Raw genomic sequence first — 115,343 nt, 5'->3', positions numbered from 1 at the left:
TGATCAGCAGGAAGGCTCCGGCCATCCCTTGCGCGATCAAAACATTCATATGCAAACGTCCATGGCAAAAAAATGTCGCTGAAGAATGGACCCACCCGCACGTTTTTGTAAGTACGTTCGTCGCCTGCGATGGTAAAGTGCCGCCCCATGAAACTCGCCCGAACCGATCGCTCGCTCGTTGCCTGGATGCTCTATTGCTGCGTCCTGTTCAACGTGTTCGCCTGCAGCATCGGCCACGGGCAAATGGTCGGCCAGCAGCTCAACGGGATCGGCGGCCAGTTCTGTACGGTGGATCCGCGCACCCAGGCGCCGGCCTCCTCCAACCCGGTCGACGAGTCGCTGCCGACCCTGTCCAAGGCCTTCGGTTGCCCGCTGTGCTCCACCGGCGGCATGGGCCCGGCGTTCAACTCCAGCCTGACCCTGGCGATCCTGCCGCAGCACCACAGCCCACCGCTGGCGCCGCGCGCCACCGCCGACGTCCCCACCCGCTTCACCTGGCCCGCGGCCCACCCGCGCGCGCCGCCCGCCTTCGCCTGAGTCTTTCGCCCTTGTCATCAGCCCGCCCCGTGCCAATGCACGGCATCAGGGTCTGTACGAAAAGTCGGCGAGCGAAGGTCAGGCAAGGCAAAAACAGGCGAGGAAGCGGAGTGTAGGGGCCTACATGAGCATTCCGAGCCTGTTTTTAACGCAGCATGGCCGAGCGTAGCCACTTTTCGTACAGACCCTGGTTCGTGGGCTGCTTCCTAGCCAAGAATTCAGGATCTACCGATGAAACACATTCCCCTGCTGGCCAGCCTGTGCGGCTGCCTGTCCGTCAGCGCCTGGGCGCAATCCAGCGTCGACCTGGCGCCGATCACCATCGACGGCGAGCAACCCGCCGAACCCGGCCTGGCCCTCGACCAGTCCAGCGGCATGGCCTCGCGCCTGGGCCTGAGTGTCCGCGAAACCCCGGCCTCGGTGGCGGTGGCCAACCGCAACGATATCGAGCGGCGCGGCGCGCAGAACTTCCAGGACGCCGCCAACACCCTGCCCGGGGTCAATGCCAGCGCCCCGCCGGGATTCGGCGGTTTTGTCTCCTACCGTGGTTTCAGCAATAGCCAGATCACCCAGATGTTCAACGGCATCAACGTGTCCAGCGGTCTGGCGCGACCGGTGGACGCCTGGATCTATGACCGGGTCGAACTGCTCGGCGGCCCCTCCTCGCTGGTCAACGGTGCAGGCTCCGTGGGTGGTTCGCTGAACTACGTGACCAAGCTGGCCGACCGCCAGGAGCGGGCCATCGAGGGCCGGGTCAGCTACGGCAGCTACGACACCACGCAAACCGCCTTCGGCCTCAACCACGCCCTCAGCGAGGCCGGCGACGAGGTGCAGCACTACGCCCGCCTCGACGTCAGCCATAACACCAGCAACGGCTACATCGACCGTCAGCAGCGGGATGCCTGGAGCCTGGCGTTTTCCCTGCTCAGCGACCTGACGCCGAACCTGTCCCACACCCTGGCCGTGGAATACCAGGACGAACACGAGGACAGCCCGTACTGGGGCACCCCGGTGCTCAACCCCAAGGCCGGCGAGTTGAAGATCGACAAGCACAACCGTTTCAACAACTACAACGTCGAGGACGGCCGCTACGAGCAGCGCACGATCTGGGTGCGCTCGATCGTCGACTACCGGATCAACGACAGCACCCGCCTGCGCAACACCCTCTATCACCTGGACAGCCAGCGCGATTACCGCAACCTGGAAACCTACCAGTACAACGCCGACAACAGCGCGGTGAACCGCTCCACGGCCTATCAGGTGCGGCACCAGGGCGAGCAGAACGGCAACCAGTTCGAACTGCGCCACGACAGCTCGCTCTTCGGCCTCGACACAACCTGGTCCGGCGGCTTCGAGTACAAGGTCAACCGCACCACCAACTCGCCGCTGAACGTCAAGGCGGCCAACAGCGTCGACCCGAACAACTACCAGCCGGGGCATTTCTACGACCTGCCGGGCACCCGCCAGGGCTTTGTCGCCGACAAGACCAATGAGGTCACCACCCAGGCGCTGTTCGTCGAGAATCGCCTGGCCCTGACCGACCGGCTGACCCTGCTCAGCGGCCTGCGCTACGACCACATCGACCTGGACGTGACCAACCATCGCCAGGTGACGGCGAGCAACCCGCGGCACCTCAAGCGCAGCTGGGAGCCGGTCACCGGCCGGGTCGGCCTGACCTACCAGTTCCTGCCCAGTGCCAACGTCTACGTGCAATACAGCACTGCCGCCGAACAGCCCAACAGCGCCACCCAGGACTTCGATGTCTCCACGGGCAAGCAATGGGAAGTGGGCAGCAAGTTCGATTACCTGGACGGCCGCGGCTCGGCGACCCTGGCGGCCTACCGCATCGAGCGCAAGGACTTCGCGGTGACCGACCCGCTGGACCCGACCCTGAGCATCCCGGTGGGCCAGCAGACCTCCAGGGGCATCGAGGTGGCCAGCTCGCTGCGGGTCACCCCGAAGCTGCTGCTCGAGGGCAACTTCGCCTGGGTCGATGCGCAGTACGACGCGTTCACCGAGAAGAACGCCGCAGGGGTGGTGGTGTCACGCAAGGGCAATACCCCGACCAACGTACCGGACCGGGTCGGCAACCTGTGGCTGACCTATGACCTGGCGCCGCAGTGGCAGACCGGGGTCGATGCGCGTTATGTGGCCTCGGTGTACGCCGACACGGCCAACACCCTGACCGTGCCCTCCTACACCCTGTACGGCACCTTCCTGACCTACCAGCTCGACAGCCATACCTCGATCACCGGGCGGGTGCGCAACCTGACCAACGAGGTCTACGCCGAGTTCGCCCATGTGTCGCCGGCTTACTACCTGGGTACGCCGCGGACCTTCGAGCTGGCGGTGCAAAGCCGCTTCTAAAGGCATCGCGAGCCAGCTTGCTCCTACAGTTCGCGTAACCCTGTAGGAGCGAGCTTGCTCGCGATAGCGATCTCACTCTCACCTCAATCTCTCAATCCAGGCTGGCACTCACCTTGTCCGCCACATCCCCGGGCAACCAAGCCCGCCACACGTCCGGATGCGCCTTGAGGAATGCCCGCGCCGCCTCCCGGGGCGGCGTGTGCTTCTCGCTCATCTCGGCCAGGGCCTTGTTCAGCGCTTCGATCGGCAAATCGACCTTGCCGAAGAACTCGGCGATCTGCGGGTACTGCTGCTGGAACGGCGTGGACACGCCAATCGACAGCTTCGAGGCCAGCGAGCGCGTGGGGCGTGGGTTGGGGTGCTCGGCATCGGTCAGGGTTTTCCAGGCCTCGGCATCGAACGGCGGCTCTTCCAGCTGGATCAGCTTGAAACGGCCGAGCAACGGGGTCGGCGACCAGTAGTAGAACAGGACCGGCTGGCCGCGACGGATCGATGAAGTGATCTCGGCGTCCAGCGCCGCGCCGGAACCGCTGCGGAAATTCACATAGCTGTCGGTCAGGCCATAGGCCTTGAGCTTCTGCTTGTTCACCACTTCCGAGGTCCAGCCGATGGGGCTGTTGAGAAAGCGCCCCTTGCCCGGGCTTTCCGGGTCCTTGAACACGTCCTTGTAGCGTTTGAGGTCCGTGACGCTGCGCAGGCCCGGCGCCAGCGGCTTGATGCCCTTGGCCGGGTCGCCCTTGACCACGTATTCCGGCACCCACCAGCCTTCGGTCGCGCCCTTCACGGTGTCGCCCAGGGCCGCCACCTTGCCCTCGGCCTCGGCCTTGACCCACACCGGGCTGCGTCCGGCCCACTCTTCGCCGATGACCTGGATATCGTTATTGGCCAGCGCGGTTTCCAGGGTGATGGTGGTGCCCGGCAAGGTGTCGGTCGGCAGGCCGTAACCCTTCTCGACGATGGTGCGCAGGATATCGGTGATCAGGCTGCCGCTTTCCCAGTTCAGGTCGGCGAAGTGGATCGGCGCCTGTGCCGGCTGTACCGACGGTGCCGCCGAGGCGCCGGCGGGCGCCAGCAAAATACCCAAGCCAAGCAGCGCGCCGCCCAGCAGTGTCCGCAGTCCTTTCATGCCTGTGCCCCTTTGGCTGTTCACAGCGTTGCAGGATGGTCTCGCGGTTTGGGACCGCAAGCCTCTGACTAATTGAGTCATCTGACTGTAGTAGAGGTTCCTGCTTTCGACGGGGACTTCAGTTTTCGCCCTGCTCCTGCAGGCGCTGCAACTCGCGGCGCACCATGCTGGCGTATGCCGCCGGCTGCAGGACATACAGCTGCGAGGCCACCCAGGCCAGCCAGGCGCCTTGCAGCACGGCCTTGCGTTCGAACAGGCACTGGGCCTCGGCGCGGGCGCGCGCAAGATGCTGCTGGTGGAATTCGGCGCGGCTCACTCGCTGGCCTTGAAGCTCACCAGTTCACCCTTGCGCCATTTGGCGGCCTTGCCGGTCACGGCTTTCAGGGTCTTGGTCAGGCCTTCCTGCAACTGCTGGTTGGCGGCGAATACCGTCACCACGCTGTGGCCTTCCTTGAACAGGATGGCGTGGCCGTCGGCGGTGCTGACAAAGGCGTACTCGCCCAGGCCGTAGACGGCCAGCTTGATCTCGCGAAACCGGATTTCGAATTTGCCGCCCTCACGGCTGGGCAGGACCGCGGCGCGGAAATGGTCGCCGACCTTGAGTTCCAGGCGCGGCTTGTCGTCCACGACCAGCGCCGTCTCGGTGTCGATTTCGGCGACGTAAATGCCTTCCGGCGTCTGTTCGGTGATGTAGACGAAACGGGACTGGAACTGTTTGACCAACTTTGCGCGCAAGTCGCCCAGGACGAACAACGCGTGCATATCAAGATTACTTACTGCCAAGGAAAGATCCCCGAAACTGAAAATGACTCTGCCCGCGTAAACGACGGACAGCAGAAAAAGGCGGCCGAACCGGCGCCGTGACTCCACATGAAAACAATCCGAAAAAGCACCACTCGCCAACGCGTAGGCGCAAACACCGGAGCGCCCCTCCCCAGAAAAACCGGAAGGACTACCGGACCGTTTGGCCCGCATCAAGCGCAGAAGAAGTGGTTCCAGCCCGCCGAGAAAGCTGCGCACTCACTGTCGATCGGAAAACCTCACGATCCTTTCGTCACCCTTAATGGGACGGGAGTGCTGCAGGTAAACATCAATCTCTGACTGCCGGGGCAATTCTAGAGCAACTTTATGTATTCAGAGCAACCCATGCGTTAGCAAATCGCTGAAAAAACCTCTTTCACCCTGCCGGTCAGCCACTTGCGTGACTTAACTCAGCCATCGACCGGCAACAACTGCCATACTGCCGCGACCTTGAAGCCGGCCACCGGCCAGGCTTCACCAGCATAATTTCCAGGGGAAAGTCGGACGTGACGGAATTCGATATAGGCGAGTTTTTCATCCATGGCGAGGCCCGGGATGTCGAGGGCGAGTTCCAGGCCGTGATCGTGATGCGCGCCAAGCCACCGCTGCGCACCGTGCGCTGCCACCAGGTGGAAAAGGACCGCTGGTTCAAGACCGCGGAACTGGCCGAAGCCGCCGCCAAGGACGCCGCCCGCGCCCTCAAGCAGGCCGTCGACCAGGGTGCCCTGAACCTCTGACGCTGCGGGCGCGGTAAAGGAACGCCCCGCACGACCGATACCTTGGTGAGCCTTCATTTCAAGAGCACCATGATGATCGACCTCAACCCACCGGCCCGCCTGCCTTCCCTGGGCGAGTTCGCCCTGCCCGGCGCGGCGGCCAGCGAAAGCCCGGCGAGCGATCCGTTTGACTTGCGCACGGCGATCACCCGGGCGACCAATGCCGCGCCCGACGGCGTGCTCGAAGCGAAAAGGAAACGCATCAAGCTGCTGCGCAAACAGATCGAACAACTGCAGCAACGGCTGCGCAAGGCCAACGAGCGCCTGGCAATGGTGCAAAGCGCCGCCCGACATCGCACAACCGACGCGCACATGCAGGCATTGTCCGCCGCCCGGGCCCAGGCGCAGGCCGCCAGCAGCGCCTTGTCGATGGCCCAGGTGGCACTGTTCCAGGCCGAAAGCGCGGTGATCGGCAGCGAGGTCTGAAGGCGCGGGTGCCTGCGCCGTCAGGCCGAACGACTGAACAGCGGGTGTCCGACCCTGTCCCGCGCCAGCTGGGCCAGCCAGGACGCCTGGCACTCCACGGCCTCTTCCCGGCTGGCGAACGGCGCGCCGCGGCGCTCGCCATTGACCAGCACGACCCAGCACACATTCAGCCCGACCGCGCGAAAGGTGGCCGGTACACCGCTACCAATCATCACTGCGACATCGACTTTGCTTTGCATGAGGACTTCTCCTGGTAACTAGTTAGCTAGCTAACAATGTCGCTCATACTAATGAGTTCCAATGCTGGGAAAAAGCCATCCCTGGCACAGCTCCGTTGCAGGGCCGGTAACAATGGCCGGCCCCTGTCCAGGCTCAGCCACGCGCGGCCGCGGCGGTCTGCTCCGGTTTGTAGCCCAGGCGCAGGCCGCCCCAATGCCGACCCTTGATCCTGATCGGCACCGACAAATCGTGCATCAGCTCGCCGGTATCGCGGGTGTAGGTTTGCAGCAACAGCGGCTGCTGGTGGCTGCCGCAGCGGATGCCGGTGCGGTCCTCGAACTTGCGCTTGGTGCGGTTGTGCAGGGTATCCACCTGCGGGTCGCCGGTCAGCGGCTGGGAGAACACCTTGTTGTGGGTCGGCACGTAGCCCTGGGGCGTGCAGGCGATGGCGAACACCAGGCCTTCGTGACGCGCCAGCAACGGTTCCTGGATCGCCGGCAGCACCTGATCGGCGTAACGGTCGAAGCGGGTCTGGTATTTCACCGGCTGGGTATTGGCGATCGGCTGGTAGCTGCGGTCGAACAGGTCGTCGAGGCTGATGCGGTTGGCCGCAAGATCCGCCTCGAACTGCTCGGCGATGCGCCGGGCGCCTTCCTGGGCCAGGTCGTAGATGCGCTGGTGGTAGTCATCCAGGCCGACCTCGGCCAGGCGTTCGCTGATGATCTCCGCCTGCCCTTCCATCTGCGCCGCCGCCTCGGCCAGGCGGCGGGTCTGCTGGTCGCTCACCGCCAGGTCGCCGCGCACCTGCTCGACGGCATGGAACAGGCTGTCCAGTTGCTGGCGGTTGGTCTCGGCGCCGCGGGCGATCTCGCCGACCTGGCTTTCCACCCCGGCCGCCAGCCGGGCGATGTTCTGCAGGTGCTGGCCGGTGGACTCGACCTGCTCGACCCCGGTGTTCAGGTCGCTGGACAGCTGACGGATCTGCTCCACCACCTGGGCCGTGCGCTGCTGGATATCGCCGACCATCACCCCGACCTCGTCGGTGGCGGTGGCCGTGCGCCCGGCCAGGCCGCGCACTTCATCGGCCACCACGGCGAACCCGCGGCCATGTTCACCGGCCCGCGCCGCCTCGATGGCGGCATTCAACGCCAGCAGGTTGGTCTGGCTGGCGATCGACTGGATCACCAGCGCCACCCGCTGGATGTCTTCGCTGCGCTGGCTCAGGGCTTCGATCAGTTGCCGGCTGTCGTTGGCGCTTTGGCTGAGGCGGTGCATGCGGGTGATCGACTCGCCCAGCACTGTGCTGCCTTCGGCGCTGCTGCGGTGGGCTTCGCTGGCGGCGCTCAGGGCCTGCTGGCTGAGTTGCGCGGCCAGTTGCTCGGTGTGGATCATCGCCTCGGCGCTGCTGACGATGCGCGCCGCCGAGTCCAGCTGCGACTGCACCCGCCCGGCCAGTTGCCGGACCGAATAGGCCACGCCGGCGGCCGACAGCGCGTTATGGCTGGTGCTGCAGGACAGGTCGCGCGTCAGCGCGGCGATCTCGCGGTTATCGACACTGCCCGCTGGCGATGCGGCCTTGGACCTGCGCAAGAGCGGCAGCCAGACGATCAGCAGCATCAGCGGCACGGCGAGGTAGAAAGAAAGCAGCCCCTGGGACAGGACATACAGCACTAGCAGCAAGGCGCTGCTTTGCAGGGTTGGAACCTGCCAGCGCCGGGTACTTTGGACTACTGACAGCGGTTGCGCCATGGCAGTCGGCGAAGATCCGTCTTGCGTCATCTGGATTACCCCACGCTTTTCTAATTATTTGGCCTGCATTGAACGCCACTAAAAAGCCATTATCCATGGTCCATTAGTCGCAGCTTTGCAGCAGATCAATAGAAATGCGCGGGCTTTAAAGACGCCCACAAACGACTCGCGGGCAAGCCTCCGATCCCAGGCGTCTCGACGACCTTGGGATGGGGCTTGCCCGCGAGGGGAGAAGTCTTGGCGATCAGGCCTGACGCTGGTGCTTGTCGATCTGCTCGTGACGTTCCTGAGCTTCGATGCAGTACTTGGTGGTCGGGCTGATCAGCAGGCGTTTCAGGCCGATCGGCTCGCCGCTGTCGTCGCACCAGCCGAAGCTGTCGTCGCCGATACGGCCCAGGGCCTGCTCCAGCTGCGGCAGCATGCGCTGGTCGCGGTCGATAGCGTTGACCAGCCAGGTCCGCTCTTCCTCTACGGAAGCCGCGTCGGCAGGGTCGGCCGGGGTGTCCAGGCTCTCAATGGCGATTCGGTTCTGTTCGATGCGCTCGTGGGTTTCGACCTTCATGGCCTGCAACAGCTCAGTGAAAAAAGCCAGCTGCTCGGCGTTCATGTAGTCATCCGCCGGCATGGCCAGCAACTTTTCCTTTGTCATTGATTTCTCTATAAAAAATACGTGCATTAAGGCGAATTAAAGCTGTTTTCCGTGCCCCCTTTCGGGGCATCGGAAAGGCGCCATACATTCCAAGCGCCACCCGGCACTCAATTTACGAGGGGCGGCAGTCTAAGGCCGGTTCGAGGCGTCAGCAACTGAAATGACATCAGATTTGTCTGATAAGCCCTGAAAGCCCGCCAGGGCTGGCTTTGGCGGCGGTTATCGGAGTGCGTTTATAACAAGAAATTCCATCGCCCGGGGTCTTTTAGAAGACAAACGGCAGCGGCAGGCCCGAAAAAGGCCTGCCGCTGCCGTGGAGTATGGCTCTTCTGTAGGAGCGAAGTCAGCGCTTGAGCTTGCGCTTGTTGCGGTACTGGTCGATGACCACCGCCACCACGATGATCAGGCCCTTGATGATGTCCTGGATATAGGCATCGACGCCGACGAAGGTGAACCCGCTGGCCATCACCCCTAGGATCAGCGCGCCGATCACGGTGCCGGTGATGCGCCCCACGCCGCCGGCCAGGCTGGTGCCGCCGATCACCGCCGCGGCGATGGCGTCCAGTTCATAGGACATGCCCATGCCCGCCTGCCCGGTCGCCGCCCGCGCCGAGGCCACCACCCCGGCCAGCCCCGCCAGCAGCCCGGCGATGCTGTAGACGATCACCAGGTGGCGCTTGACGTTGATCCCCGAGGTCCGCGCCGCCTGCATGTTGCCGCCGATGGCGTAGGTGTACTTGCCGTACTTGGTGTAGCGCAGGGCGATATGGAAGATCACCGCCACCACCAGGAAGATGATCACCGGCATCGCGCCGTGGCCGATGGCCGTGTAGGAGTCCGAGAGCATGCTGATCGGCTGGCCTTCGGTGTAATAACGTGCCAGGCCACGCGCCGAGACCATCATGCCGAGGGTGGCGATAAAGGGCGGGATGCCGGTGATGGCGATAATGCTGCCGTTGATCGCCCCCGCCAGCAGCCCTACCCCCAACCCGGCCACCACCGGGATCCACACCGGCAGGTCGGTCAGCGACGGGAACACCGCGCGGGTGAAGTCCGAGGTCTGCGCCAGGCTGGCGGCGATCATCGCCGACAGCGCCAGCACCGAGCCGGACGACAGGTCGATGCCGGTGGTGATGATCACCTGGGTCACGCCGATGGCCAGCAGGCCGATGATCGACACCTGCAGGATCATCAGCACCAGGCGCTGGGAGTTCATCAGGAAGCTCTGGTCGCGCACTATCCAGCCGAACAGTTCGAACACCAGGCCGATGCCGATCAGCACCAGGAAGATGCTCAGCTCGGTGGGCAGGCGCCGGCGCGTTCTGGCTGGCGCCGCCGCGGGTTTGTTTTCCAGTATCGCGTTCATAAGCCTTCACCTTCTTCTTGTATGGCCGGCGGCGAACACACCTCGCCGATGGCCTTGATACGTTTACCGGCTAGTGGACCAGGGACATCCCCGAAGCCAGTTGCATGACCTTCTCCTGGGTCGCTTCGCCGCGGTCGAGGGTGCCCATCAGCTCGCCCTCGTGCATGACCATCACCCGGTCGCTCATGCCCAGCACTTCCGGCAGTTCCGAAGAAATCATGATCACCGCCATGCCTTCGCCGGCGAGGTAGGCGATCAGCCGGTAGATCTCGGCCTTGGCGCCGACGTCGATGCCGCGGGTCGGTTCGTCGAGGATCAGCACCCGCGGGTTGGTCATCAGCCAGCGCGCGAGCAAGGCCTTCTGCTGGTTGCCGCCGGACAGGGTGTCGATGCACTGCTCCAGGGACGGGGTCTTGACCCGCAGCTTCTTGCACATGTCCTCGCACAGGGCGCGCAGGGCTTTCTGCTGGATGAAACCGTTGCCGGCATAGTGCGGCAGCACCGCCATCTCCATGTTTTCCAGGACCGACAGGCAGGGAAACAGGCCGCTGAGCTTGCGGTCCTCGGTCAACAGGGCAAACCCCTTCTCGATGGCCATGTGCGGATCGCTGATGCGCACCGGCTGGCCGTCGAGGCGGATCTCGCCGCCGTCGCTGGGGGTGATGCCGAAAATCGTCTCGGCCACATTGGTGCGGCCCGAGCCCATCAGCCCGGCGATGCCAAGGATCTCCCCGGCGTGCAGGTCGAAGGACACGCCCTCGAACACCCCGTCCAGGCGCAGGTCGCGCACCGACATCAGCAGCTCGCCTATGGGTTTCTCGCGCACCGGGAACAATTGGCTCAGTTCGCGGCCGACCATCATCGAGATCAGGCTGTCGCCGTCCATGCTGTCGGCCCGTTGCAGGCCGATGTAGGCGCCGTCGCGGAACACCGCCACTTCATCGGCGATGGCGAACACTTCGTTCATCTTGTGGGTGATATAGATGATGCCCTTACCCTGGGCCTTGAGGTCGGCGATGATCGAGAACAGGTGCGCCACCTCTTTCTCGGTAATGGCCGAGGTCGGCTCGTCCATGATCAGGATGTCGGAGTCGTAGGACACCGCCTTGGCGATCTCCACCATCTGCCGCTCGGCGATACTCAGGTTGCCCACCTGCTCCTCGGGGTCGAGGTTGATCCGCAGGCGCTCCAGCAGCAGCGCGGTGCAGCGGTGCATCTCGCGGTGATCGACCATGTGCAGGCCGTTGAGCTGCTCGCGGCCGATCCAGATGTTCTCGGCGATGCTCATGTGCGGCATCAGGTTGAGTTCCTGGTGGATCATCGCGATCCCCGCCTGCAAGGCCGCCAGCGGCGTCTCGAAACTCACCCGCTGGCCTTTGAGGCGCAGCTCGCCGGCGTCAGGCTGGTAGATCCCGGCGATGATTTTCATCAGGGTCGACTTGCCCGCGCCGTTCTCCCCCATCAGCGCCAGCACCGTGCCGGGACGCACCCGCAGCTGCACATCGGACAGGGCGACAACCCCGGGGAAACCCTTGCTGACGTTGATGACTTCCAGCAGGTAAGGCTGCTGCTCGGACACAGACTGGGCAGACTGAGCGGCGGGCTGCACAGCCGCCGTCGGGATGCTCGAAGCAGTCGCTGAAGCGAACATGATCAGGTACTCCATCCGCGGGGCAGCTGGGCCACCCCGCCGGCTTATGGTTGTTGATGGAACGGACGGGCTGTTTGAACCGGGCTTATTTGAACTGGGCGACGTTTTCCGGGGTGATCAGGCGATACGGCACCCACACCGCCTGCTCCACCGGCTCGTGCTTGGCCATCTTCACCGCGGTGTCGATCGAGCCGTCGGCCTGGCCCTTGGCATCCTGGAACACCGAGACCGCCAGGTCGCCCTTCTGCACCGCGCGCAGGCCATCGGGCGTGCCGTCGACCCCGGCGATCAGCACACTGCCCTTCTCCACCCCGGCCTGTTTCAGCGCCATGGCGGCGCCGATGGCCATTTCATCGTTGTTGGCCACCACCGCATCGAACTGGCGGCCCTGGGTCAGCCAGTCGTTGACCAGGGTCATGGCCTTGTCCCGCAGCCAGATCCCGGTCTGTTCCTGCTCGACCTTGATCCCCGGGTACTTGGCTAGCACTTCCTTGACGCCCTTGGTGCGGTTGGTGGTGGAGTTGTTCGCCAGGTCGCCCAGCAGGATCACCACCTCGCCCTTGCCGCCCATCTTGTCGGCCAGGTACTGCATCTGCATCTGCCCGGCCTCCAGGTCGTTGGAGGCCACGGTGACCACACCCTTGGGCAGGTTCAGGTCGTCCGGCCGGCGGTTGACGTAGACCAGCGGAATCCCGGCCTTGACCGCCGCTTCGGTGATCTTGCGGGTCGCCGCGGTGTCCACCGGGTTGACCACGATGGCGTCGACCTTCTGGCTGATAAAGCTTTCCACCTGGCTCAGCTGCTTGACCACATCGGCCCGGGCATCCTCGAACTGCAGCGTGACGCCGTCCGGCAGCGACTTGGCTTTGTGGTCCATGGATTCACGCAGGTAGGTCAGCCAGGTGTCGTCGAACTGCGACATGCTCACGCCGATCTTCAGGTCGGCGAACGCCGTGCCGCTGCCCAGCAGCAGGGACAGGGCAAGCGTGGCGAAACGGGTCTTGGTCTTCATGAAAGGTCTTTCTCCACATTCTTGTAGGTTTTATGGATAAGGCGCAGAAACCACTCAGTGAGGCAGACGCACGATCGGCGCGCCGGGCATGCAGCACACCAGCGCGCCCTTGCGTTCGACGCAAAGCAGGCGGACCAGGGACTGGACGACAAAGGCATGCCGGGATGTTTGGCGAGGTGTTCGACTGGACAATGGATGGCGGCGCGGCAATGCGCGGCGAAGCAGGTGCACAACGGAACTGAAGGTTTTCATCGACGGTACCTGTTTTGTTTTTGTTGGCGGGTTTCACTCGGTTCAAGGCGGATCTGAAATCGGCCTGTGACGCTGGCGAAACCCTGCTAGTCGGCAACCTGGAAATGACTTTATTGGAAAATAATTTCTATATCAACTCATTTTAGAATTTTATTCCAAATTCATTCTGCAGCCGGAAATCGGCCATTTCCACCACCTGGCGCTGGCGCCAGCTCAGGCGCGCGGCGTCCAGCACGCGGGTGGTGGCCAGGGCCTCGGCCGCTGTCACCGGCAGCGGCCCCTGCCCTTGCAGCGCCGCTTGCCACTGTTTATAGAACTGCAACCAGTCGCCCCGCTCGGAAGCCACCCGCTCGCGGATCTCGCCCTGCTCGAACCAGCCCCAGCGCCGGTGTTCCTCGACGCCCCAGCGCTCGCCCTCGGTCTGCGGCGACAGGCCGGCGACCAGCGCCTGCTCCTGGCCGTCCAGGCCCTCGACCGTATAACTGCCGGCCGAACCGCTGACCCGGAACCGTGGCCCCTGGCAATTCTGCAGACAACTACCGGACACGTGTGAAACCACGCCATTGGCGTGGCTCAGGGCGAGGAAAAACCCGTGGTCGCAGGTCGGCGCCTGGGGGGCGTACTGCAATTCGGCGTAGACCCGGGTCACCGGGCCGAACAGCTGCAAGGCCTGGTCCACCAGATGGCTGCCGAGGTCGCGCAGGAAACCGCCGCCGCTGGTATTGCCCACGGCCTGCGGCACATAACGCTCGACCCGCGACTCGAAGCGGCTGACGCTGCCCAGGGCGCCGCTGGCGATCAGCTTGCGCAGGGTGAGGAAGTCCGAGTCCCAGCGCCGGTTCATGTACACACTCAGCGGCACCCGACGGGTTTGCGCGGCCTCGATCAGCGCCTTGGCCTGTTCGAGGTCGCTGGCGAAGGGTTTGTCGCTGACCACCGGGATACCACGCTCGATGGCTTCCAGCACCAGCGCCGCACGGCCCTCCAGCGGGGTGGAAATCACCAGCCCGTCGATCCCGGCCGCGACCAGTTGCTCGATGCTGTCGAAGGCCCGCACCCCGGGGTACTCCGCCGCCAGCAGCTGCCGGCGCTCGGCCGACAGGGTGACCACGCCGACGAAGGTCGCGCCGGGCAGGCTGGCAATCAGCGGCGCGTGAAAATGTCGGCCACCATGGCCGTAACCCACCAAACCAATGCGCATCGCAAAGCCCTCCTTATATAGAACCCGATGTAGCCCTGTAGCCGCTGGCGCAGCCTGCGCTCGACCACGCAGTGGTCGCAACCACGGCGCATGCGGTCTTTCAGTTCGATCCGTGCCGCCAGGTTTTGCGAGGACGTCGTCCTCGATCGCAGGCTGCGCCAGCGGCTACAGGCGGCTGCGTTTGTGTCAACGGCACAGCTCGCTGCTGACCCGCTCCAGCATCATCCGGTTGGATTCGTCCGGGCGGTCTTCCCAGGCGAACACCGAGACCGTGGCGATGCCGTCGAACTGGATCTCGCGCAGGGTATCGAAGAACGCCGTCCAGTCCACCTCGCCCTGGCCAATGTCCAGGTGCTGGTGCACGGTGGCGGTGACGCCCGGCGGGTTGACGATATAGCGCAGGCTCGACGACGCCTTGTGGTTGTAGGTGTCGGCGATGATCAGGTGGCTGAGCTTGCTGCCCGCATACTTGAGCATCGAAGCGATGTCGCCCTTGCCGTCGTCGTAGAAGAAGGTGTGCGGCGCCGCGTACAGGTAGTTGATCCAGTCCCGGTCGAAGCCGCGGATGATGTCCACCGACTCGTTATTGCGCTCGCAGAAATCATAGGGGTGGGCCTGGATATCCAGCTTGATGCCCTCGCGCTCGAACTCCGGGATCAACTCGTCCATGGAGCGCATGAACTGGTTCTCGCACACCAGCGGGTTGTCCGACTGGCCGGTGAACTCGCTGTTGACCAGCTCGCAGTCCATTTCCACGGCAATCTGGATCGCCCGCTTCCAGTTGCGCACCGCCGCCACGCGCAAGCCTTCGTCGGCGGCGGCCCAGTGGTACATCGGCAACAGCGAAGAGAGCTGCACGCCGCTGTCGCCGAGGGCCTTGCGAAATTCCTTGATCCGCGCCCGGTCGACCCGGGGCGCCTTGTAGAACGGCAGGAAATCCTCGCGCGGCGACAGCTCGATGTACTGATAACCCAGTTCGGCGGCCTTGTCGGTCATCTGGCCCAACGGCAGGTGGCGGTACATGTAGGGGTCCAGTGCGATGCGCATTTTAGTGTTCTCCCCGAATCTGAAGTGGTGACCTGTAGCCGCTGCCGCAGGCTGCGATCGCGACCGAAGGGCGCGTAGGACCTCAAGATCGCTGAAGGCCTGCGGCCTTATCGCAGCCTTCGGCAGCGGCTACAAAGTTGCTGTGTACCTTGTAGGAGCGAAGCTTGCTCGCGATGGAGTCGGATGCGCCGCGTTGCTTCAGGCAGACCGCGTCATCGTTAACGTCCATCGCGGGCAACCGGCCGCTCCTACAGAATCAGCCATAGAACGCCGGGCGCGGCGGTTGCTCGACCTTGACGATCTGCCCGCTGTTCTGCGCCTCGATGCAGGCATCGGCGGCCACCGCCGCGGCATAGCCGTCCCAGGCCGAAGGGCCACCGACCTGCCCGGCCCGCACTCCGTCGATAAAGGCCTGCAGCTCGACGTCATAGGCAGCGATAAAGCGGTCCTTCCAGTCCATCAGGATCGTGTTGGACAGCTTGGCCTCGCTGCGCAGCTGCACCTGGGACGGCTCCGGCAACTTGGCGATGCCGGTCTCGCCCACCACTTCGCACTGGATGTCGTAGCCGTACTGGCAGTTGACGAACACCTCGACGTCGATGCGCGTGCCCTTGGCGGTTTCCAGCAGCACCACCTGCGGGTCGCGCAGGTGCGCCAACGCCTTGCTCGACTTGCGCGGGAACACCACCTGCACCGACACATAGTCGTCGGCCAGCAGCCAGCGCAGCACGTCCAGTTCATGAATCAGGGTGTCGGTGATCGCCATGTCGGTCTTGTAGTTCTCGCCGACCCGCGGGTTGCGGTGGGCGCAGTGCAGCATCAGCGGTTCGCCGATCCGGCCGCTGTCGATCACCGCCTTCAGCGCGCGGTAGCCAGAATCGTAGGGACGCATGAAGCCCACCTGGACCAGGCGCTTGCCGTGGGTCATCTCGGCCTCGACGATCTTGCGGCAGCCGGCGGCGGTCACCGCCAGCGGCTTCTCGCAGAACACCGGCTTGCCAGCGGCGATGGCGGCCAGCACGAACTCTTCATGGCTCGGCCCCCAGGAGGTAACCAGCACCGCCTCGACTTCCGGCGCCTTGATCAGCGCATGCCCGTCGGGATACACCTCGGTGGCGATCTTCAGCTCGGCCACCACCTTCGCCGCCTGCGCAAGATTGATATCGGTGACCGCCACCACCTGGCTGCCCAGCAGGGTCTGGCTGCAACGACGGATATGGTCCTGGCCGATGGCCCCGGTACCGATGACGCCCAGTTTCAAAGACATGAATGCACTCCTGTTTTTTGTTCGAGCAATAGGTTGTTCGAGCCTGTTGTTATTCGAGCGATCAGTACTGCCGGGCCTTGGCCAGGCGTTCGTTGAGTTGTTTGGCCACCGCGTCGGTACGGGCGCTGGTGGACACCTGCGCCACCCCGACCCGCCACCAGGACAGGTACTTGTGGATCATGGTCTTGGGCAGGACCTTGATATCGATCAGGGTCGACACCGTCTGGGTCTGCGCATCGGCCAGGGCCGCCTGCAGCTCTGCCACGGTCTTGACCTTGTAGGTCTTGCAGCCATAGGCCGCCGCGCTCATGGCGAAGTCCACCGGCACGAAGCCGCCGTCGAGCTTACCAGTCTCGGGGTTGCGGAAACGGAACTCGGTGCCGAAGCTGTCCATGCCGTGTTCCATCTGCAGGTTGTTGATGCAGCCGAAGGTCATGTTGTCCAGCAGCACCACGTTGATCTTGCGCCGCTCCTGGATCGAGGTGGCCAGCTCCGAATGCAGCATCAGGTAGGAGCCGTCGCCCACCAGGGCGTAGACCTCGCGCTGGGGTTCGGCGAGCTTGACCCCCAGGGCCGCGTTGACCTCGTAGCCCATGCAGGAATAGCCGTACTCGACGTGGTAGGTATTGACCCCCTTGCTGCGCCAGCTGCGTTGCAGGTCGCCGGGCAGGCTGCCCGCGGCGGCGACTATCACCGCGTCGTCGGCCAGGGTCTGGTTGAGCACCCCCAGCACCCGGCTCTGGGTCAGGCAGGAACCGGTCAGCTCGATGAATTCGCGCAGCACCGCCGGGTCCATATGGTCGTTAATCTCCGGGACAAAGTCGTCAGCGTGGTATTCGACCTGATAGACCCGGTCCACCTCCGCGTCCAGCTGCGCCCGCGCCTGGCCGATCTGTTCGCCCCAGGCGGCCTGGTAGTCGCTGCGCGCCAGGGCCTTGGTCAGTTCGCCAAGACCTTCCCGGGCATCCGCCAGCAACTGCACGCCGTCGAGCTTCAGCGCATCGCAGGGGCTGATATTGAGGTTGAGAAACTGCGCATCGGCGCGGAACAGCGACTTCGAGGCGGTGGTGAAATCGCTGTAGCGGGTGCCGATGCCGATGATCAAGTCCGCCTCTTTCGCCAGCAGGTTGGCCGCCAGGCAACCGGTCTCGCCGATGCCGCCGACATTCAGCGGGTGGCTGGAGACCACCGCGCTCTTGCCGGCCTGGGTCTCGGCGAAGGGAATGCCGAAGCTTTCGGCAAACGCCAGCAGCGCCTCGTTGGCCCCGGAGTATTTGACCCCGCCGCCACAGACGATCAGCGGCTTGCGCTTGCCGGCAAAGGCCGCCACGGCATCCTTGAGCATGGCCGCGGTGGCCGGCCGGCGCTCGATGCGGTGCACGCGTTTTTGCAGGAAGTAATCCGGGTAATCGTAGGCCTCGGCCTGCACATCCTGAGGCAAGGCCAGGGTCACCGCGCCGGTTTCCGCCGGGTCGGTGAGCACGCGCATGGCGTGGATCGCCGCGGTCATCAACTGCTCGGGGCGGTTGATGCGGTCCCAGTATTTGCTCACCGCCTTGAAGGCATCGTTGGTGCTGATGCTCAGGTCGTGGAACTGCTCGATCTGTTGCAGCACCGGGTCGGGCTGGCGGCTGGCGTAGACATCGCCGGGCAGCAGCAACAAGGGAATGCGGTTGGCGGTGGCGGTCGCCGCGGCGGTCAGCATGTTCGCCGCCCCCGGGCCCACCGACGAGGTGCAGGCGTAGATCTTGCGCCGCAGGTGTTGCTTGGCGAAACCGATGGCGGCGTGGGCCATGCCCTGCTCGTTGCGGCCCTGATGCACCAGCAGCTCGCCGCTGTCCTGCTCCAGGGCCTGGCCCAGGCCGAGCACGTTGCCGTGGCCGAAAATGGTGAAGATCCCGGCGACGAACTTGCTCTGCAACCCATCGATCTCGACGTACTGGTTGTCGAGGAATTTCACCAGGGCCTGGGCCATGGTCAGTCGTGTCGTAGTCATATCTGCACCTTTGAATAGGGTGAAGGTTGCTGCTCTGTAGCCGCTGCCGCAGGCTGCGATCGCGACCGAAGGGCGCGCAAGGCCTCAAGATCGCTGAAGGCCTGCGGCCTTATCGCAGCCTGCGGCAGCGGCTACAGGGAACGGTGTTATGCCAGGGCCTGCTTGAGGTGGTCGATGCTCGCGCCGATCGCCCGCTGGATATCCGCCAGCCCATGCACGCTGTCGGCGAACGGCTCGAACGACAGGTGGCCGCTGTAGCCGCGCTCGAGCAGGGCCTCGATCTGCGCCGCGTTGCCGAGGATATCGCCCTCGCCCACCAGCACCCGGTGGCCGTCGCGGATGCTCGCCAGGGGCGCCTCGCGGTCCTCGACCCCGGAGATATGCACCAGCCCGGTCAGCTCAGGGAAGAACTCCTGCTCGCCGGCCAGGTGATGGTGAAAGGTGTCGTGCACCAGGCGGAACACATCCAGCCCACCGGTGGCGCGGATCGCCTCCACCGCGGTGCGCTTGCGCCGCAGGGAGCACTCCTCGAAACCCAGGGGCTCGATAAAACCGAGAATCCCATGCTCGCGCAGGATCGGCGCCAACTCCGTCAAGGCGGTGCGCAAACCAGCGCCGCGCGAGGCTTCGCTGCGCGCATCGGCGCGGTCGTTCAGCGGGCACATCACCAGGCCGCGGGCGCCGCAGTCGCGGGCATAGGCGGCAAGCTTCAGGGCCTGGGCGCGACGCTCGGCGTTCCAGACATCGAAGGGGTACAGCGCATTGATCGACAGCACCTGGATGCCGTGGGCCGCGCACAACTGGCGCACCTGCTGCGGCGGCGTGCCATCTTCGATTTCCACGCCCGCAAGGTCATTGCGGATCTCGATGGCATCGGCTTTCAGGGTCACCGCCAGCTCGATGAACGCCGGCAGGCTCAAACGTGGGGCAACCATACGATTCAGGGCGAAACGCAGGGGCTGGCTCATTATTCTTATTCTCCAGAGCAACGGGTTGAATGGGGTTACTTGGCAGTCGGCATGCTGAACTCGGGGCCCTTGGCGATGCTGTCCGGCCAGCGCTGCATCACGCTCTTGTAGCGGCTGTAGAAGCGCAGGCCTTCCTCGCCGTAGGCATGGTGGTCGCCGAACAGCGAGCGCTTCCAGCCGCCGAAGGAATGCCAGGCCATGGGCACCGGAATCGGCACGTTGATGCCGACCATGCCGACCTTGATGCTGCGGGCGAAGGCCCGGGCCACGCCGCCGTCGCGGGTGAAGCAGGACACGCCGTTGCCGAACTCATGGGCGTTGATCAGCGCCACCGCGCTGGCGAAATCCGCCACCCGGACGATGCCCAGCACCGGGCCGAAAATTTCCTCCTGATAGATGCTCATCTCTGTGGTCACGCCGTCGAACAGGGTGGCACCGACAAAAAAGCCCTGCTCCGCCCCCGGCACCTTGAAGCCGCGGCCGTCCACCAGCAGTTGCGCGCCCTGGGCCACGCCCTGGTCGATGAAACCTTCGACCTTGGCCTTGTGCTCGGCGGTCACCAGCGGCCCCATGTCGCTGTCGCCCTGCATGCCGTTGCCGATCTTCAGCTGGTCGATGCGCGGCCGCAGTTTCTCGATCAACCGGTCGCCCACCTCGCCCACCGCCACGGCGATGGAGATCGCCATGCAGCGCTCGCCGGCCGAGCCGTAGGCCGCGCCGATCAGCGCATCGGCGGCCTGGTCCAGATCGGCATCGGGCATCACGATCATATGGTTCTTCGCCCCGCCCAGGGCCTGCACGCGCTTGCCGCGGGACGTGGCCTGGCGGTGGATGTACTCGGCGATCGGCGTCGAACCGACAAAGGAAATCGCTTCGATGTCCGGGTGCTGCAACAGCCCGTCCACCGCCGCCTTGTCGCCCTGGACCACGTTGAACACGCCATCGGGCAGCCCGGCTTGCGTCAGCAGGCGCGCCATCAGCAGGCTGGCAGACGGGTCGCGCTCCGACGGCTTGAGGATGAAGCAGTTACCGCTGACCAGGGCCAGCGGGATCATCCACAGCGGCACCATCACCGGGAAGTTGAACGGGGTGACCCCGGCGCACACGCCCAGGGGCTGGCGCAGGTTCCAGTTGTCGATGCCGCCGCCGATGTTGTCGCTGAAGTCGGTTTTCAGCAGGCTCGGCGCGCCACAGGCGAACTCGACGATCTCGATGCCGCGGGTCACTTCGCCATGGGCGTCGGACAGCACCTTGCCGTGCTCGCGGGTGATGATCTCGGCCAGCTCGTTGTGGTGTTGATCCAGCAGTTCCTTGAACTTGAACATCACCCGCGAACGGCGCAGCGCCGACTGCTCGGACCAGGCCGGGAAGGCCTTCATCGCCGAAGCGACGGCCTCGTCCACGGTCTTCTGGCTGGCCAGGGCGACCTGGGCCTGCACGCGGCCGGTGGCCGGGTTGAACACGTTGGCGAAGCGCTCGCCGCTGTCCTGCACCTGACCGTCGATGTAATGGCCGATTACCGGGGCGTCACTCATTGTTCTTGTTCTCCGTTCGAATGTTGGAATTCAGAGGCTGGAAATCACAGATCCAGCAGCCAGCTGTGCCGCGGATCGTTATGGAACTGCCAGACCCGCTTGGGCCCGGCCATGACGTTCAGGTAATAGGACTCGTAGCCATAGGGCACGCTGACCGGGTGGTAACCCTTGGGCACCACCACCAGGTCGCCGTGCTCCACGGCCATGGCCTCGTCGAGGCTGCGGTCGTCGGTGTAGACCCGCTGGAACACAAAGCCCTGGGGCGGGTTGACCTGGTGGTAATAGGTTTCTTCGAGAAAGCTCTGGTGCGGCAGGTCGTCGGTGTCGTGCTTGTGCGGCGGGTAGCTGGAGGAATGCCCGGACGGCGTGCGCACCTCCACCACCAGCAGCGAATGGGCCGGCTCGCTGTCCGGCAGGATGTCGCAGACATAGCGGGTGTTGGCGCCCTTGCCACGCACGCTGCGCTTCATGCTCTCGGGAAGGATCAGCCGGGGGCCGAGGCCGTTGGAGCTTTTTGCAGTAGCGCCAGGCGCGGCGCAGACGGCGATCTGCACATCGCTCAGGGCCGTGACCTGGGCCTGGCTGCCGGGCGGCAGGTAGACGGCGAAGGGCGACTTGTCCTCGAACACCGATTGCCGGTCGCCGAGGTTGTCCCAGCCGAACGCGCCCTGCCCCGGCGCCTCGCCCTGGATGCCGATGCGCCCGCTGAGCAGCACCAGGCACAGCTCCCGGTCGCCGGCATTGACCGGCAGGCTTTCGCCGAGGCTCAGGCGGTAGGCGGCGAAACCGACGTACTGCAACCGGCCCTCGGCCAACTGGACCATGGTCCGGCCCTTGGCCGCGCTTTTTACCAGCAGGCTCATTGTCCCGTCCTCTCGTTAAGCAGCGCGCGCAAGGTGTCATAACCCTTCTTCGCGTAGACATAACTCGGTGCCACCGCCGGGTCCTGCTCGGCCTCCACCACCAGCCAGCCCTGGTAATCGGCGGCCAGCAGCTCGTCCAGCAGCGCGGCGAAATCGATGTCGCCATCCCCCGGCACGGTGAAGGTGCCGTTGATGATGCAGTCGGGGAAACTCCACAGGTGGTTGCGCGCCAGCTGCACCACCGGCTTGCGTACATCCTTGAAGTGCACGTGGCAGATGCGCCCGATGTGCTTGCGCAGCACTTGCAGCGGCTCGCCGCCGCCCATGTAGCAGTGGCCCGAATCGAACAGCAGGCCGACTTCGCTGCCGGTCAGGCTCATCAACTGGTCGATGTCCGCCGGCGATTCGACGTAGGCGCCCATATGGTGGTGGTACGCCAGGCGTACGCCCTGGGACAGGGTGAAACGCGCAAGCTCGGTGAGCTTGTCGGCGTATTCCTGCCAGGCCTGCTGGCTGTGAAAACGCGGACGCTCCACCAAGGGAATGCGCTGGCCCTGGATCGAGTCGGCGACCTCGCCGTAGACCAGCACGGTGGCGCCGTTCTGCGCCAGCAACTGCACATGGCTGGCGATGGCGTCGATCTCCTCGGCCACCGAGCGTCGGGCCAGGCGGCTGGAATACCAGCCCGAGACCAGCGCCAGGTCATAAGGCCGCAGTACATCGCCGACGCCCTTGGCATCCTTGGGGAACTTGCCGTTGAGCTCGAAACCTTCGTAGCCGATCTCCTTGCCTTCGCTCAGCGCGGTGCTCAACGGCGTTTCGCCGCCAAGGGACGGCAGGTCGTCGTTGCTCCAGGAAATCGGGTTGATGCCAATTCGGATTGCGGGCATGGCTGCACCTTTTATTGTTTTCTAAAGCAGTTCTGAAAAATTCCCGGCCTCGTACCTACTGCTGTAGCCGCTGTAGCCGCTGCCGAGCCTGCGAGGCTGCGATCGGTGGCGCAGCCACCGCAAGCGTTGTACCTGACACTACGCGTTGTCAGGTTTTGCGAGCGCTACGCGCTCGATCGCAGCCTCGCTACGCTCGGCAGCGGCTACAGGGATTTGTGCCAGGTTTACGTTCGGGTTTGCGTTTGGGGTCGGGCCGTGCGCCAGGCGTCGATCAGCTCGACGAAGGTCGCCTGCACTCGGCGGATCAGGGTTTCGTCGTCGATCTCGCTGGCCAGCCAGGCCCGGCTCGGTTCATGGAAAATCGTCCGGCCCACGGCGAAGCCGCGGCAGGTGCGGCTGTTGCCAGCCTGACGGAAACCCTCGGCCAGGGTCGCCGCCGGGGCGTTGAGGCCCAGCAGCACCACGCCACGGCAATAGGGGTCGCGCTCCTCGATCAGCTCGTCGAGCTGCTGCCACTGCTCGGCGCTCTGCGCCTCGATCTTCCACCAGGCCGGGAAAATGCCCAGGTTGTACAGGCGCTTGAGGGCGCGGTAGAGCACGTCCGGGTGAGTCGAGGGATGGTCCTTGGGCGGAATGATTTCCAGCAGCAGCTCATGGCCGCTGACCTGGGACGCCTGGTACAGGCCCTTGATCTGCGCTTCCTGCTCCAGGCGCAGCAACGGCTCGTCGTCCGGGTGGTATTGCACCAGGCACTTGATGATCTGCTCCTGGGGCCAGGCGATCAGGTTGCTGCCGATCGAACGCCCGTGTTCGAAAGCCAGCGGCCGCGAGCCCTGGACTTCCACCGGCCGCGCCACCCACCAGCCTCGGCCGGTGGCGGCGTTCAGCGAATCCTGGCCGAAACGCTGGTCCGCCAGCAGGCCGACATCGGCTTCGACGCCCTGCTTGCGCAAGTCGGCCTCGACCCGCTCCACAGCCTGGATAAACAGCTGCTTGAGCTGACCGATGGCCTTGAGCTCGCGCCCGCCCTTCTGCGCCAGTTCCACCAACTGCCCGCGATGGTCGAAGGCAAAGATGAACAGCTGCTTCCAGGCCTTGCGCGGCACGCTGACCTGATGCAGGCGCTGCAGGGTGCTGTCCTGGTCCGGCCGGGTAATGGGCACCGGGCTGTTGAACAGGTAATCCAGCTCGGCGCGGGTCGGCATCGCCGGTGCGCAGGCATGGCGCGACACCACCAGGCCGCCGCAGGCATTGGCCAGCTGGCAGCAGCGCTCGTCGCTGGCGTCCTCCAGCCAGCCACTGAGGAAGCCGGACATAAAGGCATCGCCCGCCCCCAGCACATTGAGCACTTCGACCCGCACCCCGGGGTAGATCGCGCCGTCTTCCAGGCGCGCCGGGATCGCCCCGTGGATCACCGTGCAGCCCTGGGGACCGAGCTTGACCACCAGGGTCGCGGCGGTCAGCGAACGCACGGTGCGCAAGGCGCCGAGCAAGTCGTCGCTACCACCGGCGATGAGGAATTCTTCTTCGGTGCCGACGATCAGGTCGAAGCGCGGCAGGATCTTCTGCACATGGGCGCTGACATTCTGGTCGGCGACAAACCGGGTCTCGCCGTCGGCCTTGCCCGCCAGGCCCCAGAGTACCGGGCGGTAGTCGATGTCGAGCACGCGCTTGACGTCGTGCCGCTCGGCGTACTCCAGAGCCTGGAGGCTGGCCTGGTACACGCCGTCGGTGGAGAAATGGGTGCCGGTGATCAGCAAGGCCTTGCTGGAGGCGATAAAGGCTTCATTGATGTCCTCGGCGCGCAGGGCCATGTCGGCGCAGTTCTCGCGGTAGAACACCAGGGGGAAGGTTTCGCGGTCCTTGAGCCCGAGCAGGACCAGGGCGGTCAGGCGCTGCGGGTCGACCTTGATCGCGCTGACGTCGCAGCCTTCGCGGGCCAGGGATTCCACCAGGAAGCGCCCCATGTGATCGTCGCCGACCCGGCTCAGCATCGCCGAGCGCAAGCCCAGGCGCGCGGTGCCGAAGGCGATGTTGGCGGAGGAGCCGCCGAGGTATTTGGCGAAGCTTGTGACATCCTCCAGCCGGGCCCCGACCTGCTGTGCGTAAAGGTCGACGCCCAGGCGTCCGAGGCAGATCAGATCCAATTGACGCCCACTGGCAAAACGAGTCTGGCCCATGCTGGCTCCTGTTATTTTTATCAGCCTGCGCGTGGCACCGAGGAAGGCGCCGAACGCTCTTGGTGGATGCAGACTAAAACGTTCACCGGCACCAATCAATATTTTTTCTATAAATTTTTTACGTGGAATATTTTTTCCAATAAACTTTTTCAAGGCCGCTCCAGGCAGCCTGCATCGTTTCAGCAAGCGCCCCGTGGCCGCGCGGCTCAAGATTTTCCCCGCGCCGACCCTGTAGACTGCGCACAGCCCACCTATTGTCAGGGAGTGGATCAACCAGCCCGCTCCCATTAAGTACAAGCCAGTAAGCACAGAAGGATTGCCTATGTCCCGCACCGATCAGCCGGCCACGACCGAGAGCCCGCAAGACAGCGACCTCGCCAGCCCCCCGATCAATGCCGAGCGCCTGCTGCAGCTGATCACCCAGGAATACGAAAGCCTGCCGCGCCAGCTCAAGCGCATCGCCAGCTACATGAGCCAGCAGAGCGACCGGATCATGGTCGACCGCATCAGCGACATCGCCGGTGAATGCGAGGTGCACCCTTCGGCCATCGTGCGCTTCTCCCAGCGCTTCGGCTTCAGCGGCTTCAGCGAAATGCAGGCGCTGTTTCGCGAGGCCTACACCCACAAGACCACCCCGGTACAGAACTACCAACAGCGCATCCGCAGCATGATCGCCAACAAGTCGCAGAAGGCCAGCGGCGGCGACCTGGCGCGCGAGTGCATCAACGCCACCCTGTCGGGCATCGAGCGCCTGGGCCTGGAGCTGGACGACGCGGCCTTCGACAAGGCCGTGGACCTGGTGGTCAACGCTGACAACATCTACGTGGTCGGGGTGCGCCGCTCCTTCGCCGTGGCCGACTACCTGGTGTACAACCTGCAGCACACCAACAAGCGCATTCACCTGGTGTCGGGCCTGGGCGGCAGCTACCGCGAACAGATGCGCAGCATCCGCCCCAACGACCTGGTGATCGCCATCAGCTTCACCCCGTATGCCAAGGAAACCCAGCACTGCCTGCGCATCGCCCAGCACCACCAGGCCAAGACCCTGATCATCACCGACAGCAACCTGTCGCCCCTGGCCAAGCGCGCCAACACCGTGCTGCTGGTCAACGAAGGCAGCTCCTTCGCCTTCCGCTCCCTGAGCGCGACCTTGTGCCTGTGCCAGGCGCTGTTCATCGCCGTGGCCTACCGCCTGGAACTGAAGGTCGACGAGATTCACGAGCAGGCGGGGTTCGAGGACTGAGCCTCACCCCGCCGCGTGCGTATGCGCCCGCAACGCCCCCGGCACACCGGTACGCAGCAGGCCACCTTCTTCGACCCAGGCCAGGGTCTGCTGGTGGGCCCGTTGCAGCAGTTGCTCGGTCTGGCTGAAGTCGAACACCGAAATACCCAGCGGACACAAGGGCGCGACCACATGGATCGCCGCCTGTGGCGAATGGAGCTCAATGTCACGCACCAGCTGGCGCATGCTCATCAGGTTCAGGGTGTGCAAGGCCAGGGCGATCAACCCGCTCGGCGGCCGTGGGCAGGCGCAGCCAAATCCCGTCGGCACCACGATGACCCGGGTCGCGCCCAGCGACACCGCCGCGGCGATCGGGGTGTTGCTGGCGACACCACCGTCGACCAGCAGCTTGTCGCCGATCTGCACCCAGGGAAACACCAGCGGAATCGCGGCACTGGCCAGCAGGGCCTGCTCGACGCTGCCGCTGGACAACAGCTCCTCGGCGCCCGTGAGCAGGTTGGTGGTGACGATATACAGGGGCAGTTCGGTGTCTTCGATCCGGGTCACCGGCAGCGCCCGGCGCACCAGGCTCGCCAGCGCCGACGAGGGCAACAGGCAGCCGCGACGCCTGAGCACGGACGACAGCGCGTCAATCAAGGAAAACGGAAACACATCGGCCTTGCGCAAGCCACGCCAGAAATCGGCCAGTTCGGCGACCCCGCGGGCATTGGGCCTGGCGGCAAAATAGGCGCCGTTGAGGGCACCGACCGACGCGCCGACCACCAGGTCGAACACCACATGCTTTTCCAGCAGCGCCCGCAGCATCCCCACCTGGACAGCCCCAAGGCTGCCACCACCGGCAAGGACAAGGGCAGTTCGGGTGGGATGCATAGCGCTTCTCCTGCCAACACTCAGCCTTCCTACACAATAGCGCTGCCACACTCTGCTACGAGTCCGTTTGGCGGCTCCCGCGCCATGACCTGCTGTTCATCCGAAAGACCGGCACCGGGTACGTCGCTCACCTACGCTGGGTAACGGATGCTCCACAGCACAATCGTGCTTGCGCCGTTCAATCAAGTGCTGGTCATGGGCATCAGGACAAGTCCCTCGCAGTGCCAGGGAAGTTTGAGGTTCAAACTCACGCAAGGAGCGCATCATGACCGACAAAGCATACGCAATTCTTCTGTATTCCGAAGACGAGGATAATGGCTACCTCTACTTCCCCATTAAACGCGCCAATCTCGTGTATGGCGGCATGCCGCAGTTTTTCGGCGGCACCAAGAATGCGGGAGAAACGGATCACGACACTATCGCCCGGGAGATGAAAGAGGAAAGCGACGGTAAAATCACCTTGGGCGCCGGTGGCCTGACGTCGATATACAAGTCCAGGGTCGGCAACAACAACTACAGCTTTTATGTAGCCGAGAACTACCAGGGAAAGAACTTCCTGGGCAGCCTGACCAACAGCGAGATGAGCAGTATCCAGCAGTTCTTCGTTCAAATCGGGCAGGAAGACGATGTCGAGGACCTGCTGAAATCACTCAAGATCGTTCCGACTGCGGAGTTTATCGAGTCGGAAACCTATGAGGCGTTCAATCGGGCAATCGCCTGGAGTGAACAATAAACAAGCGGTTTGAAATGCACGGCAGTTTATTGAGCCGGCCAAACCGAAACAGTCGAACTGGCTCAATGCTGTTTCGGACACTTGAACCCGCAGCGCAATATCAGGCTGCGGGTTTCCAATCCATTATCAAGGCACATCGATAAAAGTGCCTGGCGGGACTTGTACAACATCCGAACTCATATAACCGGCCTCATGTTTTCATGATCCCCCTTGAACATTGCGCAACAGGCCACCCAAGCACATTCACCCTCGCCTCATTAAACCTGAACTACAGGTCATCAACGATTGACAGCAATAACCCAGCCCCCGATAGCCAACCCCGGACATTTGTCGCTAAATTAGCCGCGGCCCTCCCCCTGTCTCGTTGTTCCGCACAAGGAAATGCTCAATGAAACTCATCGGTATGCTCGATTCACCTTACGTACGCCGTGTCGCCATTACCCTCAAGCGCCTGGAGATCCCGTTCGAGCATGAGGCGTTGTCGGTGTTTCGCACTTTCGAGCAGTTCCAGCGCATCAACCCGGTGGTCAAGGCGCCGACCCTGATCTGCGACGACGGCACGGTGCTGATGGATTCGTGCCTGATCATCGACTACCTGGAAGCCCTGGCCGGCCGCAGCCTGTTGCCGGCGGCGCCCCAGGCGCGGGCCCATGACCTGCGGCTGATCGGCCTGGCGCTGGCGGCGTGCGAGAAGTCGGTGCAGATCTACTACGAGTACCAGCTGCGCCCCGCCGAGAAGCGGCACGAACCGTGGTTGGAGCGGGTTCGCGGGCAGCTGGCGGCGGCTTATGGCGAGCTGGAAAAAGAACTGGAGAAACGCCCGCTGGCCACCGATGGCGATATCGATCAGGCCGGTATCAGCCTGGCCGTGGCCTGGAGCTTTACCCAACTGCTGGTGGCCGAGCATCTGGATGCCGCACGGTTTCCAAGGGTCAAGGCGTTTGCGGAGTACGCCGAAGGGTTGGCGTTGTTTGTCAGCACGCCGATGCTTTGAAGCCACAAAACCGCGTCATCGTTAACCTCCATCGCGGGCGGCGATCCGACTTGCCCGCGATAGAGCGTAAAAGCAACGCGGTGCTTCTGAAGCACCGCGCCAGGCTCAGGCCAGCGCCACCTGCAACGGCGCCACCGCCTGCAAGCCGAAGCGCTCGGCGAGGAACGGCGTGATGTCCAGCGGCAACGCCTCCTCATTCACCAACCGATCCAGCAACACGCCGGTGATCGCCGAGGTCAGGATGCCGGTGCGGAAGTGCCCGCAGGCATTGAGGTAACCCTCTACCCCGCACATCGGCCCGAGGATCGGCAGTTCATCCGGCGAGCCCGGGCGCAGGCCGGCCCAGCAGCGCTTGAGGTTGACCTGTTCGAGCTGCGGCACGCAGCGCACCGCGCCCTGCACCAGGCCCTGGATTTCCCGGTAGGTGGTGCTGATATCGAAGCCCTTGTCCTCGGTGGTGCTGCCGATCAGGATCTCGCCGTTGTCCTTCTGCGCCATGTAGCAGTCGCTGGTGGTCAGGCAACCGTTGAGCAGTTGCGGCATGCGCTCGGTGAGCAGGATCTGGCCCTTGACCGGTTTCACCGGAATGCTCGCGCCGGTGGCTTGCAGGCTCAGCTCGGCGGCCCAGGCGCCGGCGGCGTTGATCAGAGTGTCGCAATGGAACAGCCCCGCCTCCGCCGTCTGCACGCCGCTGATCCGGCTGCCCTGGTGCAGCACCCCGGTGACGTTGGTGTTGAAGTACATGTCCACGCCGTTCTGCCGCGCGCCTTCGGTGTAGGCGTCGGCCAGGCGGAACGGGTTGACCTGATGGTCGCAGAGGAATTCCAGGGCACCCTGGGCGTGATGGCTGACGTTCGGCTCCGCCTGGCGCAGCGCCGCCTGGTCGAGCCAGCGCACCTGATGGGACAGGTGCGGGATGCAGGCCACGATGTGCTCGGCGTAGAGCCGGTCCTCGTCGTCGTAGATCACGAACTTCAGCCCGGTGCGCTCGAACTTGAAGTCCATGCCGTGACGCTCGCGCAGCTCTTCATGCAACTGCGGGTACAAGCCGTTGGATTGCAGGGCGAAGTCGAAGAACGACTGCGGCAGGATATGCGGCGTGCTGGAGTCCACCAGCACCGCCGAACCCTGGGCCTGGCGCTTGTTGCGCGCCGACATCATGCGAAAGAAGATCACCCCGCAGCCCAGCCCCACCGACTCGCCGATGGCCCACAGGCCGCCGGCCGAGGCGCGGGTGGCATTGCCCGGACGCTTGGCGTCGATCAACGCCACCCGCAGGTTCTTGCGCTTGGACAACTGGTACGCGCAGGAAGCGCCGATCACACCGCCGCCGGCGATGACCACGTCGTAGAACTTACTCATGATTCACAGCATCCTTGCTCGGTTGAGGGAAGGCGGAAAAAGGAATCGGGTCCAGGGGGAAACGCGGGCGCAGCCAGCCCACGTCCTGGCGCCCGGTGGCCTGGCGCAGGCGGTCGCTGCAATAGCCCACGCACATGCGGCCCTGGCAGTCGCCCATGCTCACCCGGGTGCGCATCTTCAGGCTGGCCATGTCCTGCACACCCTGCTCCAGGGCGCGGTCGATATCGCCACGGGTGGCGTGTTCGCAACGGCAGATCAGGGTGTCGGCGGCCGGCAGTTCGATCTGCCCGGTGCCGCGTTCGGTGTAGCGGTCCACCGCGGCGCGGAAACGGGTGATGGAGGCCAGTTTGTTCTGGTACTTCTGGCGCCGCGCCAGGGCCTCCTCGTTGCTCAGCACATCGCGCTGCATCAGGATCGACAGCGCGGCGATGCGTCCGGTGAGCATCGCTGCCTCGCCGCCGCGAATCCCGCCCATGTCGCCGGCCAGGTGAATGTGCGGCTCGCTGCTTTGCTGCCAGACGTTGGCCGTGGCCCGCAGGTAGCCGTCATGGCTGAAGCCGTGGTTGAGGCCCATCTGCTGGCTGAGCTGGGTGCGCGGGATAAAGCCGTAGCCTACCGCCAGGGTCTGCGCGGCGACCTGTTGCAGGCGGCTCAGGTCCGGCTCCCAGCGCGCCGAGTATGGCGCCACGCTGACGCTTTCCAGCCCGTCCGCGCCCTGGGCCTCGACCACGCCCCAGCCGTAATGCACAGGAATGCGGTGCAACTTGAGGTAGGCGAGCATGCTCAGGCCGTCGAGGAACAGCTGCGGCTTGTTCAGCAGCGCCAGGCTTTCCTTGGCGATCCGGCCAAAGGTGCAGGCCTCGTAGACCGCCGCCACGTTCGCGCCGCTGGCGTGCAGCTGGCAGGCCACCAGCGGCAGCAACGGCCCGCTGCCGGCGATCACCACCGGCCCGCGCGGCTTGACCACGCCGCTCTTGATCTGCAACTGCAAGCCGCCCAGCAGCATCACCCCGGGCAAGGTCCAGCCGGGAAACGGCACGCTGCGTTCATGGCAACCGGCGGCCAGCAGCAACTGCGGATAGGCCACTTCCTGCAACTGCTCGTCGGCATCCAGCAGGACCAGGCTGCCCTTGCCTTCGGCCCCCACCACCCGGTGGTTGAGGCGCACATCGATCATCTGTTCGCAGTCGGAAAAGGCCCCGTGCAGTTTCGCCAGGGCCTCGCAATAACGCGGCCCCAGATAGTCCAGCTGCACGCCGTCGCGCAGCGGTCCGCGATAGACCACGCCGCCCAGGCGCGAGGCCTCGTCGATCAGGATACTGCGCACCCCGTGCTCGGCCAGTTCGATGGCCGCGGCCATGCCCGCGGGGCCGCCGCCGACGATCAGTGGGTTGAGGCTCATAGCACCTCCTGCGCGGCAATGATGCGGTTGACTTCGGTCTGTACCTGCATGCCTGGCCGCACCTGGGTCTGGCAGGCCCGGCGCTTGTGCCGGCCGTCGATCTGCACCAGGCAGCAATGGCACACGCCCATGCCGCAATAGGCGCCGGCCAGCTGGCCGTGGTCGTTGCGCGCCACCTGACGCAGTCCGAGGGACTGGATGACGCTGAGTACGGTTTCACCAATCGCCGCCGTCACCGGCTGGCCATTGAGGCTGATGGTCATATCCGCCTGTTGCAGCGGCTGGATATCGAAGGTTCGTTCGGTATGGCGCATCAGGAAATTCGTCCTTGAGTGAAGAGGAATGCCAGCGTCCTGCTGTGCATCGCCGTGAACCTGGTCATCGACCCTGATCACGGTTGCGCGACGCCAGCTCCTCGGGGCTGAACACCGGGCCAATCTAGTAGGTTTGTCGAACAACAACATTGATCTGGGCCAAGCAAAGCGCAAGGCTCTGGAATGCGCCTTGCGCCGCCCTGCCCTAACTGGAAAACACGTAGCGGCCCTTGACCTTGCGCGGCCCGATGAAAGCGAAATCCGGAAAGATCAGGCTACGCACGTACATCGCAAAAAACACCACCCCCAAGGTCATGGCCGCGCCGATCAGGGTCCCCAACGGGTCCTCGGCATAACCTTCGAACAACCGCGGGAATTGTGACAGGGTCAGAAGGGCATAGATGGTGTAGGCGTTCGCCGAAGGTTTATGGAAGCCCCAGGCAAACAGCAGCGGCACCACCCCACCCAAGAGCGCGAATACCCAGGCAGCCTTGGGGCCGATGGCCGAGCCGAGGAAGAACCCGGCCACCGCACCGACCACCGCCTGCAGCAACATCACCGCCAGCAGGAGCTGGATCTTGCGCCGGTGCCGGGCATAGAGCGCGGGGTCGGAATAGGCCGCGATCCAGAACGCCAGCAGCCGCTCCTTGATCCCGCTGCCGGCGAACGCGGCAAAGGTTTCGCCCTTGGAGCGCCCGGCCTCGAGGCTGGCGATGACTTGGCGCTTGGCTTGCTGTTTGTCCATCCGTGTTGTCCCCGCTAGTGGCCCCCGGCGGCGCCGTGCCGGCAACGCTAGTAGAGGCACCCGGGCCTGTCCAATCGGCGTCTGCGCGGGTTATTTGCGCTTGTAGCTTTTGCTGCCGCTCGGGGTCAGGCAATAGACCCCGCCCCGTGGCCCGGTGCAGAAACTGCCACTGCCACAGGAGCAGCCGTCGCTGCTGCGCAACAGGCTTTGCGGGCGCGCGGCCTGGCCCGAGTCGCCGTAGCGCGCCGCACAGTTTTGCTTGGAGCCGCTGATGGAGCCGTCGTTGCACAAAAACAGCTCGCCGTCGCAACCGGCGATCCCGCCCTTCTTGCCGGAGCAGGGTTGATTGGCGGCGAACGCCGGGGCCGCCGCCAGCAGCAACAGGCAAATGCCCAGGGCTTTCCAGTCGAGGTCATGAGGTCGGTGCATTGCGTAGCGTCCCTGCCAGCCAGTAATAGCTGGATGATATCAACGATCGGCCGACCCGGCCCGCCTGCTACCCTGCGTTGGCCAGGGCACGGGCGCGAAGATGAAAGATTTTTTAGAAAGCCCGCGGCCATTTCTTGGCAAAATGCCGGCCTGTGTCATGAAATCCCAATCAGGTAAGCCCCTATGACCCGCATTCTGACCATCGAAGACGATGCCGTAACAGCCCGCGAAATCGTGGCCGAACTGAGCAGCCACGGGCTGGACGTGGATTGGGTCGATAACGGTCGCGAAGGCCTGGTGCGCGCCGTCAGCGGCGACTACGACCTGATCACCCTCGACCGCATGCTGCCGGAGCTGGACGGCCTGGCGATCGTCACCACCCTGCGCACCATCGGCGTGTCGACGCCGATCCTGATGATCAGCGCCCTGTCCGACGTCGACGAGCGCGTGCGCGGCCTGCGCGCCGGCGGCGACGACTACCTGACCAAACCCTTCGCCTCCGACGAAATGGCGGCCCGGGTCGAGGTGCTGTTGCGGCGCAAAAGCACGGTGCAGGAATTCGAGACCAGCCTGCGGGTCGCCGACCTGGAGCTGAACCTGATCAGCCGCGAAGCGACCCGCGCCGACCAGTTGCTGAGCCTGTTGCCCACCGAATACAAGCTGCTGGAATTCCTCATGCGCAACACCGGCCAGATCCTCTCGCGGATGATGATTTTCGAGGAGGTCTGGGGCTATCACTTCGACCCGGGCACCAACCTGATCGACGTGCATATCGGCCGTCTGCGTAAAAAAATCGATCCGCCAGGCATGACCCCGCTGATCCGCACCGTGCGAGGCTCGGGTTATGTCATTGCTGAACCCCTCTAAGGGCTGGCGCTCCTCCAGCAGCCGCCTGCTGGCGCTCTACAGCTCACTGTTCGTGGCCTGGAGCTGCATCCTCATGGGCGTCATGTACTACGAGGTGTCCGGGTATCTGGAAAGCCTGGCCAAGCACTCGCTGATGCAGCGCCAGCACCTGTTCGCGCGCTTCCAGGGCGAGCAGCTGGAAGAGGCCCTGACCACCAGCATGACCTTCGACATGCGCGCCATCGACGCCTATGGCCTGTTCGACGAGCGCCGGCGCTACCTCAGCGGGCCGATCCGCGAGATCCCCGACGACCTGCCGCTGGACGGGCAGATCCACGAGCTCAAGAGCTGCATCGACTCCGACGACCCCAACCTGCCCCGCGACAGTTGCGATGCGGTGGCCACCTACACCCGCGATGGCCGCTGGCTGATCCTGGTGCGCGACAACGGCTCGCTGTTCGCGGTGACGCGGATCATCCTCCACGCGCTGCTGTGGGGCGTGTCGCTGACCATCATTCCCGGGGCCGCCGGCTGGCACCTGCTCCGGCGCCGGCCGCTGCGGCGCATTCGCGCCCTGCAGGCCAGCGCCGAGGCGATAGTCGCCGGCGACATGACCCACCGCCTGCCGCTGTCCAACCGCCGCGACGAGCTGGACATGCTGGCGGCCATCGTCAACGCCATGCTCGACCGCATCGAGCGGCTGATGAACGAGGTCAAGGGCGTGTGCGACAACATCGCCCACGACCTGCGCACCCCGCTGACCCGCCTGCGCGCCCAGCTGTACCGCATGCAGCAACAGGCGATCGAGGGCACGCCGGAAGCCTTGCAGCTGGACCAGGTGCTGGCCGAGGCCGACCGGCTGATGGCGCGTTTTCGCGGCTTGCTGCGGATTTCCGAGATCGAGGACCACCAGCGCCGCTCGGGCTTTGTCGAACTCGATCCGCTGCCGTTGCTGCGCGAGCTGTATGACTTTTATTTGCCGCTGGCCGAGGAAGGCCAGCTGACCCTGACCCTGGATGTGCCCGCCACGCTGCCGAGCCTGACCGGCGACCGCGCCCTGCTGTTCGAGGCCCTGGCCAACCTGTTGAGCAATTCGATCAAGTTCACCCCGCCGGGCGGCGAGGTGATTCTGCGCGGTGTCGAGGACGGCGGCTGTACGCGCCTGGAAGTCCTCGACTCCGGCCCCGGCATTCCCGAGGCCGAGCGCAAGGCGGTGTTCCAGCGCTTCTACCGGGTCGACGACAGCAACTCCCACGGCGGCTTCGGCCTGGGCCTGTCCATCGTCGCCGCCATCGTCAGCCTGCACGGCTTCAAGCTCGACGTCGGCAGCAGCGACAGTGGCGGCGCGCGCCTGAGCCTCGATTGCCGGCCGAGCCTGATCGCCAAGGGCTGAAGCGCAGCTACCCACGCCACTCCCCTACGAAGAGCATGTCGGCGGGGGGCAGGACAAATGCAGCAGGCTGATGGAGTTGCTGCGCAACTCGTACCGCAGCTCCTCGATCATCGCCAGCACGTCCGCTTCAGTCTCAAGCAGCCGCGGGTCGATGCCGGTGACCACCAGGTCGACCCGGCCACTCTGCGGTTCGTAGATCCGCAGGGTGAAGGTGGAGTCGGAGCCGGTGCTGAAGGCACAGGCCAGGGGCGCGAAGCCCTGTTCGATGTAGCGGCGCAACTGCGCCCGGGAAATCACCCAGGCCTTCCTCAGCGGCGACGCCATAACAGGCCGGCCAGCAGGCCGATCCCGGCGAGGATGGCGACACTGGCCATGGGCTTGTTACGGACGAAGCGGGAGACGCGGTCCAGGGCATCGCCATAGGTTTCCTGCAATTGCCCGGCGGCCTGGCGGGCCGCCCCCTCCAGGCGCATCTGCTGATCGTCCAGCAGCTCGCCTACTGCACCCTGGGCCTTGCCGGCCGCCGTGCCCACCGCACCTTTGATCTGTTCGCTACGCATGTGCATTCCTTCAGCTGATGATGTTCGGTGCACGGCCCGTGTCCGCCACGGCGCCGCACCTCACCCAGCCTAAGAAACCCTGTGACGCCGCAGAAGCGCCATTTGTACTGGTGGCACTGGTGCATTTGCACCGGTCAGCGCTGCACCTTTCAGCGCTGAGCCTTGCCGCGACGGTCGCCGCTGAACAGCCCGCGTTCGCGAGCCCAGACGATGGCCTCGGCGCGGCTGTGCACCGCCAGCTTGGAATACACCGTGGCCACGTGATTGCGCACCGTGCTAGGCGCCAGTTGCAGGCGCGCGGCGATCTCCTTGTCGGCCAGGCCCTCGCAGATCAGCCCCAGCACATCGCGCTCGCGGGCGGTCAGGTCGGTAAAGGACGCACTGGGCTGCTCGGCCTGGTTGGCGCTGCGCACATTGGCCAGCTTTTCGATCAGGGTCTGGCTGAACCACGAGGCATCGCGCATCACCTCCTCGATCGCCGACACCAGCTCCAGCTCGGAGCGCTTGCGCTCGGTGATGTCCATCAGCACCAGCAGGTAGCTGGGCTTGCCCTGGATATCCACGGTGTCGGCCGAGGCCACGCAGTCGAGCAGTTCGCCGCCCTTCTTCGCCACCCGAAGGTCGACGTTGCGCACATCGGCGCTTTTCTCCAGGGCGCCGAACAGGCTGGCGCAGGCCTGCGGGCTGGCGATGAAACCGACCTCTTCCACGGTCTTGCCCAGCAGCTCCTCGGCGGCATAACCGGTGCTGTCGAGAAAGGCCTCGTTGACGTCGACGATCTGCTGGCTGTCGGCGCCGCAGACCAGGGTCGGCACCGGCGTCAGGCGAAACGCCTTGGCAAAGCGCTCCTCGCTCTGGCGCAGGGCGGTCTCGGCCTTGCGCCGCGGCTCCAGGTCCATGAAGGAAAACAGCATGCAGTCTTCTTCGTTGATATCCAGCGGCTGGCCGGCAACGATCACCAGCTTGCTGCCGCCTTCGGGCAGGCGCAGTTCGGCCTGCATCTGCGGAATGGTCGCGCCCTGGTTCAGGCGTTCGATGGCCAGGTCCTTGCGCTCGGCGCCCTCCAGCACATCCACTTCGTACACCGAGCGGCCGATCACCTGGTCGCGGGCATAACCGGTCATTTCCAGGAAGCCCTGGTTGACCTTGATGTAGCGCAGGTCGCTGAGGCGGCAGATCACCGCCGGCGCCGGGTTGGAATTGAAGGTCTTCTCGAAGCGCTGTTCGGCGCTGGCCCACTCGGTGGCGTCGCTGAGGATCAGCACCAGGGATTCCACCTCGCCGGCGCGGTCGGTGAGGATCATGCTGCGCACCCGATGCACCCAGGTGCGTTCTTCCTCGCCCTCGCCGCTGCGCACCTCCACCACCACATCGCTGAAAGTCTCCCCGGCGGCGACCCGGTTGATCGGGTAGCTGTCCAGCGCCAGCGGGTGGTTGTTGCGATAACGCAGGGCGAAACGCTCGGCGTATTGCTGGTCGTCGGCGCCCAGCTCGGCGATCTCCTCGACCCCGTGCATGGCCAGCGCCGCCTCGTTGGCCCAGACGATGCGCCGGTCCGCCTCGAGCAGGATGACCCCGTCGGACAGTCCGGAAATGATCTGCTGCAACTGCCGGCGATTGGTTTCGGTGGCGAGTAGATCCTGGCTCATGGCGACTCCTCAAAGGCCCGGCGCCACTGGCGTGACGTCGAAAGAAAGGCGGGCAGAAACTACGACCACGGCGCATCGCCATCGTGCCCTGGAGCTAATCCCCCCTTACCGCCGAAGCGCATCCCTGTAGCCGCTGGCGCAGCCTGCGATAGACCCGAAGGGTCTCCGGCGCCAGCAAGATCGCCGCGAGCGTGCCGCTCGATCGCAGCCTTCGGCAGCGGCTACACAAGCATTGAGCGGGGCCGGAATATCGAGGGGGACGCAGCAACCCTGTAGCCGCTGGCGAAGCCTGCGATAGACCCGCAGGGTCTCTGGCGCCAGCAAGACCGCCGCGAGCGTGCCGCTCGATCGCAGCCTGCGGCAGCGGCTACACAGGCATTGCGCGGGGCCGGAATGTCGAGGGGGGCGCATATCCCTGTAGCCGCTGGCGCAGCCTGCGATAGACCCGCAGGGTCTCTGGCGCTAGCAAGACCGCCGCGAGCGTTCCGCTCGATCGCAGCCTTCGGCAGCGGCTACACAGGCATTGCGCGGGGCCGGAATATCGAGGGGATCACAGAATCCCTATAGCCGCTGGCGAAGCCTGCGATAGACCCGCAGGGTCTCCGGCGCCAGCAAGATCGCCGCGAGCGTGCCGCTCGATCGCAGCCTTCGGCAGCGGCTACACAGGCATTGCGCGGGAGCGGAATGTCGAGGGGGGCGATATGGCGTGGCTCAGGAAATACCCAGGGCCTTCAGGCGTCGGTACAGGGTGCGCTCGCTCAGGCCCAGGGCCTTGGCCAGTTCGCTGCGCGAGCCTTCGAACACTTCCAGGGCATGGGCCAGTTGTTCCAGGTCCTTGCCCGCGCGGCGCCGGCTCGGTGGCGTTGTGGCGGCGGCGCTGCCGGCGCGCAATTCCTCGGGCAGGTCCTCGACGCGGATCACCCCGTCGTCGCTGAACAACCGCGCCCGTTCGAGAATATTGCGCAGCTCGCGGATATTGCCCGGGTAGGCATACAGGCCCAGGCGCTCCAGGGCCTCTGGCGCGACCCGCGGCACCGCGCCCGGCGCCAGGCGTTGCAGCAGGCTGTCGATCAGCAGCGGCAGGTCGTCGCTGCGCTCGCGCAGGGCCGGCAGGCGGATCGGGAAGGCGCTGATGCGGTAGTACAGGTCCTGGCGGAAGGTGCCGGCGGCGACCATTTCCTTGAGCGGCTTGTGGGTCGCCGAGACCAGGCGAAAGTCCGAATGCACGGTGCGCAGGCTACCCACCGGGCGAAAGCTGCCGGACTCGATCAGCCGCAGCAGCTTGACCTGCATCGCCAGCGGCACTTCACCGATCTCGTCGAGAAACAGGGTGCCGCCATGAGCCGCCTCGGCCAGGCCGATCTTGCGTTGCAGGGCGCCGGTGAAGGCGCCCTTCTCGTAACCGAACAGTTCGCTCTCCAGCAGCGACTCGGTCAGGCCAGTGCAATCGACCACCACCAGCGGCCCGCCGGCACGCGGGCTGCCGTCATGCAGGGCGCGAGCGAACAGCTCCTTGCCGGTGCCGGATTCGCCCTGCAACAGCACCGGGATCTGCGACGGCGCCGCCCGCTGCAAGGCGCTCAAGGCCGCATTGAAGGCCGGTGAACGCCCCACCAGCCCCTTCTGCTGCGGTTGCACCGAGGCCACCGCCACCGAACTCAGGCGCTCGACGTAAGCCACCACCTGCCCCGTGTCGCCGAGGATCGGCCGCAACTCCACATCCACATGCTCCGGCCCGCGCGGGGTGTGATGGATATGCAGCAGGCGCTCCGGCAGGCGGGTCTCGAAGGCCTTGCGCATCGGGCAATGCTCGCCGGCCTGGTCGCACGGCACCGCGAACTGGTGGGACACCCGATAGCACTTGGCGCCGACATGGGGCTTGCCCTCGACGCCGAACTGGCGCTGGTAGGCGGTGTTGGCGGCGAGGATGTTGTAGTCGGTGTCTAACAGGATCGTCGGCTGCGCGTCATGCTCCAGATAGGACATCAGGGCTAACATTTCAGGATTGGCGAGGGCATTCGGGGACTGGGGCATGGCAACTCCTGGGCGTTGCGCGGCAGCTTAAACCATGGGCCCGGGTTCTGCCATTTCCTGCCAGAAACTGCCAATCGACTGCCACCTACAATTGACAGTGACAGCCAGAACGCCCACCCCAGGCCTTTGAATTCAATGAATGGGCGGTAAAAGCAGCGCGCGCCGGTTGGCACGCTTATTGACAGTCCAAGGGACGACTGCCCGCCTTGGCCGGCGTCACCCTATTGTTCGGAGAACCCCATGATCATCGGCGCATCGCTGTGCGTAGAAGCCTTTTTTGACAGCCAGACGTGGACCATCAGCTACCTGGTGATGGACCTCGACACCCGGCGCTGCGCGCTGATCGACAGCGTGCTGGACTACGACCCCAAGTCCGGCCGCACCCGCACCGAGTCCGCCGACAAACTGATCGCCCGGGTACGCGAACTGGACGCCCAGGTCGACTGGATCCTCGAGACCCACGTGCACGCCGATCACCTGTCCGCCGCGGCGTACCTCAAGGCGCAGCTCGGCGCCCGGGTGGCGATCGGCAACCAGATCACCGTGGTGCAGCAGGTGTTCGGCCAGCTGTTCAACGAAGGCCAGGGCTTTGCCCGCGACGGCAGCCAGTTCGACGTGTTGCTCGAAGACGACAGCCGCTTCGCCATCGGCAACCTCCAGGCCCGCGCCCTGCATACCCCCGGCCATACCCCGGCGTGCATGACCTACCTGGTACAGGTCGCTGAAGAGACCGTGGCCTTTGTCGGCGACACCCTGTTCATGCCCGACTACGGCACCGCCCGCTGCGACTTCCCCGGCGCCGACGCACGCACCCTGTACCGCTCCATCGGCAAGATCCTCGCCCTGCCAGCGCAGACCCGGCTGTTCATGTGTCACGACTACCTGCCCAACGGCCGCGAGCTGCAATACATGACCACGGTCGCCGAACAGCGCGCCCACAATATCCATATCCATGAAGGGATCGACGAAGACGCCTTTGTGCGCATGCGCGAAGCCCGCGACGCCACCCTGGAAATGCCGGTGCTGATCCTGCCGTCGGTGCAGGTCAACATGCGCAGCGGCCAGTTCCCCGAGCCCGACGACAACGGCGTGAGCTACCTGAAGATCCCGCTGAACGCCCTTTAACACCTATAACGCCACTCCACCAGGAGACGCTGCCATGCGCCCGATTTCCCCCATCCCACGAGCCGTCAACGGCAGCCACCAGGTGCTGATCGTCGGCGGCGGCGCGGCCGGCATTACCACCGCGTCCAGCCTGATCAGCCGCGAACCGCACCTGGACGTCGCCATCATCGACCCGGCCGACACCCACTATTACCAGCCCGGCTGGACCCTGGTCGGCGCCGGGGTGTTCCGCGCCGAAGACACCGCCCGCAGCATGGCCTCGCTGATCCCCAAGGGGGTGAAGTGGATTCAGGCGGCGGTGAGCAGCTTCGAGCCGGAGCACAACGCCCTGGTACTCAACGACGATCGTGTGCTGGGCTATGACCAGTTGGTCGTCTGCCCCGGCCTCAAGCTCGACTGGAACGCCATCGACGGCCTGAGCGAAACCCTGGGCAAGCACGGCGTGACCTCCAACTACCGCTACGACCTGGCGCCCTACACCTGGCAATTGGCGCAGAACCTCAAGCAGGGCCAGGCGCTGTTCAGCCAGCCGCCGATGCCGATCAAATGCGCCGGCGCGCCGCAGAAAGCCATGTACCTGTCCTGCGATCACTGGCTGCGCAACGGCCGGCTGGGGCAGATCAACACGCGTTTCTTGAATGCCGGCGGCGTGCTGTTCGGCGTGCCGGACTATGTGCCGGCGCTGATGGAGTACGTGAAGAAATACGGCATCGCCCTGGATTTCGGCCACAACCTGGTGGCGGTGGACGGCCCCGGTAAGCGGGCGACCTTCGTCCGCAACGGCGCCGATGGCCAGCAGGAGCGCATCGAGCTGCCCTTCGACATGCTGCACGTGGTGCCGCCGCAGACCGCCCCGGACTTTATCCGCAACAGCCCGCTGGCCGACGCCGCCGGCTGGATCGATGTCGACCCGCACAGCCTGCGGCACAAGCGCTACAGCAACATCCACGGCCTCGGTGACGGGACCAATACCAGCAACGCGAAAACCGCGGCGGCGGCGCGCAAGCAGGCGCCGGTGGTGGCCACCAACGTGCTGGTGAACCTCAAGCGCCTGCCGACCCGGGCCCAGTACGACGGCTACGGCTCCTGCCCACTGACCGTGGAGCGCGGCAAGATCGTCCTCGCCGAATTCACCTACGGCGGCAAGGTCGCGCCAAGCTTTCCGGCCTGGCTGCTGGACGGTCGCCAGCCGACCCGCCGCGCCTGGTGGCTGAAGGAACGCATCCTGCCGCCGCTGTACTGGCGCGGCATGCTCAAGGGCCATGAGTGGCTGGCTCGGCCCAGCCTGGTGACGGACCTGCCGGAATCATGAGTGAGTACAGCTTGCTGGGCGCCGGCCTCGGCGCGCTGATCGGGGCGATCCTGGCATTGACCGGGGCCGGCGGCGGGATTCTCGCAGTGCCGCTGCTGGTGTTCGGCCTCGGCCTGAGCATGGTCGAGGCCGCGCCCATCGGCCTGCTCGCGGTGGGCCTGGCGGCCGCCGTGGGCGCGGTGCTGGGGCTGCGCGAAGGCATCGTGCGTTACCGCGCCGCCGGCTTTGTCGCCGCCATCGGCATCCTCATGGCGCCCGTGGGCCTGTGGCTGGCCCACCGTCTGCCGAACCTGCCGCTGGCCCTGCTGTTTTCCGCGGTGCTGCTGTACGCCTGCGGGCGCATCCTGCTCAAGGCCACCCGCGAACTGCGCCACGGCCAACCGGCACCCCGCGCGGCCTTCCAGCCCTGCGTGCTCAACCCCCTGCAGGGCCGGCTGCGCTGGACCCTGCCCTGCGCCCGCGCGCTGACCGTCACCGGCATGCTCTCGGGGATGCTCTCCGGGCTGCTCGGGGTCGGCGGCGGCTTCGTGATCATCCCGGCGCTGACCCGCTACACCAACCTGGACAGCAAAAGCATCGTCGCCACCTCCCTGGCGGTGATCGCCCTGGTGTCCGCCGGCAGCGTGATCACCGCCAGCCTCAGCGGTGTGATGCACTGGGCGGTGGGCGCGCCCTTCGCCATTGGCGCAGTGCTGGGGTTGATCGCCGGCCGACAGGTCGCCCGCTATCTGGCCGGGCCGCGGTTGCAGCAGCTGTTTGCCTTGGTGGGGATGCTGGCGGCGGTGATGCTCAGCCTCGGAGCACTCGGCGCCTGGCGTTGAACCCGCAATCGCGAGCAAACGCTCTTCTGTAGGAGCGAAGCTTGCTCGCGATAGCGCCCGCCCAGGCAACAAAAACATCCCGGCAATCAATCGCTCCTACAACCAAATCAGCCACTGCGTCGACGCTTGCAGATTCCTCCTAAATCCCTGCCCCACCATTCCCGGTACGGTTTCCAGCGCCCCTTTCGCTTGAACCAGGACCTGCCATGGCCAGCAACGGACCCGGGCCGATGCCCAACCTTCTACGGCCCGCCAACCCCAACCAGCTCCCAGCGGAGCGCGCCGCCGAAACCGACCAACCCAGCTACGGTGAACAGCTCTGGGCCCAGTACGAAAAGTACGCCAAGGAACCCACGCCACCGCCTGAAAAGGTCCAGGTGGCGCTGCGCATCGGTGTGTTCTTCGACGGTACCGGTAACAACGCCAGCAACTCGGCCATGGGCCAGGTTTGCGGCGCACAGCATGCCATTGAAGCCAGGGATATCGATGGCAGCTGCAAGCCGCATATGAGGGATCCGGAGAGTAGTTATGGGAATGATGTGAGCAATGTTAAGCGGTTGAGTGATTTGTACTATTCCAGCCGAGAAAGCGAGGGTGGAGAACTGAAAAAGCGAGCGTTTCGTTCAATCTATGTTGAGGGTATCGGCACACAGACGGGTGAAAAAGACAGCCTGATCACCTCGGGTACAGGGCGTGGCGACACCGGAGTATTGGGATGTGTGCAAAGGGCCTTCCGTGAGATCAAAGAACATATCAACGATATCCATAAAGAGAACCCCGAAGGCGAGATCACTTCACTGATCTTCGATACTTTTGGCTTTAGCCGAGGCGCGGCATCGGCCCGACATTTTGCCAATGAAGTCGTGCGCTGGCTTGGCCCGTTTGAGCTGATTCTGCACAGCTATTCCGACGCCTTCAGCCCTAACTTCAACCGGCAGTACGGCCACAATGTCGACATGGGTTTTATTGGCTTGTTCGATACGGTGCCGTCAGTTGCCGGACTGAGTAATCTGGGCAATGTCCGCAGCGCGATTGCCCCAGGCCTCAAGCTTCATCTCGACCGCCGTTACTTTCGCTCAGTAGTGCAACTAGTCGCCCGCGACGAGTACCGCGCCAACTTTGCCCTGAGCCGGGTCAAGCCCGATCACGTAGAGATCACCCTGCCCGGCGCACACTCGGATATCGGCGGCGGTTATCTGAATGAGGTGCAGGAGTGTGTACTGGTCAGTCCGATGCAAGCGCTGGAGGTGCCGATCAATGCCGATGTAACCCAAACCTCGATTTATCGGGAAGCGGTACAGACGAGAAAGCGCTGGCTGTCCAAGGGTTGGCCCGCACAATGGCTGGAGATCGTCACACCGGAGCCATTGCTATTGCCGCAAGATCCACAGGACCGCCTCGGCGTACGACAAAAGCGAGTGTATGCCGGCCTGCAGCTCAAGCGCCCTATGAGCAACAGGCTATCGAGGGTGTACCTTCGTGTCATGTATGAACTGGCCAGGCAGAATGGAGTGCGCTTCAACCCCATCGACGAACAAGATGCGGACTACGCCATCCCGCAAGAGCTGCAAACCCTTTGTGACAGGTTTGTCGCTGGTGACTACAGTACGACGCCAGCCGAGGAAACCATGCTCAAGCTGCGTTATATCCATCTCTCTGCCCACTGGAACCACCCGCTGGGCAAACAGGACGGCGGCAGCCTTAAAGTCGTCTATATCAACGCCCCCACGGTGGATGCCGTGCGTGTGCAACATCCTCACGTACCTGATTGGACGCTTTGGTAATGAGAGCATTCATCGCCCTGCTGGGCACACTGCTGTTGACTGGTTGCTGGACCAGTGATCCGCTATCTGGAAAAAACGACCCCAAGGCACCTTGGTGGCAACTTGGCTTCAGCGAGCCGTTCTATATGAAAGTTTGGGTCGAAGACAGCGCAGTTGAAGATATCAACGGCAAGCTATTCCTTCGCACTGGCGGTGGCTCCGCTGCGGGTGGTGATATGGGTTACGACAAAGAGTGGGCCAGAGGATGGGGCGGGAAGGGAGTTGGAGGTAGCGGTAAGTCAGTGGTTGGCGCTGACCTGCCCAAGCGCATTTTCGTACGCTGGCAATCGGTCGTAGAGCCACAGACCTATCGAGCATGGGTGGATATCCCGGAAGAGGCCCGGAAAATAATGACCACCTCGACTAACCGACGCTGCCCAGAAACTCCGCATCAGATCGCTCGCTATATGGCATCGGTCTATTTAGGTCTCACTCCGGGTGGCATCGTGCAAGTCTGGGTCAGAGATGAATGCCGCAACACGGTCAAGGTCGCTCGTGCACAAGCTGAAATTGAACCGCTGGGACCGCACCTCGGTAAATCAAACGGGCACTATTATCCGCTACCCGAGAACTCCAAGCGCTACATAGAGAAGTACGGCATTCCCTATGGCAGTTGGTAAACAACCCCTAGCGAACAATCCCCACCAAGGCTAGTGTCCAGACCTACCCCTCAAAGGACGCCCCACATGGACTGTGAAATCCGCCCCGCCCACGCGCAGGACGCCGACGCCATCAGCCGCCTGATCATCGCCGCCCTGCAGACCAGCAACGCCCAGGACTACCCCGCCGCGGTAATCGCCCAGGTGCAGGAAAACTTCAGCCCGCACGCCGTGCGACAGCTATTGAGCAAACGCCAGGTCTGGGTGGCACAGGCGGCCGGCGAAATCGTCGGCACCGCCAGCCTCGACGGCCATGTGGTGCGCTCGGTCTTCGTCGCCCCCGCACGGCAAGGCCAGGGCATCGGCCGCCAACTGATGGCCGAGCTGGAACGCCAGGCCCTGAGCGCCGGCATCAGCCAGCTGACCGTGCCCGCCTCGATCACCGCCGAAGGCTTCTACGCCAACCTGGGCTTTCACACCCTGCGCGAGCAACACCACGGCGAAGAACGCACCCTGATCATGCAACGCGAGCTGACACCACCCCCGTAGCCGCTGCCGAGCCCGCGAGGCTGCGCCCGACTGCGCAGCAGTCGCCAAACCTGCAAGCACAGCCTGTCTGACTAAACACCAAGATCAATCGACAAAACCAAAACCAGCTCAAGGCAAAGCCTCAAACCGCCCACTCCCCGCATTCCACTGAAACCCCGGCAACCTGCAGTCGCTCAAACTGAGCCGCAGGCTCTCCCCCTCGGCCTGCACCTGCAACATATCCACCCCTTGATACAGACAACCCGGCGCCGCCAGCGTCAGGGTCTGCAGCGGTTTGCCGCTGGCCTTGTCCACCACCTCGATCGCCGTTATCCGCTGGTCATTGCCCTGCATCGGCACCTGGAAATACCAGCGTTTGCTGGATGCACTCTGCAACAGCGTGGTGTTCGGCTGCGGCCACGAACGGTCCGAGTCCACCAGCGCCACCAGCTTCAGGCTGATGGGCAAGGTCTTGCCGGTGCGATAGCTGGTCCAACTGCCGCGCACCTGCTCGCTCTGGCGGCTGACCATCAGGTCGTTGAACTGCAAGCGCGCCACCGGCAACCCCTGCTCGTCCAGCTCGTCCATGGCCAGCACCTTGTTGCTGAAGCTGAAGGTCGGCTTGAGGCGGATCGGCGTGCGATAGCGCTGGTAGGCATAGGTCCCCTGGTACAGCGCATTCTGGCTGCCCAGCGTCAGCACAATGGCCTGCTTGCCCAAGGTGCCCTGATACACCCCGTGGGCCGCTTGCGCCGGCACTAGCCACAACACCAGCAACACCGCCGCCAACCCACGAAAAACATTAACCCGCCGCATCAGAAACGCCCCTCGAGAGACTGAATGAATTCCAGCCGGTCAGGGCTGATCACGCGGTAATAGTCCCTACGCTGGGTGCCCGCACTGAAGTTGATAAAGTCCTGCTTGCTGAACTCCATCTGCCCGCCGGCAAAGCGCACCGTGCCCTCGGCGGCCAACTGCTCCAGCTGCGGATGGCGCAGATACGCCTGGGTCGGTGGGTGGTACAGGTAATACTGGGTCGGCGCGCACAGCGCACTGCCGTACGGGCCGTTCAAGCTGTAGCCCTGCACCTGGAAATCAAGGGTGGAATCGGCATCGAAATGCTCGAAGGTCAGGGTGCGGGTCCCGGTCGGAGCCAGGCACCACTGCCCGCCCACCTCCTGCACCACCTCGCCGGTGGCCCGGCTCAGCACCCGGATAGTGTCCACCCGCCCCGTGTCCTCCCCGGCATTGCGCACGGCATGCACACTGAAATAGAACTGCTGGTCGGCCGCCGGCTGCAACAACTCACCGTCAAAGGCCTCGCGCTGACTCCCGCCAAAACGCATCACCCGCTGCAACCGCAACGGCTGCTGTACGCCCGTACGCAAATCGACCAAGGCCCCCTGCAACGCCTCGGCCCCCTCGGCAAAAGGCTGCAACGACACAGCCGCCGCCGGCAACGTCGGGTTATCCATGATATTGATCAACAGCCCCCTGTCCGGCCAAAACGGCGTGAGCTCCAAAGGCATCGGCAAACGCTCGGCCCCGCTAAACCAATAGCCGGACATCCCGCCGCCATATTGCGAGTCATACACCAGCGCCAGCTCCACCGGCGTATCGCCGAGCGTGCCGCGATAAGTGGTGACCGGGTTGGCGCTGGCCGTCGGCACACTCAGCGCCAAACCCACCAACAGCGCCGGCGCCCACCGGGATAGAAAATACCCCAGGCGAGACACTCCACCCCACGTCCATGCCCCTACTCGCCTCCCGCCACCAACGGACTGGGTCATGCCTGCGCTCCTTGCTATGGGTAAAAGGCGTGCAGGATAGCAAAGTTGTTTGGAGGAGCAGAGGGTTACGCCCTGTAGCCGCTGCCGAGCCCGCGAGGCTGCGATGGGGCGCGCAGCGCCCCCAAACCGGCACCCCCCGATTATCCAGATACACCTCAACGACTGAATGGCACCACGGCCTGGACTTGCGGTAACCGCTACGGCGTTTTACAACCATCCCCTTTGCAGCAGGATCAACGACTCAGCCTTGCCCTACCCGCAATCAAGACCTTTCCTACAGCCCTGCCGTTGTTCCGAATCCGCCCCACACCTATAGTTTTCAGGTCTGCTGATTCCGGTCAGCGACAGGGTTTCGCAGCCCAACAGAAAGAATCAAACAACACAGTCAATGACAACTCAGGCAAACTCCGCCTGCGTTTCGTTTATGGCGGCTGTGCGTGGGAGACCTCCGGGTCTGCCGGGTTTGTTTCTTTCCTCGGTCTGCGAACCCGCGTACAGCTGCCACCCAGTTGATTCGCAGCAACAGGTGGCGATTTTTCATTTTTTTGGAAGAAACGACGCCATGAATACTCAAGATCGATCCGAACGTTTTATCCCTCTGACTCCAATTGCCAGCGAGGGGCCGGTGCTGTTTATTGACAGCCATGCGCCGTTGGTGGATTTGCATGCGTGTGCTAGTGAGCGCCTGCTCACTACGCTCAATTATCTGAATCTGATGACCTGTACTACGTTACGAGATTCTAACGACAAGGACATTGGTACCGTGACCAATCTAGCCAGGTTGCTGCTGCAGGATGTGCACGATATGTTGGTGATTATTGAGACAAGGTCCTCTGTGTGACTTAGGACCTAAAAAGGCCGGTCACAAGCCGGCCTTTTTAGGTCTACTGAACCTATGGCGGATCCGGTGAAACTCATCACTCGACTTTATCCTTAGAGATTCGCTCGTATCAAAGCAGAGAGCATATTAGGTGGCGATACCCTCCAAATCTCACGAGCAAGACTCAACCTACTGAACTCCCCGAGCCGAACAAACGTATATATGTGTTCGCAACACTGCAGGCGCGTAAAAAAAAGCAGCATGTGATCGTCAATGTAGTAAAACTCGTTGTGATCAAGCCCTTGCATATCTGCAGACTTTATTAGGCAATCAAGGTAGAAAAAAACATCGTCCAGATTATCACCACCCTCAGCATCCACCGGCATATTTATATCTGGTCGCCCATTGAATATAGAGTGCTGTAATTCATGACACTCGTGACAAAGCGTTATGCCATTGCCCGGCTGAAACCTGCCGGCCGGATACAACGACTTACGAAATATGTGGTGTGCCTGGATACGGTTCGTCGAATAGCAAACAACGCACTGATTACCATCTCTAGCCTTGATGAAGCGGCTCCATAGTCTGAGACACCAGTTATCCGATCGACCTCGTCTCTTAGCGAGTACTAGCCCTATCTGCTTATCAACGAGATCCAATCGATTCGAATCCATAGAACATGTTCCCTATGAAATAACTAAGAAAGATGAGTGTTTGATCCAGGACAAGCTCACAACCATTCCTCTCAAGCGAGACGTATTAGTGGTCGCCAACTTCAGGACCATCAAAAGCTAAATCTTTGAGACCAATGCTTCGACTGACGATAATCAACCCAGCCTCATCTGGTTCAAAAGCACAACTGCGCCCTCGCCGGGGTCAAGAAGTAAGGCATATAGCAAAAATTGACCCACCTGCTAGTGATCTCGAATTCGTCCGGGCAAATGACTCAGCAGATAGCAGCATCCTTGAGAGGTATCATAACGAAACTCCCCTTACCTCTCCGTCCGTAGTAACGCTGATAGCTATACCAAATATCGTGCACGATATTTACGCCGATTCCAGCTAGAATACGGTTCGCTAGGAGGACCTATCCCAATGATTGATGCAGTTGACCTTTTCTGTGGTGCTGGTGGCCTTACCGCAGGCATGCGCAACACCGGCATCACCGTGCATGCTGGATATGACATCGAAGGGCAATGCGCGTACGCCTACCAAGAGAACAACCAGGCCATCTTCGTCACCAAAGACGTTAAGGATGTGACAGCCGAAGAGCTGCTGGCCTGGTATCGCCCAGACCGATACAGACTACTGGCCGGTTGCGCCCCCTGTCAGCCGTTTTCGACCTACAACCAAGGCAAAGACACCCGCAGCGATCGCAAGTGGCCGCTGCTCTATCACTTCAGCCGGCTCATCGAAGAAACCGAACCTCATCTGGTAACCATGGAAAACGTCCCTGACGTCACTAAGCATGAGGTTTACCACGACTTCGTACAGAGCCTGAGGGATCAAAACTACGAGATATGGGATGACCGTGTAGCCTGCGTCGACTACGGTCTGCCGCAACAGCGCCGCCGACATGTACTGCTCGCCTCCAGGCTAGGAATGCCCATAAGCATCATCCCCCCCACGCATCTGAACGCTCCAGTCACTGTCGAAGACGTAATCGGCACACTCCCTAGCCTAGCGGCCGGAGAATGTGACCCGAACGACCCACTTCACCGGGCAGCGACACTCACCCCAATCAACATGCGGCGCATCATTCATTCCAAGCCAGGCGGAACCTGGAAAGATTGGCCACCAGAGCTGGTCGCCAAATGCCATCGCAAGGAGAGTGGTAAGACGTACCCGAGCGTCTACGGACGCATGCGTGCAGATCGCCCCAGCCCGACGATGACTACCCTCTGCTATGGCTTCGGGAACGGTCGCTTCGGCCATCCCAAACAGGCCCGTGCTCTATCACTGCGCGAAGCCGCGATCCTGCAGTCATTCCCTAGGAACTATGTGTTCATGGAGCCAGAGCGGATCACCTTCAAAGCGGTCGGTCGCATGATCGGCAACGCCGTTCCGGTGCGACTGGGAGAAGTGATCGGAGAAAGCCTAGTGCAGCACGTCAGGGCCTACGAGGCGACTCGCCAAGCGGAAGATCGAATTCAAGCCTGAGGCGCGTCTCCAGCGTCTCTCTGCTCTTCGTTTCACACCCCCAGATCACCTGCACACGCCAGCCCAACTCTCGCAGTTGGGCTTCTTTTTTTGCATCCCGCTCGACATTGGCCTTGAACTTCGGAAGCCAATACTCCTGTCTGCTCTTCGGCGTGCTCGCGTAGCGGCAGCCAGGATGTCGATGCCAGAAACACCCATGCACGAAAACCACCGTCCGAAATCGCGGCAGGACTATGTCCGGTGAACCCGGGAGATCTCGGCGATGCAGACGGAACCTGAGCCCCAAAGCATGCAACGCTTGGCGAACGACGATCTCCGGCCCAGTATGGGCACGCTTGACCGCACGCATGATATCGCTACGCGACATTACCCCTCCCCCGACGTTCAATCGTCGGTCGTAACGATCACCCCCGTCATCGCCAAGGCTTCCAGATGTCGGTGAAGCTGCTCTGGCAGTGGATCGCCCGAGATCAAGACCCCAGCCTCCATGTTCTGGCCCATCGCGTATCCAGTCAGGTTGGCACTGGTGATGAAGCAATATGCTCCATCCGCCACCGCGACCTTCGCGTGCACGCTGCCATTGACGAAGGCAGCACCTTTGTCTTTCCAGACGTAGAAAAGCGCATCGGGGACGATCTTCTTCAGGTTACCGATAGGGTCGACGCTGACCTTGCCACCCTGAGCGCTCGAGAGCTCCATCAGAAACTCGATCTTCACGCCACGCTCTGCCGCCGACTTCAGAGCCCTGGCGATCGACTCAATGTCATACGCGACGTAACTGGTGATGAACAACCGTTGCTGAGCGGCATCGATCACCTGTATCAAAGCCTGCTCGGTTCGCCGAGCAGGAACGAGTTCGGTCGTCGGCCCAGTCCACACCAGCTCGACCCTCTGTCGACTCTCCGCATGACGAAACGCATGCGCAGCGGCCAGAAGCATTGCAGCCAGCGTCTCGCCACTGAGGGTCGACGCCTTCCAGGCTCCGACCAGCCCCTTGAGCGCGTTGTCGGCCTTCGCGGACAGTGATCCCGCCCTCAGTTCTCCTGCCTTCGCGACTTGCATTCCTCTGACCTTCGCCGCCAAAGCCGCTACGCGGTCATAGGAGACTATGGAAACCAACTCGGACACCGCTGCCAGTAGCTCTCGCATCTCAAACATCCGAGAAGAATGCCGCTTTGGCATTCTCAAAAGTCGGCACGACCATCGCCCGGTCGAGATACCGGTTGCCACGCTCGCACGATGTCTCTGCGACGAAGGAACAGGCATGGCACGCCGCGGTATGCAAACTACGGTCTTTCCGGGGATCATGCTCCGCGCACAGGGGATCGGAGGAGCAAATGCGTGCACGCCGCAAAGCCTGAACCAGTAGGCGTTCCAAATTCTCGGGTTTGCCCAGCTCGACCAATCCACCCAAGGTACCATCGGAGTCAGCCGCGGCCGTGTAGATGATGAAGCCGCACTGGCTACCATCCTCATTCACCTCGGCATAGATTCGCTCTCTGATGCTGGCCGCGTTGTATCCGCACTCCAACGCCAACTCCCGGATCAGCAGATGCGCCAGAGTGTGCAGCATCACGTAACGAGCACCTGGATAGCCATCTTCCGGAGGACAGAGACGGCGGGAGTTCCGCCAACCTTTGTGCCCACCGCGCAGACTCGCATCGGCGGCCTGAACGTCAGCCCCCTGCTCCCACACCGCTATCGACTGCTCGTCGAACTGAATGAAGATGCCCTCACCGTGCACCTGGTTAGCGGGAACCCAATCGGGCTTTGCACGTGACAGTGGTGCCTGGATCGGTCCAGCCCCACTTCCACCGGAGTCGTCGGGCGCCTCGACTCGCGTGAAGCCGAGCAAAGCGTTCACTTCGCGAAGGCGCTTCAGCAGCAACACCCTGGAGATTTTGCCTTGAAAACCATCGGGAACAGCCACCGCTTCGGACAAGAAGTGCGGATAGTCATTCACAGGCACCGGGTCGATCAGCACCCGCCACTCCGGGCCTTTGATGTCAGCCTCGGTGACACTCTCGCCATCTCCAGAACGATGAGCCTCGATACCAGCCCAAATGGCTTCTGCGGAATACTGGTCGATCCCAGGCAATAAACCTGCCGTCTTAAGCACGTCAACTGTCGGCGCCACCAGCTCAAAAGAGTTCAAGTTCCCAAGGAATTTCCAACCATCTTCTATCAACTGCGCCAGTCCATCCTTTGCCTGGGGTATCGCCAACGCAGACAAGGAGACCGGAAACCAGCTATTGGTAGCCCCCAACAGCACCGCTCGCGGCTCGGCATCGCAGTCCGGCTCGAACTGATCCAGATGAGGGTGCCTTCCACGGCACCCAGGCAGGTTTTCCTTGCCTAGCTGTCCGAACGCATGGGCCATATTGCGAGCCGCACTGCAAGCGTCGCATTTGACCCAGAGGTTCTCGGTCTGCAGGGATGCGCCGCTTTCGAAGAAACGCAGAGTACCTTTGCAATCGCTGGGACCACTGTGGACGAACCACTGCCAAGGGAAGTCGTCAAGATGACCATTCTTGCAAGCCAAAAGGAAACGCGCGGGAACCGCATCTGCATCCTTGGCCGGTTGATCCTTCCTAGACCCCATACAATCTTTGTGAACAAAACGAGTGGCTTCAGCGCGATACCTATTTTCCTTGAGAGCGAATAAGTTACTGTCATAAGTGGACAACATGCCGCACTTCACGCAACGCAACCAGCGAGGAAAAGGTCTGACTGGAACCCCCACATTAGCCTCTGCAGAGAAAGGATCGAGTGACTCAGTCTTGACCATCGGAGGCATACGCAGCGACTCCACCTGGGGCCCCAACGCTTTCTGCACAGCAGCGAGCAAACGATTTTCGATTACTGGATGGCAACGATCTTTTTCCCAGACATCGATACCGGACGTCACGACCGACAGATTCGGCAAATCGACGAGAGCACCCGGACCATAGGTCCACAGCAACTGACTTGGCCGTACCGAACCAACGTGAGTTTTTTCGTTAGCCATCTTCATTGATCCTTATCAGCCGTTGCTGGGCGAGGCTTCCACTGAATATCGTCGTTGATCTTCGCCGAGTTCATGATCAAACGAACACCTGGCTCGACCTCACGCATCGACATAGGGACAGTCCAGTTATCCCAAGCCTGCACCCCAGGTGACTTGATCAATGGTGCCGTCCTGTCCTTGTCTGGCCCGCGCTTCTCATACGCCAAGATACGATTACCCTGCATCACCTCATTCACCCACTGATCCGCCCGCTGCTTGAGCATGCCGCTAGCGAGCTTCTTCGCAGGGGCCTCCGCGATGTTGTCGGCACGCGTTTCGAGTACCTTCATCGCATCCAGCATTTCCACCTGATTAGGCTGCTTGAGACTCTGCGCCCCCTCGTTCGGAGCGAACTCATCGCTCTTGGCACGGATCAGCGACAGCATCGCCCCGGTCAGACCTCGGTCCATCGCGCGCGGCGAGAACGGAGTGACCGATTGCGCCTCGACGTGTTTGTAGAACGTCGCGTGGTAATGCTCGAAGGTCTCGTAGTGCGAGAGATCGCGTGGGCGAGCCCATGTCAGTACGGTACAGACCAACCCAGGGAATTGTCGGCCGACACGACTGGTTGCCTGAATGTATTCTGCCGTTCCCTTCGGCTGACCGTTGACGGCCATGATGCCCAACCGATTGACGTCGACGCCGACCGACAGCATGTTGGTCGCCAAAACGATGTCGATGGCACGTGCATCGCCCTCCTCCCACTTGGTCACGTACCTACCTAGCTCGGGATCCCATTCGGACTTGAACATCACTTCGAGCTGATCGAGATACTTGGGGATGTCCTGGTTGGAAACCCGGGAAGTCAGTTCACGGATATTCATGACGCTGCGCTGGGCCAGACCTGGCCGCTGCACCATGCTCATTTGGACACGGTACGCACGGGTCTGCACATCGTCCTCGGCTAGACGCTTCATGCCTCCCAGCTCTCGCAACGAGTTGAAGTAGCCCACCATGGTCATGTAAGGATCGGCAGCCTTGCCGAATCGATCGAATAATGCTTGAGCGGCAGTCAGCGCTGCCGTGTAGACACGGATCAACATCGCCGGCCGTGAGCTTCCCGGAGAGCAGATTCCCAGATAACGCCGTCCTGACTTTTGCTCGATGGGCCGCTGCACCGAGAAGAAGTTGTCCTCGACATCTAAGCCATGGGGCGGGAACACCGAGACCTGACGCATGAAGACGTTGTTGACCTGCTGCTGCGCCTTGCGAACGGTAGCGGTGGAGGCGATCACCTTCGGCCGGATAGCATCGCCATCGAACTGCCACGTGCACAGCTCATCGACCGTGCTCTCGTAGAGACCCACCATGGTTCCCAAGGGACCGCTGATCAGGTGGAACTCGTCCTGGATGATAAGATCCGGAGGCCGCACCGGAGAAATAGCCTTGACCGAAGCAGCAGCCCTACCAGCAACAGCCCTATGACCGGTATTGCAATCCGAGCCAGGCCAAAGCAATCCATGGCGGGAACACTCCTTCGATACCCGGCCGAAGAGGTTCCGTACCTGCCCACGCCACGCCATCATGGCGAACTTGTCCACCGTGGCGATCATCATCGACGGCGGCCGATGGTAAATCTCCTCGTCCACGACCATCACCGGTAAACCAGGGTGTACCTGCTTGCTCGAACGACCACGAGAGAAGTCACAGGTGCTCAGCTTGTCGCCGCAATAGATCGTCGTACGCCCTGATATCTTGTCGACCTCAATATCCCTCTTCGGGTCGATCTCGGTTCCGCACCATGGGCAACCTGTTAGCTGCGCCGGCGAAGCCATTCCGGTGGGGTTTCGCCCTGGGGTACGAATGGCCTCGATGAACTTATGGCTATCCTCGGTAGTGCCAGGCGTTACCTTGTTACCGACCCAAAGGCCGATGGTGAATGCGCTCTCACCAAGTGACTTATCACCTGCCGACAATGCTTCCCGACGAATATGTTCCATCGCACAGATCAACGCGGTAGCCCGCTGGAACTGCTGCAAAGTCAGCAACCGCAGGGTGTAGCGCATGATCACCGCCAGCCCGCGAGACGAATCGTAGCCCCCCAAATTTCCTTGTAGGCGGCGGATCGCCATTGTAAATGCAGCCACCCCCAGGTAGGCCTCAGTCTTACCACCACCAGTGGGAAACCAGAGCAAATCTGCATAGGCCTGCAGAGGCTGAGTGCGATCCGTATGCTTAGGATCGGTCAGCCCAGGAACGGACAGCAGCAGGAAAGCCAACTGGAAGGGACGCCAAGAGCGGTTCTTCGGTACATCGAACTCCGCTAGCTCGACAGTGCGCCCGCGACGACGCTGCAAGGCGAACGCGCTATGCACCCGCTGGATCGCCATCGCTCGGTTAGCGAAACGGAAAGCCGCCAAGGCCTTGTCATCCGCAGCCAATAACTCCACACCCTCACGCAGACGAATCAGGATCGACTCACAGTGGCTCAGCGCCTCATCGGCTTGCTGCGCATAGCCAGCCACATCCCTATCAGTGCGTGCACGCTGATCCTTGATCCATGCTGCATAGTCCTCGGTCAGTATCCCGAGTGCAGCGACGAGTTGGTCTTTCTCCAGCTCTGCCAGTCGCTTCATATCCAGCAGACCTTCGTCGACCAATCTGCGCATCGCTGGCCGATCCTGCGGATCCAAACCCGGTGTTTCGGTGACCGGCACTTCGTATTGCGGCATCACCGCAGTGCGCAGCTCTATCGCCCTTGCCACATCTGGACCAGACACTGCATGCACTGCAACGCCGTGCCCTACTGCGAACTCGACCCGATCGCGATAGATCATCTCGAGCGCCAAGCGCTCGCGTAAATCGTCATCGTCCGCAGCGCCAGCATCGGCTTCCAATGCTGGGCGGCGGCGGAATATATCTTTCAGCGAATTTTTGTCATTGGCTCGTACGAGGATTTCCGGCTGGAACACCCAAGCGGTATCGCGATTCTCATCAGGCTCCGTTTGGCCATTCACCAGGAACAGAGTGATCAATCGTTCACCCTTCTCGTTGGGTGAACGCACCGTACCCTGGATGATCACTTCTGGGCAGGCAGAATCAGGGGTGACCGGAGAGATCACTCCATCCTTCAGCGCCAGCTGGAAGGTTCCACCGGAGGGCTTGCGTCGCCAGACTTTGGCTTTGAGAACTTGCTCGGTAGTCTTTATCACCCGGCCTTCGGCGTCACGGACCACCTTCTTGACCACCTTGGCATGAGCCGGATCATCGGAGTTGAAGCGCTCATAGCGCCCCCAACTCACTACCACCTCAAGACTTTCCGCATCGCCATCTACGCAAAAAGTGAAGCCCAAACTCGACGGTGCGAGCGACTGGTTCGAAGCAGTATCCACCTCCTCCTCGGCTTCGGAGTCTCCACCACCCGTTTTTTGGGGAGAGTCGACTTTGCTCGACTGTGCCTTCGGCTGGAGATCAGCAGGCTCGTCTTCCTCGTTCTTTTCCGGGGGAGCCACATCCTCACCGCGTTCGGCGTTCTCCATCGGCGCAAGCTTACCGACGAGGTACCGATCGCGAACGCTCATATCGACGATGAGCTCCTCCGGCCCACCGGCTGGCCCTAGAAGGTCGTCCATGATCGCGAACTGTAAAAGCTCGCGAACATAAGCCTCGTTCTCGATCAGCGGAATGTCGGCAAGAGTGATACCCAGCGCACGAGGGATAGCCTCTGCGAAATCTGTCCAGGGTGCACGTACGACACTGCCAGCGGTCGGAGGCAGCAAACCGGTACTACCGATCCCTACCACAGGCTCTGTCATCTTGGCCTTGTCGAAGAACAGCCAAGTGCCTTCAGCATCGACTCGGATACGCAAGACATGACCGACACGCACGATGCCACCGGCTGGGTTCAGAACCAGTACCCAGCCCCCCTCGCGCAACGCGGGATGACTCCCCTTCAGATAGACGACCTTGTCGGCCAAACGAGCGTCATGCACCAAGCCACGATCGACGACTATCCAAGCCTCTGGGCTAGCACTTTGCTGCCTCTCTTCCATGCTCAACCTTCACCCCACACTGAATTCGTTCTGCAGCAAATTAGATATACGCTCTACGGTATTGAAACCATTGGCGATCAATATTTCTGAGATATCTCGACCTGCGATGAAGACAATCGGGTGCCGATCCTCTCGAACCTCTTCGTATGCTTGCCGAGCGACGACAGAGGTAGTGACCAACACACCGAACTGTCGGTGGCGGATACGCGAGATCAGCCGAGAGACTTCTTTCACTCCCACTGTGGTAGGTGTCTCACCCACTGCAGGAGGTCGATAGCACTTGGCCTCGAGAGAAAACTCGGCAAAGACAGGATCATCTGACAAGCCCAGAAGATATCGCCCTACCGCATCGCGCTCACCATCCACTGCAGCTCGCGTGACTTCATCGATTACCACCCTGGCATCCAGCATCCCATAGAGACGTGCAGCGAATCCTTCGAATGCGATAGGCGACTCTTTGAAGTGCAACCAAACGCACCGCAAGATCTCTCTCTTCAAAGGCGTGTCTGGAGTTTGCTGCACAATTGAGCGGATGACCGTCGTCGGCTCGGCAGTCAGAGCTCGGTATCTTCCAGTCTTCACCCAGTCACACCAGGCACTCGGAGCATTCAAACTGAGAGCTTTTCCCAAAGCGAGATCGGCAATCCAGGCTCTGGATACGACCGGAACATCCAAAATCGTGAAAGTCGCTCGGTAGTTCTGAAATCGCTGTCCATTCGAAGACTTCCAAACAGCGACTAGATCCTCTGTAGCCGAAAGCCCTGCATATCCAGGCACAGCAAGCCCTTTGAACTGCACCGATCGTGCCCCATTTTCCGTGGGCATCTTTTTGAAAACGAAGAACGGTGAAACATCGACACGCGAGTCTGCATCGTTATGAAGTCTGGTGAATGCGGCACGAAGAACCTTGTTACCCCCTGCTCGAGTATCGTGTAACTCATGCCCTGGTGTTTTGTTATCACCGTAGTAAACGAACCTCCCTGTGTTCAGGTCGAGCGTATCTGGCCAATCACGATCCTCACCAGTGGAGAATAGAACGACCCAATTCTTACGTTCGCCACGTCCTGAAACTCTGAATCCACCCATATTCCCTGAACCAGGAAGGATCTTGGAGATTGGCTCACCACCTATCTGACCATCCCCACTGCTTTCATAAATCGCATCTACTACCAGATCGGATTGAAAGAGCAGATGATGGGGTACAATCTTCATACCCACACCACCCCTATAGCTCTACACGCGAAAAATGCGGATAGATCCTGTAGAACTTCCTGAAAACATCGAATGGGTCCTCCCCCATGTCAGAGCGTGGCAGGTTGAACCCCATTTTTGCCTGTGGTTCCTCCGTAGACTCCATAGTCAAACGCTCCAGCGTCGAGATGGCGGGTAAATCCAGCCGGTGAGGCGCATCAGTAGTGGAGTAGAACGCCCACTCCTTGACCAAATCTTGCGTTGCCCCATCATCAGTCCGGCAAACGACGAGTGACGCCGTGACCATTGGCTGACCATCGGAGTAGTGAGTAGCCAAGGCCCAGACGATCTGTCGGTCCTTGAAGCTGAGAGTCTCTCTATCGACTGCTAGCTTGAGTACACGAAGCACGCTCGCCCCATAGCTCTTGAAACTCATACCATCAGGGCCCAGCCCGCTAGGGAAAAGCCCCCCCAAACGCGACTTGAAGCGCGCGAGCCGCCACTCTTGGATCGTGGGCTTTTGTGCCCGATCCTCAGAAACATCACCATCGACCTCAACGGAGAGCTCCCTCGCATCTGGACTACCCAACGATGAAGGGTTGGCGTTCAGAGTCACCCGCAGAATGCTCCCGATTGGCACAGTTCCGATCGTTCGCGCAAAGCGCTCTATCTGGGAGGTAATACCTCTAGGCTCCGTAAAGTCGAACCATATGATGACGGGCGAATCGAAATCAGTCTCGTCAAGATAGTCGTCAAGGCTGTTATGGATGCACTCGATTGACGCAATCGGGCGATTGAAAAGTTGGCGCTTATGAACTTCCTTTTCAGTCTCAATGCAGGTCATTCTTTCAATGCCCAATCGCGCGTGGACCAGTCGAAAGTCCTCAAGAAAAGGTCCGCCCAGACCAACATAATGGTACTTCTCCAGACCGAAGGTAGGGGCAAGCCGCATGAGCAGCGATAGGAATAGCTCACGATCCACAGCCTTATTCGGCCGCAATTTGTACGGAAGCGATGAACCGGCACTCATGCTTAGTCTCCCTGCTTCCTAGCCTTCACCAGTTGCATCTCGAAGCAAGCTTCGCCAACGATGCCTGGCTTTTCTTCCTGGTCGTCGAACAACATCTTCGAGACAAGACGCACTTCTTCGATAGGCCGGGAGAACACTATCCTTCGGGAAGAAGGCTTCTTCTCTTCCGGCACTGGAAGCACCTTGGCTTTCAAGGGATTGAATTCAATGTGGCCGTCCGACTTCTTGGCGAGTTTGCGTGATTCGATAGCCGCGATGACCTTGCCCAGTGGCATCGGCCGAGCCTCTGCCCAGAAGCGGGATTGGTCGGCACGTGGGTGGTTCTTCCATTGGTTGGTGTAGGAGATCCATATCCGCATACCCTCCTTCATCTTGACGAGGGACTCCAACCAAACGTTCGATGACGTGTCTAAGGCACGCTTCGTCGTGGTGACCGGAAGCTTGTCAGCACGATGCGATCTGAACTCAATTATGCCCGTGACTATGGAGAACTGCGGGTGGTAGAGCGGAATACCGTCCCCCCAACCCGTCAAACGGTTCTTGTCACCCACGATAACCGCGCGATCATTGCAGAGTACCGTCCAACCAGAGATCGAAGATGAGCGGTCACCTTCAAAACCAGCGTCATCCTCGTCGTCATCGCCGGAACTCTTGGAGGTGTTCAATCCGACAGTAATGGAAACGAGCACATCATCAATCGTCTTCTGGAAAACGTAGGGAGCGGGACCGCCCTCATCCTCTGTAACGAGCACTTCGACCCGAACAGGCAGAACAGGCTCACCGTTGAGCACCACGTTGAGCCCCCATTGGAGAAACATCGTGAAGTGCTCAGCAATCGCAGTACGCACCTCGTTTTCGAAAGCCGCGTTGCCAAAGTGTCTTGCGACGCCGTCGTGCAACTCTTGAACGAGAATGGTAGTGCCAGGCTCGTCGAGCTTTTCGTTTGCCTCGCTCGGCTCATTGATCGGCAGGGGATCCCAGTTCTTCGCATCGAGCCATTCCGAGGTGATCGGCACCTCGAATGTGTCCTCGCCATGTCGCGTTCTAACCAAGGCGTTACGCCCCATCTTGAAGATGGCGCGCTTCATGCCGACCCCATACATCCCAATCGTTTCAGCATCTGAATCACGGTCATCGTCAGAATCACGGCCCATCTTGAACGCATAGTTCTTGGCGACATCACGAGGGATTCCGCCACAATTGTCGGCAATGGAGAAATGATCCCCAGCAATCTCGATCCTTACGAAATGCTTGGTATAGTCGACCTGGGCGCCGTGAACAAGCCGCAATGCACCATCCAAGCAGTTGTCAAGCAAATCGAGAATGGCATCAGCAAGACTAATGTCGCGCGTCAGCATCGATACGAAGAACTGTTTCGTTGGGCTCGCCTGTGCGCGATCTTCGCTAGGTTTGGTCATATACAAGTCCTATTTGATTAGCTCTTCTTCACTGATATGGCAAAGCTCTTATTCTCGATACGAGAGTATTCTACTCATTGCTCACCTCTCGCCTGACTCGGTAACGAGCACCGCGTCTTTCACCTTGGCGCTCAATCTTATTGCCCGCAATCAAATCGGTGATAGCTACATTCCATTGCCCATCCGAAATGCCAGTTGCAGCGAGGATATCGGACTTCGCGTGCCAAAATTGGTTGGCTCGAAGGAACCCCAGAATCTCCGCTGCCGAGGCTTCGCAAGTCTTAGAGGGCGTGTTTACAACATCGAAGTCGAGCCCCGTTTGAATTGGAGTGGTGCTATTAGATCGACTAGCACGCGGAGCTCGGGTTGAAGCTCGTTTCGCATTCCCGCTATGTACCCCCTGGGCGACCTCCTCTTCGTAACGCTGACGGTTTAACTCAGCGAATCGGTGTAGTACCTCGGCACGTGCGACGTTGGAGATGGTAAACCGCACACAGTCATTCTCCGCGAGATTCGACTGTTCGTGGTATCCGTGCCCGAGGTCGATATCGCCCCACCTGTAGGCACGCATGACTGCCGCATCAATCTTGCGGTGTAGCTCTCGTAGACGCTCAATTCGCTGGTCCGCGTCGTTCGCGTTGTGAAAGCGGTTGTAGAGTTTGGTGAGGCCGATCGGGTTGGCCGGATCGGTCATTACCTCATGGCGAGCTTGCAGGTACTCGCGACCGATCTTATCGAGACGTACGATCTCGGCGGGCTCCAAGAAGGGAAAGGTCTCGACGGCGTCGGACGGCGAGAAATTCAGGTCAAGCTTCATCCGCGACGAGTGCTTCCACACCCAGGCGTCGACCGGAGACGAGTTGAAAAGCGCCGCGTAGGCGTATACCTCGTCCACGGCGAACACGACGCATTTCTCATGGAAGATGACGTCGTTCTCAACGACTGACGGGTTAAAGTACTTTCCGACGCGGCCAGCCACAAGAACCTGCTCGCGCGGGCGCGAATCCGAACTCCAGACTTCCGAGTGATGTACAAAGTGATGGCCGCGCCCAACAGCATGGTAGAGAGCTGGGCGCTTGTCTGCATACTGCCACCATCGTTCCGGCAACGGTCTGCGCAAAACGTACTGGCCGTTATCCCCGCATCGCTGCCGCTCAGGCTTAACCCGCTCCTCAATCCATTGCCACGGGCCGCTGTAGTTCTGGGCTTTTTCCTCGGGCCAGTCCCAAAAGCTGATGACCCAACGGGTCGGACGCTGCTGGGGACTGGATTTCAGGTCATCCCCATCAAGATACTGGAAAATGACTTCCACACTCTTTGGGTCTTTGCTGAGCATGCCCTCTGCTTGCTCATCAGTGAGAACGAAGCCCATGCCCAGCACGATTGATCCTTGATACGCGATGCCCTCGCTGGCTTTCAGCCGCTTCGGGCTCCACTCCTCACGATCGGACAGGAAGGCCGATATGAAGGAAACCGATCGCCCGAGCAGCGAGCGCTCGCCCCGCCACTCACCTTTGTGGACATGCACGCGACTGGTGACAACCGCTGCTTTTCCCGGCCAGGGTTCGTTCGGGTAGGCGGAGTGGATGACGGCACCCAGGCCGACCATGGCTTCCAGTCCGACCTGCCGTGTGTCGCCTTCCGCGATGGTATTGACCGCGAGCAGCCCGAAGCCGCCACCTTCGCGCAGCAAGCTCCAAGCTCGCAGGAAGAAGTACGCGACGAGATCGGCGGAACCTCGACGCTCCTCCGCGATGTGGCTCACCAGCCAGTTGCGGTACGCGTCGCCCATAATTCCGGTGATGCGCTTCCCTCCAAGGAAAGGTGGGTTGCCAACAACCGCATCGAATCCGCCGCGTTCGCGCGCGAATACCTCAGGGAACTCCAATGGCCAATGGAAAGGCCGACGCATGGGCTTGTCGCTGGGTAGATCGGCCGAGAGCGTGGAGACAGATCTACAACGCATTGAGGCGAGCACATCCCGGTCGCCGTCAATGGCCTGCCCGGATTGGACGGCGAGCGACGCCAAAGTGTTCTCCAGCACTGCGCCATTACCACCCGATGCGAACACTTCACCGATGAAGACACCGGCGATGCATTCCGGCACTTTGAGCCTGCGACGCGCGTCTGCATCGAGATGCACCATGGATTCCACATCACGGATATCGCGGACTGGCATCTCGCGCAGGCGCATACGCAGTTCGACAACTTCGCGTACAGCCTGCTCGATATTCTGGCCGAGCAGACGCAGCTGGCTCTGGTCTGAGGGATTCATTGAAAGCTGGGTCAGTTGATCCAGTCGATGGATACCAAGCAGACTGTCGCCGCAGTGCAGACTATGATCAAGGAAGCCGAACGGCCTATTCTTGGCCATAGTAACCAGCCAGATGGAGAGCTTGGCGAGCTCGACTGCCAATGGGTTCAGGTCCACTCCGTACAGGCAGCGCTCGGCGATTAGACGGCGAGCGATCACGGTGCGGGCCTCGGTATCCCTGAGTAGAGGCTCCCCGGCCCCCGGCGCATCCAGGATTTCGCCGTCCACGCTCACTGCCTTTCCGCTGTCTTCAACCTTCGACCATGCCTCAACCAAGCGATCGGCCAGCCAACGACAGGCCTGTACCAGGAAAGCCCCCGAGCCCATGGCCGGATCGCAGATCTTCAGATCCAACAACTCGGCGGGGGACTTCAACATCCACCGCTCTAGCGGGAAGCCTTCTGCCGGCCCGACGTAGACAACCGGCGTCAGCGTCTCGGCGACGATGGCCTCTGTGAGCGATTTCGGTGTGTAGTGCGCTCCCGTCTCACGCCGATCGCTGCCCGTGGTGACTATGAAGGCTCCGCTTGGGTAAATCAGCGGGTAACCCCAAGAATCAGTACACAGCAGGTTTAGGAATGGCAGAGCACGATCACGCAGGCCTTCATCTCCAGCGCAAGCGGTGAGCAGACGGTTAGCCTGGACAGCATCGACCGAGCGTTCGAGATCCTTGAGGATCGCTCCTCCGCCACGCTTGATCGCATCGGCACCGGAGAGCGCCTCGGCCAACACTTCGCCCCCCCGCTGGTGCAGAGCTTCGAGCTCCTCCAGAGCATAAAGGGTTTTCTTTGCCCCCTTGCCACCGGCAAGCGCGACTGTCACCCGTTCGGTTCGTCCGACAGTCCTCTCCAGCAAGCCTTCGTAAACGTAACCAATCTGCTCCACATCCAGAGCTCGGTAGGAAAGCGTACGTCCCTCGTACTGCTGGATCGCCTCCAGCAGGAGCAGCACGGTACGATTATCTATCGGTAGTGGTCGCGCGGAGTCGATCTTCCAATCGGAGCCCTTGGAGCGCCCCTCAAGGAAAGGGAACCGATCCGGGTCGAATAGCGAACCACCCAGTGCTGGAAGGCGCAGCATTTCATGCTCGATGCCGCCGTACACTGCACGGAATGTCGCTAGTAACCGTGACCAGGCATCGTTGCGCCGCTCCAGCACCTCCTCGGTTTCCTGGCGCAGCTGCATACGCAAAGTGGAAATGGCGTAGCTGCTTTCGTAGGCCTCCTCTCCCATCAGCAAGAGCCCCCGCTCTTCAGCCGACAACAGGAAAACCAGACGCATCATGATGGTCAGACCCGCTTCGTAGAGCTCACTCGGCTCGACACCTTGCAGCAGCGCCCCTGACCGTTCACGGTCTTCCTTACCCAGTGCCTGGATCAATACCTCGACCGCCCGGCGGACTTGTTCACCCAGGGCATCAGTGACTTCCTCCTGATGCTGGAGAGACTCGTCCAGCATTGAGGGCAAGGTCTCATCGTCTGGGCCGAAGAAGCGTCGGATACCCAATAGGGTGAGAAAGGCCTGCAGCGTCAGCCGCTCCTGCCCCCAGAGACGTGCATACCAACTTGCGAAGGTCGATACAGCGCCAACGGAAGCATCGACCAGCATCCAGCGCTCACCATCGGTGACCAAACCAAGGCGACATCCGCTGGCCCGACATAGCCGTTCCATGCGCTCGGCTGGACTAGCGGACCACCCATTCAACTTCAGAGCTGCCTGGAGATCCGTACCCGCCGAATAGATTTGCACGAGCAGCTGACTTTGGCAGCCCGAGACCAATGCATAGTCAGGCTCCAAGGTGACTCCGTGCTCCGGCAGAGTGACGCGCAACTCCGAAGGAATGCACTCACCTCGTACTAAAAGCTCACCGCTATCGTTCTCGTCGTATTCCAGGCCACGGGCAAGCACTTCATGAATCCAGGCGCGATGCAACTCAGTGAACCTAGGGTCATCGTTGTCGCGAGCCTCGCACCACTCGTCATAAGCCTGCCGCAGGTACTGTCGAATGCGAGGTTCGACAGCCGGTAGACCAGTGGAGAAGATCCGCTTCAGTACCGGCGTGGCGAGGAAAGGACCCGAGACCTCGATCAGCGACAACCATTCATCGTGAATATCGAGGGGATTCATACGCGGCCTCCCTGAGCTAGCGATGCAGGTACGATGAAAATGACGGCTACCGGGAAGGTACGATCCTGCGGTTCGGCATAGCGTGCTTCGATGGCCCCGGCCTCCTCTTTCCGCTCCGCAGGAATGCGCGCGAGACGTGCTTGCAGGGCGGAGTTGTCGCGTTGAACCTGGGTGCGCTCATCTTCACTGAACAAAGAAAACTGCTCAGGCAACTCGTCCTTGCCCAACTCCTTGCGAATTGCGTTATCCAACTCATCCAGCACAGCGAGAATGTCTTCTTTTTCTTTGTTCTTGCGGGTTTCCAGAGTGTTGCCCAAATACTCGAGACGATTGCGCGAACGTGCCACGAGGGATTGCTGGATGGCCTCCTCCCCTGTGGTGAAACGAGAGCGCAACATGTCGAACACAGTGTCATCTAACTGACACGGCTGCGCTTCGTCCAACCAGGACTGTACCCGAGTGACGCCCTCTTCGCGCTTGAAGCCCTGTTCGCGCAGATAGCCGCCAGCCAACGTAAGTTCCTCATGTAGACGATGGTGATTACCTCCAGTGATCACCAAGCGCGACACGACCAAGACCACCGGGGCCTCGAGACGATCGTCAGGCAACGTTCGCACCGTCACTCGATGCAAGTGCTTGTTGTCTTCCTGCTCCCAAACCTCGGCACGCAGCAAACGCAGACACAACTGCACCAAGCGATGATTGAGATGGATGAGCACCAGATCGTCTCGCCCATTGGCGACTTCATGATCGAATGTCACCGGGCGGATTTTTCCGGTGAATGGATGCTCCAACCCTTCGCGGCAACGCTCCCATGCGCCCCCCAGGGGTGGCAGCTCGAAGGCTTTACCCGGCGCGATTCCCGCCAATGTCAGCGGTTTGAGAGTCGGTTTCTCGGCCAACGCTAATCCGGTTTCGACCGCCTTCTGGATGTGCTCGGGAGAGAGATGGAAGTCCTCTCGAGTCTCGACCAACTTCTCATGTAGCTTGGCTATTCGGTTAGCGAGGTCTTTTTCAGCTCTAACGAATCGGCGAGCCTGGGCAATCTTCGCGTCTGCCAATCGGGTATCCAGATCACGCAGCGCCCCTTCGATGAGCCCAGACATCTGCGGTGCAATCACTGGGTTCACGCTGCCCATATCGGCACGCATGGAATCGAGCTTGCGCAAGGCGCGCAGGATATCGTCTTGGTGGCCACCGACAGCATCCTGATCTTGGCGAGCATCGACCGGGTGCCAAATCACCACCTCTTTTTCACGTTGGCCATGGCGGTCGATACGACCGTTGCGCTGCTCCATGACGTTGGGATTGTAGGGAATCTCCAGGTGAATCAGGTAGTTACAGTGATTCTGCAGGTCGATACCTTCGGAAGCGGCGTCGGTGGCCAGCAGGATGCGCACGGGGGAAATGTCTGGAGCGGCCTGGAATGCCGCCTTCACTTGTTCTCGATCATCGTGATCCATGCCGCCATGCAAGATCATCAGGCGATCGCCACCCAAATCATGAGTCGCCAGAATCTGATGTAGCCAGTCGAGAGTGGTACGGTACTCGGTGAAGAGAATCACTCGTTTACCATTCCAGGATCCATCGGTCTTCAGATGCCGATGAATCCAATTAAGCAGCGCTTTAGCCTTGGAGTCGGTTTGATTCATCGCCTGCTGAGCCCAGTGCCTGAGCTCATCGAGCAAGATACGCTCCTCTGCGTTCAACGGGCGTGAGTGGCGCGTGGCTTCCTCGACGGCCTCTTGCTGTGCGATTTCGACGTCTGAGTCGTTGGCGTAATCCTCTTCGGCACGCTGGATAGCCTTGAGCAAAATTCGCTCGGACAATTCGTTCCGCCCTTTGCTAGCTCCGCCACTTTCCAAGGTCGCGACATGCTTTTCCAGGGTCGACGCGAAGGCAGCCGGCGACGAGAACAAACGCTTGCGTAGCAGCTGGTTGACAAAGGACGCGCCGGTCACGCCGCCCAACTCTTCATCCGCGATTTCCCTGCTGGCACAGAATGCTTGCAGCTTGCGATGAATCTCTCTTTCTTTGGTGGTGTAGTCGACAGGCAACGCTTCAAGCTTGCGCTGCGCATAGATCAGGTTTCCATCCTTGTCGGTGATTTCGCTCTTGAGACGGCGGATCATCACCTGAGACAGCTGCTTCTCTTCCGGCAGGATGTTGCGAGCAAAGCGCTGATCATCGAGCAGCTCCAACAGCGAAGTGAAAGACTCGGTGTAGCCGTTGTGCGGCGTCGCAGTCAGAAACAGATGGTGATGGAAATGCGGGGCGATTGTGCGAATGAAGCGAGTGCGTTGGCTTTCGATAGCGTATTGAGCGCTAGCTGAGGGCGCGACGTTGTGCGCCTCGTCGACAACCAACATATCAAATTTGCGCGGATAGCTGACATGCGCCGGCAGGATATCGCGGAAGGCACGCAAACCATCGCCGGCCTTAGCCCAATCCATCGACGTGATCAGACGCGGGAAAGAGGTCCAAGGATTGGCATGTATTCCACGCTCGCGTCGCATCTCCTTGATGTAAGTGCTGTCGACGATACGAAATTCCAGACCAAACTTTTCCATCATCTCGACACGCCACTTTTCTTGCAGTGACGCGGGGCAGACGATCAGCACAGTTCGAGCACGATGACGCAGTAGCATTTCCTGAATGACCAAGCCGGCTTCGATGGTCTTGCCCAGACCTACATCGTCGGCGATCAGCAAATTGACGCGCGCCATGTCGATTGCACGAACCAGGGGATCCAGCTGGAAGTCTTGCAGACTGACACCACTGCGAAACGGCGCTTGCAGAAAACCACGATCCGCATTGGTAGCTGCACCCCAGCGCACAGCATCAAGAAAGGCTTCCAGCGTATCAGAGTCATCCTGCCCAGTGATGGCGGGCAAACCGGCGCGTTCGATGACTTGCGCTCCTGGTTCAATTTCCCAGATCACCTGGAGTTCTTCGCCCAATGCATCTTCGTCGATAGATGCCAGTGTGATGGCATGCTGCTGCACACTACCTAGCTTGGATGCATCAACCTCCGCAACAACCCACTGTCGGCGCCGGACTTCGACGAGCTGGCCTGGTTCCGGGATGCTACGGTAGCTGCTACCTTCCGCTGATACGGCCATTTCACTACTCCTAATCCCATATCACCCCATCAAATAGCGATGAAAAAAGGGCTTGACCCAATCTAAAAATATGGGATGAAAACTGAACCAATCTAGACTGGTCAATCACCGCCCAGATCGACGCATTGAAAGATTGATAAAAACTCTGAGGTCGATATTTAGCATGGCAGGAAACGCTTTCTAGCACGCATCCTAGGTCATTGCTGCCTAGTCGACTCCATGGCTGCCACACTACCTAGCCCAGCACTCAGGGTAAAGGCATTACGCCACCATTAAGACGCTAAATGCACTGACCAACTAGCTCTCAATGATCCACTCTGTTGAAGCATGGGGCTCAGCTTCATGCCATGCGAAGCTTTGGCTGGAAGACAAATGGGGATTATCGAACAAACGTAAAGAGGAATACATATAAATCAAAAGCTTAAACACGATGGGGACCCGCCTAACGACAAGATGTTGCTGACCCGAACACAAAAGTCCGGTCCCCATGACGAGCAACGACTAATCGACAGCATTACCCCCGAGTACACGATCAAATAGAGTGACTCTGCTTAGGAAGCACATCTCCCTCCAGCGACCATCATTCGCAAAGCATGATTCCCAAACGCTATCAGACGCGAATATTCTTATTGAATATTGAGTTTCTTCCTACAAAGAAACGGGAAACCTACGGATAGCCCCATGCCCTCCTCACCCACCAGTAATCAATCCAATCCCGCTTGGAGTCGTGACGAACTTGTCCTGGCCCTGGACCTTTACCTCCGCCATCGCGATGGGTTGCCCGGTAAGAACCACCCGGAGGTCCAAGCCTTATCACAGAGCCTCAATCTCATCGGTAGCGCCACTGCCATGAGTAAGAACCAGAGCTTTCGCAATACCAATGGTGTTTGCATGAAGCTCAACAATTTCCGGCGCTGGGACCCGAGCTACACCAACTCCGGTCGGACTGGCTTGGCGAAAGGCAACAAGGATGAAGAGTTGGTATGGCTGGAGTTCGCTAACAACCCCAAACGACTCGCCGAAGTCGTGGCCGCCATCAACGCCAACGTCGAGTCCGACACGACTACAGCCATAAATTTAAATGAAGAGGAAGAACCGGGCTTCTTCGAGGCAGAGGAAGGCAAGGTGCTTACCCGAGTGCATCGGGTACGGGAAAGGGACAAAAAGCTCGTCAAACACAAAAAGGACGAAGCCCTTAAGAAGCACGGTGAACTCAAGTGCGAAGCCTGCGGCTTCAACTTCAGCAAAACCTATGGTGCAGATATCGAAGGCATCATCGATATTCACCACACTAAGCCACTGCACACACTCCAACCCGGCGACAAAACCAAGCTCACTGACCTGGCGTTGCTATGTGCTAATTGTCATCGCGTGGTGCATTCGCGACGTAAGTGGCTGAGCGTGGCTGAGGTGAAGGCACGCTACCAAACCAATTGCGAGTGAGCGGTATTTCTATATCGCCCGTTTGCTAGTGGTTCCAGGTTGGGTCATCTCATTGTTGGCCAGCTACGTCGCCCCTTGTGCAGCGGGCTACTTGGTCGCTTACTTGATCGCCTGCTTGGTCGCTTTGGCTGAGACCGGCCGAGGCTCGACTGCCCGCGATGGGCTTGAAAGGCTGCGTTTATCCAATCAATACACGGTTATCGTTAACGACCATCGCGAGCAAGCTTCGCTCCTACAGTGGCCCACCTCCGCCTAAACGATCTGCATTAATGACCTAGGTTTGCCAATCCGCAGCACTCAGGGCGGCGCGATACAAACATCACGCCAACGAACCACTCCCCAACCCCACCAACTTATCCGGATTACGCATGATAAAGACGCGATTCACCCGCCCCTCTGCGTCATACCCAAAACTCACCACCGCCACCACCTCCCCGTCCCCTTTCAACACCACCCCACGCCCACCATTGATATCCACCTCCTGCCACTGATACGCCCGCCAGTACTTGCTCAACGACTCCCCCACAAACCCCAACACCGCCTCCAGCCCATACAACGTCTCGCGAATGGCGCTGGCTTTGCCGCCGCCGTCGGCGCAGAGCTCAACGTCTTCGGAGAGCATGGCGGCCAGGCCTTGGGTCGAGCCGCTGGTAATGGCGCTGTGGAAGGCGCTCAGCAGTTGTTGCTGGCGTGAGGGTTCCGGCTGGTAGCGCGCTTGGGTGTTGCCCAGGCTGGCTTTGGCGCGGGACACCAGTTTGCGGCAGGTGGCTTCCTGGACGCCGAGGGTTTGTGCGACTTGGGGGTAGTCCAGGTCGAAGATGTCGTGCAGCAGGTAGGCGGCGCGTTCCTTGGGGGTCAGGCGTTCGAGCAGCAGCAGGAAGGCGGTGGACAGCGACGAGGCCAGTTCATGGCTGTGTTCCGGGGAGTCGTGATGCAGGCTGTGGATCGGTTCCGGCAGCCAGGTGCCGATGTATTGCAGGCGCGAGCGCTGGGCCGAGCGCAGCAGGTCGATGCAGTGCCGGGTGCAGGCGGTGGTCAACCAGGCGGCCGGGGTGGCGATGGAGGCCTTGTCGGCCTCCAGCCATTTGATGAACAGGTCCTGCACCACGTCCTCGGCTTCGGCGCGCGAGCCAAGGAGGCGGTAGGCCAGGCCCAGCAGGAAGCTGCGACGGCTTTCGAACACCGTCGTGTCATCGATTCGATCCATCCTCAGTGCCTCGACACCTGCAAGCGATTCCACAGGTTGATCATGCCGATATCGGCCGTCAAGGCGGCGATCTGCGCTTCGCTGAAATGTTCGCGCAGGGCGGCGCGCAACGGGCCGAAGTCGGTGTCTTCGCGCAGTACGGTGAGGGCTTCGGTCCAGGCCAGGGCGGCGCGTTCGGCGGCGCTGAAATCGCTGACATGGCGCCAGACCACCAGGCGGTCCAGGCGCTCGTTGCTTTCGCCGTCTTCACGGGCTTCGCGGGTGTGCATCTTCACGCAGAAGCCGCACTGGTTGATCTGCGAGGCGCGCAATACCACCAGGTGGTGCAGCTTGCGCGCAAGGCCATGGGCGTCGATCAGGCCGTGGACCTGGCCCAGGCTTTCGAAGATTTCGGGGATGGTTTGCAGCAGGTTGACGGCTTGGGTCGGGTGGCTGGATGACATGGGGTGGCTCCGTTAATTGAGGGATACACCGACATGACGGGCCAGGTGGGTGGTTTGTGACGGGGTAGCGGAAAAATAATTCGGGCTCCGATAAGGCGATTCAACCCGCGATGAAACAGCAGTAGATCCAGCACAAAATCGCGCCCGCCGACCTGCAACGGGTAGCGCGAAGCGACAAAACAGAAGTCGCGGCCCATTTCGATCAGAAAGTCTTTCAATGGATGGATGAATTCGAGTTCGTAGTGAAATACACAGCTGGCAAGCAGTGGCTGCAGATCAGGGCTGGACAACCCGTTGAGCAGGTCGTCCATCAGCGTGGGCACACGGCCAGGCGGCGGTGCCATATCGGACAACATCGCGCTCATGTTCATGGGGAGTTGATGAGTATGGCGATACGGACAAGATCTCCGCCAAACCGAAGATGAAGCAGACCGGGGACTATATTACGGGGCGGTTTGGATAGGTTGGCTGGCAGGGCGGGCCCAATCTTCGACACCCCATGAGCCTCCAAACGAAGTCAGCGTTGGCTTGGGGCTGATGGATGCCAGCCCCGCGCCAACGCAACGTCACAGTCGCCAGGTTACTTGGGGGCTGACTTGAAAACAAAACTGACCCGCAACGTGGGGCAAATCCTGCTGGGGGAACTCGCGCGGTGGAGAATACACCCTGGAAAGATGACGATACGGCCTGGCAGAGGCGCCACGGACTTTATGATCTCCCTGCCCTCACCGTAAAACAGTAGCTCGGCGCCCCAGTCTTGTTGCCAGTCGTCGTGGGCGAAGTAGATTGAAGACAGATTGTCCTCTCGATTACTGTCCGTATGCGAATACCCTTCCGTGCCGTAGGTATGTCCATTGGCGTAGGCCCTGAGCAACTTTTGCGGCGAACCAATCATCGCCTCGATCTCTAGCCATAGTGAACTGACCGATTGCAAACCCTGCCTGTCGGATAAAACAGCGGCACTGTCTGTCTCGCTACTGGTATCACCACCGGCAAAATGTGAGTGCCAGAAAAAATAATTATCGTTTTGAACATTAGAACGCCAACCGTATTGCCAGATCGGCTTTTTGGCCAGTGAGCTCAACTGAGCGCCTAATTCGGTCGATATGGCTCCGTCGTAAATTTTTATATCTTCGGCACCGAGACTCATTTTTACCCCCTATCCAATCCACACGATATATTCAATATCAAGCGCGCCATGCGTTTGAGTACATGGGCGCTCGTAACCATGACTAGAAAAACTACCAAGCCCCGCATCAGCGGCAATAACACTCAGTTGCTGGGCCACGAACCCTGCGCTTAACCAGTCGATACGCCTGTCGGCGTTGGCTGCCGGTTTAGACAAAAACAAAAACAATAACGAATGCCGACCAATATCAACTTCTTCTACTAGAGATTGCTGTAGCAGCTGAAACACTTCGTCGTCTGACGACACCTGAACAATGTCCAGTTCGGGACTTGAGTAATTCTCTATGAGTGTCATGCAACGACGCTTCACTTCATCCAAACGCCAACCATTCGCTTCACGCCCCAGCCCACTACGCGAGGTTTTACGTTGCAACCAGGCATCGTCAGAAACGCCCCGCATCCGTTGAGTCAACTGTACAAACTCCTGCACATTCAACGCGTGCTCATTTCGCCAGCAACTGTAAATAATCGAATACAGCGGCATATCAAACTCAACAAAGCCAAGCGTCGCTTCGTCCAGCTTTATCAGCGTGTACATAAGGAGACCTTATAGCGTAATGGTCGCTATGGATGAGCAGTAGTCACTCACGCCTCGGTTAAAACCGGTTAATGTCAGCGATAGCGGGATTATGTTTCTGAGCTGCAGCGCATGAAACAATACGGCTATCGCATGACCCGACTCAATGTAAAGTGCACTGAGACTTCGCACGTCTCGATAGCGCTCCGCCAGTCGTTCAAAATCGCATTGCACCACTAACGTGCCTGGACGTTCACCGGGCTCCGCGTCGTCGTGTATTACAAAGAACCGATCACAATACGAGTCGTATAGAAAACCATTGCCGTGTCGGTCTGTATAACAACACTCCAACGAGTGCACCGCGCCATTAGAAGGATAAACACGCCGAACACCTGGTCCCAGACCATTGATTGCCCAAGGCGTGAGCGCCGTGTTTCTGAAAGCAAACCTAATGGCCTCGAACACACTGCCCTCAACGGCTTGGCCTCTGGCCTCTATCAGGGATGGTGCATATCGGGGGCGGGGCTTGCCGAACAATACAGCCTGGGTTCGCATTCGTTGATTGATGACTGCTTTTCCACCACCTGTATAGCGGGTTCTGGAGCGTTCACTTTCATAAATCGCGTCGGCCACCCACTTCGCATCCTGTACCGTGCAATCGAATCCTTCAGCAGACAGCCTGCCCCACAAACGCTCACTCTGTGAAAACAGTAACTGTCCGGTGTCGGTGTTATACCTGAACAGTGACTTTTTTGACTTATACAAGGCATCTATTATCATTCAGAAAAATCCTTTTTCTGTGCAAGTGATACATCAGCAACAGTCTGACCATGTAACTGATGCCCACAAAATGGATAATAGACGCCGGCCCGACATACCCCAAATAGATCAACACACTCAAAGGCACAAAATACACAACTAATAGCCACTTGTTAGCGCTGGAGATAATGCTGTTCATCGTCGTCAGCCGAAACACCCCATTCAGCGAGATAACAATGGCCATGGCGGGATAGTAAGCCATCGCCAGGAGCGAATGAATGAATTGCCCTGGCGACAGTTGATTGGCCAGAATAGCGACAACCAATGCAAGCCCGACCGGAACAAACCAGGTGACCTTGAATGTATAAATAATCGCTCTATAAAACAGTGAAGAATCCTGCGCTGAATAGCGGCGGATGATCAATACAGCTGCGCGCGTACAAATCATCCAGCAGGCCATTTGAAACGCAAAGGGAATGCGAAAATCAGAAAAACTTTCCTGGGATATCTTGAATGCGGCAACGCTCAGTAGCAAACCTGACAATGAAATGCTGGCCACCGTGGACAGCTCAGGCAAGACAATTTTGCTGATTTTCAAACTGAACTTAAACGAGGGCCTTATTGATCTGAGGCGAATACTCCCCGACGCCTTGAGTATCGATACAACCACCACAAACAGCGCCAGGTCGATCGCTACCATCCCCAATCCCGCCAAGACGTAGGAAAACTCTATACCGCTCAGCCAGAGTGTCAAATAAAGTGCGACATTACACAACCACACTGCCATCTGCACCCAGAACACCGTCCGACCATAACCCAACAACATCAAATAGGCTTGATTGAGTGAAGCAAACACCAGAACGCAGACAGACACCATTCTAAGTAACAAAAACACCAACAGGCCGGTGTTATGGTGACTTTCCTCAATCATGTTAAGCGAAACAACTATGTACAGAATCGAAATCACTGCCCCAACGACGATCAGCGCTGCCGCGCACTTACTGTAGGCGCGGTACCTTGACACCTTTGAAAGCTGTAGAAAGGCAATCACCCAGGGCGATGCGAACGGAATCAACGCGGACATCACGTCGATGTTCACGCTCAACACACTGAATTGATGAGGAAAAGCGACGCTGATCAACATCAGTATGCTGATACCCTTGATAACATCCACGCCGCCGGTGATGACAAAAAAGATGTCGCTGAGGGCGTCGTTACTCTTCAAGATTTCTGTTCCCCACTTTCCCCATCGTTGCCGTGTACATGGGAATCTCGTCGCTCGCCAAATCGATATGCAGAAGGGCTCGAAGTTCATCATCCCTTGTCGCTGGCGTTGTAACGCCTTGCACATTGAATTCGCTACAGGCGTTGACGTGCATGTGCATGATTCTTCCGGCCTCGATAAACAGGTTTCTCAAGGCTTTATCGTGCCGGTAGCGCCAGGCATAACAGCTGGGTGTGGCGGTTAACACCAAGGTATAGTTGGCTGTCTTGGGAGCCACCATACCCCAGATGATACGAGACATCGGCTCTCTGAAATCTCCCTCTTTTATCAGCCCGAAGCTCAGTTCTTCCAAATTGAGAAAGTAAACACCTGGCGTCAGGCCAACGATGTCATACACCACGATATACGAGGAAAATGCCGCACCGAAATTCTTGGTGTATCTTAAGCGGCTGCCATCCAGTCGTTGGCACACGTCCAGAGTTTCCAGCAATCGGGATGCCGAGTGCGACAGTATTTCCTGAAACTCAGCCACCTCAAGAGGAAGCCTTTTGAATTCTCGATGGCTCCTGCGTTTAAGTGCTTTTTCCGGAAAGCCCGGTATCCAGTCATTACTGGCCGAAGCAATTTTTCGTAGTGCAAAAGCAGGTTGAGCGTTTTCGATAAATACTGGAACCTTCGGCGTCGGGCACGTTGAAGCCATCTCATATTCACAGTATTTATTATCAAGAATCTTCGCTCGATCCTTGTCATCATCAACGTACTTGATGGTCCTGGACAACAAGTAAAAAGGAATACAGGCTTCCCAACCTCTCTCGGCCCAATGGGTTGTACTGGCCGGATTAATTAGGGTGTGGGTTGCCGGGGGACGTTCATTGCGTATCGCAGCCATCCGCTCAGCATAGTCGGGGCGAATAAAAAAAGACGGTGCGATATTGAAACTTCTACCACTGCTGAGCTCGCTGAACTCTAAAGTATTGTCACGATTATTCGCGAAGGATATATAAGCGTTTTTCAGGATTTCATGCTGCATTCGACTGTTCCCCGATCATGACGGCACTCATCACCCCTTCCACAAGCGGATCGAGCCCCAACAGACGTTCGAAGTTTATAACCTGAAGATTATATTGAGCCTGATTTCTATACTTCATCTTCAGCAGTGCCGTTTCAACTTGCATCGAGGCGTGCCCGGCATCCAAATGCACGGACCTGAAGGTTCTCGGCTCGCGATAGCGGAACATATTGCGCTCCCAGATGCAGGTAAAGACCACTGCAAAATTAACAGCAAAATCTATATACGAATCCCGAACGCCAAATATCGTGGTGTACAGGTCTGGGGACTCGACACGTTTGACAGTATCAAGGCTATACGTCACAGCATTAAAGTGATGGACAGTCTGGTTGGCGAAGTCCACCAGATAGGCTTCAACCGGATGTCGCCCGCCGCCGCTGGGCACTGTCTTCTTTAATATCCGACCGCCCGTATTGAGTTGCGCTTCCCTTTGTACGCCCAGGCTCAGGCTCAATGCGCTGAGGATATTCTCCAGGTCGCCCTGCGTGCCGCCATCACTAATGAGTGCCGCACTGCACTGCGGGTTGACCCCCTGCGCCGCGACTGGGGCATCAACGTAAACTTTGGAACGCTCAATTTCTTGCTCAACAGCCAGATATTCTTGCATCCGGTTATTGTCTTTGCTACGACCATCCTTGTCATATTCAAAGAACGGATAGTTGTGCGTAACGTTCAAATAGTCTGAAGCACTCTTCCAGTTGTAGCGCTCCAGGTCAGCGGTCCTTCGGTCGCATGGTGAGGCGCCAGCGCTTAGTTTTACAAATCCGCTGCTGATCAGTTTCCCGAGTAAACCGTCCTCTCCCGTCGAGTCTGTTTGAGACGCGGCCGGACGGGCGGAAAATCCAAGAAGGTATTCAACCACAGAAAAGGAAATTTGAATTTTCTTGCTTGAACCGACCAGATAAGCCAGCGCAGAGTGTTCAAACGTAATAATTCTAAGATCGGGGTTAACCGACAGACTGGCAACCATGCCTGCTTGCTCCTGAACAATGAAACAGGGCAATTTTACTTGCCCTGCTCCGAGACAACTTATGACGAAAACAGGGCTAACTTAGTGGTTAACGCCGCCATCGCCATGTTGCAGGCAAGCTTCGTTACGCTCAATTTCCACAAAATCGGCAACATCATACTGCTCGTTGATTTTCTGGGAGTTATCTACAGCCGCTTTGATCGAGGTTTCGTTAGATGCTACGCAAGCTTTTTCAATAGACATTGTTCACATTCCTCTGTTGATTATTTTTCGTCCGCGGATAACGAACGGGTTGAATCTAGGCAAACTAAAAAATAGTGTCAACATACAAGTCTCCGTCCTAGAAACACCAACCGAGTCAACTTGTTTTTTTAAATTTGACGAATCAGCGTACGACGACTACCGACCAAAATCCGATGATCTAATCACCCTATACATTAGGTGTAACTCTGTAAAAAACCGGCCACCTAATTAATAATTATCCGCATTAAAAGAATAGAAGCACAGACACGCGCCTGACTTTTAAGTCCGAAAGGAAATCAAATGACATTATGTTATTTCGTTTAAGTATCTAAAAAGTCAGCAATCCACGACGATTTCTAATTTTTTGAAGCGCTGAGGCCTCTACGCAAGCTGTTTCAGACGCTGAGAGGCCAAGAGACCGACGCTGCTCAAGCGGCGCCGCGGAGGATGGGGTTGGAAGACGTCAGCCACCAGCGCCTTCCCTGAAGGCTGACGCTGGTGTAACGGAGCAAGGAGCGAGCGCCCCTACTTCAGATGGTTACAGCACGATATTGACCAGACGACCCGGCACAATCACGATTTTTTTCGGAGTGCCCTCTATAAAGCGCGCTACCGCTTCATCCCCAAGTGCACAGGCCTCTATTTCCGCTCGGTCAGCCGTCGCAGATACCACAATTTCCCCGCGCAACTTACCGTTGACCTGCACCACCAGCTTCAACTCTGAGCGAGTCAGAACCTCAGGCGACGCCACAGGCCACTGCGATTCGAGAATGTCCTTGTCAAACCCCAGCTCGGTCCAGAGCACATGCGCGATGTGCGGCGTGATCGGGTAGAGGACTTTCAACAGGATCTCGACCCCTTCTCGAATGACGCTGCCTGAGGCGGCCTTCTCGTTTTCAAGCAGGTTGAGGATTTTCATCGCGCCGGAGACGATCGTGTTGTAGTGCAGCTTTTCATAGTCCCTGTTGATGCTCTCCAGCACGCTGTGAATCTCGAACTGAAGTTGTGCCGAACGCTCGTCCAGAGTGCTTCGCTGCGCGACTGCCGTGAGGAGGGTGTCTTGGTGCTTGAAGGCGAAACTCCATAACCGTCGCAGATAGCGATAGGCGCCCTCCACGCCGCTGTCGCTCCAGACAATGCTTTGAGTGGGTGGCCCTGCGAAAATAGTAAACAGGCGAGCTGTGTCGGCACCGAATCTCTCGATGATTTCCCGTGGCTCGACAACGTTATTTTTAGACTTGGACATTTTTTCGATGCCGCCCATGATCACGGGCAAACCATCTTCCTTGGCAACCGCATCCACCGCCTGACCACCATCGCCGAGCCTGACGTCTACTTCCGCCGGGTAGAACCAGCGTTTGGCGCCGTCCTGCGCTTCTCTGTAGAAGCACTCACGCAGCAACATGCCCTGAGTGAACAGGTTCTTGAAGGGCTCATCGAGATCGATCAGGCCTTCGTCGCGCATCGCCTTGGTCCAGAACCGTGCGTACAGCAAATGCAGGACGGCATGTTCGACGCCACCGATATAGTGATCCATCGGCATCCAGTATTTCGCTGGCCCAGCGACCATCGCGTCCTGGTTACCCGGATCGCAGTAGCGCATGAAATACCAGCTGGAATCGACAAACGTGTCCATGGTGTCGGTTTCGCGCCGTGCGGGGCTACCGCAGGTCGGACAATCGACATGCAGGAAATCCGCTTGTTGGAGCAAAGGATTGCCGGAACCGTCTGGTATGCAGTCCAAAGGCAAAATGACAGGCAGGTCCTTGAGCGGCACGGGTACATCGCCACACTTGTCGCAATAAATCATCGGGATCGGCGTGCCCCAGTAACGCTGGCGGGATATACCCCAGTCCCGGAGTCGCCAATTTATTTTTTTCTCACCACCGTGGCTGGCAAGTCGGGCACTAATAGCTTCGCTCGCCTCTTTGAGTCCCAGGCCGTCAAATTCGCCAGAATTGATCAGCACGCCCTTATCCTTCGCGGCGTATGACGCATCCCATGAACGGTCGTCGTACTCCACCCCATCAATATGAATGACCTGCCGGATCGGCAGGCCTTTTTTGCGGGCCAACGAAAAATCACGCTCATCGTGTGCCGCCACCCCCATGACCGCACCCGTGCCGTACCCCGCGACCAGGTAATTCACCACCCAAACCGGGATAGAAACGCCGCTGATTGGATGCTCCACCGTGAAGCCGGTGAATACGCCATCCTGATCAATGCCAGACAATTGTGCTTCGCTGGTGCCGCCACCTTTGAATTGTTCGATCACCTGAGACAATTCAGCATTGAGCTCTACCGCCCGCAGGGCGATCGGATGTTCCGGGGGAATCGCGCAGAAAGTCACGCCCATCACGGTTTCGGCGCGAGTGGTGAACACCGACAGCCATCCGTCCTCGATAAGTGTTCCATTCTTGTCTTTTATCTGGTGAGGGAACCCGAAACTCACCCCTTCACTTTTACCAATCCAGTTGCGCTGCATGGTCTTGACCATTTCCGGCCACCCATCCAGGCTATCGATATCCCTCAACAATTCTTCAGCATATTGAGTGATAGCAAAGTAATAACCAGGAACTTCTTTCTTTTCGACCAGCGCGCCAGACCTCCAGCCCCGACCATTAATAACCTGCTCATTCGCCAGCACGGTCTTATCGAGAGGGTCCCAATTAACAATCTGGGTATGTTTGTAAGCAATACCCTTTTCAAGCATTTTCAGAAAGAACCATTGGTTCCACTTGTAGTAATCAGGATCACATGTTGCAACTTCACGGCTCCAGTCAATACTCAGCCCAAGGGGACTCAACTGCGCCTTCATGTCTTGTATGTTTTGACGTGTCCAGGCGGAAGGTGACTGATTAGAAGCCAATGCGGCGTTCTCTGCGGGCAATCCGAAGGCGTCCCAGCCCATTGGCATCAGAACGTTGAAGCCTTTCATGCGCTTCTGCCGTGCCAGTACATCATTGATGGTGTAGTTACGAACATGCCCCATATGCAACTTCCCCGACGGGTACGGCAACATGGAACATGCATAATATTTGGGGCGCGAAGGATCCTCGAAAACTTCAAATGTCTTTCTGGCAGCCCAATCAGCCTGAGCGCTTGCCTCGACGTCGGCCGGATTGTAGTGTTCCTGCATAAATTTCTCTCTTTACTTATCGATAAGTAGAAAGATCTCATGACCTTCCATTAGTCAACCAACCCGTATTTCGTTAACGCCTTACCATACAATACAAATCCAAAGGCTTTCTAGTCGCGCTCCTACGCTATGCATCTATATAGACGTGGGCATGTGCGGTGCGGATGACGTCACACGTCGGCACCTGGTCGGCGTTCAGTCTGCTCTGAGCGAAGTCCGCCGGCACGCCCAGTCGTTGCGCGGCCGACACTTTCTTCCCCCGCGATAGATCCCCAGCCGCGTCAACATCACCCCGGCATACATTCAAAATCCCGCACCCTCGCCACCTGCTTGCCCTCCCCGTCATACAACCTCGCCCGCACCTCAGTCCCCAAGGTCGACTCCACCAGTTTGTAATGCTCCCCCGCCTTGAAGTTCGGGTAGCTCACCTGCCCGCGGCAGTCGACCTGGTTGGAGTCGCCGCCGACTTCTTCGAACAGGGTCACGTCCAGGCGGTGGGCGCCGGGTTGGACTTCGAAGTAGCGGCCGTCGTCGACGTTCTTGCCGTCGACGCGTTCGGCCATCAGGTCGCTGGGGCCCTCTTCTTCCAGGCTGATCCAGGCTTGCCTGGGGTCGGGCTGGGGCATCGGGCCGGCGCAGGCGGAGAGCAGCAGCACCAGGCTCAGGGCGGGAATCAGCAGCAGCGGTTTGGCGTTCATGGCAGGTACCTCGGCAGTAAAAAAAACGACACAGGGCGGAGCGAAAAAAGCGCTCGCGCCGATTGCCATCCAGAGTGTCGAGGCACCCACCACAGGACAAATGAATCCCCGTGAAAGGAAATTCAGGCCCAACCTAAAACTTCCTTCACCTGGCTGAAAGCCGCGTGTTAGGTGGGTCGCGGCAGGCTGCCGAGGTTCGTTTTCCCTCGGAGGTCCACCGCATGCTCGGGCTGGTCAAGACCGCTCTGCTCAAGCCCTACACGTTTATCGTGCTGGCGATTTTTATCTGCATCATCGGGCCGCTGGCGGCCCTGCGTACCCCCACCGATGTATTCCCCGATATCGGCATTCCGGTGGTGGCGGTGGTCTGGCAGTACACCGGCCTGTCGCCGGACGCCATGGCCGGCCGGGTGATCTACACCTACGAGCGCTCCCTGAGCACCACGGTCAACGACATCGAGCACATCGAGTCGCAATCCTTGCCGGGCATGGGCATCGTCAAGATCTTCTTCCAGCCGGGGGTGGATATCCGCACCGCCAACGCCCAGGTCACGGCGGTGTCGCAAACCGTGCTCAAGCAAATGCCGCCGGGCATCACCCCGCCACTGATCCTCAACTACAGCGCCTCGACGGTGCCGATCCTGCAGATGGCCTTTTCCAGCCCGACCCTGTCGGAAGCCAGAATCCGCGACCTGGTGCAGAACAATATCCGCCTGCCCCTGAGCTCGGTACCGGGGCTGGCGATGCCGACGCCCATGGGCGGCAAGCAGCGGCAGATCACCCTCGACCTGGACCCGCAGGCCCTGGCCGCCAAGGGCCTGTCGGCGCAGGACGTGGGCAATGCCCTGGCGGCGCAGAACCAGATCATCCCGGTGGGCACCGCCAAGCTCGGCGCCAGCGAGTACACGGTGCTGCTGAACAACAGCCCGACGGCCATCGACGAACTCAACGACCTGCCGATCAAGACCGTCGACGGCGCGCTGATCACCATCGGCCAGGTGGCCCATGTGCGCGACGGTTCGCCGCCGCAGAGCAATATCGTGCGGGTCGACGGCCACCGCGCGGTGCTGATGCCGGCGCTGAAGAACGGCAATATCTCCACCCTGTCGATCGTCGATGGCATCCGCCAGATGCTGCCGCGCATCGACGAAACCCTGCCGCCGGCGCTGAAGACGTCGCTGCTGGGCGACGCCTCGGTGTTCGTCAAGCAGTCGGTGGGCAGTGTGGCCCGGGAGGGCATCATCGCCGCGCTGCTGACCAGCGCGATGATCCTGCTGTTCCTCGGCAGCTGGCGCTCGACACTGATCATCGCCGCCTCGATCCCCCTGGCGGTGCTCGCGGCCATCGCCCTGCTCGCCGCCAGCGGCCAGACCCTGAATGTCATGACCCTCGGCGGGCTGGCGCTGGCGGTGGGGATCCTGGTGGACGACGCCACGGTGACCATCGAGAACATCAACTGGCACCTGGAACAAGGCAAGGCGGTGAAGGACGCAATCCTCGACGGCGCGAAACAAATCGTTGGCCCGGCCTTCGTCTCGCTGCTGTGCATCTGCATCGTCTTCGTGCCGATGTTCCTGTTGCAGGGCATCGCCGGCTACCTGTTCCGCCCCATGGCCCTGGCGGTGATCTTCGCCATGGCCAGCTCGTTCATCCTCTCGCGCACCCTGGTGCCGACCCTGGCGATGTACCTGCTCAAGCCCCATGTGCCGGAGCCGGGCCCGGGGCATCACCCGGAAGACGCCTTCATCAACCACCACGAGGGCGAGCAACACGCCCGGCCGCGGCATGCCCTGGTGCGCGGGCTGCTGGGCTTCCAGCAGGGGTTCGAGCGACGCTTCTCCAACGTGCGCGACACCTACCACGGCCTGCTGACCCTGGCCCTGGCCAACCGCAAGCGCTTCCTGCTGGGGTTTCTCGCCTGCGTGCTGGCCTCCTTCGCCCTGCTGCCGAGCCTGGGCCAGGACTTCTTCCCGGCCACCGATGCCGGCGCCCTGGCCCTGCATGTGCGCCTGCCCCTGGGCACGCGGATCGAGGAAAGCGCGGCGGCCTTCGACCGCATCGAGGCGCGGATTCGCGAGGTGATTCCGCCGGAGCAGCTGGACAGCGTGATCGACAATATCGGCATTCCGCTGAGCGGCATCGACATGGCCTACAGCAGCAGCGGCACCATCGGCCCGCAGGATGGCGACATCCAGGTGACCCTCAAGCCCGGCCACGCGCCGACCGCCGACTACGTGAAGCGATTGCGCGAGGCCCTGCCGGAAAGTTTTCCCGGCAGCCAGTTCGCCTTCCTGCCGGCGGACATCAGCAGCCAGATCCTCAACTTCGGCGCGCCGGCGCCGCTGGACGTGAAAATCTCCGGGCCCGACAGCGCCGCCAACCGCGCCTATGCCCTGGAGCTGCAACGGCGCCTGCAACATGTGCCGGGGATCGCCGACCTGCGCATCCAGCAGTCCACCGGCTACCCGTCGCTGGCGGTCAAGGTCGACCGCCTGCGGGCCAACGGCCTGGGGATCACCGAGCGCGACGTGACCAACAGCATGGTGGCCTCCTTGGCCGGTAGCTCCCAGGTGGCGCCAACCTTCTGGCTCAACCCGCAGAACGGCGTGTCCTATTCCATCGTCGCCGCCACCCCGCAGTACCGCCTGGACAGCCTGCCGTCCCTGGAGGCCCTGCCGGTGACCGGCAGCAACGGCCAGTCACAGATCCTCGGCGGCCTGGCCAGCATCTCGCGGGTCGACAGCCCGGCGGTGGTCACCCACTACAACATCCAGCCAACCCTGGACCTCTACGCCAACGTCCAAGGCCGCGACCTGGGCGGCGTGGCCCGGGATATCCAAAAAGTCCTCGACGACAGCCAGGCGTTGCGGCCCAAGGGCGCGACCATCAGCCTGCACGGGCAGATCGACGCCCTGCACGAAGCCTTCAGCGGCCTGAGCCTGGGCCTGCTGGGCGCGGTGGTGCTGATCTACCTGCTGATCGTGGTCAACTTCCAGTCCTGGCTCGATCCGTTCGTGATCATCACCGCGCTACCGGCGGCCCTGGCCGGCATCGTCTGGATGCTGTTCTTGAGTGGCACCTCGCTGTCGGTGCCGGCGCTGACCGGGGCCATCCTCTGCATGGGGGTGGCCACGGCCAACTCGATCCTGGTGGTGAGCTTCTGCCGCGAACGCCTGGCGGAACACGGCGATGCCCTGAAGGCCGCGCTGGAGGCCGGCTACACGCGTTTTCGCCCGGTGTGCATGACCGCCCTGGCGATGATCATCGGCATGCTGCCCCTGGCCCTGTCGGAGGAGCAGAACGCGCCCCTGGGCCGCGCCGTGATCGGCGGCCTGATCCTCGCCACCACCGCCACCCTGTTGTTCGTTCCCGTGGTGTTCAGCCTGGTCCACGGGCGTCACCCCACTCGCGCTGTCGCTGGAGAAAGTACCCATGTCGCCTGAACACACCCCCTCGCGCAAACGCCTGCTGTGGCTCGGCATCGGCGGCCTGACCCTGGCCGCCCTGCTGGTGGCCAACGGCCTGGCCGCACGCACCCGCCATGAACGCGCGGTGGCCGCCTGGACCGAAACCGCCGCCGTGCCCCAGGTGCTGGTGTTCCAGCCGCAGCAGAACCGCCAGGGCGACACCCTGCGCCTGCCGGCGCACCTGGAAGCCTGGAGCAAGGCGCCGATCCACGCCCGGGTCAGCGGCTACCTGAAAAGCTGGAACAGCGACATAGGCACCAGGGTCGAGGCCGGGCAAGTCCTCGCCGAAATCGACAGCCCCGACCTCGACCAGCAGCTGGCCCAGGCCCATGCCCGGCTGGTGCAGGAACAGGCCAATGCGCGGCTGGCGCAAACCACCGCCGTGCGCTGGCAGAACCTGCTGGCCAGCCACTCGGTGTCGCGCCAGGAGGCCGATGAAAAAACCTCCAACGCCGCGGCCGCCAAGGCCAATGCCGAAGCAGCCGCTGCCGATTACGCGCGGCTCTCGGCCCTGGAGGACTACAAGACCATCCGCGCGCCCTTCGCCGGCACCATCACCGCGCGCCACACCGATATCGGCCAGTTGATCAAGGCCGACAACGACAGCGATCCGCAGCTCTTTGATCTGGCCGACACCCGCAAGCTGCGGCTCTACGTGCCGGTGCCGCAGAACTACGCCAGCGTGATCCGCCCCGGCCTCAGCGCCGAGCTGACGGTGCCGGAGCACCCCGGCCAGCACTTCAGCGCGCGGCTGATCGGCGACTCCACCGCCATCGATCAGCGCTCCGGCACCCTGCTCGCCCAGTTCGTCGCCGACAACCCCGACGGCGCGCTGCTGCCCGGCGACTATGCCGAGGCCGCCCTGGCCCTGCCCGCCGACACCCGGGGCGTGAGCATTCCGGCCAGCGCCTTGATCTTCCGCGCCCAGGGCACCCAGGTGGCGCTGCTGGACGAGCACAACCACGTGCACCTGCGGGACATCCATATCGGCCTCGACCTCGGCGCGCGGCTGGTGATCGACCAGGGCCTGCAAGCCGCCGACCGGGTGATCGACAACCCGCCCGATGCCCTGCGCGAAGGCGACCTGGTGCAACTGGCCGACGCCGGAGGTGAGCATGCGCCCAAGGCTTGAGCCGCTTGCGGTGTTGCTGTTGCTGGCCTTGCAAGGCTGCTCCCTGGCGCCCGGCTATCAGGTGCCAACCGTGGAACTGCCGGCCCACTACCGCGAACAGACCAGCGACGGGCCCTGGCATCCGGCGCAACCGGCGGATCGGCTGGCCAGCCAGTGGTGGCGGCTGTACCAGGACCCGCGCCTGGATGACCTGCAACAGCGCCTGCTCAAGGCCAACCCGGACCTCGCGGCGGCGCTGGCGCACTTCGACGCGGCCCAGGCCTATGCCAGCCAGCTGCATGCCGGGCTGTTCCCGCAGATCAGCGCCAGCGGCCAGTCGCTGCGCCAGCGCCAGTCGGACCATCGGCCGTTGCGCGGCGGCAGCCAGCCTTCGCTGTACAACAGCAACAGCGCCGGTTTCTCGCTGAGCTTCGACCCGGACCTGTGGGGGCGGATTCGCAATCAGGTGGCCGCCGGCGATGCCCAGGCCGAAGCCTCGGCCGACGACCTGGCGGTGGCGCGGCTGAGCCTGCAACAGCAGTTGGCGAGCCTGTATGTGCAGCTCAATGGCCTGGATGCGCAGCGCACGATCCTCAGCCAGTCCCTGGACGATTACGCCCAGGCCCTGCAACTGACCCGCAGCCGCTACCAGGGGCAGATCGCCTCGGAGCTGGACCTGACCCGCGCGCAAAACCAGCTGGCCAGCGCCGAGGCCGAGCTGGACGAAGTGCGCGGGCAACGCAACCTCACCGAACACGCGATCGGCGAACTGGTGGGCGAACCGGCCAGCCAGTTCCAGCTGCCCGCCACCCAGCAGACCCTGGCCGTGCCCAGCGTGCCGCAACAACTGCCCAGCGCCCTGCTGCAACGCCGCCCGGACATCGCCGCCGCCGAACGCCGGGTGTTCGCCGCCAACGCCAATATCGGCGTGGCCCGGGCCGCCTGGTACCCGGACTTCAGCCTCACCGGCCTGCTCGGCGGGCAGACCCAGGGCAGCGGCAACCTGCTGGCGGCGGGCAATCGCTACTGGGCGCTGGGGCCTCTGGTCAACCTGCCGATCTTCGACGGCGGCCGCCTGAGCGCCAACGAACGCCAGGCCCACGCCGAATTCGAGGAAGCCGCCGCCCATTACCGCGGCCAGGTGCTGCGGGCGGTACGTGAGGTGGAAGACAACCTGGGGCAACTGCGGGACTTGCAACAGGAGGCCCTGGACCAGCAGGCGGCGGTGAATGCCGCCGAGCATACGCAGGCCCTGGCGATGAACAGTTATCAGGCGGGGGCGGTCAGTTATCTGGAGGTGGTGACGGCGCAGACCGCGGCGCTGCAGGCGCAACGGGGGTTGCAGGCGCTGCAGACGCGGCGGTTGCAGGCGAGTGTGGGGTTGGTGGGGGCGTTGGGTGGGGGGTGGAACGCGGGGGGCTGATGCCAGAGGCAGGGCTATGGAAAGCTCGATCTGTGGCAAGGGGCTTGGAAGTCGTAAAACATTAATCCTCCTGTGTACATATCCGTTCCTGCGGTTACGGCCACTTAGGGTTCCGCCCTTACGGCGGGTCACTTTGGAAAGGCGCCAAAGTAACCAAAACGCCCTGCCCCTGGCGTCCGGTCCTCGCTAAGGCTCGGATTCCCTCGCTCCGGTCCTGCTCCGTGGGCCGCCGCCACAGGCCATCCATGGCCTGGGGCGGCTAACTCGGCATCCCTGCCGAGTTGCCCACTGCGCAGAACCTCCACTCGGCCTCCCGATGGGGCAAACCATCAAAAACAACGCGAGGCGGCCTACCGGCCGGCCTGGCTGGGAATGCGGTCTCTGTAGCCGCTGCCGAGCGCAGCGAGGCTGCGATCGAGGCCGAAGGACTCGCCAGGCGGACACTGCGTTTCCCCAGATCCTGCGAGGCGTCAGGTTTAGCGGCCCTGCGGGCCGATCGCAGCCTCGCTGCGCTCGGCAGCGGCTACACAAAGCGTGTCAGACAGAAGAGTTGTAGCGTGGCGAAGGCAGCAAGCTTTGGCTTGGCTTGGCTTGGCTTGGCTTGGCTTTGTTTTGGCTTTGGCTTTTGATCTATTGGCCCCGTTAACCACGCTGGCCGAACGCAGGCATTGAGCCGTGGGTAACCCGGCAGGACGCCGGGTTAGCCGCACTGGGCCATGGATGGCCCATTGCGGCGGCCCACGGATCAATGCCGGAGTGAGGGCATGCCGAGCCTAGGCGAGGCACCGAGTGGTGGGGCAAAGCGTTTTTGGTTCCTTTTTAGGCGTTTGTAAAAAGGGACTCGCCGTAAGGGCGAAACCATAAGCCGCCGTTACCGCAGGAACGGATATGTACCCCATCCAAAAAGTGCAACGCCAGAGCCAACGCCATCGCAAGCAATCGAACGTCGACCATCTGCTCCTACAGAAGCCGACCTGCAGCAAGAGCAAACAGCCTGTGGCCAGCGCCTCAGATATGGCAACTGCTCAAGCCATTCTTTTCCAGGTAGCGCTGGTGCGCTTCATCCGCCAGGTCGAAGCGACCCAGGGGCACGATCACCGTGGCCACGGGTTTGTTGAGGCGGCCGGAGTCTTGCAGGGTCGTCTTGGCCTGCCGTGCCTGTTCGGCCTGTAGGGCGTTGGTGTGGAAGATCGCCGAGCGATATTTCACCCCAGCATGCTCCCCCTGCCGATCCACCGAAGTCGGATCATGCAACCCCCAGAAGTGCTCGATCAGACTCAGATAAGCCAACACCTGCGGATCGAAATCCACCTGCACCACCTCGATCCGCAACGACTCATCGCCCGCCTCCACGGCGTAGCCCACCCGTGTCTCCACCACCCCCGGCAACGCCCGGAACGCGGCTTCCGCGCCCCAGAAACAGCCCGCGCCGAAGGTCGCCTGTTTGATCCCGCTCATGTTCCGATGCTCCTCGCTCACTGCACCGCTCCGACTTTCTCGCCGCTGGCGCCCAGCCATTGATCGACGATCGCCGGGTTGGCCTGGACCCAGGCCTTGGCTGCTTCCGCCGCCGGTTGTTGTTCCTTCTCGATCCTGAGGATCAGGTCGTTCAACACCTGCGGGTCGATGCTGAAGTTTTCCAGGAAGGCAGCGATCCGTGGCGCGCGTTTCTGCAAGGCGCTGGAGGCCAGGACATAGACCCGGGCGTCCGGATAGGCGCAGGTGATCGTGCTCTTGTTCAGCCAGTCGGCGTCCACCGTCGGGCTGATGAATTTCCAGCAGCCATCAGCCTTGTACAGCGGGTCGCCCTTCTTGTTGTCCTGGGCGTAGCCGTCGAACGCTGGTTCGTCCAGGCGGCGCAGGTCGAAGGCGGAGAAGATCCAGTCCGGGGTGTAGGCGTAGAACACCACACCGCGCTGGGCCTTGTAGGCCGCGGCCAGCTTGGCGTAGGTCACCGAGGCTTCGGTGGACACCGACTCGAATTTGTCGGCAAAACCGAAGTCCTTGGCCTTGATCTGGCCGATATAGGTCGACTCCCAACCCGCCGGGCCCACCAGCAATTGCGCCTTGCCACCGCCCAGGGGTTCGAAGAGCTTGGCCACTTCAGGCTTCTGCAGGTCGTAGACCGACTTCACGCCGTATTGGTCTTGCAGGTAGCCGGGAATATAGAAGCCCTGCACCCCCAGGTAGGGTTGCTTGTTCGGCACCAGGGAGCGGGTGCCGCCGGTGACGTACTTGGCCCAGGCGGCGGATTGATTAGGCAGCCAGATATCGGTCAGTACATCCACCGAGCCGTCGCCCTTGGCCGCGGCGGCGAACAGCACCGGTATGTCACCGGCGAGATAAGACACGTCGCCGTCGAGGCGGCTTTTGATCACCTCGCCGAGGATGTTCTGGATGGCGATGGCACCGGTCCAGTTCTGTTCGCCGATGACGATCTTGTCCTTGGCCAGGGCTGGCAGAGCCAGCCCCAGGAGCAGCGCGGCAGCGCCCAGGGTGCGGGAAAACGACTTGTTCAAGAGACACCTCATTGCTGATGGAAAGCGCGATCCCGCTGGCGCAGGGTCGCTTGAATGATGCGGTCGGGAATCAACGCGCAGAACACGATCGCCGCGCCGGCCAACATGCCCTCGCCGCCCTTGATATTGCGCAGCGCGGTCATCACGTCGTAGCCCAGGCCGCCGGCGCCGATCAGCGCCGCGACCACCACCATCGACAGGCTCATCACCAGGGTCTGGTTGATCCCCAGCAGCAGCGAGCCGGCGGCCAGGGGCAGCTCGACCTTGGTCAGGATCTGCCACGGCGTGGCGCCGTGGGCCAGGGCCGCTTCGACGGCGGTCTTGGGCACTTCCCGGATCCCCAGGGCAGTGAGGCGGATCATCGGCGCCAGGGCGAAGATCACCGTGGCGATCACCGCCGGGGTCTTGCCCACCGAGAAGAAGGCGACCGCCGGGATCAGGTACACGAAGGTCGGCAGGGTCTGCATCACGTCCAGCAAGGGCGTGATCAGGCGCCGGGCCAGGGCGCGCTTGGCCAGGAGGATGCCGGCGGGCACGCCAATCAGCAGCGACAGCAGCACCGAGGAACCCACCAGGGCCAGGGTGGCGATGGTCCGTTCCCAGAAACCGAACAGGCCGATATAGAGCAGGGCCGCCGCGCTGGTCAGGGCCAACGCCGCGCCGGCACTGCGCCAGGCCAGCAGCACCAGGGCCAGCGCCGGCACCGGCCAGGGCAGCCAGCCCAGCAGGCTTTCGATGCTTTCGATCACCGTGCGCACGGCGACTATCACCCCGACAAAGGTGCTTTCGAAGGTGACCTGGGACCAACCGATCAACTGGTCGATGGCCGCCGCAGTGCCCAGCAGCGCCTGGCGGTCGGCGGGAAATTGCAGCCAGGGGCCGTTGGCATCCACCGCCAGCACCCGCCACAACACCAGGCCCTGGCACAGCAGCAGGACCAGCCACGGCAGGCGCCAGTCGGAACGGCCCTGACGGCTCGGACGGTGGGCCAGGGTCACGCTGAGCAGGCGGCTGAGCGACAGGCCGAGCACCGCCAACCCAGCCCAACCGAGACTGGCGCTGGCCAACCATTGGCCCAGGGCACTGGCCGCCGCCAACTCCAGGGCGAACCCCAGCCAATACAGCGCGCCACGGCCGCTGGCGGCCAAGGCCGCCGGCCCCAGCAACAGCGCCTGCCAGAAGGAAAACCCCGGGGCCACGGGCGCCGGAGCGGTTGTTGTTTTAGCCGAAGCGACGGGCGCCACAGCCAGCGTGTCGCTGCGCGCGCCGTGCTCCTGAAAGAAGTCCGCCACCTCGGCGTCCGCCGGCTGCTCCAGCAACTCGCCGGGCGTGCCGAGCTGGATCAGCTGGCCCTGGCGCAGCACCGCGATGCGGTCGGCCAGGCGCAGGGCTTCCGCCGGGTCGTGGGTCACCAGCAAGGTGGTGATGCCACGCTCGCGCACCAGGCGCAGGAAGTGGCGTTGCAGGTCGCGGCGGATGGTCGGGTCCAGCGCGCTGAAGGGTTCGTCCATCAGCAGGATGTCCGGCTCGCTGACCAGCGCCCGGGCCAGGCCGACCCGCTGCTGCATGCCACCGGACAGCTCATGGGGATAGTGCTCGCCCCAGCCCTCCAGGCCCATGGCCCGCAGCTGCACATCGGCCGCGGCCTGGCGCAGGGCCTCGGGTTCGCCGCGCAGTTCCAGGGGCAAGGCGACGTTGTCGCGCACGCTGCGATGGGGCAGCAGGCCGAAGTGCTGGAAGACCATACCGATGCGCCGCGAACGCAGGGTGCGCAGGTCCTTGGTCGAAAGCTGGCTGATGGCCGCGCCGTCGATCAGCACCTCGCCGCTGCTGGGCTCGATCAGCCGGTTGATGTGCCGCAGCAAGGTGGACTTGCCGCTGCCGGAGGTGCCCATCAGGCACAGCACTTCGCCACGGCGCACGCTGAGGCTGACCTGCTCCACCGCCGGCGCGGACGAGCCGCGGCCGTAGCGCTTGGTCAGGTTGCGCAGCTGGAGCACCACCTCGGCGCTGACCGGTTGCGGGGCGGACGCGGCTGGGACGGCAAAGGCCTCTTGGGGGTAAACGGCAGACACGGGCACTCCTGATACCGGACGCGCAGCCGCGTCACCGGCGGTGATGAAGAAAAAAATGGCTGGGGCCAGCCAGGCGGCTACCCCGTGGGAAGGGGCTCGCCGACACAGGCGAGCCAAGGCTCAGTTACAAATGCTTGGGGCTCCACAGCTGCACCGCGCGGGCATCCACCGGCTTGGGCAGGAGTTTTTCCTGGTAGAAGGCATCGGCGATTTTCTGTTGCTCGCCCAGGGCGTCCGGCTGCACCGCTTCCACCTTGTAGGTGCGACGACTGTTGGCCAGTTCCACCGTGCTCACGTCCAGGTTGCCCCACAGCGGGCCGAGCAGTTTTGCCGCCTCCGTCGGGTGCGCCTTGACCCAGGTGCCGGTCTTCTGCAGCTCGGCGAACACCTGCTTCAGCACCTCAGGGTGGGCCTTGGCGTAATCGTTGGAGGCCAGGTAATAACGCCGGTAGCTGGCCAGGCCCTGGCCGTCGTGCAGCACCCGCGCGCCTTGCTGGCGCTGGGCGCTGGCGACGAAGGGTTCCCAGGTGACCCAGGCATCGACCTTGGCGGTTTCCAGGGCGGCGCGGCCGTCGGCCGGGGTCAGGTACACCGGTTGGATATCGGCGAAACCCAGGCCGACCTCGCGCAACGCGGCAATCAGCAGGTAATGGCTGCCGGCGGCCTTGGTCACGGCGATGCGCTTGCCCTTGAGGTCGGCCAAGGACTTGAGCGTGGAATCCTTGGGAATGACGATGGACTGGGCGGCGGGCGACGGGGTTTCCGTGGCGAAGTAGGTCAGTTGGGCGCCGGCGGCCTGGGCGAACACCGGCACGGTGTCGGCGACGTCGGCGCTGATGTCGACGTTGCCCACGTTCAGCGATTCCGCCAGGGGCAGGCCGCTGGTGAATTCATGCCAGGAGATCTTCACGCCCTGCCCCGCCAGTTGTTTTTCCAGGGTGCCCTGGGCCTTGAGCACCGCCAGCAGGGTCGAGGATTTCTGGTAGCCGATGCGCAGGTCGCTAGCGGCCTGGGCACCGAAGGCCATGCCCAGCGCCAGACCGGCCAGGGCGGTGATCGACAAGCTACGACGCAAAGCAAAGGGCAGGCGCATGGGGGCGGACCTTCTGGGAGACAGGAAAGTCGCTAAAAGCTAATCGATCTAAGAATTCAAATATAAATACTTTTTAAGCATTAGCTTAGGTTCGGCTGGACGATCCCAAGCTACATGCGATGGCCGATCACACCATCGCCCTGTAGCCGCTGCCGAGCCCGCGAGGCTGCGATAAGGCCGAAGGCCTTCAGCGGTCTTGAGATCCCCCGCGCCCCCTGCGGGGTCGATCGCAGCCTCGCAGGCTCGGCAGCGGCTACAGGCGCATGTCCTCAGGCCACCCGCTGTCCTTTGGCGACGGCCTGGGATGCCGCCAGCATCGCCCGCAGCAACACCGCGCAGCCGGCGGCGAGGTCGTCGGGGTCGGCGTTTTCGATTTCGTTGTGGCTGATGCCGCCTTCGCAAGGCACGAAGATCATCCCCGCCGGGCCCAGCTCGGCGACGAAGATCGCGTCGTGCCCGGCGCCGCTGACGATGTCCATATGGCTCAGGCCCAACCCCTGCGCCGCATCGCGCACCGCGTCGACGCAGACCTTGTCGAAATACAACGGCGGAAAGTCCGCGGTCGGCACCATGTCGAAGGTCAGGCCATGTTCTTCGCAGGTGCTGTCGATCACCTGGCGCACCTCGGCGATCATCGAGTCCAGGCGCGCCGGTTCCAGGTGCCGGAAGTCCAGGGTCATGCGCACCTCACCGGGGATCACGTTGCGCGAACCGGGATAGGCCTGCAGGCAACCCACGGTGCCACAGGCATGGGGTTGATGGCCAAGGGCGGCGCGGTTGACCGCGGCCACCACCGCCGCCGCGCCGACCAGGGCGTCCTTGCGCAGGTGCATCGGGGTCGGGCCAGCGTGGGCTTCGACGCCGCGCAATTTCAGGTCGAACCATTTCTGGCCGAGGGCGCCGAGCACCACGCCTATGGTTTTCTTTTCGTCCTCGAGGATCGGCCCCTGCTCGATATGGGCTTCGAAGTAGGCCCCCACCGCGTGCCCGCTGACCTTGCGGCTGCCGGCATAGCCGATGGCGTTCAGCGCATCGCCGACGCTCACGCCTTCGGCATCGGTCTTGGCCAGGGTTTCTTCGAGGGTGAATTTCTCGGCGAATACCCCGGAGCCCATCATGCACGGCGGAAAGCGCGAGCCTTCTTCATTGGTCCACACCACCACTTCCAGTGGTGCCTCGGTTTCCACCCCGAGGTCGTTGAGGGTGCGCAGCACTTCGAGCCCGGCCAGCACGCCGAAGCAGCCGTCGAACTTGCCGCCGGTGGGCTGGGTGTCGATATGGCTGCCGGTCATCACCGGCGGCAGCTGCGAGTTACGCCCAGGGCGGCGGGCGAAGATATTGCCGATGCCATCCACCGTGACCGTGCAGCCGGCCGCCTCGCACCACTGCACGAACAGATCGCGGGCCTGGCGGTCGAGGTCGGTCAGGGCCAGGCGACAGACCCCGCCCTTGACCGTGGCCCCGAGCCTCGCCAGCTCCATGAGCGACTGCCACAGGCGGTCGCGGTTGATGTGCCGGTGGCTGGATTGCAGAACGTCGACGGCAGCGTTCATGGTGATCTCCTCAGGCTTTTCTGGTTGTCGTTGACGAGGTTGCGCGCTCGTCTGGAGTCTTACGGTGTTCGATGGATCGCCCCCCTGTAGGAGCGAGCTTGCTCGCGATTGGCCAGTAGCCATAACGCGATTCGCCAGATAGACCGCGTTGTTTGCACGTTTTTCGCGAGCAAGCTCGCTCCTACAGGGGAACAGGCCGGCCGCCATAACGCCATTCAAAGGTCATACCGGCGTCTTGACGCTCACACTCTGCGGGCGACCCATGCTGCACAGCCCGTAGTAGAGGATCCCGCCCAGGGCCGAGCCGGTGAACCAGCCGTAGCTGTAGAACCAGCTGAATACATCGCTGCCCAGGGACAGCACCGTCAGCGCCACCGGCACGCCAAAGGCGATGAAACCGTTAAAGTTCCACGCCGGGTAGACGTCATCGCGGTACAGCCCGGCCAGGTCCAGGCGCTGTTTCTTGATGATGAAATAGTCCACCACCATGATCCCGGCGATGGGCCCCAGCAGGCTGGAGTAACCCAGCAGCCAGTTGGAATACACGGTTTCCAGGCTGACGTCCGAGACCAGCAGGCCGAGCTTTTTCAGCAGCTCGTGGGCCATCAGCGCCAGGCCGACGAGCCCGGTGAGGATCACCGCCTTGGTGCGGCCGATCAGCTTGGGCGCGATGTTCTGGAAGTCGTTGGTCGGCGAGACGATGTTCGCCGCGGTGTTGGTCGAGAGCGTGGCGATGATGATCAACGCCATGGCCAGGGCCACCCAACCGGGGCTCTGGATATGGCCGATCAGGCTCACCGGGTCGGAGACGGTGACGCCCACCAGTTTCACCGAGGCGGCGGTCATCACCACCCCCAGGGCGGCGAACAGGAACATGGTCAGCGGCAGGCCGAAAATCTGCCCGAGGATCTGATCCTTCTGGCTTTTCGCGTAGCGGCTGAAGTCCGGGATATTCAGCGACAGGGTGGCCCAGAACCCGACCATCGCCGTGAGCCCGGCGAAGAAGTAGCTGTAGACGCTGGCGCCTTCCGGACGCTTGGGCGGGATCGCCAGCAACTCGCTCAGGGACACATTGGGCAAGGCCCACACCAGCAGCCCGACACCCACCGCCACCAGCAGCGGCGCCGACAGGGTTTCCAGCCACTTGATCGACTCGGCGCCGCGCAGCACCACCCACAGGTTGAGGGTCCAGAAGATCATGAAACCGATCACCTCGCCGGTGCCGCCCAGGGCTTTCCAGCCCTCGAAGATCGAGCCGAGGAACAGGTGGATCGCCAGGCCGCCGAACATGGTCTGGATGCCGAACCAGCCGCAGGCCACCAGGGCGCGGATCAGGCACGGCACGTTGGAACCGATGACGCCGAAGGATGAACGCAGCAGCACCGGGAACGGAATGCCGTACTGGGTGCCGGCGAAGGCGTTGAGGGTCAAAGGGACCAGCACCACGATATTGGCCAGCAGGATCGCCAGCAGCGCCTCGCCCACCGTCAGCCCGAAATAGGCGGTGAGCACACCGCCCAGGGTGTAGGTCGGCACGCAGATCGACATGCCGACCCACAGCGCGGTGATGTGCCATTTGTTCCAGGTGCGCTCATGGACCCTGGTCGGCGCGATATCGTGGTTGTAACGGGGGCTGTCGAGCACGTCGCTGCCGGCGTCCAGCTCGTACAGGCCGGCACGCTCGGTCACTTGGGATCTGTTCTGTTGCATGGCCGCTCCACTTTTTTCTGATTATTTTTGCTCATCAAACGGGCTGGCAGACGTGCTGCCAGCCCGGCGATGGCCGGAGAACTGACGACTTTTACCGACCGGCCATCCTGTCGACGGCGGCACTCAATAAGCGTGCCGGCTTGCCCGTCGACGGTGCTCCACAGTCGGTAAAATCCATGTAAACAACTGATGTTTCTTCAGTTTTATTCTGAACAACTTCCTGCCCTGGATAACTTGCCGGTTCACTCAGGCCGAATGCCTGGCAAGTTGTCCATCGGGTCAGGACTCAATCTGGTGCACGCAAACTTTTTTCAAACTTTTGTATGGACCACAGGTCTCCTTCAAGCGGCTGATTTCACATAGGAAATCTTGCTCATATTTCGATCCTGTCAAGTGCGTCAAAATGGTTAAAGGCTGCACCATTTTGCGGATTTTCAAATTAAAACCTTATATTTCAACCACTTAATATAGATATATGCTTATAAAAAATAATCTTGCCGATTGATTGAACACCAGCTAGTTTTTATTCCTGACACCGCTGACAGGAATAAACATTCCGCAGCCTGCGTATTACAAAAACACTAGAACCGGCATAAGCCGGTCATGCCTGCGAGGAACTCGGAATGTCTCTGTTGATCCGTGGCGCCACCGTTATTACCCATGATGAAAGTTATAAAGCCGATGTGTTGTGCGCCGACGGCGTGATCAAGGCCATCGGCCAGAATCTGGACCCCGCAGGCTGCGAAGTGCTCGACGGCAGTGGCCAATACCTGATGCCCGGCGGCATCGATCCCCACACCCATATGCAACTGCCCTTCATGGGCACCGTGGCCAGCGAAGACTTCTTCAGCGGCACCGCGGCGGGCCTGGCGGGCGGCACCACCTCGATCATCGATTTCGTGATTCCCAACCCGCAGCAGTCCCTGCTGGAAGCCTTTCATCAGTGGCGCGGCTGGGCCGAGAAATCCGCGTCGGACTATGGCTTCCACGTCGCCATCACCTGGTGGAGCGAGCAGGTACGCGAGGAAATGGCCGAGCTGGTGAACCAGCACGGGGTCAACAGCTTCAAGCATTTCATGGCCTACAAGAACGCGATCATGGCCGCCGACGACACCCTGGTGGCGAGCTTCGAGCGTTGCCTGGAACTCGGCGCGGTGCCGACGGTGCACGCGGAGAACGGCGAGCTGGTCTACCACCTGCAACGCAAGCTGCTGGCCCAGGGCATCACCGGGCCGGAAGCCCACCCGCTGTCGCGCCCTTCCCAGGTCGAAGGCGAAGCCGCCAGCCGGGCGATCCGCATCGCCGAAACCCTGGGCACGCCGCTGTATCTGGTGCATGTCTCGACCCAGGAGGCGCTGGACGAAATCACCTACGCCCGCGGCAAGGGCCAGCCGGTGTACGGCGAAGTGCTGGCCGGGCACCTGCTGCTGGACGACAGCGTGTACCGCCACCCGGACTGGCAGACCGCCGCCGGCTACGTGATGAGCCCGCCCTTCCGCCCTCGCGGGCATCAGGACGCGCTGTGGCACGGCCTGCAATCGGGCAACCTGCACACCACCGCCACCGACCACTGTTGCTTCTGCGCCGAACAGAAAGCCGCCGGCCGCGACGATTTCAGCAAGATCCCCAACGGCACCGCCGGTATCGAAGACCGCATGGCCGTGCTCTGGGACGAAGGGGTGAACAGCGGGCGCCTGTCGATGCAGGACTTCGTCGCCCTGACCTCCACCAACGCCGCGAAGATCTTCAACCTCTACCCGCGCAAGGGCGCGATCCGCGTCGGCGCCGATGCCGACCTGGTGCTCTGGGACCCGCAAGGCAGCCGCACCATCTCCGCTGCGACCCACCACCAGCAGGTGGACTTCAACATCTTCGAAGGCAAGACCGTGCGCGGCGTGCCCAGCCACACCATCAGCCAGGGCAAGCTGGTCTGGGCCGACGGCGACCTGCGCGCCGAACGCGGTGTCGGCCGCTACATCGAGCGCCCGGCCTACCCGGCGGTGTTCGACTTGCTGAGCAAGCGCGCCGAGTTGCATAAGCCAACGGCGGTTAAACGCTGAGCCAAGCATACAAACCGGATACCTGTAGCCGCTGCCGCAGGCTGCGATAAGGCCGAAGGCCTTCAGCGATCTCAAGATCTTGCGCCTGCTGCGCAGTCGATCGCAGCCTCGCTGCGCTCGGCAGCGGCTACAGGAAGCGTTGCAGCGAATCCAGCGGGGGTCCGTCCCGTTGGTGAAAAACAATGCCCGTCAGAGGCAATCGACAAAAAACCGTGAGGCCTGAACCGTGATCAAGACCCTGAACCACTTGCCCCATCCCCAGGAGGATGGCGCCACCCTCGCCGGCCACTTCAGCGACCTGGCGCCACCGCTCAACGACCGCCAGGCGCATCTGGAAGCCTCGCGCTGCCTGTATTGCTACGACGCGCCGTGCGTCAACGCCTGTCCCAGCGAGATCGACATTCCCTCGTTCATCCGCCATATCCACACCGACAACGTCCAGGGCGCGGCGCAGAAGATTCTCTCGGCCAATATCCTCGGCGGCAGCTGCGCCCGGGTGTGCCCGACGGAGATCCTGTGCCAGCAGGCCTGCGTGCGTAACAACGCCCAGGAGTGCGCGCCGGTGCTGATCGGCCTGTTGCAGCGCTACGCGGTGGACAACGCACACTTCAGCCAGCACCCGTTCCAGCGCGCCGCCGCCAGCGGCAAGCGCATCGCCGTGGTCGGCGCCGGGCCGGCGGGGCTGTCGTGCGCCCACCGCTGCGCCATGCACGGGCATGAGGTGGTGATTTTCGAGGCCCGGGAAAAAGCCGGCGGCCTCAACGAATACGGGATCGCCAAGTACAAGCTGGTGGACGACTTCGCCCAGAAGGAGCTGGATTTCCTGCTGCAGATCGGCGGCATCGAAATCCGCCACGGGCACAGACTCGGCGACAACCTGAGCCTCACCGAGCTGCACCAGCAATTCGACGCGGTGTTCCTCGGCCTCGGCCTGGCCGCCAGCAAACAGCTGGGCCTGCCCCATGAGGACGCCCCCGGCCTGCTGGCCGCCACCGACTACATCCGCGAACTGCGCCAGGCCGACGACCTCACGCAACTGCCCCTGGCCGACCGCTGCATCGTCCTCGGCGCCGGCAACACCGCGATCGACATGGCGGTGCAGATGGCCCGCCTCGGCGCCCACGATGTCAACCTGGTGTACCGCCGCGGCATCGAGGACATGGGCGCGACTCGCCATGAACAGGACATCGCCAAGGCCAATCAGGTGCGCCTGCTGACCTGGGCCGCGCCCGAGGAGGTGCTGCTCGACGCCCAGGGCCGGGTGCGCGGCATGCGCTTCGCCCGCACCCGGCTGGTGGAGGGCCGCCTGCAAACCACCGGGGAGACCTTCGAGCTGGCCGCCGATGCGATCTTCAAGGCCATCGGCCAGGCGTTCGACGGCGCTGCCCTGAGCGACCCACTGGCCCGCGAGCTCAAGCGCGCCGGCGAGCGCATCGAAGTCGACGAACAGCTGCGCACCAGCATCCCCGGGGTGTATGCCGGCGGCGACTGCGTCAGCCTCGGCCAGGACCTCACCGTCCAGGCGGTGCAACACGGCAAGCGGGCCGCCGAGGCCATGCATGCCCAACTCATGCTCAACGTGGAGGCTGCGTAAATGGCCGATCTGTCGATTGTGTTCGCCGGTATCAAAGCCCCCAACCCGTTCTGGCTGGCCTCCGCGCCGCCGACCGACAAGGCCTACAACGTGGTCCGCGCCTTCGAGGCCGGCTGGGGTGGCGTGGTCTGGAAAACCCTGGGCGAGGACCCGGCGGCGGTCAACGTGTCGTCACGCTACTCGGCGCACTTCGGCGCCAACCGCGAAGTGCTGGGCATCAACAATATCGAACTGATCACCGACCGTTCCCTGGAGATCAACCTCAGGGAAATCACCCAGGTCAAGAAGGACTGGCCGGACCGCGCGCTGATCGTGTCGCTGATGGTGCCCTGCGTCGAGGAGTCATGGAAAAACATCCTGCCGCTGGTGGAAGCCACCGGCGCCGACGGCATCGAGCTGAACTTCGGCTGCCCCCACGGCATGCCGGAACGCGGCATGGGCGCGGCGGTCGGCCAGGTGCCGGAGTACGTGGAACAGGTCACCCGCTGGTGCAAGACTTATTGCGCGCTGCCGGTGATCGTCAAGCTGACGCCGAACATCACCGATATCCGCATGGCCGCCCGCGCGGCCCATCGCGGCGGCGCCGACGCGGTGTCGCTGATCAACACCATCAACTCGATCACCAGCGTGGACCTTGAGCGCATGGTGGCCAACCCGATGGTCGGCAGCCAGAGCACCCACGGCGGCTACTGCGGTTCGGCGGTCAAGCCGATTGCCCTGAACATGGTCGCCGAGATCGCCCGTGACCCGCAGACCCACGGCCTGCCGATCTGCGGTATCGGCGGCATCGGCACCTGGCGCGACGCCGCGGAATTCGTCGCCCTGGGTTGCGGCGCGGTGCAGGTGTGCACGGCGGCGATGCTCCATGGCTTTCGCATCGTCGAAGAGATGAAGGACGGCCTGTCGCGGTGGATGGACAGCCAGGGGTATCACAGCCTGCAGGACTTCTCCGGGCGCGCCGTGGGCAACACCACCGACTGGAAGTACCTGGATATCAACTACCAGGTGATCGCCAAGATCGACCAGGACGCCTGCATCGGCTGCGGCCGCTGCCATATCGCCTGCGAAGACACCTCGCACCAGGCCATCGCCAGCCTCAAGCAGGCCGACGGCACGCATAAATACCAAGTGATCGACGCCGAATGCGTGGGCTGCAACCTGTGCCAGATCACCTGCCCGGTGCAGGACTGCATCGAGATGGTGCCCCAGGACACCGGCAAGCCGTTCCTCGACTGGCAGCACGATCCGCGCAATCCGTATCGCGAGGCGGTGTGAGGTTCGCCGGGTAAATAGCATTGGCTGGACTGACGTCATCGCGAGCAAGCTCGCGATGGACGTAAACGTTGACGCCTGCCTGTAGCCGCTGCCGAGCCCGCGAGGCTGCGATCGGGCGCGAAGCGGCCGCAACCCGGATAACGCGCAAGACCTGACACACCGCGAATTCAGGTTTTGCGGCAACTGCGTTGCCGTTCGCAGCCTCGCTGCGCTCGGCAGCGGCTACACGCGAACGCTCAGGGGGCTGCCGTATCAGGGCTCCAGCCCGATCCCGCGCAGGATCACGCTGGTCACCGTCTGCACGGCCTTTTCGAACTGCATGTCCGACAGCGGCTGGTGTTCGTTGATGATCATGATCTGGTGGTCGAAGTCGGCGTAGTGCTGGGTCGAGGCCCAGATCATGTACAGCAGGCTCGAGGGCTCCACCGGCAGGATGCGCTGGTCTTCGACCCACTGGCGGATCTTCGCTTCCTTCATCTTCGCCCAGTCGTACAGGCTGGCGTCCAGCGCCTCGCCCAGGGTCGGCGCGCCGTGGATGATTTCATTGGCCCAGACTTTCGAGCCATAAGGCCGGCTGCGCGAATGGTTCATCTTGGCGCGGATATAACTGCTGAGCACCACCCGCGGGTCATCGAACATCTCGAAGCACAGCGCGTCCTGCTTCCACAGCTCCAGCAGCTCCAGCAGCACCGCGCTGTACAGCTCGCTCTTGGTGCTGAAGTAGTAATGCAGGTTGGAGCGCGGCAATTGCACCTCGGCGGCGATATCGGCCATGGCCGTGCCGCTGAAGCCTTTTTCGGCGAACACCTTTTCCGCCGCCAGGAGGATTTTTTCGACGTTGCTGCGACGGATCTCGATCTTGTGATTGCCCATATGGGCTCCCTGAAAACAGTCTGCTGCAAGACTACCATCGGCCTTCGTACAAAAACGAAACTTCCTGCGCCCGGCTTTCCCCGGCAAAACCGATTGGTTAGGATCCCTCCCGCCTTATTCCCAGGCACCTGAAGTGTTCCGTCCAGGCGTTGATTCGCGACACGGACATGCAGGCAGGACTTTCGCCGCCGAACCCAAAGCGTTTCGGCCATCCTGCAACGCCGCTATGGAGCTTATCCATGAACATTCGCAAACGCCGGGCCACGGACGATCCGCAGCTCGCCGCCCTGTGGGAACGCTCGGTACGGGCCACCCACGACTTTATCGCCGAAGACGACATCCAGCTGCTCTACCCCCTGGTGCGCGACACCTACCTGCCGGCCCTCGAAGCCTGGTTGCTGGAGGATGCCGACGGCACCCCGGCCGGTTTTATCGCCACCGCCGGCGACAAGGTGGAAATGCTGTTTATCGAACCGGCCCGCCGTGGCCAGGGCGTCGGCCGGCAACTGCTGGACCATGTGCGCAGCCGGCATCCGCGGCTCAGCGTCGACGTCAACGAACAGAACCCCCAGGCCCATGGTTTTTATCGGCACTACGGTTTCGAAGACATCGGCCGTTCGGCAACCGACGACCAGGGCCGGCCGTTCCCGATCATCCATATGCGCCTGAAAAGCGCTTGAACAATGCGCCGATGTTTCATCCAGCGACCCTGCCGCGGTCCTTATACTCATCGGCGCATCGACTACCCGCCACTCATTGAACAGGTATTTCCCATGCTGAAAAAACTGCTGACCACCAGCGCCCTGCTGGCCTCTCTCGTCGCCGCCTCCTCGGCCTTCGCCCACGCCCACCTGCAAAGCCAGGTCCCGGCCGCCGACAGCACGGTGAGCGCGCCAAGCGAGTTGCGCCTGGTGTTCTCCGAAGGCGTCGAGGCGGCCTTCACTAAAGTCAGCCTGAGCAAGGATGGCGCGGCGGTCGCCGTCAAGGCCCTGGCCACCGAAGGCGCGGACAAGAAGACCCTGATCGTGACCCCGGCGGCGCCGCTGGCGGCGGGCGCCTACAAGGTCGAGTGGCACGCGGTGTCGGTGGATACCCACACAAGCGAAGGCAGCTACAGCTTCAAGGTCGGCCAGTAACCGATGTCGACCCTGTTGGTGCTCTGCCGCTTCGTGCATTTCGCGGCCGTCCTGCTGCTGTTCGGGGCCTGGGTGTTCAGGCCCTTGCTGTTGGGGCGCGAGCCCGTTGCCGCCTTGGATCGAAACCTGACGCGACTCGGCCGCTGGCTGGCCGGAATCGCCCTGGCCACCGGCATCTGCTGGTTGCTGCTGATCACCGCCAGCATGGCCGGCAGCGGCGTCGCGGCCCTGAACCCGGCGACCTTGCGACTGGTATTGGGCAAGACTTTTTTCGGCCAGGTATGGAGCTGGCATCTGCTGCTCAATGGCGCGCTGCTGGTTCTGCTGCTGACCCGCCTGGGTGAGCGGCTGGCGCTACGGCTGATCCTCGCCGCCCTGCTGCTGGCCACCCTGGCTCCGGTAGGCCACGGCGCCATGCTCGACGGCCTCAGCGGCCAGTTGCTGATCCTCAACCAGATCGTCCACCTGGGCTGCGTCAGCCTGTGGCTCGGCGGTTTGCTGGTGCTGCTGATGATTCTGCGCCAGCCCGACGGCCTGCCGCTGGGCCCGCTGTTGCGGCGTTTCAGCGGCGTGGGTTACGGGCTGGTAGGTGGGTTGCTGGTCACGGGTCTGATCAATGTACGAGTGCTGACCGGCCAGCTGTGGCCGACGCCGCTGCTGTCCGGCTTTGCCCTGATCCTGCTGATCAAGGTGCTGCTGGTGTGCGGCATGTTCGCCCTGGCCCTGTTCAACCGCTTGCGGATCGAGGACTGCCAGCAGCGCCTGGGTACCCTGCGCCGTAGCGTGCTGCTGGAATGGCTGCTGGGGATCGCCGCGGTGGCGGCCGTGTCGCTGCTCGGCACCCTGCCGCCTCTCACCGCTTAAGCCCTGTAGCCGCTGCCGCAGGCTGCGATCGGGGCGTAGCCCCGTAGACCTGGCGGCGTGGTGTAACTGACTGTGCGCGGTGCCTGGTTTGGCGTCTGCTTCGTCGGAGTGCCGCCCAAGCCGATCGCAGCCTCGCCAGGGCTCGGCAGCGGCTACAGAAGCGTCGGGTCATTCGACCCGGGTATCCCCTTGCGCGGCCGTATCGATACTCACCACCACCGACATCCCCGGGCGCAGGCGCTCGCTTTCTGCCTGGTCGGGGTCGACGGTGATGCGCACCGGTATCCGCTGGGCGATCTTGACGAAGTTGCCGGTGGCGTTGTCGGCCTGCAACAAGGCGAACTCCGAACCGGTGGCCGGCGAAATGCGCTGCACATGGCCGTGGAATTTGCGGTGGTCGAGCGCATCGACGGTGAAGCTTGCGGGCTGGCCGACGCGGATATTGTCCATCTGGGTTTCCTTCATGTTGGCGATCACCCAGAGCTGGTTCGGCACCAGCGCCATCAGCTGCGCCCCGGAATTGACGTAGGCCCCCAGGCGCACGCCGATCTGCCCCAGCTGGCCGTCGCGCGGCGCGGTGACCCGGGTGTTGGACAGGTCGATCCGCGCCAGTTGCACCGCCGCCTCGGCATTGGCCACCGCGGCCTCCAGCGAGCCGCGATTGACGATCACCGTCTGCAGGTCCTGGCGGGCGATGTCCAGCTGCGCCTGGGCCTGGGCCACCGCGGCGAGGGTCTGGGCGTTGGCGGCGCGGGTCACATCCAGGTCCCGCTGGGACACCGAGCCGTCGGCGATCAGTTCCTGGTTACGCCGCAGGTCGGCGGCGCTCTTGCGCGCCTGGGCCTGGCTGTCGGCCAGCGCCGCCTGGCGCAGCTTGATGGTGGCTTCGGCGCTGTTGCGTTGCTGCACCACATTGGCCAGCGCCGCCTTCTGCGCCGCCAGCTGGGCCAGGGACTGCTCCAGGCGCTGCTTGTAGATGCGGTCGTCGAGGCGCACCAGCAGGTCGCCGGCCTTGACGAACTGGAAGTCCTGCACCGGCACCTCGAACACATAGCCGCTGAGCTGCGGCCCGATGATCGTCACCTGGCCGCGCACCAGGGCGTTCTCGGTGCTTTCGATGGGGCTGCTGAACGGCGGCAGCTGCCAGGCATAGAGCACGATCAATACCCCGGTGATGGCGATCGCGGCGAACCCCAGGGACGAGATGATCCGCACCCGCAGCGAACGCGGCTCGGTGATCGGCATCGAGGGCGGCGTGCTGCCTTCCGGGGTCGAGGCAATGGCGTTGGTGGTGGTGATGGTCGGTTCGGTCATGAAGAAATGGCACCGCTGGGTTGGACGGGAGTCGGGGCTGGGGTGGCTGGCGCGACCGCCTTGGTCGTGCTCATCAGCCACAGGCTGCGAATGAAGATCCAGATCATGGTCAGCACGGCGATCACCGCGATCAGCATGAACACATCGTTGTAGGCCAGTACGTTGGCCTCGCGGGTGGCGGCGCTGGCCAGGCTGCGGATGCCTTGCAGCTCGCGCGCCTGCGGGTCGGCGATGACCCGGCCGACGGCCGCCCCGCCGCTCTGCACCCGGCCCAGCACCCGTGGGTCCATCAGCACCAGTTGCTCGACGATATGGCTGGAATGGTATTTCTCGCGGACGATCTGGAAGGTCCCCAGCAGCGCCGCGCCGATCAGCCCGCCGAGGTTCTGGCAGATGCCGAACAGCACCGAGAAGCTCACCAGGTTGCGCGGGTTGGTCAGCACGTTGCGCGTGCCCAGGACCATGGTCGGGCCAAGAAAGAAGGTGCCGCCGAAGGCCAGCAGGAACTGGCTGACATACATGTTGGCCGGGCGCGTGAGGTTACTGGAGAAGCTGTCCATCACCGAGCCCACGGCCATCAGCGCCAGGGAGATGATCAGCGGCATCAGCAGGTGCGCCGGGTTGATGGTCAGGGCACTGGTGGCCAGGCCCGCGATGCTGCCCAGCAGCATCACCCCATACAGCAGGCGCATCTGCTGGCTGCTCATGTTCAGCGCCTGGAGAAACCCCACGGCGCCGGTGGACTGCTCGGACAGCACCATGCGGATCAGGATTACCGCCAGGGCCAGGCGGATCGCCGCCCCGCTGCCCAGCCAGCGGGTCATCAGCATCGGGTTGCTGCGGTTATGTTCGATGGCCAGGCCGGCGAGGATCAGCACGATCGAGCCGGCGCTCGCGTAGCCGATCCACGACGCCTCCAGCCACCAGTCGATGCGCCCCAGGGACAGCACGGCGCAGAGCAGCGCGACGCCGCTGGCGAGGATGGCGAAGGTCAGGAAATCCAGTTTCTCGAAGGTGCGGAAACGGTCGCCGGGCGGCAGCTTGAGCAGGAACACGCAGCCCAGGGACGCCAGCGCCAGCCCCAGTTCGAACAGGTACAGGCCGCGCCATTCGGCGATCTGCAGCAGGTCTTCGGAAAACAGCCGGGCCAGGGGCAAGGCCAGTTGCGAGGCGCCCAGCCCGAGCACCAGGGCTTTCATCCGCCACTTGGCCGGGAACGCCTGGACCATGTAGTACAGGCCCAGGGAGCTCAGGGCCGCGCCGACCATGCCGTGGGCCGCGCGCACGGCGATGGCCGAACTCAGGTCGTTGACGAACAGGTGGCCGAAGGTCACCAGCGCATAGAGCACCAGGAACACTTCGGTAAAGGCGCGCAGGCCGAACTGCTGGCGAAACTTCACCAGCAGCAGGTTCATCGACACGTTGGTCATCACGTAGGCGGCCGGCAACCAGGCCATTTCTGCGGTGGTCGCGCCCAGGGCGCCTTGCAGATACGGCAGGTTGGCGATCACCAGCGAGTTGCCGAGGCCGCCGGTGATCGCCACCAGCAAACCGACCAGGGCATAGGCCAGGCGCTTGTGCGTGGGGTGCAGCGGCGTCGAGGGGGAACCGGGCAAGCTGGGCTTTTCGTGGGGTTGCCAGTTGCGCGGGGCGTAACTATCCATTTATTGACCTTGCCATTGCGTGAGCTTGTCCCATGTCCGCCCAAGTGGCGGACGATCCAGAGTTGTTCCGGGTTGCCCGGCAGTTTGCCGGAACCTGAGGCGTCTTTGTAGGAGCGAGCTTGCTCGCGATAGCGGTGTGCCTGGCTGGCCGCGGTACCCGTATCGCCGGCAAGCTGGCTCCTACGGACCATTTCTTGCGACGTCGCATTTACCATTGCCGCCCCTGCCCCTCTAGAATCAACCTCCCCTTGCGCTCCAGCCGCGGAGACCTCCATGCCCCTGCCTTTTCAGAAGCTGCATGCCAATGGCGACGACTTCATGCTGGTCGATGCCCGCGGGCGCGACAACCCGATCACCAGCGAGTTGGCCAGGGCCCTGGGCGACCGCCATCGCGGCGTGGGTTTCAATCAGCTGGTGGTGCTCAGCGATTGCCCCGAGACGGCGGCGCAACTGACTTTCTGGAATGCCGATGGTTCCAGCCTGAGCACCTGCGGCAGCGCCACCCGCGGCGCGGCCGACCTGCTGATGCGCGAAAGCGGCGCAGACTCGGTGCGGGTGAAAACCGTGCGCGGCATCCAGCATTGCACGCGCCTGGACGATCAGTCGGTAGCGGTAGAGATGGGCGTGGCGCAATTTGTCTGGCAGGACATTCCGTTGGCGACGGCCCTCGACAGCCTGGCCCTGCCCCTGCCCGGCGAGCCGGCGGCGTGCAGCATGGGCAACCCGCACTGCACATTCTTCGTCGAGGATGTGCAAGCCATCGATGTGGCCACACTCGGTCCGCGGGTCGAGGCGCACCCGCTGTTCCCGCAGAAGACCAATGTGCATTTCGTCCAGGTCATCGACCGCCAGACCATTCGCCTGCGCATCTGGGAACGCAACGGCGCCATCCCTCTGGGCTCCGGCTCATGCTCCTGCGGCGCGGCGGTCAACGGCATCCGCCGCGGCCTGCTGGACAGCCCGGTCCGGGTGCTGTGCGACGGCGGCCCGGTCACCGTCATCTGGGACGGCCAGGGCAAGGTACGGCTGTCCGGCAATGTGGTGCAGGTGTTCAGTGGGACGCTCTGCGGCTGATGGTGCCTGGACGGAGCTGTCGCGATGACAGACGGTTTGCACCAGCACTTTACAAATAGTCCAGAACTGGATAATTTGTCTTAACCCTTTAGAGTGCCAGCCACGCAAGCGGAAATGGGTGACCTGCTGACGGGCAAGTCGAACTCATCCGCAGGGCGAATGACATCACTCTTTTCGTTATGACGGGGTTAGCGCTACAAGACCTGACAGGTGCTCAACTGCTGTTCAAGCAAGCCAATATCGAAGGTATTGGCCAGGATATTTCTTGGCCGTGGTAATTCTTTGAGGACATTTTGTTATGCAAATCACTCTGCCCACTTATCAAGATGTAGTCGATGCCTCGACGCGACTTGAGGGAGTAGCGAACGCTACGCCAGTCCTGACCTCGCGCACGATCGATGATGAAATCGGTGCCAAGGTTTTTTTCAAATGTGAAAACTACCAACGTACCGGCTCTTTCAAATTCAGGGGGGCATACAACTCCCTCGCGAAATTCAGCGAAGCGCAACGCCGAGGCGGTGTTGTGGCGTTCTCCTCTGGAAATCACGCGCAAGGCATCGCATTAGCAGCATCGCTGTTGAAAATTCCGGCCACTATTGTCATGCCCACCGATGCGCCTGCCGCCAAGGTCGCGGCGACCAAAGGCTATGGCGCCGAGGTGGTCTTCTATGACCGTTACACCGAAGACCGCGAGGCCATCGGCAAAGCCTTGGCCGCCAGGCACGGTATGACGTTGATCCCCTCCTACGATCATCCGGACGTGCTTTGCGGCCAGGGAACCGCCGCCAAGGAACTGTTCGAAAGCGTGGGCCAGCTGGATACGTTGTTTGTGGGCCTGGGGGGTGGAGGAATGCTGTCTGGAACAACCCTTGCCACACGCGCGCTGTCACCCGGCTGTACCTTGATCGGGGTCGAGCCTGAAGCCGGTAATGACGGCCAACAATCGTTCAATTCAGGTGCGATTGTTCACATCGACACCCCCGACACCATCGCTGATGGGGCGCAAACCCAGCACCTTGGAAATTACACTTTCCCAATAATCCTGAATGGCGTTGACCGGATTGTAACCGTTACCGACGAAGAGCTTATTTGTGCAATGAAGTTCTTTGCCCAGCGCATGAAAACTGTGGTTGAGCCCACCGGATGCCTGGGGCTTGCCGCCGCAAGAAAGTTAAGGAATGAACTTCAGGGTCAACGTGTCGGCATCATCATTACCGGCGGCAACATTGATATCGACAAGTTTGGAAAGTTTCTCCAGCTTTAAGACAGCGCGCTTTATCCATTGAAGAACATCAGGCGTTCAACAGCGCCTGACGGCATCGTCTTGCCGAAATTCGATGAACATATTCAGCCCGATAACATGGCTATAGATATAGCCACAATAAGAAAGAGGTGCACATGAAAAGCCGTCTTCTCGTTAAAGCAATTGTCATTGCGATGATTTCCGGCGTCGTTCTGGGGGGCATGCTTCATAGTCAACTCGATACGGCGGCCGCCAAAGAAGTTGCCGGATACCTGAACCTGGTCACTGACGTGTTTTTACGCCTGATCAAAATGGTCATCGCCCCCCTGGTGCTCGCCACACTGGTTACCGGCGTGGCCAGCATGTCGGGAAACGGTTCGATGGGTCGCGTTGGCTTCAAAGCCATTACCTGGTTCATGATCGCTTCCCTGGTATCGCTGTCCATTGGCTTGCTCCTTGCCAACTTTTTCCAGCCTGGAACGGGTCTGAACCTGGCGGTTAGCGGTGACGCAGTGAATAGCGGCCTGAACACTTCCGCCTTTAGCCTGCCGCTCTTTCTCACCCATGTATTCCCTCGAAGCATCATTGAGGCAATGGGTAGCAACGAAGTGCTGCAGATCGTTGTGTTTTCCCTGTTCTTCGGATCCGCACTGGCGTTCGTCAAGGGCAAAGGCCAGTTCATCGTGGATATCCTCGAAGAGCTGGCCAATGTCATGTTCAGGGTCACTGACTACGTAATGTATGTGGCTCCCCTGGCCGTTTTTGCGGCCATCGCCGCCACTATCACCGTGCATGGCCTGGATATGGTCGTGACCTTTGGCAAGATGGTGGGACAGTATTTCCTCGGCTTGGCGCTACTCTGGACGCTGATCACGCTTGCTGGCTATCTGGCCCTCGGGCCCCGTATCAAGCACCTGTTCAAGCACCTGCGTGAACCGCTGCTGATCGCGTTCTCCACGGCTAGCAGCGAGGCCGCGTACCCGAAAACCATTGCCGCCCTGGACAAGTTCGGCGCCAACAAGCGCGTGAGCAGCTTCGTCCTGCCGCTAGGTTACTCATTCAACCTGGACGGCTCGATGATGTACCAATCCTTCATCGTGATGTTCATCGCCCAGGCGTACAACATCGAAATGACGTTCTCCCACCAGATCATGGTGCTGTTGACGCTGCTGGTTATCAGTAAAGGAACTGCGGGGGTGGCGCGTGGCTCGCTGGTCGTCCTGGCTGCGGGCCTGCCGATGATCGGCCTTCCGGAAGCGGGCCTGCTGCTCATCCTCGCCGTTGATCCAGTCCTGGACATGGGGCGCACCGCCACCAACGTCTTTGGCTGCGGCGTCGCTACCGCTGTCATCGGGCGACACGGCAATAAGGACCCGATCGAGACAGCAAACGATACCGAGAAAAGCCTGCAAGCCGTTTAACCGCCCCTTACAAAAAACCATACCCCGCCATTCAATCGAACACCGGGAGCGGATGGGTTGCATCGCCTACCGCATCGGCTCCCCTCCACATAAGGTTACTCATGAAAATTGTAAGCACCGATACCGCTTCCCCTCCTGCCGGTCATTACTCGCAAGCGGTCATTCACCAAGACTCGCTGTACATTTCGGGTCAGCTTCCCGTCAGTCCCGATGGCACTCACAACATCGAGGCCTCGTTCACCGAACAAGCACACATAGCCCTCAGCAATCTGCTGGCGATTCTCAATGCCGCAGGCCGCACTGCCTCTGACTTGGTCAAGGTCACTGTGTATGTGGCGGGCATAAAGCATTGGCCAGCCTTCGACGAGATCTATTGCGAAATGTTGGGCAGCCATCGTCCGGCGCGCGCCGTAGTGCCGGTACCAGAACTGCACCATGGCTATCTGGTCGAGATTGAGGCTGTGGCCCGCATGTAACCCACCGGAGTCGAGGTGCGAAGGCACCTCGATGCCTGGCGCCAATCGCTGGATCGGGAAGCGCCGACTTCCCAAAGGATTGAGGAGGATACGTCTGACGCCGATCGCTTCAATCTACCGATCGGGTCAACGCTGCCCCGTGTGGCCAGGAGCGCATGAGGTGTCTATCACTTCGTATCGCTATACACCGTCGCGCGCGATACGCCGAGGTGTGAAGCCACCGTCTCCATGGCTTTTCTGATGTCCAGCAGACCGCACTCCTTCAGTTCCTGGAGCAGAGCCCTTCGATCGCCTGCCTTCAGGGCACGGGGAGTGGTGGCCATGCGTGCGGCAAACTGATCGATGCGCGCTCGAATCGACTCTGCCCCGCTCGACTCGAGCGACTCATGGGGACGTTCGCCGCTGAAGGCCCCGAACTGATCGAGCATGCCCTGCAGGCTTCTGAACAGGGTCAGGTCGATATTCATACAGAGCGCGGCCACATAACGCCCTGTGGAATCCTTGATGCCAATCGATGTGCTTTTGGCCTGGCGGCCATCTTTGAAATGATTGGGATAATTGGCAATTACCTGGGGATAAGCGGGGTCGGCAATTCGAGCAAGTCCCAACTCGGTAGCGGGATGTCCAACCATCCTGCCGGAAAGATTATTGTGAATAGCCAGAATGGCGTGCTCGGGATCTCGCAGGTCGTGCAGTACCACTTCGCAAAATGGGCTGAAGGTCTGGCTCAAGCCTTCTGCAATTTGCTCCAGCTGACTGATCAGCGCCTGTTGCTCGGGGGTCGTGTTTTTCTTCATAGCGAAGATGTCCAGCAAAGTAGAAGATTTCAATGAGAAGACAATAACAGCCTATGCAGGGCTTTTATCAGTGCCTTGGGCTTTGAATGATTCGCTCGAGAAACAGGCAAGCGCCTGTATTTTACGCGACCTGTTTTTCCTGGTCGGTAGCAGCAGAAGAATCGGAGCGCTCGCAAACGCCCAGTCCGCCAATACGCGGACCCGTGTTCCTTGCGCAATTGAGTCGACCACGGCCCATTGTGAACGGAGAACCAGACCTCGGCTATGGCTCGGTGTGCGACTCAACGGGCAAGCTCATCGCGCTTGAACTTGAACACGCACAGCAAGACCCATCCCGGTTCGATTGGTAAATTTTCTTTAAAGGTGATCTGGCTTCGAGGGGATGTTTCAGGAAAAGGCCTGATGCCAGCCTATCGGCACTTTTTCCTCAAGGAGTGCCACCATGTCCCCCCACAAACACTCGCGCTGGCTCAAGCGCCTGCTCGCCCTCAGCCTGCTGGCGCCGGCCCTGGCGTTCGCCCAGGAGCGTCCTTGGCCGGACGGCTCGCAGCTGGTGCTGTCGTTTTCCATGCAGTTCGAGAGCGGTGGCCAGCCGGAGGGCGCCGAAAGCCCGTTTTCCGGGACCCCGCTGCCCAAGGGTTACCCCGACCTGCCGGCCAACACCTGGTTCGACTACGGCTACAAGGAAGGCCTGTGGCGCCTGCTCGATCTGTGGGACCGCACCGGCATCAAGGTCACCTCCCATGTGGTCGGCGAAGCCGCGCTGAAACACCCGGAGCTGGTCAAGGCCATCGCCGAGCGTGGCCACGAGGTGGCGGCCCACGGCATGCGTTGGGCCGACTCTTACAACATGAGCTACGCCCAGGAAAAACAGTTCATCGGCGATGGCGTGGACGCGGTGCAGAAGCTCACCGGCCAGCGCTCGGTCGGCTACAACGCCAACTGGCTGCGGCGCAGCCCCAACACCCTGAAGGTGTTGCAGGAGCTGAATTTCACCTACCACATCGACGACGTCAGCCGTGACGAACCTTTCGTCACCCTGGTGCGCGGCAAGAAATTCGCCGTGGTGCCCTACACCCTGCGCAACAACGACATCGTGCTGATCGAGGGCCGGCACTTCTCCGCCGAGCAGTTCTACCAGCAGTTGGTGCTGGAATTCGATCGCCTGTACGCCGAAGGCGCGAGCCGGCGGCGGATGATGTCGGTGAGCCTGCACGACCGGATCGGCGGCACGCCGGCGATGGTCGAAGCGGTGGAGCGTTTTATCCGCTACGCCCACTCCCATCCGAAGGTCAGCTTTATGCGCAAGGACCGGATCGCGCAGATCGTGCTGACGGAGAGCAACCCGCTGATCGACAACAGCGAGGCGGCGTATAACGATTGAGGCGTTATGTGTTGAACGAAAGTTCGGTGGGTCGCTCCGGGAGTGGTGGCGACCTGTCGATTGCTATCGCGGGCAAGTCGGATCGCCGCCCGCTCGCTCCTACAGAAGATATGCGTGCTTCTGTAGGAGCGGCCGGTCGACGCTCGATTGCCCGCGATGAGGCCGGTCCCGCCCTGCCCGCCCTCAATAAAGCTCAACTCCCCAGGGTCAAGCCATTGGCCGGCAGCGGCAGCGCGGTCTTGTAGCGCACCTGCTTGAGGGCGAAGCTGGAGCGGATGTTGGCCACGCCGGGGACCTTGGTCAGGAAGTCCATCATGAAGCGCTCCAGGGCCTGGATGGTCGGTACCAGCACGCGGATCAGGTAGTCCGGATCGCCCGCCATCAGGTAGCACTCCATGACTTCCGGGCGGTCGGCGATGGCCTCTTCGAAATGCTGCAGCGCCTCTTCCACCTGCTTCTCCAGGCTGACGTGAATGAACACGTTGACGTGCAGCCCCAGCAGGTCGGCATCCAGCAGGGTCACCTGCTCGCGGATCAGCCCCAACTCCTCCATGGCGCGCACGCGGTTGAAGCACGGGGTGGGCGAAAGGTTCACCGAACGGGCGAGGTCGGCGTTGGTGATGCGGGCGTTCTCCTGGAGGCTGTTGAGAATGCCGATGTCGGTACGGTCCAGTTTGCGCATGAGATAAATCAACCTGTTTTTTATGTTTATGCAGATTTTTTATCTGCAAATCATCCTGAGCGCAACGAAACAGAGATAAATATTCTCCTTGGCCCGGCCTATGATTGTTGTAGGACAAGATTTCCCTTACCCAGGGAATGACTGTCAGCTAAGCGCGCCCACTACAAGAAATTCACAAGATCGAGCGTAGACAAGCCATGACCCAAGCGTACGAACCGCTGCGCCTGCACGTGCCCGAACCCTCAGGCCGTCCCGGTTGCAAAACCGACTTCTCCTACCTGCGTCTGACCGACGCCGGCACGGTGCGCAAACCCCCAATCGATGTGGAACCCGCCGACACCGCCGACCTGGCCCGTGGCCTGATTCGCGTGCTCGACGACCAGGGCAATGCCTTGGGCGAATGGGCCGAAGGCGTGCCGGCCGAGGTCCTGCGCCAGGGCATGCGCGCCATGCTCAAGACCCGGACCTTCGACAACCGCATGGTGGTCGCCCAGCGCCAGAAGAAGATGTCGTTCTACATGCAGAGCCTCGGCGAGGAAGCCATCGGCAGCGCCCAGGCCCTGGCGCTGAACATCGACGACATGTGCTTCCCCACCTACCGCCAGCAAAGCATCCTGATGGCCCGCGACGTGCCGCTGGTGGACATGATCTGCCAGCTGTTGTCCAACGAGCGCGATCCGCTCAAGGGCCGCCAGTTGCCGATCATGTACTCGGTGAAAGAAGCCGGTTTCTTCACCATCTCCGGCAACCTGGCCACCCAGTTCGTGCAAGGCGTGGGCTGGGGCATGGCCTCGGCGATCAAGGGCGATACCAAGATCGCCTCGGCCTGGATCGGCGACGGCGCCACCGCCGAGTCGGACTTCCACACCGCCCTGACCTTCGCCCACGTGTACCGCGCGCCGGTGATCCTCAATGTGGTCAACAACCAGTGGGCGATCTCCACCTTCCAGGCTATCGCCGGCGG

General features: G+C 61.7%; 97 protein-coding genes and 2 pseudogenes (2 of these 99 running past the window's edge). 34 read left to right on the top strand and 65 right to left on the bottom strand.

Annotated features, from left to right (window positions below; all coding sequences use genetic code 11):
- Positions 1-49, bottom strand: the beginning of a protein-coding gene (locus CXQ81_RS14710) for a DUF3995 domain-containing protein (protein WP_101337617.1). 389 nt of this gene lie to the left of the window's left edge; the window shows 49 of its 438 coding nt (coding positions 1-49); it begins with the start codon at positions 47-49; its stop codon lies beyond the left edge, outside the window.
- A gap of 98 nt (positions 50-147) precedes the next feature.
- On the opposite strand from CXQ81_RS14710, the gene CXQ81_RS14705 reads away from it, so the two are divergent.
- Both CXQ81_RS14705 and CXQ81_RS14700 read left to right on the top strand, forming a co-directional pair.
- Positions 148-537 carry a DUF2946 domain-containing protein gene (locus CXQ81_RS14705; protein WP_062825508.1) on the top strand — a complete coding sequence of 130 codons (390 nt, stop codon included), beginning with the start codon at positions 148-150 and terminating at the stop codon, positions 535-537.
- Positions 538-768: 231 nt separating this feature from the next.
- Positions 769-2,904 carry a TonB-dependent siderophore receptor gene (locus tag CXQ81_RS14700; RefSeq protein WP_101337616.1) on the top strand — a complete coding sequence of 712 codons (2,136 nt, stop codon included), beginning with the start codon at positions 769-771 and terminating at the stop codon, positions 2,902-2,904.
- Positions 2,905-2,995: 91 nt separating this feature from the next.
- On the opposite strand, the gene CXQ81_RS14695 is transcribed toward CXQ81_RS14700, so the two are convergent.
- From CXQ81_RS14695 to CXQ81_RS14685, 3 genes are all read right to left on the bottom strand, one after another.
- The gene (locus CXQ81_RS14695; RefSeq protein WP_007923651.1) at positions 2,996-4,030 is read right to left on the bottom strand and encodes an ABC transporter substrate-binding protein; all 1,035 of its coding nucleotides are present in this window, start codon (positions 4,028-4,030) and stop codon (positions 2,996-2,998) included.
- Positions 4,031-4,148: 118 nt separating this feature from the next.
- Positions 4,149-4,346, bottom strand: coding sequence for a hypothetical protein (locus CXQ81_RS14690; RefSeq protein ID WP_101337615.1), 198 nt, complete (start codon positions 4,344-4,346; stop codon positions 4,149-4,151).
- Positions 4,343-4,792: a hypothetical protein gene (locus CXQ81_RS14685; protein ID WP_007923648.1), complete on the bottom strand. Its 450-nt coding sequence runs from the start codon at positions 4,790-4,792 to the stop codon at positions 4,343-4,345. Before CXQ81_RS14685 ends, CXQ81_RS14690 begins: the two co-directional genes overlap by 4 nt.
- 545 nt (positions 4,793-5,337) lie before the next feature.
- Between CXQ81_RS14685 and CXQ81_RS14680 the strand changes: the two genes are divergently transcribed.
- Together CXQ81_RS14680 and CXQ81_RS14675 are read left to right on the top strand one after the other, a co-directional pair.
- The gene (locus tag CXQ81_RS14680; RefSeq protein WP_007923647.1) at positions 5,338-5,568 is read left to right on the top strand and encodes a hypothetical protein; all 231 of its coding nucleotides are present in this window, start codon (positions 5,338-5,340) and stop codon (positions 5,566-5,568) included.
- Positions 5,569-5,640: 72 nt separating this feature from the next.
- Positions 5,641-6,033, top strand: a complete 393-nt coding sequence (locus CXQ81_RS14675) for a hypothetical protein (RefSeq protein ID WP_178081058.1) — start codon at positions 5,641-5,643, stop codon at positions 6,031-6,033.
- Positions 6,034-6,053: 20 nt separating this feature from the next.
- Here CXQ81_RS14675 and CXQ81_RS14670 read toward each other — a convergent pair whose 3' ends face one another.
- From CXQ81_RS14670 to iolC, 16 genes are all read right to left on the bottom strand, one after another.
- Positions 6,054-6,272 carry a hypothetical protein gene (locus CXQ81_RS14670; RefSeq protein ID WP_096373880.1) on the bottom strand — a complete coding sequence of 73 codons (219 nt, stop codon included), beginning with the start codon at positions 6,270-6,272 and terminating at the stop codon, positions 6,054-6,056.
- A gap of 133 nt (positions 6,273-6,405) precedes the next feature.
- Entirely contained in the window at positions 6,406-7,644 is a 1,239-nt protein-coding gene (locus CXQ81_RS14665; RefSeq protein WP_371860903.1) for a methyl-accepting chemotaxis protein, read from the bottom strand.
- A gap of 601 nt (positions 7,645-8,245) precedes the next feature.
- A complete protein-coding gene (locus CXQ81_RS14660) occupies positions 8,246-8,650 on the bottom strand; it encodes a TraR/DksA family transcriptional regulator (protein WP_007923643.1) in 405 nt (134 codons plus the stop codon).
- A gap of 343 nt (positions 8,651-8,993) precedes the next feature.
- Complete coding sequence (locus tag CXQ81_RS14655; protein WP_007923642.1) at positions 8,994-10,016, bottom strand: ABC transporter permease; 1,023 nt, start codon at positions 10,014-10,016, stop codon at positions 8,994-8,996.
- 70 nt (positions 10,017-10,086) lie between these two features.
- Entirely contained in the window at positions 10,087-11,667 is a 1,581-nt protein-coding gene (locus CXQ81_RS14650; RefSeq protein ID WP_101339417.1) for a sugar ABC transporter ATP-binding protein, read from the bottom strand.
- An 85-nt stretch (positions 11,668-11,752) separates the two neighbouring features.
- Positions 11,753-12,679, bottom strand: a complete 927-nt coding sequence (locus CXQ81_RS14645) for a sugar ABC transporter substrate-binding protein (RefSeq protein ID WP_007923640.1) — start codon at positions 12,677-12,679, stop codon at positions 11,753-11,755.
- A gap of 54 nt (positions 12,680-12,733) precedes the next feature.
- Positions 12,734-12,931: a hypothetical protein gene (locus CXQ81_RS14640; RefSeq protein WP_101337613.1), complete on the bottom strand. Its 198-nt coding sequence runs from the start codon at positions 12,929-12,931 to the stop codon at positions 12,734-12,736.
- A gap of 142 nt (positions 12,932-13,073) precedes the next feature.
- On the bottom strand, positions 13,074-14,132 hold the full coding sequence (locus CXQ81_RS14635; RefSeq protein ID WP_101337612.1) for a Gfo/Idh/MocA family oxidoreductase: 1,059 nt from the start codon (positions 14,130-14,132) through the stop codon (positions 13,074-13,076).
- Between the two features lie 186 nt (positions 14,133-14,318).
- Positions 14,319-15,179: a sugar phosphate isomerase/epimerase family protein gene (locus tag CXQ81_RS14630; RefSeq protein WP_007920489.1), complete on the bottom strand. Its 861-nt coding sequence runs from the start codon at positions 15,177-15,179 to the stop codon at positions 14,319-14,321.
- Between the two features lie 256 nt (positions 15,180-15,435).
- Positions 15,436-16,446 (bottom strand): Gfo/Idh/MocA family protein, encoded by a 1,011-nt coding sequence (locus CXQ81_RS14625; RefSeq protein WP_101337611.1) that lies wholly within the window; start codon positions 16,444-16,446, stop codon positions 15,436-15,438.
- Positions 16,447-16,507: 61 nt separating this feature from the next.
- On the bottom strand, positions 16,508-18,442 hold the full coding sequence (gene iolD / locus CXQ81_RS14620; RefSeq protein WP_101337610.1) for a 3D-(3,5/4)-trihydroxycyclohexane-1,2-dione acylhydrolase (decyclizing): 1,935 nt from the start codon (positions 18,440-18,442) through the stop codon (positions 16,508-16,510).
- 146 nt (positions 18,443-18,588) lie between these two features.
- Positions 18,589-19,410, bottom strand: a complete 822-nt coding sequence (locus tag CXQ81_RS14615; RefSeq protein ID WP_101337609.1) for a TIM barrel protein — start codon at positions 19,408-19,410, stop codon at positions 18,589-18,591.
- Positions 19,411-19,445: 35 nt separating this feature from the next.
- The gene (locus tag CXQ81_RS14610) at positions 19,446-20,945 is read right to left on the bottom strand and encodes a CoA-acylating methylmalonate-semialdehyde dehydrogenase (protein ID WP_101337608.1); all 1,500 of its coding nucleotides are present in this window, start codon (positions 20,943-20,945) and stop codon (positions 19,446-19,448) included.
- 44 nt (positions 20,946-20,989) lie between these two features.
- Positions 20,990-21,808 carry a 5-deoxy-glucuronate isomerase gene (gene iolB / locus CXQ81_RS14605; protein ID WP_101337607.1) on the bottom strand — a complete coding sequence of 273 codons (819 nt, stop codon included), beginning with the start codon at positions 21,806-21,808 and terminating at the stop codon, positions 20,990-20,992.
- Positions 21,805-22,698: a myo-inosose-2 dehydratase gene (gene iolE, locus CXQ81_RS14600; RefSeq protein ID WP_101337606.1), complete on the bottom strand. Its 894-nt coding sequence runs from the start codon at positions 22,696-22,698 to the stop codon at positions 21,805-21,807. The genes iolB and iolE overlap by 4 nt, the downstream gene beginning before the upstream one ends.
- Positions 22,699-22,922: 224 nt before the next feature.
- Positions 22,923-24,878: a 5-dehydro-2-deoxygluconokinase gene (gene iolC, locus CXQ81_RS14595; RefSeq protein ID WP_101337605.1), complete on the bottom strand. Its 1,956-nt coding sequence runs from the start codon at positions 24,876-24,878 to the stop codon at positions 22,923-22,925.
- On the opposite strand from iolC, the gene CXQ81_RS31055 reads away from it, so the two are divergent.
- Positions 24,877-25,113, top strand: coding sequence for a hypothetical protein (locus CXQ81_RS31055; protein WP_148050834.1), 237 nt, complete (start codon positions 24,877-24,879; stop codon positions 25,111-25,113). The two genes, iolC and CXQ81_RS31055, sit on opposite strands and share 2 nt — an antisense overlap.
- An 87-nt stretch (positions 25,114-25,200) precedes the next feature.
- Positions 25,201-26,121: a MurR/RpiR family transcriptional regulator gene (locus CXQ81_RS14590; protein WP_007930727.1), complete on the top strand. Its 921-nt coding sequence runs from the start codon at positions 25,201-25,203 to the stop codon at positions 26,119-26,121.
- Between the two features lie 3 nt (positions 26,122-26,124).
- On the opposite strand, the gene CXQ81_RS14585 is transcribed toward CXQ81_RS14590, so the two are convergent.
- Entirely contained in the window at positions 26,125-26,991 is an 867-nt protein-coding gene (locus CXQ81_RS14585) for a patatin-like phospholipase family protein (protein ID WP_101337604.1), read from the bottom strand.
- 265 nt (positions 26,992-27,256) lie between these two features.
- Between CXQ81_RS14585 and CXQ81_RS14580 the strand changes: the two genes are divergently transcribed.
- A complete protein-coding gene (locus CXQ81_RS14580; RefSeq protein WP_007930725.1) occupies positions 27,257-27,724 on the top strand; it encodes an NUDIX hydrolase in 468 nt (155 codons plus the stop codon).
- Positions 27,725-28,112: 388 nt separating this feature from the next.
- A complete protein-coding gene (locus CXQ81_RS14575; protein ID WP_101337603.1) occupies positions 28,113-28,718 on the top strand; it encodes a glutathione S-transferase in 606 nt (201 codons plus the stop codon).
- A gap of 105 nt (positions 28,719-28,823) precedes the next feature.
- Here CXQ81_RS14575 and hcnC read toward each other — a convergent pair whose 3' ends face one another.
- From hcnC to CXQ81_RS14550, 5 genes are all read right to left on the bottom strand, one after another.
- Entirely contained in the window at positions 28,824-30,080 is a 1,257-nt protein-coding gene (gene hcnC, locus CXQ81_RS14570; RefSeq protein ID WP_007930723.1) for a cyanide-forming glycine dehydrogenase subunit HcnC, read from the bottom strand.
- Positions 30,073-31,482, bottom strand: coding sequence for a cyanide-forming glycine dehydrogenase subunit HcnB (hcnB, locus tag CXQ81_RS14565; RefSeq protein ID WP_101337602.1), 1,410 nt, complete (start codon positions 31,480-31,482; stop codon positions 30,073-30,075). Before hcnB ends, hcnC begins: the two co-directional genes overlap by 8 nt.
- Positions 31,479-31,796: a cyanide-forming glycine dehydrogenase subunit HcnA gene (gene hcnA / locus CXQ81_RS14560; RefSeq protein WP_007930720.1), complete on the bottom strand. Its 318-nt coding sequence runs from the start codon at positions 31,794-31,796 to the stop codon at positions 31,479-31,481. The genes hcnB and hcnA overlap by 4 nt, the downstream gene beginning before the upstream one ends.
- Positions 31,797-32,001: 205 nt before the next feature.
- The gene (locus tag CXQ81_RS14555; RefSeq protein ID WP_101337601.1) at positions 32,002-32,541 is read right to left on the bottom strand and encodes a hypothetical protein; all 540 of its coding nucleotides are present in this window, start codon (positions 32,539-32,541) and stop codon (positions 32,002-32,004) included.
- A gap of 90 nt (positions 32,542-32,631) precedes the next feature.
- The gene (locus CXQ81_RS14550; protein WP_101337600.1) at positions 32,632-32,970 is read right to left on the bottom strand and encodes a hypothetical protein; all 339 of its coding nucleotides are present in this window, start codon (positions 32,968-32,970) and stop codon (positions 32,632-32,634) included.
- 183 nt (positions 32,971-33,153) lie between these two features.
- Here CXQ81_RS14550 and CXQ81_RS14545 point away from each other — a divergent pair, with 183 nt between their 5' ends.
- Together CXQ81_RS14545 and CXQ81_RS14540 are read left to right on the top strand one after the other, a co-directional pair.
- The gene (locus CXQ81_RS14545; protein WP_007930717.1) at positions 33,154-33,837 is read left to right on the top strand and encodes a response regulator transcription factor; all 684 of its coding nucleotides are present in this window, start codon (positions 33,154-33,156) and stop codon (positions 33,835-33,837) included.
- Positions 33,815-35,209, top strand: a complete 1,395-nt coding sequence (locus CXQ81_RS14540) for a HAMP domain-containing sensor histidine kinase (protein ID WP_101337599.1) — start codon at positions 33,815-33,817, stop codon at positions 35,207-35,209. Before CXQ81_RS14545 ends, CXQ81_RS14540 begins: the two co-directional genes overlap by 23 nt.
- 24 nt (positions 35,210-35,233) lie before the next feature.
- Here CXQ81_RS14540 and CXQ81_RS14535 read toward each other — a convergent pair whose 3' ends face one another.
- The 4 genes from CXQ81_RS14535 to CXQ81_RS14520 form a co-directional block, all read right to left on the bottom strand.
- The gene (locus CXQ81_RS14535) at positions 35,234-35,533 is read right to left on the bottom strand and encodes a DUF1652 domain-containing protein (RefSeq protein WP_371860891.1); all 300 of its coding nucleotides are present in this window, start codon (positions 35,531-35,533) and stop codon (positions 35,234-35,236) included.
- Positions 35,518-35,769: a CsbD family protein gene (locus CXQ81_RS14530; protein WP_101337598.1), complete on the bottom strand. Its 252-nt coding sequence runs from the start codon at positions 35,767-35,769 to the stop codon at positions 35,518-35,520. The genes CXQ81_RS14535 and CXQ81_RS14530 overlap by 16 nt, the downstream gene beginning before the upstream one ends.
- Positions 35,770-35,918: 149 nt before the next feature.
- Entirely contained in the window at positions 35,919-37,418 is a 1,500-nt protein-coding gene (locus CXQ81_RS14525; protein WP_101337597.1) for a helix-turn-helix transcriptional regulator, read from the bottom strand.
- A 711-nt stretch (positions 37,419-38,129) separates the two neighbouring features.
- On the bottom strand, positions 38,130-39,452 hold the full coding sequence (locus CXQ81_RS14520; RefSeq protein ID WP_101337596.1) for a sigma-54-dependent Fis family transcriptional regulator: 1,323 nt from the start codon (positions 39,450-39,452) through the stop codon (positions 38,130-38,132).
- Between the two features lie 240 nt (positions 39,453-39,692).
- Between CXQ81_RS14520 and CXQ81_RS14515 the strand changes: the two genes are divergently transcribed.
- From CXQ81_RS14515 to CXQ81_RS14490, 6 genes are all read left to right on the top strand, one after another.
- A complete protein-coding gene (locus CXQ81_RS14515; protein ID WP_085531406.1) occupies positions 39,693-40,577 on the top strand; it encodes an MBL fold metallo-hydrolase in 885 nt (294 codons plus the stop codon).
- A 34-nt stretch (positions 40,578-40,611) separates the two neighbouring features.
- On the top strand, positions 40,612-41,889 hold the full coding sequence (locus CXQ81_RS14510) for an FAD/NAD(P)-binding oxidoreductase (RefSeq protein ID WP_101337595.1): 1,278 nt from the start codon (positions 40,612-40,614) through the stop codon (positions 41,887-41,889).
- Positions 41,886-42,710 carry a sulfite exporter TauE/SafE family protein gene (locus CXQ81_RS14505; protein ID WP_101337594.1) on the top strand — a complete coding sequence of 275 codons (825 nt, stop codon included), beginning with the start codon at positions 41,886-41,888 and terminating at the stop codon, positions 42,708-42,710. Before CXQ81_RS14510 ends, CXQ81_RS14505 begins: the two co-directional genes overlap by 4 nt.
- A 206-nt stretch (positions 42,711-42,916) precedes the next feature.
- On the top strand, positions 42,917-44,494 hold the full coding sequence (locus CXQ81_RS14500) for a DUF2235 domain-containing protein (RefSeq protein ID WP_101337593.1): 1,578 nt from the start codon (positions 42,917-42,919) through the stop codon (positions 44,492-44,494).
- Complete coding sequence (locus CXQ81_RS14495; RefSeq protein ID WP_101337592.1) at positions 44,494-45,153, top strand: DUF2931 family protein; 660 nt, start codon at positions 44,494-44,496, stop codon at positions 45,151-45,153. Before CXQ81_RS14500 ends, CXQ81_RS14495 begins: the two co-directional genes overlap by 1 nt.
- Before the next feature lie 66 nt (positions 45,154-45,219).
- Positions 45,220-45,681: a GNAT family N-acetyltransferase gene (locus tag CXQ81_RS14490; RefSeq protein ID WP_101337591.1), complete on the top strand. Its 462-nt coding sequence runs from the start codon at positions 45,220-45,222 to the stop codon at positions 45,679-45,681.
- A gap of 108 nt (positions 45,682-45,789) precedes the next feature.
- Here CXQ81_RS14490 and CXQ81_RS14485 read toward each other — a convergent pair whose 3' ends face one another.
- On the bottom strand, positions 45,790-46,476 hold the full coding sequence (locus tag CXQ81_RS14485; RefSeq protein ID WP_101337590.1) for a hypothetical protein: 687 nt from the start codon (positions 46,474-46,476) through the stop codon (positions 45,790-45,792).
- Positions 46,476-47,450: a hypothetical protein gene (locus CXQ81_RS14480; RefSeq protein ID WP_101337589.1), complete on the bottom strand. Its 975-nt coding sequence runs from the start codon at positions 47,448-47,450 to the stop codon at positions 46,476-46,478. The genes CXQ81_RS14485 and CXQ81_RS14480 overlap by 1 nt, the downstream gene beginning before the upstream one ends.
- 562 nt (positions 47,451-48,012) lie before the next feature.
- On the opposite strand from CXQ81_RS14480, the gene CXQ81_RS14475 reads away from it, so the two are divergent.
- A complete protein-coding gene (locus CXQ81_RS14475) occupies positions 48,013-48,291 on the top strand; it encodes a fructose-bisphosphate aldolase (RefSeq protein ID WP_101337588.1) in 279 nt (92 codons plus the stop codon).
- 92 nt (positions 48,292-48,383) lie between these two features.
- Here CXQ81_RS14475 and CXQ81_RS31755 read toward each other — a convergent pair whose 3' ends face one another.
- Complete coding sequence (locus CXQ81_RS31755) at positions 48,384-48,944, bottom strand: HNH endonuclease (protein WP_371860888.1); 561 nt, start codon at positions 48,942-48,944, stop codon at positions 48,384-48,386.
- 415 nt (positions 48,945-49,359) lie between these two features.
- On the opposite strand from CXQ81_RS31755, the gene CXQ81_RS14465 reads away from it, so the two are divergent.
- Positions 49,360-50,430: a DNA cytosine methyltransferase gene (locus tag CXQ81_RS14465; RefSeq protein ID WP_101337586.1), complete on the top strand. Its 1,071-nt coding sequence runs from the start codon at positions 49,360-49,362 to the stop codon at positions 50,428-50,430.
- On the opposite strand, the gene CXQ81_RS14460 is transcribed toward CXQ81_RS14465, so the two are convergent.
- From CXQ81_RS14460 to drmD, 9 genes are all read right to left on the bottom strand, one after another.
- Entirely contained in the window at positions 50,381-50,797 is a 417-nt protein-coding gene (locus CXQ81_RS14460) for a very short patch repair endonuclease (protein WP_101337585.1), read from the bottom strand. The two genes, CXQ81_RS14465 and CXQ81_RS14460, sit on opposite strands and share 50 nt — an antisense overlap.
- Positions 50,798-50,814: 17 nt before the next feature.
- The gene (gene drmC, locus CXQ81_RS14455) at positions 50,815-51,579 is read right to left on the bottom strand and encodes a DISARM system phospholipase D-like protein DrmC (protein WP_101339415.1); all 765 of its coding nucleotides are present in this window, start codon (positions 51,577-51,579) and stop codon (positions 50,815-50,817) included.
- A gap of 1 nt (position 51,580) precedes the next feature.
- Complete coding sequence (gene drmB / locus CXQ81_RS14450) at positions 51,581-53,437, bottom strand: DUF1998 domain-containing protein (RefSeq protein ID WP_101337584.1); 1,857 nt, start codon at positions 53,435-53,437, stop codon at positions 51,581-51,583.
- 2 nt (positions 53,438-53,439) lie between these two features.
- Positions 53,440-57,393, bottom strand: a complete 3,954-nt coding sequence (gene drmA, locus CXQ81_RS14445) for a DISARM system helicase DrmA (RefSeq protein WP_256593474.1) — start codon at positions 57,391-57,393, stop codon at positions 53,440-53,442.
- Positions 57,394-57,477: 84 nt separating this feature from the next.
- Complete coding sequence (locus CXQ81_RS14440) at positions 57,478-58,680, bottom strand: restriction endonuclease (protein ID WP_101337582.1); 1,203 nt, start codon at positions 58,678-58,680, stop codon at positions 57,478-57,480.
- A 13-nt stretch (positions 58,681-58,693) separates the two neighbouring features.
- Positions 58,694-59,689: an O-methyltransferase gene (locus CXQ81_RS14435; protein ID WP_101337581.1), complete on the bottom strand. Its 996-nt coding sequence runs from the start codon at positions 59,687-59,689 to the stop codon at positions 58,694-58,696.
- Positions 59,690-59,691: 2 nt separating this feature from the next.
- The gene (locus tag CXQ81_RS14430) at positions 59,692-61,107 is read right to left on the bottom strand and encodes an ATP-binding protein (protein WP_101337580.1); all 1,416 of its coding nucleotides are present in this window, start codon (positions 61,105-61,107) and stop codon (positions 59,692-59,694) included.
- Positions 61,108-61,177: 70 nt separating this feature from the next.
- The gene (locus CXQ81_RS14425; protein WP_101337579.1) at positions 61,178-65,548 is read right to left on the bottom strand and encodes an Eco57I restriction-modification methylase domain-containing protein; all 4,371 of its coding nucleotides are present in this window, start codon (positions 65,546-65,548) and stop codon (positions 61,178-61,180) included.
- Positions 65,545-68,670 (bottom strand): DISARM system SNF2-like helicase DrmD, encoded by a 3,126-nt coding sequence (gene drmD / locus CXQ81_RS14420; protein ID WP_101337578.1) that lies wholly within the window; start codon positions 68,668-68,670, stop codon positions 65,545-65,547. Before drmD ends, CXQ81_RS14425 begins: the two co-directional genes overlap by 4 nt.
- A 681-nt stretch (positions 68,671-69,351) precedes the next feature.
- Between drmD and CXQ81_RS14415 the strand changes: the two genes are divergently transcribed.
- Positions 69,352-70,113 (top strand): HNH endonuclease, encoded by a 762-nt coding sequence (locus CXQ81_RS14415; RefSeq protein ID WP_101337577.1) that lies wholly within the window; start codon positions 69,352-69,354, stop codon positions 70,111-70,113.
- A 319-nt stretch (positions 70,114-70,432) separates the two neighbouring features.
- Here the strand turns inward: CXQ81_RS14415 and sigJ are convergent, their stop codons facing one another.
- The 11 genes and pseudogenes from sigJ to CXQ81_RS14360 all read right to left on the bottom strand — a co-directional run bounded on the left by sigJ (position 70,433) and on the right by CXQ81_RS14360 (position 81,571).
- Positions 70,433-71,320: an RNA polymerase sigma factor SigJ gene (sigJ, locus tag CXQ81_RS14410; protein WP_101337576.1), complete on the bottom strand. Its 888-nt coding sequence runs from the start codon at positions 71,318-71,320 to the stop codon at positions 70,433-70,435.
- 2 nt (positions 71,321-71,322) lie between these two features.
- The gene (locus CXQ81_RS14405) at positions 71,323-71,763 is read right to left on the bottom strand and encodes a carboxymuconolactone decarboxylase family protein (RefSeq protein ID WP_097139134.1); all 441 of its coding nucleotides are present in this window, start codon (positions 71,761-71,763) and stop codon (positions 71,323-71,325) included.
- A gap of 77 nt (positions 71,764-71,840) precedes the next feature.
- A pseudogene (locus CXQ81_RS31750) lies at positions 71,841-71,984 on the bottom strand (PDDEXK nuclease domain-containing protein); the annotation flags it as partial.
- Positions 71,985-72,343: 359 nt separating this feature from the next.
- Positions 72,344-72,913 (bottom strand): 2OG-Fe(II) oxygenase, encoded by a 570-nt coding sequence (locus CXQ81_RS14390; protein WP_007920747.1) that lies wholly within the window; start codon positions 72,911-72,913, stop codon positions 72,344-72,346.
- Between the two features lie 9 nt (positions 72,914-72,922).
- Positions 72,923-73,489 carry a hypothetical protein gene (locus tag CXQ81_RS14385; protein WP_101337575.1) on the bottom strand — a complete coding sequence of 189 codons (567 nt, stop codon included), beginning with the start codon at positions 73,487-73,489 and terminating at the stop codon, positions 72,923-72,925.
- Between the two features lie 736 nt (positions 73,490-74,225).
- Positions 74,226-75,452, bottom strand: a complete 1,227-nt coding sequence (locus CXQ81_RS14380; protein WP_101337574.1) for a hypothetical protein — start codon at positions 75,450-75,452, stop codon at positions 74,226-74,228.
- Positions 75,442-76,482, bottom strand: a complete 1,041-nt coding sequence (locus CXQ81_RS14375; protein WP_007920754.1) for a SagB/ThcOx family dehydrogenase — start codon at positions 76,480-76,482, stop codon at positions 75,442-75,444. Before CXQ81_RS14375 ends, CXQ81_RS14380 begins: the two co-directional genes overlap by 11 nt.
- Entirely contained in the window at positions 76,472-77,491 is a 1,020-nt protein-coding gene (locus CXQ81_RS14370; RefSeq protein WP_007920756.1) for a hypothetical protein, read from the bottom strand. Before CXQ81_RS14370 ends, CXQ81_RS14375 begins: the two co-directional genes overlap by 11 nt.
- Positions 77,492-77,572: 81 nt before the next feature.
- The gene (locus tag CXQ81_RS31210; RefSeq protein ID WP_007920763.1) at positions 77,573-77,734 is read right to left on the bottom strand and encodes a hypothetical protein; all 162 of its coding nucleotides are present in this window, start codon (positions 77,732-77,734) and stop codon (positions 77,573-77,575) included.
- A 538-nt stretch (positions 77,735-78,272) separates the two neighbouring features.
- Entirely contained in the window at positions 78,273-80,873 is a 2,601-nt protein-coding gene (leuS, locus tag CXQ81_RS14365) for a leucine--tRNA ligase (RefSeq protein ID WP_101337573.1), read from the bottom strand.
- A 287-nt stretch (positions 80,874-81,160) separates the two neighbouring features.
- On the bottom strand, positions 81,161-81,571 hold the full coding sequence (locus CXQ81_RS14360; RefSeq protein WP_101337572.1) for a hypothetical protein: 411 nt from the start codon (positions 81,569-81,571) through the stop codon (positions 81,161-81,163).
- A 221-nt stretch (positions 81,572-81,792) separates the two neighbouring features.
- Here CXQ81_RS14360 and CXQ81_RS14355 point away from each other — a divergent pair, with 221 nt between their 5' ends.
- The 3 genes from CXQ81_RS14355 to CXQ81_RS14345 are packed head-to-tail and all read left to right on the top strand — an operon-like array spanning position 81,793 to position 87,572.
- Positions 81,793-85,014: an efflux RND transporter permease subunit gene (locus CXQ81_RS14355; protein ID WP_101337571.1), complete on the top strand. Its 3,222-nt coding sequence runs from the start codon at positions 81,793-81,795 to the stop codon at positions 85,012-85,014.
- The gene (locus CXQ81_RS14350) at positions 85,004-86,170 is read left to right on the top strand and encodes an efflux RND transporter periplasmic adaptor subunit (protein ID WP_101337570.1); all 1,167 of its coding nucleotides are present in this window, start codon (positions 85,004-85,006) and stop codon (positions 86,168-86,170) included. Before CXQ81_RS14355 ends, CXQ81_RS14350 begins: the two co-directional genes overlap by 11 nt.
- Positions 86,154-87,572 carry an efflux transporter outer membrane subunit gene (locus CXQ81_RS14345; RefSeq protein WP_101337569.1) on the top strand — a complete coding sequence of 473 codons (1,419 nt, stop codon included), beginning with the start codon at positions 86,154-86,156 and terminating at the stop codon, positions 87,570-87,572. Before CXQ81_RS14350 ends, CXQ81_RS14345 begins: the two co-directional genes overlap by 17 nt.
- Before the next feature lie 1,008 nt (positions 87,573-88,580).
- On the opposite strand, the gene msrA is transcribed toward CXQ81_RS14345, so the two are convergent.
- The 6 genes from msrA to CXQ81_RS14315 all read right to left on the bottom strand — a co-directional run bounded on the left by msrA (position 88,581) and on the right by CXQ81_RS14315 (position 96,522).
- Complete coding sequence (msrA, locus tag CXQ81_RS14340; protein ID WP_101337568.1) at positions 88,581-89,030, bottom strand: peptide-methionine (S)-S-oxide reductase MsrA; 450 nt, start codon at positions 89,028-89,030, stop codon at positions 88,581-88,583.
- Between the two features lie 17 nt (positions 89,031-89,047).
- A complete protein-coding gene (locus tag CXQ81_RS14335; protein WP_101337567.1) occupies positions 89,048-90,103 on the bottom strand; it encodes a glycine betaine ABC transporter substrate-binding protein in 1,056 nt (351 codons plus the stop codon).
- Positions 90,100-92,166, bottom strand: a complete 2,067-nt coding sequence (locus CXQ81_RS14330; protein WP_101337566.1) for an ATP-binding cassette domain-containing protein — start codon at positions 92,164-92,166, stop codon at positions 90,100-90,102. The genes CXQ81_RS14335 and CXQ81_RS14330 overlap by 4 nt, the downstream gene beginning before the upstream one ends.
- 124 nt (positions 92,167-92,290) lie before the next feature.
- Positions 92,291-93,259, bottom strand: coding sequence for an aliphatic sulfonate ABC transporter substrate-binding protein (locus CXQ81_RS14325; RefSeq protein WP_101337565.1), 969 nt, complete (start codon positions 93,257-93,259; stop codon positions 92,291-92,293).
- 269 nt (positions 93,260-93,528) lie between these two features.
- Positions 93,529-94,812 carry a Zn-dependent hydrolase gene (locus CXQ81_RS14320; RefSeq protein ID WP_101337564.1) on the bottom strand — a complete coding sequence of 428 codons (1,284 nt, stop codon included), beginning with the start codon at positions 94,810-94,812 and terminating at the stop codon, positions 93,529-93,531.
- A 222-nt stretch (positions 94,813-95,034) separates the two neighbouring features.
- Positions 95,035-96,522 (bottom strand): NCS1 family nucleobase:cation symporter-1, encoded by a 1,488-nt coding sequence (locus tag CXQ81_RS14315; RefSeq protein WP_101337563.1) that lies wholly within the window; start codon positions 96,520-96,522, stop codon positions 95,035-95,037.
- A gap of 623 nt (positions 96,523-97,145) precedes the next feature.
- Between CXQ81_RS14315 and hydA the strand changes: the two genes are divergently transcribed.
- The 3 genes from hydA (at position 97,146) to preA (ending at position 101,451) form a co-directional block, all read left to right on the top strand.
- A complete protein-coding gene (gene hydA / locus CXQ81_RS14310) occupies positions 97,146-98,582 on the top strand; it encodes a dihydropyrimidinase (protein ID WP_101337562.1) in 1,437 nt (478 codons plus the stop codon).
- 226 nt (positions 98,583-98,808) lie between these two features.
- Positions 98,809-100,176: an NAD(P)-dependent oxidoreductase gene (locus CXQ81_RS14305; RefSeq protein ID WP_101337561.1), complete on the top strand. Its 1,368-nt coding sequence runs from the start codon at positions 98,809-98,811 to the stop codon at positions 100,174-100,176.
- Complete coding sequence (preA, locus tag CXQ81_RS14300) at positions 100,177-101,451, top strand: NAD-dependent dihydropyrimidine dehydrogenase subunit PreA (RefSeq protein WP_101337560.1); 1,275 nt, start codon at positions 100,177-100,179, stop codon at positions 101,449-101,451.
- Positions 101,452-101,703: 252 nt separating this feature from the next.
- On the opposite strand, the gene CXQ81_RS14295 is transcribed toward preA, so the two are convergent.
- Positions 101,704-102,324: a TetR/AcrR family transcriptional regulator gene (locus CXQ81_RS14295; protein ID WP_007922198.1), complete on the bottom strand. Its 621-nt coding sequence runs from the start codon at positions 102,322-102,324 to the stop codon at positions 101,704-101,706.
- Between the two features lie 239 nt (positions 102,325-102,563).
- Here CXQ81_RS14295 and CXQ81_RS14290 point away from each other — a divergent pair, with 239 nt between their 5' ends.
- The 3 genes from CXQ81_RS14290 to copD all read left to right on the top strand — a co-directional run bounded on the left by CXQ81_RS14290 (position 102,564) and on the right by copD (position 104,324).
- On the top strand, positions 102,564-103,004 hold the full coding sequence (locus tag CXQ81_RS14290) for an acetyltransferase (protein ID WP_101337559.1): 441 nt from the start codon (positions 102,564-102,566) through the stop codon (positions 103,002-103,004).
- A gap of 93 nt (positions 103,005-103,097) precedes the next feature.
- The gene (gene copC / locus CXQ81_RS14285; RefSeq protein WP_101337558.1) at positions 103,098-103,460 is read left to right on the top strand and encodes a copper homeostasis periplasmic binding protein CopC; all 363 of its coding nucleotides are present in this window, start codon (positions 103,098-103,100) and stop codon (positions 103,458-103,460) included.
- Between the two features lie 3 nt (positions 103,461-103,463).
- A complete protein-coding gene (copD, locus tag CXQ81_RS14280; protein WP_101337557.1) occupies positions 103,464-104,324 on the top strand; it encodes a copper homeostasis membrane protein CopD in 861 nt (286 codons plus the stop codon).
- Positions 104,325-104,492: 168 nt separating this feature from the next.
- On the opposite strand, the gene CXQ81_RS14275 is transcribed toward copD, so the two are convergent.
- Together CXQ81_RS14275 and CXQ81_RS14270 are read right to left on the bottom strand one after the other, a co-directional pair.
- Positions 104,493-105,638 carry an HlyD family secretion protein gene (locus tag CXQ81_RS14275; RefSeq protein WP_101337556.1) on the bottom strand — a complete coding sequence of 382 codons (1,146 nt, stop codon included), beginning with the start codon at positions 105,636-105,638 and terminating at the stop codon, positions 104,493-104,495.
- The gene (locus CXQ81_RS14270) at positions 105,635-107,302 is read right to left on the bottom strand and encodes an MFS transporter (protein ID WP_101337555.1); all 1,668 of its coding nucleotides are present in this window, start codon (positions 107,300-107,302) and stop codon (positions 105,635-105,637) included. The genes CXQ81_RS14275 and CXQ81_RS14270 overlap by 4 nt, the downstream gene beginning before the upstream one ends.
- Positions 107,303-107,575: 273 nt before the next feature.
- Between CXQ81_RS14270 and dapF the strand changes: the two genes are divergently transcribed.
- From dapF to CXQ81_RS14250, 4 genes are all read left to right on the top strand, one after another.
- Complete coding sequence (gene dapF, locus CXQ81_RS14265; protein ID WP_101337554.1) at positions 107,576-108,376, top strand: diaminopimelate epimerase; 801 nt, start codon at positions 107,576-107,578, stop codon at positions 108,374-108,376.
- Between the two features lie 298 nt (positions 108,377-108,674).
- Positions 108,675-109,640, top strand: a complete 966-nt coding sequence (locus tag CXQ81_RS14260; RefSeq protein WP_053260680.1) for a threo-3-hydroxy-L-aspartate ammonia-lyase — start codon at positions 108,675-108,677, stop codon at positions 109,638-109,640.
- Positions 109,641-109,774: 134 nt separating this feature from the next.
- The gene (locus CXQ81_RS14255) at positions 109,775-111,040 is read left to right on the top strand and encodes a dicarboxylate/amino acid:cation symporter (RefSeq protein ID WP_101337553.1); all 1,266 of its coding nucleotides are present in this window, start codon (positions 109,775-109,777) and stop codon (positions 111,038-111,040) included.
- 101 nt (positions 111,041-111,141) lie between these two features.
- Positions 111,142-111,516: a RidA family protein gene (locus CXQ81_RS14250; protein ID WP_085531471.1), complete on the top strand. Its 375-nt coding sequence runs from the start codon at positions 111,142-111,144 to the stop codon at positions 111,514-111,516.
- 167 nt (positions 111,517-111,683) lie between these two features.
- Here CXQ81_RS14250 and CXQ81_RS14245 read toward each other — a convergent pair whose 3' ends face one another.
- Together CXQ81_RS14245 and CXQ81_RS31455 are read right to left on the bottom strand one after the other, a co-directional pair.
- Positions 111,684-112,313 carry a transcriptional regulator gene (locus tag CXQ81_RS14245; protein ID WP_053260966.1) on the bottom strand — a complete coding sequence of 210 codons (630 nt, stop codon included), beginning with the start codon at positions 112,311-112,313 and terminating at the stop codon, positions 111,684-111,686.
- 51 nt (positions 112,314-112,364) lie between these two features.
- Positions 112,365-112,571: pseudogene (locus CXQ81_RS31455) on the bottom strand (LysR family transcriptional regulator); the annotation flags it as partial.
- A gap of 184 nt (positions 112,572-112,755) precedes the next feature.
- On the opposite strand from CXQ81_RS31455, the gene CXQ81_RS14235 reads away from it, so the two are divergent.
- Positions 112,756-113,697, top strand: coding sequence for a polysaccharide deacetylase family protein (locus CXQ81_RS14235; RefSeq protein ID WP_101337552.1), 942 nt, complete (start codon positions 112,756-112,758; stop codon positions 113,695-113,697).
- Positions 113,698-113,890: 193 nt separating this feature from the next.
- Here CXQ81_RS14235 and bkdR read toward each other — a convergent pair whose 3' ends face one another.
- Positions 113,891-114,379, bottom strand: coding sequence for a Bkd operon transcriptional regulator BkdR (gene bkdR / locus CXQ81_RS14230; RefSeq protein WP_007923098.1), 489 nt, complete (start codon positions 114,377-114,379; stop codon positions 113,891-113,893).
- 197 nt (positions 114,380-114,576) lie between these two features.
- On the opposite strand from bkdR, the gene CXQ81_RS14225 reads away from it, so the two are divergent.
- A protein-coding gene (locus CXQ81_RS14225; protein WP_007923100.1) for a 3-methyl-2-oxobutanoate dehydrogenase (2-methylpropanoyl-transferring) subunit alpha crosses the window boundary here: on the top strand, positions 114,577-115,343 show its 5' portion. It continues 469 nt past the right edge of the window; the window shows 767 of its 1,236 coding nt (coding positions 1-767); its start codon is at positions 114,577-114,579; its stop codon lies beyond the right edge, outside the window.

The sequence above is a fragment of the Pseudomonas sp. 09C 129 genome (assembly GCF_002843625.1).
GTDB classification, from domain to species: domain Bacteria; phylum Pseudomonadota; class Gammaproteobacteria; order Pseudomonadales; family Pseudomonadaceae; genus Aquipseudomonas; species Aquipseudomonas chlororaphis.
This window is presented reverse-complemented; position numbering and strand designations above follow the sequence as displayed.

What these genes read in the sequence shown, in the direction of transcription:
- CXQ81_RS14705 (WP_062825508.1), top strand. Translation starts at nt 148, where the DNA reads ATGAAACTCGCCCGAACCGATCGCTCGCTCGTTGCCTGGATGCTCTAT.
- CXQ81_RS14700 (WP_101337616.1), top strand. Translation starts at nt 769, where the DNA reads ATGAAACACATTCCCCTGCTGGCCAGCCTGTGCGGCTGCCTGTCCGTC.
- CXQ81_RS14695 (WP_007923651.1), bottom strand. Translation starts at nt 4,030, where the DNA reads ATGAAAGGACTGCGGACACTGCTGGGCGGCGCGCTGCTTGGCTTGGGT.
- CXQ81_RS14685 (WP_007923648.1), bottom strand. Translation starts at nt 4,792, where the DNA reads ATGCACGCGTTGTTCGTCCTGGGCGACTTGCGCGCAAAGTTGGTCAAA.
- CXQ81_RS14675 (WP_178081058.1), top strand. Translation starts at nt 5,641, where the DNA reads ATGATCGACCTCAACCCACCGGCCCGCCTGCCTTCCCTGGGCGAGTTC.
- CXQ81_RS14670 (WP_096373880.1), bottom strand. Translation starts at nt 6,272, where the DNA reads ATGCAAAGCAAAGTCGATGTCGCAGTGATGATTGGTAGCGGTGTACCG.
- CXQ81_RS14665 (WP_371860903.1), bottom strand. Translation starts at nt 7,644, where the DNA reads ATGATCCACACCGAGCAACTGGCCGCGCAACTCAGCCAGCAGGCCCTG.
- CXQ81_RS14660 (WP_007923643.1), bottom strand. Translation starts at nt 8,650, where the DNA reads ATGACAAAGGAAAAGTTGCTGGCCATGCCGGCGGATGACTACATGAAC.
- CXQ81_RS14655 (WP_007923642.1), bottom strand. Translation starts at nt 10,016, where the DNA reads ATGAACGCGATACTGGAAAACAAACCCGCGGCGGCGCCAGCCAGAACG.
- CXQ81_RS14650 (WP_101339417.1), bottom strand. Translation starts at nt 11,667, where the DNA reads ATGTTCGCTTCAGCGACTGCTTCGAGCATCCCGACGGCGGCTGTGCAG.
- CXQ81_RS14645 (WP_007923640.1), bottom strand. Translation starts at nt 12,679, where the DNA reads ATGAAGACCAAGACCCGTTTCGCCACGCTTGCCCTGTCCCTGCTGCTG.
- CXQ81_RS14640 (WP_101337613.1), bottom strand. Translation starts at nt 12,931, where the DNA reads ATGAAAACCTTCAGTTCCGTTGTGCACCTGCTTCGCCGCGCATTGCCG.
- CXQ81_RS14635 (WP_101337612.1), bottom strand. Translation starts at nt 14,132, where the DNA reads ATGCGCATTGGTTTGGTGGGTTACGGCCATGGTGGCCGACATTTTCAC.
- CXQ81_RS14630 (WP_007920489.1), bottom strand. Translation starts at nt 15,179, where the DNA reads ATGCGCATCGCACTGGACCCCTACATGTACCGCCACCTGCCGTTGGGC.
- CXQ81_RS14625 (WP_101337611.1), bottom strand. Translation starts at nt 16,446, where the DNA reads ATGTCTTTGAAACTGGGCGTCATCGGTACCGGGGCCATCGGCCAGGAC.
- iolD (WP_101337610.1), bottom strand. Translation starts at nt 18,442, where the DNA reads ATGACTACGACACGACTGACCATGGCCCAGGCCCTGGTGAAATTCCTC.
- CXQ81_RS14615 (WP_101337609.1), bottom strand. Translation starts at nt 19,410, where the DNA reads ATGAGCCAGCCCCTGCGTTTCGCCCTGAATCGTATGGTTGCCCCACGT.
- CXQ81_RS14610 (WP_101337608.1), bottom strand. Translation starts at nt 20,945, where the DNA reads ATGAGTGACGCCCCGGTAATCGGCCATTACATCGACGGTCAGGTGCAG.
- iolB (WP_101337607.1), bottom strand. Translation starts at nt 21,808, where the DNA reads ATGAGCCTGCTGGTAAAAAGCGCGGCCAAGGGCCGGACCATGGTCCAG.
- iolE (WP_101337606.1), bottom strand. Translation starts at nt 22,698, where the DNA reads ATGCCCGCAATCCGAATTGGCATCAACCCGATTTCCTGGAGCAACGAC.
- CXQ81_RS31055 (WP_148050834.1), top strand. Translation starts at nt 24,877, where the DNA reads ATGCTGGCTCCTGTTATTTTTATCAGCCTGCGCGTGGCACCGAGGAAG.
- iolC (WP_101337605.1), bottom strand. Translation starts at nt 24,878, where the DNA reads ATGGGCCAGACTCGTTTTGCCAGTGGGCGTCAATTGGATCTGATCTGC.
- CXQ81_RS14590 (WP_007930727.1), top strand. Translation starts at nt 25,201, where the DNA reads ATGTCCCGCACCGATCAGCCGGCCACGACCGAGAGCCCGCAAGACAGC.
- CXQ81_RS14585 (WP_101337604.1), bottom strand. Translation starts at nt 26,991, where the DNA reads ATGCATCCCACCCGAACTGCCCTTGTCCTTGCCGGTGGTGGCAGCCTT.
- CXQ81_RS14580 (WP_007930725.1), top strand. Translation starts at nt 27,257, where the DNA reads ATGACCGACAAAGCATACGCAATTCTTCTGTATTCCGAAGACGAGGAT.
- CXQ81_RS14575 (WP_101337603.1), top strand. Translation starts at nt 28,113, where the DNA reads ATGAAACTCATCGGTATGCTCGATTCACCTTACGTACGCCGTGTCGCC.
- hcnC (WP_007930723.1), bottom strand. Translation starts at nt 30,080, where the DNA reads ATGAGTAAGTTCTACGACGTGGTCATCGCCGGCGGCGGTGTGATCGGC.
- hcnB (WP_101337602.1), bottom strand. Translation starts at nt 31,482, where the DNA reads ATGAGCCTCAACCCACTGATCGTCGGCGGCGGCCCCGCGGGCATGGCC.
- hcnA (WP_007930720.1), bottom strand. Translation starts at nt 31,796, where the DNA reads ATGCGCCATACCGAACGAACCTTCGATATCCAGCCGCTGCAACAGGCG.
- CXQ81_RS14555 (WP_101337601.1), bottom strand. Translation starts at nt 32,541, where the DNA reads ATGGACAAACAGCAAGCCAAGCGCCAAGTCATCGCCAGCCTCGAGGCC.
- CXQ81_RS14550 (WP_101337600.1), bottom strand. Translation starts at nt 32,970, where the DNA reads ATGCACCGACCTCATGACCTCGACTGGAAAGCCCTGGGCATTTGCCTG.
- CXQ81_RS14545 (WP_007930717.1), top strand. Translation starts at nt 33,154, where the DNA reads ATGACCCGCATTCTGACCATCGAAGACGATGCCGTAACAGCCCGCGAA.
- CXQ81_RS14540 (WP_101337599.1), top strand. Translation starts at nt 33,815, where the DNA reads ATGTCATTGCTGAACCCCTCTAAGGGCTGGCGCTCCTCCAGCAGCCGC.
- CXQ81_RS14535 (WP_371860891.1), bottom strand. Translation starts at nt 35,533, where the DNA reads ATGGCGTCGCCGCTGAGGAAGGCCTGGGTGATTTCCCGGGCGCAGTTG.
- CXQ81_RS14530 (WP_101337598.1), bottom strand. Translation starts at nt 35,769, where the DNA reads ATGCGTAGCGAACAGATCAAAGGTGCGGTGGGCACGGCGGCCGGCAAG.
- CXQ81_RS14525 (WP_101337597.1), bottom strand. Translation starts at nt 37,418, where the DNA reads ATGAGCCAGGATCTACTCGCCACCGAAACCAATCGCCGGCAGTTGCAG.
- CXQ81_RS14520 (WP_101337596.1), bottom strand. Translation starts at nt 39,452, where the DNA reads ATGCCCCAGTCCCCGAATGCCCTCGCCAATCCTGAAATGTTAGCCCTG.
- CXQ81_RS14515 (WP_085531406.1), top strand. Translation starts at nt 39,693, where the DNA reads ATGATCATCGGCGCATCGCTGTGCGTAGAAGCCTTTTTTGACAGCCAG.
- CXQ81_RS14510 (WP_101337595.1), top strand. Translation starts at nt 40,612, where the DNA reads ATGCGCCCGATTTCCCCCATCCCACGAGCCGTCAACGGCAGCCACCAG.
- CXQ81_RS14505 (WP_101337594.1), top strand. Translation starts at nt 41,886, where the DNA reads ATGAGTGAGTACAGCTTGCTGGGCGCCGGCCTCGGCGCGCTGATCGGG.
- CXQ81_RS14500 (WP_101337593.1), top strand. Translation starts at nt 42,917, where the DNA reads ATGGCCAGCAACGGACCCGGGCCGATGCCCAACCTTCTACGGCCCGCC.
- CXQ81_RS14495 (WP_101337592.1), top strand. Translation starts at nt 44,494, where the DNA reads ATGAGAGCATTCATCGCCCTGCTGGGCACACTGCTGTTGACTGGTTGC.
- CXQ81_RS14490 (WP_101337591.1), top strand. Translation starts at nt 45,220, where the DNA reads ATGGACTGTGAAATCCGCCCCGCCCACGCGCAGGACGCCGACGCCATC.
- CXQ81_RS14485 (WP_101337590.1), bottom strand. Translation starts at nt 46,476, where the DNA reads ATGCGGCGGGTTAATGTTTTTCGTGGGTTGGCGGCGGTGTTGCTGGTG.
- CXQ81_RS14480 (WP_101337589.1), bottom strand. Translation starts at nt 47,450, where the DNA reads ATGACCCAGTCCGTTGGTGGCGGGAGGCGAGTAGGGGCATGGACGTGG.
- CXQ81_RS14475 (WP_101337588.1), top strand. Translation starts at nt 48,013, where the DNA reads ATGAATACTCAAGATCGATCCGAACGTTTTATCCCTCTGACTCCAATT.
- CXQ81_RS31755 (WP_371860888.1), bottom strand. Translation starts at nt 48,944, where the DNA reads ATGGATTCGAATCGATTGGATCTCGTTGATAAGCAGATAGGGCTAGTA.
- CXQ81_RS14460 (WP_101337585.1), bottom strand. Translation starts at nt 50,797, where the DNA reads ATGTCGCGTAGCGATATCATGCGTGCGGTCAAGCGTGCCCATACTGGG.
- drmC (WP_101339415.1), bottom strand. Translation starts at nt 51,579, where the DNA reads ATGCGAGAGCTACTGGCAGCGGTGTCCGAGTTGGTTTCCATAGTCTCC.
- drmB (WP_101337584.1), bottom strand. Translation starts at nt 53,437, where the DNA reads ATGGCTAACGAAAAAACTCACGTTGGTTCGGTACGGCCAAGTCAGTTG.
- CXQ81_RS14440 (WP_101337582.1), bottom strand. Translation starts at nt 58,680, where the DNA reads ATGAAGATTGTACCCCATCATCTGCTCTTTCAATCCGATCTGGTAGTA.
- CXQ81_RS14435 (WP_101337581.1), bottom strand. Translation starts at nt 59,689, where the DNA reads ATGAGTGCCGGTTCATCGCTTCCGTACAAATTGCGGCCGAATAAGGCT.
- CXQ81_RS14430 (WP_101337580.1), bottom strand. Translation starts at nt 61,107, where the DNA reads ATGACCAAACCTAGCGAAGATCGCGCACAGGCGAGCCCAACGAAACAG.
- CXQ81_RS14425 (WP_101337579.1), bottom strand. Translation starts at nt 65,548, where the DNA reads ATGAATCCCCTCGATATTCACGATGAATGGTTGTCGCTGATCGAGGTC.
- drmD (WP_101337578.1), bottom strand. Translation starts at nt 68,670, where the DNA reads ATGGCCGTATCAGCGGAAGGTAGCAGCTACCGTAGCATCCCGGAACCA.
- CXQ81_RS14415 (WP_101337577.1), top strand. Translation starts at nt 69,352, where the DNA reads ATGCCCTCCTCACCCACCAGTAATCAATCCAATCCCGCTTGGAGTCGT.
- sigJ (WP_101337576.1), bottom strand. Translation starts at nt 71,320, where the DNA reads ATGGATCGAATCGATGACACGACGGTGTTCGAAAGCCGTCGCAGCTTC.
- CXQ81_RS14405 (WP_097139134.1), bottom strand. Translation starts at nt 71,763, where the DNA reads ATGTCATCCAGCCACCCGACCCAAGCCGTCAACCTGCTGCAAACCATC.
- CXQ81_RS14390 (WP_007920747.1), bottom strand. Translation starts at nt 72,913, where the DNA reads ATGAGTCTCGGTGCCGAAGATATAAAAATTTACGACGGAGCCATATCG.
- CXQ81_RS14385 (WP_101337575.1), bottom strand. Translation starts at nt 73,489, where the DNA reads ATGTACACGCTGATAAAGCTGGACGAAGCGACGCTTGGCTTTGTTGAG.
- CXQ81_RS14375 (WP_007920754.1), bottom strand. Translation starts at nt 76,482, where the DNA reads ATGCAGCATGAAATCCTGAAAAACGCTTATATATCCTTCGCGAATAAT.
- CXQ81_RS14370 (WP_007920756.1), bottom strand. Translation starts at nt 77,491, where the DNA reads ATGGTTGCCAGTCTGTCGGTTAACCCCGATCTTAGAATTATTACGTTT.
- CXQ81_RS31210 (WP_007920763.1), bottom strand. Translation starts at nt 77,734, where the DNA reads ATGTCTATTGAAAAAGCTTGCGTAGCATCTAACGAAACCTCGATCAAA.
- leuS (WP_101337573.1), bottom strand. Translation starts at nt 80,873, where the DNA reads ATGCAGGAACACTACAATCCGGCCGACGTCGAGGCAAGCGCTCAGGCT.
- CXQ81_RS14360 (WP_101337572.1), bottom strand. Translation starts at nt 81,571, where the DNA reads ATGAACGCCAAACCGCTGCTGCTGATTCCCGCCCTGAGCCTGGTGCTG.
- CXQ81_RS14355 (WP_101337571.1), top strand. Translation starts at nt 81,793, where the DNA reads ATGCTCGGGCTGGTCAAGACCGCTCTGCTCAAGCCCTACACGTTTATC.
- CXQ81_RS14350 (WP_101337570.1), top strand. Translation starts at nt 85,004, where the DNA reads ATGTCGCCTGAACACACCCCCTCGCGCAAACGCCTGCTGTGGCTCGGC.
- CXQ81_RS14345 (WP_101337569.1), top strand. Translation starts at nt 86,154, where the DNA reads ATGCGCCCAAGGCTTGAGCCGCTTGCGGTGTTGCTGTTGCTGGCCTTG.
- msrA (WP_101337568.1), bottom strand. Translation starts at nt 89,030, where the DNA reads ATGAGCGGGATCAAACAGGCGACCTTCGGCGCGGGCTGTTTCTGGGGC.
- CXQ81_RS14335 (WP_101337567.1), bottom strand. Translation starts at nt 90,103, where the DNA reads ATGAGGTGTCTCTTGAACAAGTCGTTTTCCCGCACCCTGGGCGCTGCC.
- CXQ81_RS14325 (WP_101337565.1), bottom strand. Translation starts at nt 93,259, where the DNA reads ATGCGCCTGCCCTTTGCTTTGCGTCGTAGCTTGTCGATCACCGCCCTG.
- CXQ81_RS14320 (WP_101337564.1), bottom strand. Translation starts at nt 94,812, where the DNA reads ATGAACGCTGCCGTCGACGTTCTGCAATCCAGCCACCGGCACATCAAC.
- CXQ81_RS14315 (WP_101337563.1), bottom strand. Translation starts at nt 96,522, where the DNA reads ATGCAACAGAACAGATCCCAAGTGACCGAGCGTGCCGGCCTGTACGAG.
- hydA (WP_101337562.1), top strand. Translation starts at nt 97,146, where the DNA reads ATGTCTCTGTTGATCCGTGGCGCCACCGTTATTACCCATGATGAAAGT.
- preA (WP_101337560.1), top strand. Translation starts at nt 100,177, where the DNA reads ATGGCCGATCTGTCGATTGTGTTCGCCGGTATCAAAGCCCCCAACCCG.
- CXQ81_RS14295 (WP_007922198.1), bottom strand. Translation starts at nt 102,324, where the DNA reads ATGGGCAATCACAAGATCGAGATCCGTCGCAGCAACGTCGAAAAAATC.
- CXQ81_RS14290 (WP_101337559.1), top strand. Translation starts at nt 102,564, where the DNA reads ATGAACATTCGCAAACGCCGGGCCACGGACGATCCGCAGCTCGCCGCC.
- copC (WP_101337558.1), top strand. Translation starts at nt 103,098, where the DNA reads ATGCTGAAAAAACTGCTGACCACCAGCGCCCTGCTGGCCTCTCTCGTC.
- copD (WP_101337557.1), top strand. Translation starts at nt 103,464, where the DNA reads ATGTCGACCCTGTTGGTGCTCTGCCGCTTCGTGCATTTCGCGGCCGTC.
- CXQ81_RS14275 (WP_101337556.1), bottom strand. Translation starts at nt 105,638, where the DNA reads ATGACCGAACCGACCATCACCACCACCAACGCCATTGCCTCGACCCCG.
- CXQ81_RS14270 (WP_101337555.1), bottom strand. Translation starts at nt 107,302, where the DNA reads ATGGATAGTTACGCCCCGCGCAACTGGCAACCCCACGAAAAGCCCAGC.
- dapF (WP_101337554.1), top strand. Translation starts at nt 107,576, where the DNA reads ATGCCCCTGCCTTTTCAGAAGCTGCATGCCAATGGCGACGACTTCATG.
- CXQ81_RS14260 (WP_053260680.1), top strand. Translation starts at nt 108,675, where the DNA reads ATGCAAATCACTCTGCCCACTTATCAAGATGTAGTCGATGCCTCGACG.
- CXQ81_RS14255 (WP_101337553.1), top strand. Translation starts at nt 109,775, where the DNA reads ATGAAAAGCCGTCTTCTCGTTAAAGCAATTGTCATTGCGATGATTTCC.
- CXQ81_RS14250 (WP_085531471.1), top strand. Translation starts at nt 111,142, where the DNA reads ATGAAAATTGTAAGCACCGATACCGCTTCCCCTCCTGCCGGTCATTAC.
- CXQ81_RS14245 (WP_053260966.1), bottom strand. Translation starts at nt 112,313, where the DNA reads ATGAAGAAAAACACGACCCCCGAGCAACAGGCGCTGATCAGTCAGCTG.
- CXQ81_RS14235 (WP_101337552.1), top strand. Translation starts at nt 112,756, where the DNA reads ATGTCCCCCCACAAACACTCGCGCTGGCTCAAGCGCCTGCTCGCCCTC.
- bkdR (WP_007923098.1), bottom strand. Translation starts at nt 114,379, where the DNA reads ATGCGCAAACTGGACCGTACCGACATCGGCATTCTCAACAGCCTCCAG.